This window comes from Microbacterium sp. Root180 (assembly GCF_001428485.1).
Lineage (GTDB): Bacteria > Actinomycetota > Actinomycetes > Actinomycetales > Microbacteriaceae > Microbacterium.
This window is the reverse complement of the sequence record NZ_LMHS01000001.1, coordinates 619447-733519: the sequence shown is the minus strand read 5'-3', so window position 1 is coordinate 733519 and position 114073 is coordinate 619447. Positions and strand designations below refer to the sequence as shown.

The following is a 114073-nucleotide window of genomic DNA, read 5'->3' as shown; positions in this document are numbered from 1 at the left end:
TGTAGACGCTGACCTCGGAGCCGTCACGGTGCACCTGGATGCGCGCGCCGTCGAGCTTGTACTCCACGGATGCCGGTCCCCCGACGGCGGCGATCGCCTCGGCCGTCGATCCCGCCGTCGAGGCGAGCATCGGCATGACGGGTCGGCCGACTTCGAGCCCGATGTCGCTCAGCTCACCCGGCGCGCCGAACAGCGCGACCCGCGCCGTCTCGCCGAGGTCGCCCGACAGCATCGCTGCGCGGCGGACGACCGCGGCATCCCTGTCCCCCGCCCTCGCGATCGCATCGAGGAGCACCCCCTCGAGGGCGCCGGTGCGCAGCTCGCCGAGGATGACGCGGGAGAGGAAGTCCCACTCCGCCGCGGTCGCCCGGCCGGCCAGCTCGGTGAGGGTGTCGCGCCGCACGGCGACGGACCCGGCTCCGTCAGCCCGGGCGAGACGCTCGAGCGCCGCGTCGACCTCGCCCACCGTCAACGTCGCGGAAGCCGCGTGCGCGACCTCGAACGAGCGGAGACCGCGCCAACCGACCCCGAGCCGCCCCTGGCGCGGGCTCGCGACGAGGAAGCCGATGGCAGGGGCCACCTCGTCGGAGTCGAGCCCGGTGAGCACCTCGGCGATCGCCGCGACCTTCGCGAGCCGGGAGGACGTCGCGCCCGCGGCGTCAGCGGCATCGACGACGGCGGACAGGAGCATCCCTGAATTCTTCCACCCGGGTACGACAGTGGGGCGAGGTCGAAGGGTAGGGCTTCCGTTTGTGCGGGAGATTGCGCGCATGTCACCGTCTGCGAACCGACATTCGCCCGCACAAACGGAAGCCAGAGGTCGTCCTACACGTGCACGGAGCTTTCCGCGGCGGGGCGCAGCACGCCGTCGTGGAGTTCGAGCACCCGGTCGGCCCGCAGCACGATCGACGGGTCGTGCGTCGACAGCAGCACGGCGACCCCGTCCTCGTGGGCGATCGAGGCGATGAGATCGATCATCGCCGCCGCCGTGTGCGAGTCCAGCTGACCTGTCGGCTCATCGGCGAGCACGATGCGCGGCGAGCCGGCGAGCGCACGGGCGATGCCGACGCGCTGCTGCTGGCCACCGGAGAGCTCCCCCGGCCGCTGCTTCGCGTGGTCGGCGAGCCCGACGCGCTCGAGCAGCCGCGACACGCGCGCCGACCGCTCGGCCGGGTCGGTGCCGCGGATGCGCATCGGAAGCTCCACGTTCTCCTCCGCCGACAGCGCGCCGATGAGGCCGAAGGACTGGAAGATGTAGCCGATATCGTCGCGGCGAACGGCGTCGACGTCGCGCTCCGGCGCCTCCGTCACGACGACGTCCCCCACCCGCACACGTCCGGTCGTCGGGGGCTGGATGCCGCCGAGCACGTGGAGCAGGGTGGTCTTGCCGGCGCCCGACGGGCCGCTCAGCACGACCAGCTCTCCCGGATGCAGCTCGAGCGAGGCATCCGACAGCGCGTGAACGTCACCCGCAGGCGTGCGGTGCACCACGGACAGACCGGATGCCTCGAGCACGGGTTCACTCATGGTCGGGCTCCCCTTCCTCGGCGCCGAGACGACGACTGCGGCGCGTCTCGCCGGGCGCCGCGGCGGGTTCTGCCCCCGCCGGCGCGCCCGGGTCCCGCTCTGGAGCGTCGGCGGACGCGGGCGGCGCCTGACGGCCGTCACCGGGCCACACGCCCACATGGTCGGCGTTCAGCTTCAACCTCACGCGCTCACGCAGCGAGAGCTGGTGCATGTACTCCGTGGGCAGCTGCAGGCGGCCGACCTTGTCGAGGACGACGAACTCCTCGGCCATGTCGTGCTCGCGGCCCTCGTCGTCGGTGTGCGTCCACCGCAGCACCTCGGTGGAGGTGCGCCCGTCGCGGATCTGCACCGTGCGCTGCACGTGCTCCGAGACCGCGGGGTCGTGCGTCACGATAAGCGCGGTCGTGCCCAGCTCGCGATTGACGGTCTCGAAGGTCGCCAGCACCTCGGCGGACGCGTGCTCGTCGAGATCTCCGGTCGGCTCGTCGGCGAGCAGCACGCGCGGATCGTTCGCGAGGGCGACGGCGATGGCCACGCGCTGCTGCTGACCGCCCGACAGCTCGGCAGGACGCCGGTCCGCGACGTCCGCGACACCCGCGAGGTCCAGAAGCTCCCCGGCGCGCGCCGTGTTGCGGCGATCACCGCCGATCGCGCGCGCGAGCTGGACGTTCTCGCGGGCCGAGAGGTACGGGAGCAGGTTGCGCGCGGTCTGCTGCCACACGAAGCCGACCACCTCGCGGCGGTAGGTCACCCGGTCGCGTGCGGACAGCGACGGAAGGTCGCGGCCGGCGACACGGGCGGAGCCTGCGGTGGGGGCGTCGAGGGCCGACAGGATCGACAGCAGGGTCGACTTCCCGGAGCCGGACGCGCCGACGAGTGCGACGAGCTCGCCCTGGTCGATCACCAGGTCCAGGCCCTGCAGGGCCTGCACCTCGATATCGGCCACAGCGAAGATCCGCACGAGCCCTTCGCAGACGATGTCGGGTTCGGTCATCAGTCCTCCTCTGTCCGGAGTACGGTCGCCATGGACGTCGTGCGCGCGCTGACCACTCCGCCGACGACGGCGAGGGCCAGCGCCACGACCACCACGGCGATGAGCGTCCCGCTGAGCACGGGGTCGACGGCGACGCTCGGCTGACCGCCGCCGCCGGTGAACGGGCGGAGATCGATCGAGGTCACCACGAGAAGAGGGAGCACGGCGCCGAGCACCACTCCGCCGACGATAGCGGTGATGCCCAGCGGCACGAACTCCCAGGCGACGACGCCGCGTGCCCTGCCGCGGTCGAGGCCCATGCTCCGCAGGAGTGCGAGCACACGGGAGCGCGCGTCGCGGGACACCCCGGCCACGAGGAGCAGCGCGACGACCGAGAGCCCGACGGCGATGCCGAGGGCGGCGAGGAGGACGAAGCGCAGCGCCGAGACCGCCGGCGACGCCTGGATCTCGGCGGTGGACTCCGACAGGATGCGCACCGAGTGGGCGCTGCCGACGATGTCGCCGAGCTGATCGGCGACGGCCGCGGCATCCGCTCCGTCCGCCACGTCGACGAAGACGGTGCGCGGGAAGAAGCCGAAGCCGGTGATCGCGGCATAGTCGGCCGCGTCCATGAGCAGGAACTTCTCGGATCCCTGCACGCCGAGGACGCGTTCAAGGGTGCCGACGACCTCGACCGGATCGTTCACGACGGTCGTCTGCCCCTCGCCGAGGCTCTCGGCGAGGACGGTCGACTCGACGACCTGCACGGGATTCGACTCCGGCGCGATGAGCCCCGGAGGCAGAGCGCCGACCATGCCGCGCTGCACCTCGGCGAGACGCTCCACCTCGCTCACGATGACCTGCACGCTGTCGCGCCCGCCGGGTCCGGCGACGGTGACGTAGTCGCCGCGGAGCAGCCCGACCGCGTCGTCCACGCCGCCGACGTCGCGCATCCGGTCGATCATCTCCGCGTCGAAATACGGGCCGGACAGGCGGATGTCGCCGCCGACGTCGCGCTGCGCGGCAACGACCGCGCCGCGATCGACGGTCGCCAGGACGAGCGAGGAGAAGACCGCGATCGCGACGGCGACGAGCATCGCGAGAACGGCCGTCGTGCCCGCGGCCGAGTCGCGGAGGTTGCGTGCGGCGCCGACGAGGCCGACCACGCCTCGCCCGCGCCGCGCGACGCGCAGCGCGGCGGCGATCGGGATCGGATGAAGGCGCACGACGATGAGGGCGACGGCGACCGTCGCGAGAAGGGGTGCCGCGACCACGAGCGGGTCGATGCCGTCGGTCGCGGGTCCGATGCCGCGCACGAAGAGCTGCACCACCGCGACCACGGCGAGCAGGATCACGACGGCTTCGACGATCCGCACGGTCTTGCTGCGCACCGGCGCGTCGAGATCGGCGCGCGCTCGCTCCAGCAGGGACGGCCGCAGCGTGAAGGCGAGCGCGAGGCCGGGCACGACACCCACGGCGACGGCGAGGATCGTCGGGACCAGACCGGCGTCGTGGGGCGTGACCGCGACGGCGACGGCCGCGGCCACGGCTGCGGCGGGGATGCCGAGGATCAGCCCCTCCCCGAGCAGCAGGCGTCGCAGGCGCGCGAGCGGCGCACCGCGTGCCGACATGAGCGACAGGTCGGCGCGCCGGCGTCGGATCATCAGCGCCGCGGCGAGCACCACGAGGGCCACGCTCACCGCGAGCGGGCCGACGGCCGCGACGGCGAGGATCGCGCTCGCCGAATTCGCCCGCGCGAGGGCGGTCGAGAGCACCGTGACGATCTCGCTCTCGAAGCGCACGCGCAGCTGCCCTGTCTCGTCGACGGGCACGCTCGTCGAGGTCGCCGCGCGGAGGGCCGCGAGGAGGGCGACGGGCTCCTCGCCGAGCGCCCCGCCGCCATCGACCGGGTACCACAGGGTCATCTCGGGATCGTCGAACTCCCCGAGGGCGACGCGCGTGAGGGGATCCACCCAGGCGACCGACGTCGCCTGGGGGCGCCGGTTGCCGTCGTCGAACACCGTCGCCGTGAGCGAGGTGGGAAGGTGCGTCCACCGGTCGTCCTCGGGGTCGACCGCTTCGACCGTGCCGACGAGCTCGAGCACGGGCGACCCCTCCGCCCACCCGCCCGTGGTGGGCGCACCGGGATCGGCCGGCATGCCGCGCAGCTGGCCGACGGGCCACTGCATGGTCTCGGCGGCGGCCGCGCTGAGCACGACGGGCAGCGGCCCTTCGCCATCCCACGGCTGGACCCACTCCCCTTCGACGAGCTGCACATGCTGCTGCGCCGTCGGGTCCGCGAGCAGCTGCACGAGGCTGTACGGGGCGTCGGCGGGAAGACTCTCGGGGACGACCAGCGTCGGCTGCCCGTAGGCGGCGAACTGGGCGTCGCCCACCAGCGGCTCGAGCGCGGGCTCGAGATCGTCGCGATTGTCGGCGAGGAGCTGGCCCAGCGCGCCGAACACCTCTCCGGCACCTTCGTCCCAGTCCTCGGCGACAGACGGATCCGAGGCCGCGCCGAATCCGGGCAGGCCGATCAGGCTCGCCGAGAGGTCGCGCGAGATCGCCGGCATGTCGGCGATCTGGTGCGACACCTCGGCACGCACGACGCCGACGAGCGCACGCGGCGCGGCGGCGATCACGAACGCCGCGAAGGCGACGAGGGCGACGATGACGATGGCCGCGCTGCGCGGGGTCGCGAAACGGCGGCGCGTGAGCGCGAAGAGGCCGGGAGTCCTGGTCACTCGTCCTCCCTGAGGAGCGGGGCGAGCTGCGGTGGAGTTCGAACGCTCGCGACGATCAGGCAGAAGACGGCGACGGCCACGGCGATCGCGAGAGCGAGGGCACCGGGCTGAATCCGCAGGTCGATCGGGTAAGCCTCGGGAACGCTGCCGTACGCGGCGCGCACGAGCGGCGCCACGACGAGCCACGCCGTCACCGCGCCGGCGGCGATACCTCCGACGACGCCCATCGCGACGGCGAACAGGTCCTCCTGAGCGCGCAGCCGCGAGGCACGGCGCCGGCCCAGACCCATCACCGCGAGCAGCGCGAGCTCTCGAGAGTCGGCGCGCGAGCGGGTCCGACGCAGAACGAGAACGACGAGGGCGAGCACGACCGCTCCGACGGCGGCGAGGACGAAGGCGGATGCCGTGCCCGCCGCGTTCTCGGCGGACCGCGGATCCGCGACGATCGTCACCGTCTGCGGGTACTCTGCCGCGACGGCGGCCGCGACCGCCCCCGGGTCGTCGGTCGACATCCACACCTGCGTCGGGACGATCTCGAACGGACTCGCCATCGACAGCGTTCCGAGGTCGACGAGCATCCCCTGTCCTGTCGAGGTGCCCGGAAGCACCGGCACGACGTCGACGATCTCGAACTCGGCCTCGATGTCGGGCTTGATCAGCTCGAGGGCGATCGTGTCGCCGACCTCGAGACTCATCGACGCCGCGAGCTCGGTCGTGATGACGGCGGGCACGGCGGCCGGCACGAGAGGGGCGACAGCACGCGTGAACGGCTCCCCCGTCGCCGCCTCGGGGGTGAAGGCGAGTCCGGACTCCGTCGCCTCGACCGCACCCGGGGTGCCGGCGGCGGGCCGGAAGCCGGACAGGTCGACGGGCGTGCCGCCGCTCACGACGTCGGTGATCTCGCCTCCGCCGGGCACATACCCCAGCGGGTGGTAGCCGACCGCGAGGGCGGCGAGCGACCAGTCATCGTCTGCGGGCAGGTCGAAGGTCACCGTCTCGACCGGGTCGACCTCCACAGCCGGGAACGAGTTCCCGTTGTCGTCCTCGCTCTCGCGGACGTCGGCGTTCGTGAACTCGAAAGTCTCCACGGCACCGGATGCCGCGATGACGGTCACCCGCACCTGCAGACCCGGCGATCCCTGCTCGAACAGCTCGCCGTCGATCTCCATCGGCGGCGCGGCCGGGGCCAGCAGGGTGAGCGTGAGCTCGTCGCCCGCGAGCACGGCGTCGGATGGGGGAAGCGCGAGAGCCTCGCGCATCGCCGAAGGGTCGATCGTGCCGTCGGCATCGAGCATGACCTCGGGCAGCTGCGCGGCCTCCACTGCGAGGATCGGGATGCGCACGTCCGCTCCCTGCGCGCTCAGCGGTCGCGCGAGCATCGCCGCGTCGGGCGAGGCGGATGCCGCGACATCCGCCGCCGCGATGTCCTCGGGGATCGTGCCGACCTTGACATCGGCGCCGACGCGGAGCGCCTCGGGGGCGTCGCCCAGCGCCGTGAGGCTCGACTGGTAGGCGCCGGCGACGGTGATCGTGCCGATCGCGAAGGCGACCACGGTGATCGGCAGGGCGTGGCGGCCGGGGCGGCGCGAGGCGAGTCGCAGCGGGGTCACGGGGGTCACGCGGCGCGAGCGCGAGAAGGCGGCGGCGATCGCGCGCGCGATGGGGGTGGCGAGTGCGACGGCGACGATCGCGGCGAGCGCCAGGGCGAGCGCCGGAGCCAGCGCGACGAGCGGGTCGAGGGCGGCGGCGCCGTCGCCGCGTTCGACGATCGGCGTGCCCGCCTGGACGAACTGCCAGACAGCCAGCCCGGTGATGACCGCGAGCAGCACGATGGCACCGACGTCGGCGACCGCGCGGGCGCGCGCCGATCCGCGGTCGGACCCGCGGGCGGTCGCGACCACCACGACGACTCCGGCCACCGCGGCGATGCCGAGGGCGGCGACGCCGGCGATGAGGATGCCGGACGCCGCTGTCGTCCCGACGGCGAGCGCGATCGCGCCGGCCGTGGCGCCGACCGCGGCGCCGACGAGCGCGACGGCGACGGCCTCGACGGCGGCGAGCCCCACCACGTCCCGGCGACGCGCGCCGCGGGCGCGCAGCAGTCTGCTCTCGGCTTCGCGCGCACGGACGGGTTCGAGCGCGACCGCTCCGACGACCACGGCGGTGAGCAGTCCGAGAAGACCGAGAGCGACCGTCGTCGGTCCGCGTCGCGTCTCGATGCCGTCCCGCACTCCTGCGAGCGTGTCGCTCAGTCCGCCCGACTCCTGGGGGCGGTCGCCCGTCGCCTCCTCGACGGCGTCGCGCAGCCCGGCGAGTCCGTCGGTGAGCGTCAGCGCCTGTTCTGCGGTGATCGCATCGAGATTCGGCTCCAGGACGACCGCGCCGTCCTCGATGTCGATGGTCAGCGCACCGCCGGCGCCCATTCCCGCCAGCGCGGACGCGGCGGCGTCGGCCACGGCATCCGGTGACGACGACCCGTCGATCGTCAGCACGATCTGCGCGCGGTCACCCGTGACAGCGGCCAGGGCTCCGCGCGCCTCGCGCGTCTCGACGGCGGTCACGAGGCCCGCGACCCCGACCACGAGCAGTGCTGCCAGCGCCGAGACGATCGCCAGCGTCACGAGCGGCGCGGTCGCGGCGCGCGCCCGGGCCAGGGCGAAGCGGAGTCCTCCGATCACGCGGCCACCCTTTGCACTCTGGCACTCTAACTCAGGCGTTCCGGTACTCCGTCGCAGGTGTGGACTTCCCGTCTCATGAGCACTCCCTCATCCGGCGTTCTTCCTCTCGTCACCTCTCCCGCCTAGCGTGGAGAGCGTCGAACCGCGCGGATCGATCGCAGCTCGACACCATCCCCCTGGCGCCGTCCACGAGACGGCTTCCCGTTCGAAGGAGAACCGTGTCCCCCAGGTTCCGCGGCGCGATCGTCGCCGTCACCACCGCCGGCCTCGTGTGCGCCGGCGCTCTCACCGTCATCCCGGCCGCTGCAGCGCCGGCCGCTCCCCCGGACGCCGCGACGCAGACCGAGCCACTGCGCGTCGCCACGTACAACCTCTCCCTCAACCGCAACGCGGCCGGTCAGCTCGTGACCGACCTGTCGACGGGCGCGAATGCGCAGGCGCGCACGGTCGCCGAGGTCATTCAGCGCGCGAACCCGGATGTCGTGCTCCTCAACGAGTTCGACTACGTCGAAGGGGGCCTCGCCGTCGACCTCTTCCGCGACAACTACCTCGAGGTCTCGCAGAACGGCGCGGCGCCGGTGGAGTACCCCTACGCATTCGTCGCCCCCTCGAACACCGGCGTTCCGAGCGGCTTCGACCTCAACAACAACGGTGTGGTGTCCGGCGGCGACGACGCGTTCGGGTTCGGCCTGTTCGAGGGCCAGTACGGAATGGTCGTGCTGTCGAAGCATCCGATCGTCACCGAGGACGTGCGCACTTTTCAGCGCTTCCTGTGGAAGGACATGCCCGGCGCCCTCCTCCCCGACGACCCCGCAACCGCGGCACCGGCCGACTGGTACTCGCCCGACGAGCTCGACGTGTTCCGGCTGTCGAGCAAGTCGCACTGGGACGTGCCGGTCGAGGTCGGCGGCCACACCGTGCACGTGCTCGCCTCGCACCCGACGCCGCCCACGTTCGACGGCGTGGAGGATCGCAACGGTCTCCGAAATCACGACGAGATCCGGTTCTGGGCCGATTACGTCACCCCGGGCAAGTCGCGCTACATCTACGACGATGAAGGCGGTCGCGGAGGGCTGAGCCCGTCATCGTCGTTCGTGATCCTGGGCGACCAGAACGCCGACCCGCTCGACGGCGACTCGGTCGACGCGGCGATCGGCCAGCTCCTCGATCACCGGTGGATCGTCGACCCGAAGCCCATCTCGGCGGGAGCCGTCGAGGCGGCGGCGCTGCAGGGCGGAGCGAACGAGACGCACCGCGGGGACCCGGCGTACGACACGGCCGATTTCGCGGACGGCGCTCCCGGCAACCTGCGAGCGGACTACGTGCTGCCCTCCCGCGATCTGCGCCCCGTCGACGCCGGCGTGTTCTGGCCGGTCCAGGCCGACCCGCTGTCGGTGCTCACCGGCGTCTTCCCGTTCCCGAGCAGCGACCACCGGCTGGTATGGGTCGACGTGAAGGTGCCGCGCGGCGGTCGTTGAGCCCGTCGCGGGGCGGCCAGCGCCACCTGCGGCGCGGCGAAGTCAGAGTGCGGCGACGTCGCCGAGGAACAGTTCGTACTCCTCCGGTTCGTCACGCGCCGTGATGACGCGCAGCACGACCTCGTCGACCCCGCGCCGGTAGGCCGCGACTCGTTCTGCCGCGCCGTCGGGACCGACGGTGGTGTCGTCCGCCGAGATGCCTAACCGCGCGAAGTTCGCCGCGTACGCCGGGTAGCCCGCATACCGACGCGTCTCGTCGGCGAGCTTCGCGACGGCCGCCGGGTCGGTCGCGGCCCGCACGTAGAGCGCGACGTGCGTCTCGGGCCTGATCGCCCGCGCCTCGTCCGCCTGCGTGGCGGCGGCGTCGGGTGTGAGCCAGCTGAGCAGCAGTCCGTCGGATGCTTCGGCCCCGACCGTGCGCATCTTCGGGCCGAGCGCGCCCACCACGACGCGGGCGGAGGTCCCCTCCCGGAGGGCAGCGGCGGCATCCGTCACGCGTGCCAGCGCTCCGGCGGATCCCGCGCCGGATCCGATGCCGAGCACGAGGCGGTCCGGCGCAAGCCCGAGGGCGTCCACGCGCGCGAGGATCTCGTCGGGGGCACGGCGATCGACCGGCAGCACTCCGGTCGCGAGGACGAGCCGCTCCGTGACCCGCCCAGCGGCGGCGAGGACGTCGAGGGCATCGTGGCCCGGCACGTCGTTGACCCAGAGAGCATGGAAGCCCGCGGCCTCGATGGCGGGCGCGATTCGCTCGGCGAGTTCGGCGCCGATCGCCGCCGCGACGCCGATCGACAGTGCGGCGGTCACGCCCGCGCGACCAGACGCGACACTTCGGCGGCGGAGGCGTAGAACTCCGCGAGGTCGACACGCGACGCCGGAAGAAGCACGGCATCGTCGACGCCGGCCTCGAAGTACGCGCCGAGGGCGGCCGCGACCGCCGCCGGGTCGCCCCACACGGCGCGCTCGTGCGGATCGGGCTTGTCGCCCACGTCCGCGATCGCGCGCTCCTCGGCATCGGGTCCGAACGCCGCCACGACGTACGACACGACGTCGTGCGCACCCGCACGGCCTGCCTCGGCGCGCGCGCCGCGAACCGCCTCGACCGCCGCCCGCACCTCGGCGGGAGTGTGACCGCTGTCGAGGACGGTGCCATCGGCCACCTCGCCGCTCAGGCGCAGCGTCTTGGGCCCCTCGGCGGCGGCGTAGACGAGCGGCGCCGTGGCCGGCGGTGCGTCCAGACGCACCGCGTCGAGGGAGACGTAGCGCCCTGCGGCGTCGACCTGGTCGCCGGCCAGAAGCGCGCGCAGCGCGGGCACGTACTCGCGCATCAGGGTGAGAGGCGACGCGACCCGCGCGCCGACCTGCCCCATCCATGGCAGCACGCCATGGCCGACGCCCGGAAGCAGGCGGCCGGGGAACAGCCGCTCCACCGTCGCGATCTCCATCGCCGTCGCCGCGACGTTGCGCAGCGGCATCGGCGAGATCCCGATGCCGATGCGCAGCCGCTCGGTCCACGCGAGAGCGGCGGCCGCGGCGGCGAACGCCGAGGTGCGGAAGCAGTCCTCCCAGATCCACAGCTCGGGGAGCCCCTCGCGCTCGGCGACGAGCACCGCGTCGCGGAACTCGTCCGGCGTATGGGTGTACGGATTGAAGATCGCGCCGCTGCGTGCCATGCCCCCACTCTGGCAGGGGTCCCCGACGTCCGCCCACCACGGCTGCGGCGGTGCCCCGGCATCCGCCCGCCCGTCCGTGTTATCGCTTCGCGCTTCGGGCTCGGCGGCACCCGGCATCCGACCGCCCGACCGCCCGGCCCCGGATTCCAAAAGGTCAACCGGGGTTCCACAGGAGAGTTCGGACCGGATCGGTCCTGCGCAACCGCAATTGTCCTGTTCAAGCCGGGGGTGAGCCACTGCCCCGGAACCCGCGCGGCGCTCCTGAGGTGCCTGGGTCACAGCATCCGCCGCCCGAGTGCTTCCACAGGTCAACCTGGGTTCCACAGGAGAATTCGCACCGGATCGGTCCTGCAGAAGCCCGGTTGTCCTGCAGGAGCCCGGTTGTCCTGTTGAAGCGGGCGCGGGCGGATGCCGAGGCGAGCGGATGCCGGAGGCGAGCGGATGTCGGGCGCGAGCGGACGCCGGGCGCGGCTCCCTGGCGGGCGCCCCCGACTCCGCCCAGAGATCGGGCGGGGTCGGGGCCGGGCCTCAGGCGGCGACGGTCAAGGCAACGCCGGCGCGCACGGTCAGGCCGTCGGGCGCGGCATCCACCGTCACCGTCCCGCCGTCGACGAGAGCGCCCGTCACGAACAGGTCTGCCACGCGGTCGTCCACCTCGCGCTGGATCAGCCGGCGCAGCGGCCGGGCGCCGTACTCCGGCTCGTAGCCGTTGTCGGCGAGCCAGTCGATCGCTGCGTCCGTCACGACGAGGGCGACCTCGCGCTTGGCCAGGCGCGCCTCGGACGCGCCGAGCAGCAGGCCGACGATCTGCCGCAGCTGGGGCTTGTCGAGCTTGCGGAACAGCACGATCTCGTCGATGCGGTTGAGGAACTCGGGGCGCATCGCCTCACGGAGCTTGGCGAACACGCGGTCGCGCAGGTCCTTCTCGGAGCCGTAGCCGGTCGGGCCACCGCCATCGGCGAGGAAGCCGATCGCTCCGCCCCGCGAGGCGAGGAACTCCGAGCCGAGGTTCGACGTCATGACGACCACGGTGTTGCGGAAGTCCACGGTGCGTCCCTGCCCGTCGGTGAGCCGGCCGTCGTCGAGCACCTGCAGCAGCAGGTTGAACACGTCGGGGTGCGCTTTCTCGATCTCGTCGAACAGCACGATCGAGTAGGGGTTGCGACGCACGCGCTCGGTGAGCTGACCCGCCTCCTCGTAGCCGACGTATCCGGGAGGCGCTCCCACGAGGCGCGACACGGTGTGACGCTCTCCGAATTCGCTCATGTCGAACCGGATCACGCTTCCTTCGCCACCGCCCTGTCCTGAGCCCGAAGGGAACAGCGAGGCGGCGAGCGCCTTGGCGAGCTCGGTCTTGCCGACACCGGTGGGCCCGAGGAACAGGAACGAGCCCACGGGACGACGCGCGTCGCCCATGCCGGTGCGGTTGCGTCGCACGGCCTTCGCAACCGCGGCCACGGCGTCGTCCTGACCGATCACCCGGTCGTGCAGCTCATCGTCCAGCTGTGCGAGGCGCTCGCGCTCGGGCTCGGTGAGGCGGTTCACCGGGATGCCCGTCGCCCGGCTGATCACGGCGGCGATCTCGGGCTCGCCGACGACCGCTTCTCCGCGCGCCGCGGCGCCCGACGCCGTCACGTCGTCGAGGCGCGCCTGCACGGCGGAGAGCTGGTCGCGCAGGCGCGACGCCTCCTCGTAGTGCTCGGCCGTCACGGCGGCGTTCTTGTCGGCCTCGAGCGTCGCGAGCTGCTCGACGAGCCCGGTCACGTCGACCTTGGCACCCAGCCGCAGGCGCAGCCGCGCCCCGGCCTGGTCGATGAGGTCGATCGCCTTGTCCGGCAGCACGCGCTCGGACAGGTAGCGGTCGCTGAGCTCCACCGCGGCGCGGATCGCCTCGTCGGTGTAGACGATGCCGTGGTGCTCCTCGTACGCGGGCTTGAGCCCGTGCAGGATCAGCACGGCGTCCTCGATGCCCGGTTCGCCCACGCGCACCGGCTGGAACCGGCGCTCCAGTGCGGGGTCCTTCTCGATCGCTCGGTACTCCTTGAGCGTCGTGGCGCCGACGAGGTGCAGGTCGCCGCGCGCGAGGCGCGGCTTGAGGATGTTGCCGGCGTCCATTCCGCCGTCTCCGGCGCCGCCGGCACCCACCACGGTGTGCACCTCGTCGAGGAAGATGACGAGCTCGTCCTTGCGGGCGGAGATCTCGTCCATCGTCTTGGTGAGGCGCTCCTCGAAGTCGCCGCGGTACCGGGTGCCTGCGAGCATCGCGGGCAGGTCGAGCGAGATGACGCGCTTGCCGAGCAGCTGTTCGGGGACCGCTCCGTCGACGATCGCCTGAGCCAGCCCCTCCACGATCGCGGTCTTGCCGACGCCCGCCTCGCCGACCAGCACCGGGTTGTTCTTGGTGCGGCGGCTGAGGATCTCGATCGTCTGCTCGATCTCGTCCGCGCGGCCGATGACGGGGTCGAGGTCGCCGTCTGCGGCGCGTGCCGTCAGGTCGGTGCCGTACGTGTCGAGCATGGGGGTGTCGGATGCCGCGGCATCCGTCCCCTCCTCCGTGTCGGTCGCCCTGCTCGGCGTGACCGTCTCGCGAAGGCCTTGGGTGAGGGCTTCGGCCGTCACACCGGCGCGGGCCAGCACCTGGCCGGCGGGGGTGTCCTGTGCGAGCACGAGCGCGAAGAACAGGTGCTCGGGGTCGACGTAGGTCGAGCCCGACGAACGTGCGACCTGGAACGCGTGGAACAGGGCGCGCTGCACCGACGACGTGATGACCGCGCCATCCACGTCGGCGGGGGCGGATGCTGCGGGCAGGCGCTCCTCAGCGGCGCGCAGGATCGCGCGGGGGTCGGCGCCGATGTGCTCGACCGCGTCGCGCGCGGGCGGCTCCTCGACGAGCACGCGCAGCACGTGCAGGGCGTCGAGCTCGCGCTGGCCGCGCTCGAGGGCGAACCGGCCGGCGCGCTGCAGCAGCTCCTGGGTGCGTGCGCCGAGGAAGCGGCTGAGGTCGATCGACCGCTGCGCGCGCGTGCGCTCGCCCGCCAGGTACCTCGCGAGGAACTCGTCGAACGAGCGCTCGCTGTCGTCGGCACCGGTGGAGGGGGTGAAGTCTTCGGGCATTCCGTCTGTCTCCTGGGATCGGGAAACGACTGCACGGATTCGTAACTTGAGCGCAGTCGTATCAAGTTCAACGAGCAGGATCGCGGTGTATTCCCGCGCACGCCACCCCCGTCTGACGCCGTCACGGCCACCCCGTGTCCGGGACGGGGCGTACCGTGGCTGCGAACCGGGCGACCGCCCGAGGAACTGGAGACAGCAGCATGGACTGGAAGATCGAGCTCATCTTCGTGCCGGTGACGGATGTCGACCGCGCCAAGGACTTCTACGTGAAGATCGGGTTCCACGCCGATCACGATCAGGTCCCGTTCGAGGGGCTGAGGTTCGTGCAGCTCACCCCTCCCGGCTCGGCCTGCTCGATCGCGATCGGCGAGGGACTGGGCATCGACCTCGAGCCCGGGCGGCAGAACACCATCCAGGTCGTCGTGCCCGACGCCGACGAGGCCCTCGCCCACCTGCGCGGGCTGGGCGTCGAGGCCGACGGAGTCGATGAGCAGGGATGGGGCCGGTTCGTCTCGTTCGCCGACCCCGACGGCAACCGGTGGACTCTGCAGGAGCTGCCCGCCCGCTCCTGACACGCCGACGTGAAGCGCGCGGATTCCGGACGAATCCGCGCGCCCGGGGCGGGTAGCCTCAGGGGATTCGACCAAGGAGCACCCATGAGCGCCGACCCGACGCCCGGCGCCGTGACGCAGCCGGCGCCACCGGAGATCTCGCCGGACGCAGCCGCGGCGATCGCGCGCGAGCACTGGGGAATCGTCGCCACGGCGCGCACCCTCGGCAGCCACCAGGACCGCAACTTCCTGCTCGAATCCGATGACGGGCCTCGACTTCTTCTGAAGGTCGCCAATCCCAGCGTGTCCGCGGCCGAGCTCGAGGCGCAGTCGGCGGCGGCGGCGCTGCTGTCGGAGCGCGCGGGATGCCGCGCACCGCGTGCGCGCGCGTTCCCCGACGGCACGACAGCGCTGCGCCTCGAGATCGACGGGGTCGTGATGCACGCGCGCGTGCTGGAGTTCCTCGAGGGCGCCACGCTCTCCGGTCACCTCTCGCGCCCGGTGGTCGAGGAGATGGGGAGCCTCGCCGCCCGCACCGCGCTCGCGCTGTCCGATCTCGATGCCCCCGAGGCCGAGCGCGTGCACCAGTGGGACCTGCGCCACGCCCGCGCGGTCCTCGACGAACTGCTGCCCTTCGTGGCCGACCCTGCTCTCCGCGAACGGCTGGCGGATGTCGCGGCATCCGCGTGGTCCGCCGTCGAGGAGGTCGCCGCGGAGCTGCCGGTGCAGTTCATCCACGGCGACCTGACCGACGACAACGTCGTGACGGGCGACCCCGTCACCCGCATCCCCGACGGCGTCATCGACCTCGGAGATCTCAACCGCACCTGGACCGTGGGCGAGCTCGCGATCACCGTGTCGTCGCTGCTGCACCACGACGGCGTCGATCTGGCGCACGCGCTGCGCGCCGTCACGGCCTACGACCGCGTACGCCCGCTCACCGACGCCGAAGCCGCAGTGCTGTGGCCGCTCCTCGTCGTGCGCGCGGCCACGCTCGTCGCGAGCGCCCACCACGTCCTCGAGACCGACCCCGGCAACGACTACGCGGCCGGCAACCTCGACCACGAGCTCGCGATCCTCGACGCGGCCACGGCCGTGCCGCTCGAAGTGGCCAGGGCGCTGGTCGCTGTTGCGACCGGGCGCGCAGCCGACCCGCTTCCCCTCCCGCCCGGTCAGCCGCTGCTCCCCTGGCTTGCCGGCGAGGACGTCGCCGTCGCCGACTTCTCACCCACCAGCCCGGTCCTGCACGAGGGGCGGTGGCTCGAGGATTCCGTCGAAGCGGACGTGATGAGCGGATGCCTCGGCTCAGCCCGCGTCGCCGTCGCCCGCTTCGGCGAGGCGAGGCTCACCCGCTCGCGGCTCCACGACCCCGAGGAGCCGTGCAACGTCGCTCTCGGGGTCGAGCTGCGCGTCGATGGCCCTCAGCCGGTCGCTGCGCCCTGGGCGGGCACCGTCGCCACCACCCCGCACGGCGTCCTCCTGCGCAGCGGCGAGATCGACCTGGTCCTGGGCGGCGTCCGCAGCGCTCTTCGAGACGGGAGCGTCGTCGACGCGGGCGAGCTCGTCGGCGAGGTCGAGGGCACGCTCTGGGTGCAGGTCCTGAAGGCCGGGGTTCAGGCGCCGCGCTTCGTGCCGCGGAGCCTCGCCGCGGCCTGGCGCGCGGTCGTCGCGGATGCGGGCGAGCTCGTGCCGGGGCATCCGGACTCCCCCCAGGAGCCCCGCGCCGAACAGCTGCTCGCGCGGCGCGAGGCGGTGTACGCCGACGTGCAGGAGCACTACTTCCCGGAGCCGCCGGTGATGGTGCGCGGGTGGCGCGAGCACCTCGTCGACGCGGACGGCCGCGTGTACCTCGACACCCTCAACAATGTGACCTCGATCGGGCACGCCCACCCTCGGCTGGTGGCCGCCGTCGCCGAGCAGTGGAGCCTGCTCAACACCAACTCGCGGTTCCACTACGCCTCGGTCGTGGAGTTCTCGGAGCGCCTGGCGGAGCTCGTGCCCGACCCGCTCGACACGGTGTTCCTCGTGAACAGCGGCTCGGAGGCCGTCGACCTCGCGCTGCGCCTCGGACAGGCGTGGTCGGGGCGCACGGATGTGCTCTCGGTGGAGGAGGCGTATCACGGGTGGACCTACCTGAGCGACGCCGTCTCGACGTCGGTCGCCGACAATCCCGCCGCCCTCGAGACCCGGCCGGCATGGGTGCACACAGTGCCCGCGCCCCATCCGCTGCGTGGCAGGCACCGAGACGAGCCCGGCCGCTACGCCGCGGATGCCGTGGCCGAGATCGAGCGTCTGGCCGCTGCCGGGTCCGCGCCCGGCGCCTTCATCGCCGAGACCCTGTTCGGCAACGGCGGCGGAGTCGCCCTGCCCGAGGGATACCTCGCCGCCGTGTACGGGGCGGTGCGGGCCCACGGCGGGCTTGCGATCGCCGACGAGGTCCAGGTCGGCTACGGCCGCCTCGGGGAGTGGTTCTGGGGCTTCGAGCAGCAGGGGGTCGTGCCGGATGTCGTCGCGGTCGCCAAGGCCATGGACAACGGGCATCCGCTCGGCGCGGTCATCACGACCCGCGAGATCGCCGAGCGCTACCGGGCGGGCGGCTACTTCTTCTCGTCGGCGGGCGGGAGCCCGGTCTCCAGCGTCGTCGGACTCACGGTGCTCGACGTGATCCGCGACGAACGCCTGCAGGAGAACGCCCGCGACGTCGGCGGCTACCTCAAGGGACGGCTCGAGGAGCTCGGGGAGCGGCATCCGCTCATCGGCGTCGTGCACGGCTCGGGGTTCTACCTCGGCCCGGAGCTCGTGCGCGACCGCGTCACAGGGGAGCCCGCGACGACCGAGACCGCCCTGATCTGCGCACGGCTGCGCGACCTCGGCGTGATCGCCCAGCCGACGGGCGACCACCAGAACATCCTGAAGATCAAGCCGCCGATGTGCTTCACCCGCGCCAGCGCGGACGCTCTCGCGGACGCGCTGGACCGGGTGCTGACGACCGGCTGGTGAGAGAGGACTCGCCGGGGCTCAGTCGCGGCCGCCCGGCGGACCGACGATCAGCAGCACAGCCCGTCCAGGCTCAGTCGCGGCCGCCAGGCGGACCGACGATCAGCAGCACGACATACAGCGCGACCACGGCGACCGCGATGAGCACGGCGAGCAGCCACGCACGACCCAGGAACCATCGCATCAGGCGGTCGTGCCACGCGGCATCCCGCGGGTCGTCCGTCGCCTGCAGGCGCCACGGACCGGCGAGCCGGCCGGAGCGGTGCAGCCAGAGCTCGGTCGGGATCGTCGCGTACGGGATCACCGCGCTCCCGATCGCGACGATCGTCGGCCACGCTCCCCAGCGCTGGTTCTTCGCGACGAGCACCGCCGTCGCGCCGTACGACAGGAACACGAACCCGTGGATGCCGCCGCCGACCGTGACCGCGACGGCGAGGTCGGTGGTCGCCCGCACCACGAGTCCCGCGAGGAGCAGGGTCCACGAGATCGCCTCCGCAACAGCCAGAACTCGGAACAGGTTCAAGGGCGTGCGGAACACGGGTCTCCTTCGGGTGGGGTGCCTCCAGCCTACGTTTGCGGCCGGTGCGGTCCTGACCGCCCGACCCGGTGAAACGGCGGGGAGATTCCGGGTCAGGGCCGCGAGCCCGGCCCGGAAGCGGCCATTTCTCCCCGCGGTTTCACGCGGCGTCGCCGGTACCGTGGGGACGGTGGACTACTCCCCCGCCGCGCTGCGCCGCTGGCCCGATCTCGAAGGCCCCGGACTTCCGGCGTCGGATGCCGCAGACCGGCTGATCCTCGACGAGTCTGCCGATGCACGATCCGGCACGGCAGGCGAAGCGATCTCGGTGATCGGCGACGCGTACGGCGCGCTCGCCCTCGGAGCTGCGGCGGACGGCGGGCGCGGCATCCGGGTGCACCAGGACGCCCTCACCGGCGAGCAGGCCCTCGCGGCGAACGCCGAGCGATTCGGGTTCGGCGACGCGCTGACGTCGCTGCCGCTGACGGCCGACCTCGTGCGCGGCGCGGCGGTCGTGCTGCTGCGGCTCCCGCGCTCGCTGGACGCCCTGCGCGATGTCGCCGGCGTGGTCGCGGCGCACGCCGATCCGGGCGTCGTGGTCTACGCCGGCGGCCGGCTCAAGCACATGACCCTCGCGATGAACGACGTCCTGCGGGAGCACTTCGCCCGGGTCGACGTCACGCACGCGCGACAGAAGTCCCGCGTACTCGTCGCGCGCGGCCCGCACGGCGGCCGTGACCCCGTGCCGCGCCGCGAGACCCACGACGGGCTCATCGTGTGTGCATTCGGCGGCGCTTTCGCCGGCGCGTCCATCGACATCGGCACCCGCTTGCTCCTCGCGCACCTTCCCGAGCCTCCGGCAGGAGCGGATGCCGCGATCGACCTCGCGTGCGGCACCGGCGTCGTCGCCACGACGTTGGCGCTGCGGCATCCGGAGCTCCGCGTGCTCGCCTGCGACCAGTCCGCCGCCGCCGTCGCATCCGCCCGCGCCACAGCGGAGGCGAACGGCGTCGCCGATCGCGTCGAGGTCGTGCGCGACGACGTGCTCGGATCGCGCCCCGACGGGTCGGCCTCCTTCATCGCGCTCAATCCCCCGTTCCACGTGGGGACCGCCGTCAGTGAGAGCGTCGCACCGCGGATGTTCGCCGACGCCGCACGCGTGCTGCGGTCCGGCGGAGAACTGTGGACGGTGTGGAACTCGGCGCTGCGATACCGACCCGCCCTCGAGCGGCTCGTCGGCCCGACGCGTCAGGTCGCGCGCAATGCGAAGTTCACCGTGACGGTGTCGACCCGGCGCTGACGGTGAATCCGGATCACTCCTCGGGCGCGGTCCCGGCGACCGGCGGCGCGAACGAGACCCATGCCTCGTCGGCGCACTGGTAGAACATCGGCGTCGACGTGTCGATGTAGATCTCGTCGCCCTGGCAGGTGGCTTGCGCGGGCTCGCCGGTACCGAGCGAGACCTGGGTGCCGGGATCGCCCTGCTCGCCCTGCGCGCCCTGGTCACCCTGGGATCCGGTGGCGCCGGACGCACCTGTCGCACCGGTGAGGTTCTCCGCAGCGGACTCGCGGATGTTGCCGACGAGCGTCCACTCGCCGTCCTCGAACAGGTACACATCGGCCGTCGCGACGTCGATGTAGACGTCACCGTCGTAGCCCTTGCCCGCTTCGGGGACGCCCGATCCGGCGCGCACGGCCGCACCCGCGGGGAGGATCTCCTCGAGGGCCGCCTCATAGTCCTCGGCGGTTGCCGTCTGCTCGGCGGTCGGCGTGGCCTCGGCCGCTGCCGGCGTCGTATCCACCGATCGCGCCAGCCACGAACCGAGGAACGCGGCGAAGAAGGCAAGGATGACGATCGCGAGACCGAACCAGATCAGGGTTCCGCGGGAGACCGTCGAAGGCGCGGCCGGCGGCTGGGGGCTGGCGGACATGGGCACGACTCCATTCGACCGCTCCCCAGAGCGCTCGGGGGTCGCGCGGAGCGGCGTGACGCTCACTGTAGAGAGCGTCACGCCGCGCGGCCTCACCCCGGGAGGATGATCCCTCGCCGCGACCGGGCCGGCGGCCGGGTGTTGGTATCAGCGCGCGCCGCGCGTGGACCAGAGAGCCCACGCGACCAGCACGGGCTGGAAGAACAGGCGCACGAGCCGCTTGCGGTCGCTGTCGAGGCCGAATCCGTCCCGGCGCTTGACGTACTGCTCGATGTTCCCCGGGAACACGGCCACGAAGAATGCGGCCAGGATCGCCCCGACGCGCCCGCGGGACTCGGGCAGGGCGACGAGCGCAGCTCCGAGCATGACCTCGACGACGCCGGATGCCACGACCACCGCGTCTTCGTCCATCACCTTCGTGGCGAGGGCGGGCACCTGTGCCCGGAACTCCTCTCGAGCCCAGAACAGGTGGCTCACACCGGCGAAGACCATGGCGGCGGCGAGCAGCCAGCGGGCGGCGGTTCTCATCATGGCCCCACGCTCGCAGAGGATGCCGGTTCACGCGAGCGCTTGACACGCCCTACGATCACGCCCATGGACTACGACCGCTGGCAGCGGGTCACCGAGTGGCCCCTCATCATCGCCTCCGCCCTGTTCCTCGTGGCCTACGCGTGGCAGGTGATCGCGGATCTGTCCGGCCCTGCCGATACAGTCGCCGAGGCGGTGATGTGGGTGACGTGGGGCGCGTTCCTCGCGGACTATGTCGCGTGTCTCATGCTCGTTGGACGCGAGCGACGGTGGCGATGGTTCTACACGCATTGGTTCGATTTGTGCGTAGTCGTGCTGCCGATGCTCCGGCCGCTGCGCATCCTGCGGCTGGTCACGCTCCTGACGGTGCTCCAGCGGACCGTGGGCACGGCCATCCGCGGCAAGATCGCGATCTACGTCGCGAGCGCGTCGGCGCTACTCATCTTCGTGGCGGCGCTGGCGGTGCTCGATGCCGAGCGCGGGCAGCCCGGCTCGAACATCGAGACGTTCGGCGAAGCGATGTGGTGGGCATTTGTCACCGGAACGACCGTCGGATACGGCGACTACACCCCCGTGACCACCCTCGGCCGACTGATCGCCGTCGGTCTCATGATCGGAGGCGTGGCGCTGCTGGGTGTGGTGACCGCGACGCTCGCATCCTGGATCGTGGAGCGGGTCGCCGAGCGGGACGCCGAGCAGGAGGCCGCCACCGTCGGCCACATCCGCGCCCTCGAGACTCAGCTGGCGGACATGCAGGGCATGCTGTCTGATGCCCTGGGCCGGGAGCGCTGAACGAGCGCGGGCACACTGTCTCTCGGTGCGAATGCTCCGATCATCGCCGGGTCGCCGGACGTGCCAGCAGATGCCGATTGCGGTGACGGATGAGGTGGCGCAGGTACGGGACGAGTACGAGTCGCTCGGCGAGCAGCCCGAAGACCGGTGAGGCGAGTGTGATCGTGTCGATCATCACGGTGGTCTCGCCGTCGCGCGTGAATGAGTGCTCGTGACGGAAGGATCGGAAGGGTCCGTGAACCTGCTCGTCGACGAATCGGCTGGGTCGGTCGAGGGCGGTGATCTGCGATGTCATGGTGAACCAGATCCCGAAGTGCCGGGCGCGCCATGTCACGGTTTCGTCGAGTCCGATCGACCCAGTGGTGACCCCCGCAATCGCTCGTTCCCGCGAACGGTCCATCGACGCCAGGTGTTCGTCAATACTCAGCGAAACATCGAACAGCTCCTCCACGGGCAGGCTCGTCCGCGTCTCGACAGTGAAGGAACTGCTCACCGTTCGCTCCACGTCAGATCGCGCGTTGGGGTATTACTGAACATGTTCAGAAGTGTAGTACTGTTCGGGCATGAGCGAGAGTCGCAGACCGGTCGCAGTGATCGCCGGGGGGAGCGGATTCATCGGCGCCAAGGTGGCGGAGGCGTTCGCGGCAGACGGGTACGAACTGCGACACATCGGCCGAAGTGCCGGCATCCGGTGGTTCGATCACGATGCGATCAGTCGAGCTGTCGATGGCGCGGATGTCGTGGTCAACTTTGCCGGCAGGTCGGTGAACTGCCGCTACACCGACCAGAACCGACAGGAGATCCTCGACTCGAGACTCTCGACCACGCGTGCCCTGCGAGACGCGATCGAGCGTGCGGAGCGGCCCCCCCGGGTCTGGCTCAACGCGTCGACGGCGACCATCTATCAGCAGTCGACGGATCACCCGAACACGGAAGCAGACGGTGAGATCGGATCAGGATTCTCGGTCGATGTCGCCACCGCCTGGGAGCGGGAGCTGTTCACGGGGTCCCTCCCCGACACGCGACGGGTCGCGCTTCGGATGGCTATCGTGATCGGCGACGGCCCGGCGACGCGGATGCTGCTCACGACGGCCCGGTTCGGACTCGGCGGGACGCAGTACGACGGCTGGTGCCCACCGCACCGTCGCTACCGTGGCGTCGGGGCACATCCGACCGGCCAGCGCACAGCCCCCTGGTACCGCACGGGCGGGCGGCAGAAGTTCAGCTGGGTGCACATCGACGACGTCGTCGCGGCGATCAGATTCATCCGCGACGACGACCGCCTCGTCGGGCCGATCAACATCGCCTCCCCCTCACCGTCGGACAACCGCACGTTGATGCGGACACTGCGCCGAGTGGTCGGTGCGCCGTTCGGGCTCCCCGCCCGACGGTGGATGCTGGAGCTGGGCATGTGGGCACTGCACACCGAATCCGAACTGATCCTCAAGAGTCGGTACGTCCTCCCCGGGATCCTCACCGAAGCCGGTTTCACCTTCGCGCGCACCGACCTGCAAGCGGCACTCACGGACGTCCACCGCAACCGTGCCGCTGAAGCTGCCGATAGTGGAATCACCACCGCGAGGAGCGCCACCCATGTCGTCTGACGAACTTCCTGGCAAGGGCGACCGCACCAGGCTCCGCATCCGGGCAGCCGCTCTCGCGTCGTTTCGAGAGAACGGCTACGACGCGACCACGATCCGAAAGATCGCGAACGAACTCGGGATATCGGTCGGCGCGACGCACTACCACTTCCCGTCGAAGAACCACCTCATCCAGGAGCTCTACCTCGACGTGCAGGAAGCGCACCGCGCCACCGCCGAGCCGCTCCTCGGTCGAGAGGGCCGACTGGTCGACCGTCTGGGCATCGTGTATTCGTCCGGGCTCGACCAGCTCACGCCCTACCACTCGCACGCCGGAGAGTTCCTCTCGGCGGCCGTCTCTCCACGGTCCCCGATCAATCCGCTGTCCACCGAATCCGCCGAGGCCCTCGCCATCGTCCAAGACCTCTTCGCACAAGCGGTAGACGGCGCCAGCGCGACCAGTCTCCCCGACGACATACGAACGCTGCTGCCCCGGGCACTCGTCCTTGCCCACCTGCTGCTCGCCCTGTTCTGGGTCTACGACACCTCCGAAGGGCAACGCCGCACCCGACAGCTCCTCGACCGCGGCCTGAAACTGCTCGGATCCGTCCTGCCCCTTGCGCGACTGCCCATCCTCCGCGGCGCCCTCCGCGACATGCTCACCCTCGTCAGTGATGTACACGCATGACCACCGGCCTGACCCGCCTGACACTTCCCCTCGAAGGAACCATCGAGCGGCGACTGCTGATCAACTACCGCCTCGATACAGCCATCGCCCGCACCCTGATCCCGCCCGGGCTCCGCCCACAACTCGTCGACGGATCCGCCGTCGCAGGAATCTGCCTGATCCGACTGACCCACCTGCGCCCAGGCTGGCTGCCACCGAGCATCGGCTGGCGGTTCGAGAACGCCGCGCACCGCATCGCGGTCGAGTGGGACGAATCGGATGGCCCGCGGACCGGTGTCTACATCCCCGAGCGACACTCCGCGTCCTGGATCCCTGTGGCCATCGGCGGCCGGTTCTTCCCCGGCGTCCACCAACACGCCCGAATCCAGGCACAAGACAGGCCTGAGCACATCTCCGTGCGACTGACAGCGCCTCGCACGGCGGTCGCCGTCGACGTGCGCATCACGGAGGACTGGTCCAGTTCTCTGTTCCCCACCCTTCAGGACGCGTCCGAGTTCTTCCAGCGTGGGAACGTGGGCTGGTCCCCCACGCGCAAGGCGCACGCACTGGAAGGGCTTCAGCTGCATACCCACCGCTGGCACGTCGCCGCCGGCGAGCCACTTCACGTCGCATCCAGCTACTTCGACGCGCTGCCCCGCGGAGCAGCAACCCTCGACAACGTGCTCGTCATGCGCGACATCCCCATCGAATGGACCACGCCCGACACATCAGCGTGTTCGAAGCAACGTCTACGCACCCACTCAGGCGCTGAGATGCCGGTCGATGTCCGCTAGCGGCGAAGACCATGCCCCGCGCTCACGTCACGTCGTCGGGGATCCGCGCTTCGGGGACTCGTTCGAGGCGCGTCCAGCCGCGCCATCCGCGTTCCTCGAGGATCGCCAGCAGTCGTCGGGCTACCGGTGCGGACTCGGTCATGGCTGCGTCCAGGAGGGCGGTGAACGGGTCGGGCCGATCGGCGCCGCCGATCTCCAGCTCACCGCTCTGAATCGCGCGGATGCGGAGGTGCTCGACCATGTCGGCGAGTTCGACGACGCGCGGATCGTCGGGCGACCACTCGGGGGCGGAGCCGAGGAGGCGGTAGAGCCGCGTCATGTCCGGGTCATCGTCCAGCTGGCGGTTCTTCGCGGCGATCACGATCTCGATGCTGGGCCGGTCCTGCGCGGCGAGCAGGATCCAAGAATCCCGCTCGAGTTGGATGTAGCTCTCGCCGACGCCGAGCCCGCGCAGCCGGTCCAGATAGTCCAGGACGCCCTGTGGAAGGGCCAGGTGGTCGCCGGCGGCGAGCTTCGCGATCCGCCGGCGATTGCTCCGCAGGCGTCGGATGTCGGCACTCAGCGCCTGGTCGATCTCCGCGATCGCCCGCGTGAACTCCGCGGGGCCCGCATCGAGGAGTTCCTGCACTCGCGCGAGGGGCACGCCGGCATCCGCGAGCACCCGGATGCGAATCAGCCGCACGACGGCGGCGGCGTCGTAGCTCCGGTAGCCGGAATGGTCGCGTGCGGGCTCGGCGAGCAGCCCGATCTGGTGATAGTGCCGGACCGTGCGCACGGTGACCCCGGCGTACGAGGCCAATTGGCTGATCGTGAGCATGGGCTCCAGGATGCCTCACCCGGCGACGCCGCGGACGGCTTCGGCGATCGTGCGGAAGTCTTTGCGGAGGATCGCGCCGTGGTTGCTCGCGACTTTGGCGTGGATCTCGATGTGCGGGTTGCGTTCGACCACCGCGGGCACGCTGGCGCGGATCCTCTCCTGCCCGTCCCCCGTACTGCCGAACGACGTTCCCGACGCGAGGACGTACCGTGTCGGCACGGTGATCCGATCCATGACCGGACCGAGTTCGCGTTCCCGGGCGAGCCTGCCGACTTCGATGTTGCACTCGGCCATCTCGCCCGCCGTCATGCGCGGCGTGAGTCCGGTCACGCGAAGCGGCACTGTCAGCCAGTGCAGTCGACGGAAGACGGTTCGGATCCCCTGCTCCATGTCGTCGGTGAGCCAGTCGTGCGGCTGCGCCCCGTCGACGAGCACCGCGCCGATCGCGCGGTGCGGATGGCGGCTCGCCCAATGCGCGGCGACGAAAGCGCCGTACGACCACCCCACGGCCAGCGCTCGATCGACACGTCGCGCGTCCAGTACCGCGTCGACATCGCGAACGGCGGCCTCGAACGAGTAGTCCGCCGAGCGTCCGGACGTGCGTCCACGGGCCCTCTCGTCGTACGTGATGTGCCGCCAGCCGGGACCGAGTTCGGCGATCACCCGCCGCCAGTAGCCCTGGGTCGCGAACTGGCCGTTGAGATAGATCACCGGAGTCCCGGAGCCCCCGGAATCGGTGACGGCCAGGGCAGTGTCGTCGACCGGAACCATCCCGGTCCACGTCGAGGCAGAGGTTCGAGTGATGATGGCGTCTCCCCTTCGTTCCTGGATGTGATCCAGCGTGCCGGGTTGACGTTGCGTCAGGGTCAAGCCCTTCGTGCGCGAGCTGCAAGAAGACGGATGCCGCGGCATCCGCCCCTGTCATTTCTTGCCGGTGACCAGCTTCGCGTACGCCTCGTTGGACACCGTGGAGTAGACCACGTTGGCGCCCGCGCCCGCGGCCTGCGCGCCGCGAAGCAGCTCGTTCTCGGACTTGCTGATCTCGCGGATCCGGCCGGTGTCGGGGTTGTAGCGGCCCTTGGCGAGGCCGGCGTCCTTGCGTTGAGCGATGAGGATCATTTCCGTCTCCCTCTCGATGATGATCGGTTTGTGCGGGCGGAGGTCACCGCCTCGGGATGCGCGTGTGCCGTTCTTCCCCAGCCAGTTCTCGAGGTCGAACCAGTCGAACCCTCTCTGGCGCACGCCGTTGAGCCACAGTTCCCCGTGGAGGTGCGGTCCGGTGGAGAGTCCGGAGTTCCCGACGAAGGCGACGATGTCGCCGCACCTGACGCGCGTGCCCACCCGCGGCCCCGCGCCGGGGTCGTCGAGGTGGCACATCATGAACTTCAAGCCGCCGAGGGAGGGCATCGTCAGGGTTCGTGTCCCCGCCGCGCGGGGGCCCCACTGATCGGCGAACGAGATGTAGCCGTCGGCGATCGCCCGGATCGGGGTGCCTCTCCCCTGCGCCCAGTCGAGACCGGTGTGCTTCTTGTACGTGTACCAGTTCCAGTACGGCATCGGGAGGCTGGCGAGCTTACCCATCGGCGGCCTGCTCGGTCATGTCCGGCGTCGCTCCGTATCCGTGGCGGCCGGCCTCGTCGGTCGGTTCACCAGGATCGGGGTCCGGCTCGATGGGCTCGAACGGCTCTTCGTCCGGCTCGATCGGTTCGAATTCGTCCTTCGGGATCGTCATGGATGAGCCTTCCCTCTGTGCGCTGAGATGAGAATGCTGTGCCGACCGATCGCCGGGCTCCCCTCCGGAACCATCGGCGGCGTAGTGGAGGAACGCCTTCGCGCCCCGTTTGATACCGCGCCGGGAACGCCGTCGTGGCGCGCCGGACAGCACGCGCCTCGAGGGGGCCCCCGCCACGATCATCCTCCTGGATCGGCGGCGAGGCCAGAGGTCTCGTCGTGAGGGCACCGCGAACGGCGAGGCCCCCGGTCGATCACCCGAGAGGCGACCGGCCGAGGGCCTTATCGTTGTGCGTGATCCCGCCGTGCCGCGGCCATGCGCGCTCGAAATCGAGCAGGTCTCCAGTCCCCATCGACGACGAGTCTGCTGGGGGTGTTCGACATCGTCGTCAGCCTCGCACGAAAGCGAATATCGAGGTCTTCTGGGAATCTTGAGGAAACATCCGCGGAATCAGCTTGTCCCCCGAATGGGGGACAGGTACCGTTGCCTGCAGCGACGCCGAGCGGGACGCTGGGGAGGTTCTGGGGATCTCGTTCCGCGAGGCTTTCGCACCTGGGTAACACCTACTTGCGGCGAGCTTTCCGCTCGCGCAAAAACAGCCCCCTCGAGCCAGCCAGGCACCAACCAAGCAGCCCGAGGGGACCGGACGGTCGCGACGCCGGGCCTGTTGGGGACAGGTCCGGCTCGCACCCTGGGGTGGTGCGTGCCCTCGAGCGGCAGTTGGGGACGGCCTCGGGCGATGCGACGTCGCGACCACCCTACGATGCCCGGGCGTGGCGGGGCATCAATCCTTGAGGTGAACGAAACAACGCCGCGGAAGGCCGTCCTCGTTCAAGTCATGGAGCGATGATCCGACAGAGCCGAGTGCGTGGCCACCGGGGCGTCAGCGGGCGCCGCGGCGTCGACGGCGGGGCGTGAGCTGGTTCGCGACGGCGAGCACGACGAGCACCACGACGATGAGGAACAGCCAGGGGTTCGCGAGCATCGCCTCCCAGAACGAGCGGAGGGCGTAGGAGGCCCCCTCAAAGAACGCGGCCAGGAACGTCTCGCCCATGTTGTCCATGAGGCGACAGTAGTGGCCATGCGTCACTGCCTCGTGCAGTGGACGGGTTGTCGGCGGTCGCGTCGTCTCGCCTATGCCTCGGCCGGAGGAGGCTCCCGGTCGATCACCCGTGAGGGTGACCGGCCGAGGGCCTTGTCGTTGTGCGTGATCCCGGACAGCGCGGCCCGGGTCACGCGATGTCACGTCACGTCAGAAGTCCCAGTCCTCGTCTTCGGTGGCCTCGGCCTTGCCGATGACGTACGACGAGCCCGAGCCCGAGAAGAAGTCGTGGTTCTCGTCGGCGTTGGGCGACAGGGCCGACAGGATCGCCGGGTTCACGTCGGTCACGGTCGCCGGGAACATCGCCTCGTACCCGAGGTTCATGAGCGCCTTGTTCGCGTTGTAGTGCAGGAACTTCTTGACGTCCTCGGTCAGCCCGACGCTGTCGTAGAGGTCCTGCGTGTACTGCACCTCGTTGTCGTAGAGCTCGTACAGCAGCGAGAACGTGTAGTCCTTGATGTCGTTGCGCGTGGCCTCGTCGACCTTCTCGAGCCCGCGCTGGAACTTGTAGCCGATGTAGTACCCGTGCACCGCCTCGTCACGGATGATGAGGCGGATGAGGTCTGCCGTGTTGGTGAGCTTGGCGCGGCTCGACCAGTGCATCGGCAGGTAGAAGCCCGAGTAGAACAGGAAGCTCTCCAGCAGGGTCGAGGCGACCTTGCGCTTGAGGGGCTCGTCGCCGCGGTAGTACTCCATGACGATCTGAGCCTTCTTCTGAAGGTTCGGGTTCTCGACCGACCAGCGGAACGCCTCGTCGATCTCCTTCGTCGAGCACAGCGTCGAGAAGATCGAGGAGTACGACTTGGCGTGCACCGACTCCATGAACGCGATATTCGTATACACCGCCTCTTCGTGCGGCGTGATCGCGTCGGGGATGAGCGACACGGCGCCGACCGTGCCCTGGATCGTGTCGAGCAGGGTCAGACCCGTGAACACCCGCATCGTCAGCGTCTGCTCCTGGGGCGTCAGCGTGTTCCACGACTGGATGTCGTTGGACAGCGGCACCTTCTCGGGCAGCCAGAAGTTGTTCACGAGGCGGTTCCACACCTCGAGGTCCTTGTCGTCCTGGATGCGGTTCCAGTTGATGGCCTGGACGTGATCCAGGAGCTGGAGCTTTTCAGCCATGGTTCCTTCTATCGGTCGTTGAGCGAGCGAAGCGAGTCGAAACGCAGCGTCACAGCGTGCACGAGACGCACTCGGACATGTCCGTGCCCTCGAGCGCCATCTGACGCAGGCGGATGTAGTAGATCGTCTTGATGCCCTTGCGCCAGGCGTAGATCTGAGCCTTGTTGATGTCGCGCGTGGTCGCGGTGTCCTTGAAGAACAGCGTGAGCGACAGGCCCTGGTCGACGTGCTGGGTCGCGGCGGCGTACGTGTCGATGACCTTCTCGTAGCCGATCTCGTAGGCGTCCTGGTAGTACTCCAAGTTCTCGTTCGTCATGAACGCCGCCGGGTAGTAGACGCGGCCGAGCTTGCCTTCCTTGCGGATCTCGATCTTCGCCGCGATCGGGTGGATCGACGACGTCGAGTTGTTGATGTACGAGATCGAGCCGGTCGGGGGCACCGCCTGCAGGTTCTGGTTGTAGATGCCGTGCTGCTGGATCGAGGCCTTCAGTGCCCGCCAGTCGTCCTGCGTCGGGATGTGGTGACCAGCGAACATCGACGCCACCTTCTCGGTCGCCGGCACCCAGGCCTCGTCGATGTACTTGTCGAAGAACGTCCCCGACGCATAGGTCGAGTCCTCGAACCCGTCGAAGGTCTCGCCGCGTTCGATGGCGATCTTGTTCGACGCCGTGAGGGCGTGGAACAGCACGGAGTAGAAGTAGATGTTCGTGAAGTCGACACCCTCCTCCGAGCCGTAGTGCACGTGCTCGCGAGCGAGGTAGCCGTGCAGGTTCATCTGCCCGAGGCCGATCGCGTGCGAACGGTCGTTGCCGTCCTCGATGGAGCGCACCGAGGCGATGTGACTCTGGTCGCTGACGGCGGAGAGGGCGCGGATGCTGGTGTCCACCGTCTTCGCGAGGTCGCCGCCGTCCATCGCGAGCGCGATGTTGAGCGAGCCCAGGTTGCAGGAGATGTCCTTGCCGATCTGGGCGTACGAGAGGTCCTCGTTGTACGTGGTCGGCGTGTTGACCTGGAGGATCTCGGAGCACAGGTTGGACATGTTGATCCGGCCCTTGATCGGGTTGGCCTTGTTCACCGTGTCCTCGAACATGATGTACGGGTAGCCCGACTCGAACTGGATCTCGGCGAGGGTCTGGAAGAACTCGCGCGCGTTGATCTTCGTCTTCTTGATGCGCGGGTCGTCGACCATCTCGCGGTACTTCTCGGTGACCGAGATGTCGCCGAACGGGACGCCGTAGACCTTCTCGACGTCGTAGGGCGAGAAGAGGTACATGTCCTCGCCGTTCTTGGCGAGTTCGAACGTGATGTCGGGCACGACGACGCCGAGGGAGAGCGTCTTGATGCGGATCTTCTCGTCGGCGTTCTCACGCTTGGTGTCGAGGAACCGCATGATGTCGGGGTGGTGCGCACTGAGGTACACCGCTCCGGCGCCCTGACGCGCGCCGAGCTGGTTGGCGTAGCTGAAGCTGTCTTCGAGCAGTTTCATGACGGGGATGATGCCCGACGACTGGTTCTCGATCTGCTTGATCGGGGCACCCGACTCGCGGATGTTCGAGAGCAGCAGGGCCACGCCGCCGCCGCGCTTGGAGAGCTGCAGCGACGAGTTGATGCCGCGGGAGATCGACTCCATGTTGTCTTCGATGCGCAGCAGGAAGCACGAGACGAGCTCACCGCGCTGCGCCTTGCCCGCGTTGAGGAACGTGGGCGTCGCCGGCTGGAACCGGCCGGAGATGATCTCGTCGACGAGGTTCGTGGCGAGCTTCTCGTCGCCGTCGGCGAGCCCGAGAGCCGTCATCACCACGCGATCCTCGAAGCGCTCGAGGTAGCGCTTGCCGTCGAAGGTCTTCAGCGTGTAGCTCGTGTAGTACTTGAACGCGCCGAGGAAGGTCTCGAAGCGGAACTTCTTGCCGTACGCGAAGTCGTTGAGCTTCTGGATGAAGTCGAACGAGTACTTCGCCAGCACCTCGGGCTCGTAGTACTCCTTCTCGACCAGGTAGTCCAGGCGCTCCTTGAGCGAGTGGAAGAACACCGTGTTCTGGTTGACGTGCTGCAGGAAATACTCCCGTGCCGCACGCTTGTCGGCGTCGAACTGGATCTTCCCGTCGGCGTCGTAGAGGTTGAGCATCGCGTTCAGGGCGTGGTAGTCCATGCCCTCGAAGCGCACCTCGGTCTTGAAGTCCTTCTCTGTCACTGCAGCGTCTGCCATCGTTCCAATCCCTCGCTCACGCGTTCCACGTCTTCAGGCGTGCCGAATACCTCGAGCCGGTACAAGTGCGGCACATGACACTTGCGGCTGATGATGTCGCCGGCGAGGCAGTAGTGCTCGCCGAAGTTGGTGTTGCCCGCGGAGATCACTCCGCGAATCAGGCGCCGGTTGCGCTCGTCGTTGAGGAACCGGATCACCTGCTTGGGTACAGCGCCCTGCTCCTCGCCTCGGCCCTGGCCTCCGCCATAGGTCGGTGTGACGAGGATGAAGGGTTCGTCGACCTGGAGCGGCGGTTCCGTCGAGTGCAGCGGAATCCGCACCGCCCGTGCTCCCACCTTCTCGATGAAGCGTGCCGTGTTGCCCGAGACGCTCGAGAAGTAGACGAGGAGTGGCACGTCTGTCGCGACGCGCTGCGCCACGACAGACATCGGTCAGGCCAGACGCGAGGCGAGCTCGTCGATCTTGTCGGGACGGAAGCCCGACCAGTGGTCTTCATCGGTGATGACGACCGGCGCCGAAAGGTAGCCCAGCGCCTTGACCTGCTCGAGGGCCGAAGGGTCCTCGGAAAGGTCGTGGATCTCGTATTCGATGCCCTTCGAGTCCAGTGCTCGGTAGGTCGCCGTGCACTGCACGCACGCTGGCTTGGTGTAGACGGTGATCGCCATTTTGATCCTGTCTCTCCCCTCACATCTGCTTGATTCTCCGGCAGGCCCCCGCCGGGAGACCAACACTACATGTGGGTACCGACATCCGGTAGCACCACAAGGGCTAGTAGTTACATCTGTGTGATTTTCCACCGCTCTCCCCATGTACAACACAGGTTCTCCACCGTTTCATCCACAGGAGGGCACCTGATTCCGAACCTGGAAAAAGCCTGAATCACGGGGATTTCGGCCGCCCCGATCGAGGCTGTCCACAGGTGGGACGCTACGCGGGGGTTCCGACATCCGATCTGCCTGTGGATGACGCTCTTCGGCGTGTCATCGGCGTGTCGCGGCGTGTCGCACCGACGCCCGGGCGCGTCGCGCGGAACCCGACTGCGGCGACTCGTCCGACGCCCGCGATAACGTTGATCCGTGGCGGGCTACCGGGATCTTCTTCGCACTCCGGGAGTCGGGCGCATCATCGCCGCCCAGCTCACCGCGCGGTTCCCGAACGGCATGACCAGCCTCGCGATCCTGCTGCACATCGAGTTCGTCACGGGTTCGTACGGGTCGGCCGGCCTCGTGCTCGCGGCCGCGTCGATCGGTCAGGCCATCGCCGGCCCCGTCACCAGTCGCTGGATGGGCCGCTGGGGCATGCGCCCGGTGATCACGACCACCATGATCCTGTGCGCGCTCTCGATCACGGCGATCGCGCTGCTCACCCTGCCCGTGCCCGGATACATGGCGCTGGGATTCGTCAGCGGGCTGACGACGCCGCCGATCCAGTCCGCGGCGCGCACGATCTACCCGAAGCTCGTCACCGCGAAGCAGCTCACGCCGCTGTTCTCCCTCGACGCGTCGCTGCAGGAGATCATCTGGATCATCGCCCCCGTCGTCATCACGATCGTCGCGACCCAGGTCGGCACCGTGCCCGCCCTGCTGCTCATCGTCGTCATCCTCCTGGCCGGCGGCGCGTGGTTCGTCCTCTCGCCCGAGGTCGGCCGGGTGCGCATTCCGCGCAGCCGCCGCAGCATCGGCAAGGTGCTGACCAAGGCGCCGGTGCTCCTGGCGACCGTCGTCGGCTTCCTGCTGATCGGCGCGTGCGCGGCGGTCGAGGCCGGCGTCGTGGCGACGTTCGACCACGGCGGACTCGAGGCCGGCATCGTGCTCGCCCTCTTCTCGGTCGGCAGCCTCGCGGGCGGCCTGGCGTTCGGCCACATCCCGATCGGCCCATGGGCGATGGCACGCCGCCTCGCGATCGTGACGGTGGGCCTGGCCCTGACGATCGTGTCGCTCAACGTGTTCTGGCTGGGCGGCACACTCGTCCTGGCCGGCATCGGGATCGCCCCAGCACTGGCGGTGCTCTTCGCGATGACGTCGGCGAGCGTCAAGTTCAGCGACACGGCCGAGGCCTTCGGCTGGGTGGGCACCGGTCAGCTCATCGGCGCGGCGGCGGGCTCGGCGATCGCGGGCTTCCTCATCGACGACATCGGCCCGACGGGCGCCTACATCGCGGCGACCGCCTTCGCCGTGGCGGGACTCCTCGTCGCGATCGCCTTCGTGCGCGGCTTCCCTGACCTGCGCGGGCGCGACGCCAGCCCCATCCCCGACACCGAGCCCGTGCACACGATCACCTGACGGGTCCCCGGCACCGCTCACGCCTCGCCCGGAACCGCCGGCGCCGGCCGCGGGCTCGTCAAACGCCATAGCCGGCCCATAGCCGCCGCATAGCCTGGTGCGGTTGCCTCGTCCCCATGAGAGACGACGACAGCCGCTGGACCGATGCGAACGGCCAGATCATCGACGAGGACCACCGCGGCCTCGTGTACGACATCCGCACCCTCATTGACCGCCGCCGGGCGCTGGGCATCTTCGGTGGCGTCGCCCTCACGAGCCTTCTCGCGGCGTGCGGCGCGAAGAGCGAAGCGGATGCCGCGGCCACGCCGTCGTCTTCCGGCTCCGCATCGGAGAGCGCGACGCCGACACCTTCGGCGAGCGCGACGGCCGAGGCATCCGTCCCCCTCGACGAAGTGCCGGACGAGACCGGAGGACCGTACCCGGGCGATGGGTCGAACGGCGTCAACGTGCTCGACGACTCGGGCATCGTGCGCAGCGACATCCGCTCGAGCTTCGGGTCGTCGACCACTCGTGCGCAGGGTGTCCCGCTGACGATCGCTCTGACGGTGCGCGATGCTGCGACCGGCGCCGCGCTCGCCGGGCGCGGCGTGTACCTGTGGCACTGCGACCGCGAGGGTCGGTACTCGCTGTACAGCCAGGGTGTGGAGAACGAGAACTACCTGCGCGGCGTGCAGGAGACCGACGCGAACGGGACCGTGCGCTTCACGTCGATCTACCCGGCGTGCTACTCCGGACGGTGGCCGCACATCCATTTCGAGGTGTACGAGGATGTCGCGACCGCCGTCGCCTCGGGCCCGATCGTGAAGACGTCGCAGCTGGCGCTGCCCGACGAGACGAACGCCGTGGTGTACGCGACGAGCGGGTACGAGCAGAGCGTGCGCAACGCGGCCCAGATCTCACTGCAGAGCGACAACGTGTTCGGCGACGACGGAGGCATCCACCAGATCGCGACGATGTCGGGCTCGGCGTCCTCCGGCTACACCGCCTCGCTCACCATCGGGGTCTGATCACGCGAAGCACCCACCCGTCGAGCACCGAGACGATGTCGGGATCGACGTCCGGCTACTCCGCCTCGCTCGCCATCGGGGTCTGATCACGCGAAGCGCCCACCCGGCGAGCACAACGTCGGCAGATCGGGCTCCTCACCCACGTCGGCGACCGGAATCGGTCCGACATGGCCGGGATCGCCGACGTTGTGCCCGGTCAGGCAAGCCGGCGCAGCTGCTCCAGGAGCGCGAGCGCGTAGGCATCGGCCGGCTCGGGGTGCTCGAAGACCCGGGCCTCGGCGGCGAGCTCGATCTCCACCTCGAACGAGTCGGGCAGGCGCCGCAGCGCGCGGAAGGAGCGCCCGAGCAATTCGCGGAGCTGGCTCTCGTGCGGCAGCCACAGCGCGTCCTCGAGTGCCACGGAATCCAGCGCCCACTCGGTCGTCCCGTTGAAGGCGAGGATGTGGCCCGTCGGGTACTCGCGCGGCTCGATCGTCATCTCGCTCACCGTGAACACGTCGGCCTCGAACTCGGGCTCGTCCAGCTGGAACCGGTCACCCGAGCGCGGCCGCCACGTGAGGCCGGCGTCTCGCAGGGCGAGGGCGAGGTCGGTCGAGATCATGGGTCCATTGTCCCCGCGGCCGGGACGGCCGGGGCCGGGAAGCCCGGAGCCGAGAGCAGCCGTCGAGAGCCACCATCGAGCGTCGCCGTCGAGAAATGAGGAGACTCGCCGCGCAGCGGTCGCCCCCGAGCCAGGCATCCCGGCGTGTCTCCTCGAATCTCGACGCGCCAGGGGGTCCTGCCGGATCCGTAGCATGGCGGTATGCCTGCTGCCGTGACGCTCCCCCGCCTCTCGTGGGGCGCCCCCGACGCCGACCGCCGCGCCCTGCTCGTCCACGGGCTCGGCTCGAACGCGCCGCTGATGTGGCGCTACGGCATCGCCCTCGCCGATGCGGGCTGGCGCGCCGACGCGGTCGACCTCCGAGGCCACGGCACGGCTCCCCGCACGCTCGACTACAGCCTCGCCGCGTACGGCGCCGACCTCGCCGCCGCCCAGCCTCGCGACGGCGGCTCGTGGGATCTCGTGATCGGACACTCCCTCGGCGGCGCGGCGGCGACGCTCGCGGCGGCATCCGATCCCTCCTGGACGCGGCACCTCATCCTCATCGACCCCGCCCTCTCGCTCACCGACCACGATCGCGACGTCGTCCGCGCCAGCCAGGAGGAGTCGTTCGCCGCCCCCTCCGCGCGGGCGGTGCGCGCGAGCCACCCCCACTGGCACGAGCAGGACGTCGAGCTCAAGGCGCTCTCGGCTCAGCAGGCGAGTCGCTGGGCCGTCGAGCAGACGAGCATCCAGAACCCGGTGTGGGATGTGACGGATGCCGCGGCCGCCCTCGCCGTGCCGACCCACGTGATCGCCTCCGACCCGGAGGTGTACAGCATCTTCGCCGGCAAGCCCGCGGAGGCGGTCGTGCACGCGAACCCGAGGATCACGATGTCGGTCGTGTCCGGCGCCGGGCACTCGCCGCACCGGGACAAGCCCGAGGCGACGATCGAGATCCTGCGGAACGCCCTCGCATGACCGCGTTCGATGCCGCCGCGTTCCTGCCGGACGACCTGCTCGAGCGCATCCGCGACCGGGCTCCGACCCACGATCGCGAGAACACCTTCCCCGACGCCGACCTCGCCGAGCTGCGCGATGCCGGCTACCTCTCGATCCTCGTGCCGAGCGAGCTCGGCGGTGCGGGACTCGGCCTGGCCCAGGCATCGGCGTTGCAGCAGCGACTCGCGGGAGCCGCACCCGCGACCGCCCTCGCCGTGAACATGCATCTGGTGTGGACGGGCGTCGCCAAGGTCCTCGCCGATCGAGGCTTCGACGACCTGCGGTTCGTTCAGGAAGGCGCGGCGGCCGGCGAGATCTTCGCCTTCGGCATAAGTGAGGCGGGCAACGACCTGGTGCTGTTCGGGAGCGGAACGGATGCCGCGCCCCTCCCCGGCGGCGGCTACGCGTTCTCCGGCACGAAGATCTTCACCTCGCTCGCCCCGGTGTGGACGCAGCTCGGGCTTCACGGCCTCGACACGACGTCGCCGGACGCGCCGAAGATGGTCTACGCCTTCGTCCCGCGGACCGAGGAGGCCGCGGGCCGCGTCGTCACGCGCGACGACTGGGACACCCTCGGCATGCGCGGCACGCAGTCGCGCACGACCGAGCTGCGCGGCGCCGTCGCGCCCGCCGATCGCGTCGCACGGCGGATCGATCCGGGCCCGAACCCCGATCCGCTGGTGTTCGGCATCTTCAGCGTGTTCGAGATCCTCCTCGCCTCGGTGTACACCGGAATCGCGCGGCGGGCGCTCGAGGTTGCCGTCGAATCGGCGGGCGCGCGCACCTCGAAGAAGACGGGGCTGGCGTACGACCAGGACCCCGACATCCGCCGGCGCATCGCAGGAATGGCGCTCGCCTACGATGCGCTGCCGCCGCAGCTCGACTCTCTCGCACGCGACGTCGATGGGCTCACCGATCACGGCGGGCGATGGTTCTCGCTGCTCGCGGGCCTCAAGCACCGGGCCGTCGTCACGGCGAAATCCGTGGTCGACGACGCTGTCCTCGTTGCGGGCGGATCGTCGTACTTCGCCTCCCATGAGCTCGGTCGCCTATACCGCGACGTGCTCGCCGGGCTCTTCCACCCGAGCGATCCGGAGTCGGCGCACGCGACGATCGCCACCGCGTGGCTGGGACCGCTCGACGCCTGAGCCCCCGCTCTCACCCCCTGCGCCGCGCACGCGACGATCGCCACCGCGTGGCTGGGACCGCTCGACGCCTGAGCCCCCGCTCTCACCCCCTGCGCCGAGCACGCGACGATCGCCACCGCGTGGCTGGGACCGTCGGAGGCCTGAGCCCCGCCGCAAGCCCCCTGCCGGCACGGGAGGCGCGTGCGAGGATGGCGGGCATGGCGCGCACTCCGACAGCTCTGCTGAGCCCGGCCGACCAGGAGCGGCGCCGCGGCCTGCGGCTCATGAAGGGCGTCGCGCTCGGCGCCCTGGTGGGCATGGCGGTCCTGTTCGCGGTGTCGTTCGCGTTCGAGGCGCAGGTGCGCGCTCTGGCGTATGTGCGCGCGGCGGCGGAGGGCGGCATGGTCGGTGCGCTCGCGGACTGGTTCGCGGTGACGGCACTGTTCCGGCATCCGCTCGGGATCCCCATCCCGCACACGGCGATCATCCCGAACCGCAAGGACGAGATCGGCCGCACGCTGGGTGAGTTCGTCGAGACGGAGTTCCTGCGCAGCGACGTCGTGCGCACGAAGCTCGAGGCGACGGCGATCTCGGCGCGACTCGGCGAGTGGCTGAGTGAACCCGCCCATGCGGAGCGGATCGCGGCCGAGGCCTCCGTCATGGCCTCCGGCGTGCTGCAGGCGCTCAGCGACGACGATGTCCAAGGCATCATCGAGGACCTCGCGCGGGAGCACCTCATCGCGCCGGAGTGGGGACCGCCGCTCGGCGCCTGGCTCGGGCGCATCGTGGAATCGGGCGCCCACCACGGCGCGGTCGACATGGCCGTCGACACCATCGGCGCGTGGCTCGAGGCCAATCGCGTCGCGTTCACGGGCCTCGTCTCGAAGCGGCTGCCGTCGTGGCTTCCGTCGGTGGCGCATCGCCTGGTCGACGACACCGTGTACAACGAGGCCGTGAAGTTCGTCGCCGCCGTCCGCGCCGATCCGGACCACCAGGCGCGCCAGGCGATCGACGGATACCTCGACCGCCTCGCCGACAACCTGCAGCACGACCCGGCCACCATCGGTCGTCTCGAGGACGCGAAGTCGACGGTGTTCGACAGCCCGCGCATCCGCGAACTCGCCGCCGAGGCGTGGAACACCGCGAAGGCCGGGCTGCTGGCCTCGCTCGCCGACCCCGAGAGCGCGCTCCGTCGGCGCGCGGCGACGGCGCTGGCTGAGATCGGCGAGCGGTTGACGACGGATGCCGCCCTCCAGCGTCGCGTGGACTCCTGGGTGACCGACGCCGCCGTCTTCCTCGTCGACCGGTACCGTCACGACATCGCGTCGATCATCACCGACACCGTCGAGCGGTGGGACCCGAACGAGACGACCGAGAAGATCGAGCTCATGGTCGGGCGCGACCTGCAGTACATCCGGCTCAACGGCACGGTCGTCGGCGCCCTGGCTGGTCTCGCGATCTTCTCGATCGCACACGCATTCCTGGGATGAGATCCCGGCGCCCTGGCGGGTCTCGCGATCTTCTCGATCGCACACGCCTTCCTGAGATGAGATGTCGGCGCCCTGGCGGGTCTCGCGATCTTCTCGATCGCACACGCCTTCCTGGGATGAGATCCCGGCGCCCTGGCGGGTCTCGTGATCTTCTCGATCACACACGCCCTCCTGGGCGGAGATCCCGGTGCCATTACGTGACGTCTCACGTCGCGGCGGGTGCCTGGGAGCGGGTCCGGCACTAGCCTGGTGCCGTGGCCGCCGACCAGCTCCTCTTCAGCTACGGGACGCTCCAGAATCCCGATGTCCAGCTCGACACGTTCGGGCGGCTCCTCGCGGCCGAGGACGACGTCCTTCCCGGCTACACGGTCGACTACGCCGAGATCGAGGACATGCGGGTCGTGGACCTGTCAGGCGTATCCGTGCATCCGATCGTGCGCGCGACCGGCAGTGCGCTGGACAAGGTCGTGGGGAAGGCGCTGTGGGTGACAGAGGACGAGCTGGATGCCTCCGACGAGTACGAGGTCGCCCTCTACCGACGTGTCCTGGTAAGGCTCGCGAGCGGTCGAGACGCGTGGGTGTACGTGGCTGTCTGAGCGCTGTCGTTCGCCCGAGCGGCCCAGACCCTCGTGTGTACGCGGCTGCCTGAGCTCCGCGTTCGCGCGAGCGGTCCAGACGCTCGAGTGCTCGCGGCTGTCTGCGCCATCGCCGCGGCTCATCGCTCGCGCGACCGGGCAATCTGTCCGGATTGCGCACGCCGACACCACGACGCGCATGCGTGCGCAACCCCGTGCGAGCCCGGGATCGGAGTAGCTTCGGAACGTGACGCTCTCCCACGATCCCCTGTGGCCACGAGCCGGCGGCTGGCCCGCCCCCGACGCCGACTCGGGCGGCTGGGATGCCGTCCTGCTCGGCGTCCCGGCGTGGCGCACGTCGCTGTCGCCGACCGGCGCGCACGCGACGCCGGCGGCGGTGCGCGAGGCGCTCCGGCGCTTCAGCCCGACGCTGCTCGGCCCGCCGCCGATCGATCTGGCCGAAAGCCTTCGCATTGCCGATGCGGGCGACATCGCCTCGCCCGACGGGCCCGAGGGCGAGGCATCCGTCCGCGCCGCCGTGGCGGAGTTGACGGCGGATGCCGCGCTCGTCGTCGCGCTCGGCGGCGACAACTCCGTGACCTGCCCGGTCGCTCAGGGCGCCGGCGCGACCGGCCTCATCACCCTGGATGCGCACTTCGACCTGCGCGACGGCGTCTCCAACGGCTCTCCGGTGCGCCGGCTCGTTCAGGACGGTCTCGATCCGCGCCGCATCGTGCAGCTCGGCATCGCCGACTTCGCGAACTCCGTCGCGTACGCGCAGCGCGCCGCCGACCTCGGGATCACGGTGGTGAGCCTCGACGAAGTGCGGCGGCGCGGTGCTGCCGACGTCGTCGCCGAGGCCCTCGAGATCGCCGGTGCCGGCGGTGGAGCGATCCACCTCGACATCGATGTCGATGTCTGCGACCGCTCGGTGGCGCCCGGCTGCCCGGCCTCGGTCCCGGGCGGGCTCGCCGCATGGGAGCTCCGCGCGATCGTGCGGGCCGCGGCATCCGATGCGCGTGTCCGCAGCGCCGACATCGTCGAGGTCGACGCCACCGCCGATGCCCCGGACGGGCGCACGGTGCGACTGGCGGCACTGTGCGTGCTCGAGCTGCTCGCCGGGAAGGCCATCGGCTCATGATCCGGCTGGCTCTCGTGCGGCACGCGAAGTCGGACTGGGACGACCCGCTCCTGGACGACCACGATCGTCCGCTGAACGAACGCGGTCGCGCCGATGCCCCGCGCATGGCCCAGTGGTACGCCGAATCGGTGTTCCGCCCCGACGTCATCCTGTCGAGCACCGCGCTGCGCGCCCGTACGACGGCGCATGCGTTCGCCGCGGCGACGGGGGTCGCCGTGACGCTGCAGGAGCGGCTCTACGGCGCCGGGGCCGCACTGCTGCGCACCGCCGCCGTCGAGTCCGGGGTCGACTCGGTGATGATCGTCGCCCACGACCCCGGAATGAGCATGCTCGCCGCGCATCTGTCCGATGACGGGATCGCTCACATGCCGACGTGCGCCGTGGCGACCTTTACGTGGGACGCAGACGACTGGGACGTCGCCACCGCGCTCGACCCCGCCGACTGGACGTTCGACGCACCGCGCTGAGCCAGACTGACGCGCTGAGCCCGACCGCACTGAGCTCCGACGCACCGCACTGAGCTTCAACGCACCGCGCTGAGCACGGGACGACGACCCCGCATCCCACGCCTGCCCGCGCCGCACGTCGACCCGGAGCCGACGCCGCGCGAGATGCACAGCTAGAGCCGCTCGCCGTCCTTCCACACGCCCGCGATCAGGGGCACACCCGGCCGGTAGGCGAGGTGCACGCGAGTCGGCGCGTCGAGCAGGACCAGGTCGGCCCGCATCCCCGGCGCGATCGCTCCTACGTCGTCGCGGCGCAGGGCGCGCGCGCCGCCCGCGGTCGTCGCCCAGACGGCCTCGGAGGGCGTCATGCCCATCTCCCGCACGGCGAGCGCGATCATGAGCGGCATCGAGCTCGTGAAGCTCGACCCGGGGTTGCAGTCGCTCGCCAGGGCGACCGTGACGCCGGCGTCGATCAGCCGGCGCGCGTCGGGGTAGGGCTGGCGGGTCGAGAATTCCACGCCCGGCAGCAGCGTCGCCACCGTGTCCGAGCCGGCGAGCGCCGACACGTCCGCCTCGTCGAGGTACGTGCAGTGGTCGACGGATGCCGCGCCCGCCGCCACCGCGATGCGCACGCCCTCGCCGTGCCCGAGCTGGTTGCCGTGCACGCGCGGCAGCAGCCCGTGCGCGGCTCCGGCCGTCAGGATCCGGCGCGACTCCTCCGGCGTGAAGGCGCCGCGTTCGCAGAACACGTCCACCCAGCGTGCGTGCGGTCGGACTGCCTCGAGCATCGGCCCGACGACGAGGTCGATGTACGCCTCGCGACGGTCGGCGTACTCCGCCGGCACGACGTGCGCGCCGAGGAATGTGACCTCGGTCGTGACCTCGGCCGCCAGCCGTGCGAGGCGCGTCTCGTCCTCGACCGTGAGCCCGTAGCCGGTCTTGATCTCGAAGGTCGTGGTTCCCTGGCCGTAGAGCTCGGCCGTGAATCCCCGCAGGCGAGCCCGCAGCTCTTCGTCGGTCGCCGCCCGAGTCGCCGCGACCGTGCGGCGTATGCCGCCGGCGGCATAGGGCACGCCGGTCATGCGCGCCTCGAACTCGTCCGCGCGATCGCCGCCGAACACGAGGTGGGTGTGGCTGTCGATGAACCCGGGGATCACGGCGCGCCCGGCGGCGTCGACGACGTCGGCCCCGCGCCGCGCGGCGGCTGCGGCCGCGGCATCCGTCATCGCGCCCACCCACGCGATGCGCGAGCCCTCGACAAGGACCGCGGCGTCACGGAGGGTGCCGCACCTGTCCCCGTCGCGCTCGACGTTGGTGGTGAGCTCCCCGATGTTCGTGATCAGCGTGGCCGTCACTGCGTCCGTCCTTCCCTGCCCCGAATTCTCGCCCTCATGTCCCCATCTCCTCCACTCCCAGCGTCGCTTGTGCGCGAAATCGGGAGATCGACGGCGCTCAGGCGTCCAGCATCGGCACCTTGAGGCCGCGCTCGCGCGCAACCTCCTTCGCTCGGTCGTAGCCGGCGTCGACGTGGCGCATGACGCCGGTGCCCGGGTCGTTCGTGAGCACGCGCGCGAGCTTCTCGGCGGCGAGCGGCGTGCCGTCGGCGACGGTCACCTGCCCGGCGTGGATCGAGCGGCCGATGCCGACTCCCCCGCCGTGGTGGATCGACACCCACGCCGCGCCCGACGCGGTGTTGAGCAGCGCGTTGAGCAGCGGCCAGTCGGCGATCGCGTCGGAACCGTCGGCCATCGCCTCGGTCTCGCGGTAGGGCGAGGCGACCGAGCCCGCGTCGAGGTGGTCGCGGCCGATGACGATCGGACCCGACAGTTCGCCCGAGGCGACCATCTCGTTGAACTTCAGCCCGGCGAGGTGGCGCTCCTGGTAGCCCAGCCAGCAGATGCGCGCCGGAAGTCCCTCGAAGTGCACGGCGTCGCTCGCCTTGTCGAGCCAGCGCACGAGCCCCGCGTTGTCGGGGAAGAGCGCCTTGACGGCCTCGTCGGTCTTGCGGATGTCCTCGGGATCGCCCGACAGCGCCACCCAGCGGAACGGACCACGGCCCTCCGCGAACTGCGGCCGGATGTAGGCGGGCACGAAGCCGGGGAACGCGAAGGCGCGGTCGAAGCCGCCCAGCTGCGCCTCGGCGCGGATCGAGTTGCCGTAGTCGAAGACCTCGGCTCCGGCATCCTGGAATCCCACCATCGCCGCCACGTGCTTGGCCATGCTGCCGCGCGCGCGTGCGGTGAAGCCCTCGGGATCGTCGGATGCCGCATCCTTCCAGTCCTCGAACGCGATGCCCACCGGCAAGTAGGCCAGCGGATCGTGGGCGCTGGTCTGGTCGGTCACGATGTCGACCTCGAGGTCTCCGGCCCGGTGGCGCAGGAGCAGATCGCCGAAGACCTCGGCGGCGTTGCCGACGACGCCGACCGAGAGCGCCTCGCCGGCGGCCCTCGCCGCGGCGACGCGGGCGACGGCGGCTTCGAGGTCGGTCGTGTACTCGTCGAGGTAGCCGTGTTCGACCCGGCGCGCGAGCCGCGACTCGTCGACGTCGACGATCAGCACGGTGCCGCCGTTCAGCGTCACCGCGAGGGGCTGCGCGCCGCCCATGCCGCCGGCGCCGCCGGTGAGCGTGAGCGTGCCCGACAGGTCGTCCCGGCCCAGCGACTTCGCGACGGCGGCGAACGTCTCGTACGTGCCCTGCAGGATGCCCTGCGTGCCGATGTAGATCCACGAGCCGGCCGTCATCTGGCCGTACATCGTGAGGCCCAGCTCCTCCAGCTTGCGGAACTCCGGCCACGTCGCCCAGTCCCCCACGAGGTTGGAGTTGGCGATGAGGACGCGCGGAGCCCACTCGTGGGTGCGGAAGACGCCGACCGGCTTGCCCGACTGCACGAGGAGGGTCTCGTCGGGCTCGAGCTCGTCGAGGGTGCGCACGATGGCGTCGTAGGCCTCCCAGCTGCGGGCCGCCTTGCCGGTGCCGCCGTAGACGACGAGGTCTTCGGGGTGCTCGGCCACGTCGGGGTCGAGGTTGTTCATGAGCATGCGCTTGGCGGCTTCGGCGCCCCAGCTCTTGGCGGTCCGCTCGGGGCCGCGCGGGGCGCGGACCGTGCGAGCGTTCGAGGTGGTGGTCATGGTTCTCTCCTTCGAGTCAGTGCTCGCCTCGCCCGGATCAGGAGATCCGGCGGGCACAGGATGTTTCTGGGCGGATCGTCCTGCGCTGGTCAGATGTCCTGATTTCGGGATGTGGCTGCATCGGGCGTGTTCTGGAACGCGGCCCGCGCCACGGCGCCGGAGGCGACGAGCGCTGTCACGGCCTCCATGTCGGGCGAGAGGAAGCGGTCGCGACCGGGTCCGTCCACGACGGTGCGCACGAGGTCGCGCACCGCGCCGGTGGCAGCGCCGGGCTGCAGGGGTGCGCGCAGGTCGATCGCGCGTGCGCCGGTGAGGACCTCGATGGCGAGCACGCGGGCGAGGCCGTCGATTCCCCGGCGGAGCTTGCGCGCGGCGGCCCAGCCCATCGACACGTGGTCCTCCTGCATGGCGCTGGAGGGGATGGAGTCGACGGATGCCGGCACCGCGAGGCGCTTGAGCTCGGACACGATCCCCGCGGCGGCGTACTGGGCGATCATGAGCCCGGAGTCGACGCCGACCTCGTGCGCGAGGAACGGCGGCAGCCCGTGGCTGCGCGCGGGGTCGAGCGCGCGGTCGGTGCGGCGCTCCGAGATCGACGCGACGTCCGCGACGGCGATCGCGAGGAAATCGAGCACATAGGCGACCGGCGCGCCGTGGAAGTTGCCGTTGGACTCGACGCGGCCGTCGTCCGTGATCACCGGGTTGTCGACGGCGGCGGAGAGTTCGCGCGAGGCGATGAGGCGCGCGTGGTCGGCGGTGTCGCGCGCGGCGCCGTGCACCTGCGGCGAGCATCGCAGCGAGTAGGCGTCCTGCACGCGCGTGCACACCGCCGGGTCGCGGTGCGATGCCACGATCGGCGAGCCGGCGAGGACGGCCCGCAGGTTGGCGGCCGAGGCGGCCTGGCCGAGCTGGGGGCGCAGCGCCTGCAGGTCCGCCGCGAAGACGGCGTCGGTCCCCAGCTGCGACTCGACCGACATGGCCGCGGCGACGTCGGCGGTGTCGAGGAGCACCGACAGATCGTGGAGGGCGAGCAGCAGCATCCCGAGCATGCCGTCCGTGCCGTTGATGAGGGCGAGACCCTCCTTCTCGCGCAGTACCAGTGGCACGACGGATGCTGCGCTCAGCGCGTCGGCGGCGTCGACCTCGGCTCCCCCGGCATCGCGCACGCGTCCTTCGCCCATCGCCGCGAGCGCGACGTGAGAGAGCGGGGCGAGGTCGCCGGAGCAGCCGAGCGAGCCGTACTCGCGCACGATCGGCGTGATGCCGGCATTGAGCATCGCGGCATAGGTCTCCACGACGATCGGACGCACACCGGTGTGACCGGTCGCCAGGGTCTGGAGGCGCAGCAGCTGCAGTGCGCGCACGACCTCGCGCTCGACCTCGGCTCCGGTGCCGGCCGCGTGGCTGCGGATGAGGCTCTCCTGCAGCTGAAGACGACGGTCGGGGGCGATGAAGGTCGTGGCGAGCGCACCGAATCCCGTCGAGATGCCGTAGTGCGGGTCGGGGTCGTCGGCGAGCCCTTCGACGAGGGCACGGGCCGTGGCCACGCGCGCGCGGGCGTCGGGGGCGATCTCGACACGTGCGTCGTGGCGGGCGACGGCGACGACGTCCTCGGGGCGCAGGGGTGCGGCGCCGACGGTGACGACGCCGGGGCGGGAGTCGGTGACGGTGGTCATGCGTCGATTCCACACCCCGCGGATGGCGCGCGACAGCGGGACATGGCATCCTGTGTCTGGTATGCCAGACAAGCTCGCTTTTGAAAGAACCCACCCGCCCTCCCCCGAGCGACCGCAGGTGCCCGCCGCCGACCAGACGCTGCGGATCCTGTCGTTCCTCGCGCGCCAGCGCGGCCCGGTGGCGGCGAGCACGATCGCGACGACGCTCGGCATCCCCCGGTCCAGCGTGTACCACCTGCTCGACGCGCTCTCGGCGCACGGCTTCGTCATCCACTTCCCCGGCGAGCGCCGATGGGGGCTCGGGACGGCCGCGTTCGAGCTCGCCGGCGGATACTCGCGGCAGCAGCCGCTCGCGCGCCTCGGCCGACCCCTTGTCGCAGCGCTGGCCGACCGCGCAGGCGAGAGCGCGCACCTCGCCGTCATGACCGGACGCGACGTGCTCTACATCGTCGAGGAGCGTGCGCCGCGGCGCCCGGCGCTCGTCACCGACGTGGGCGTCCGGCTCCCCGCGCACCTGACGGCGACGGGCCGCGCGATGCTGGCGGCGCTCCCCCGCGAGCAGGTGCGGGCGCTGTATCCGGATGCCTCGGCCTTCGCCGATCGCACGGGTCGGGGTCCGTCCCGCCCGGGCGAGCTGCGCGACGTGCTGCGCGAGGTGCGCGCCCGCGGGTACGCGGTGGAGGACGGCGAGGTGACGCTCGGACTCCGCTCGGTGGGCATCGCCGTGCGCGACCACGCGGGATGGCCGGCTGCCGCGCTGGCCCTCACCTATCCGTCAGAGGCCGAGCGCGATGCCGGAGAGCTCGCCGCGCTCCTCGGCGACGCCGCCCGCGAACTCGAGCGCCGCATCGGCAGGGTGTGAGACCGGACACCGCCCCCCACCCCACCCCGACCCAACTCCCGCCCCCGCCCCGACTCCTGGCCCCACCCCGGCCACCGCCCACCACCCCACACCGATTCGCTTGTGCGGGCGGATGCGCGCAACACGCCCGGAGGGTGCGGGCATTCCCCCGCACAAACGGCCGGGACCGCACGCGCCCCCACCCCACCCCGATTTCGCTTGTGCGGGCGAATGCGCGCAACACGCCCGGAGGGTGCGGGCATTCCCCCGCACAAACGGCCGAGACCGGACGCGCCCCTACCCCCACCCCGATTTCGTTCGTGAGGGGTGACGGACCCTCAGCGCACGACGAGGCGCGGCTCGACGAGCACGTGGGCCTCCCCCGCCGCGGTGGCGCGCGGGGCCACGATGCGCCCCGATGACCCCATCAGCAGCTCCAGCACACCGGCGGCGACCTGCTCGGGCAGCTGCTCGACACTGCTGATGCCGATGGCCTCCACCGCAGGCGTGTTGTCGAACCCGACGACGGGCAGGTCGGCGCGTCCGGCTGCGGAGGCGGCGAGGTGGGCGCCGATCGCGAGAGAGTCGCTCACGCACACGATGCCGTCGACCTCGGAGCGGGTGAGCAGATCGGCGGTGACGGCGCGGGCGCGCCCGACGCTCTCCTCGCACGCGAGGCGCTCCCCGGTCGCGTGTGCCGCTGCCATCGCCTCGCGCCAGCCGCGCTCGCGGTCGTCGCCGGTTCCCGATCCGTCGGGCCACCCGAGGAAGGCGATGCGCAGGCCGGCGATCGAAAGCAGATGCGCGGTCGCGGCGCGCGTGCCGGCGGCTCCGTCGACATCGACCCACAGGTGCGCGGGCTGCTCCACGTCGTCGTCGCCCCAGGGCCGGCCGAAGGCGACGAACGGGACGCCGTGATCCGCGAGCCAGCGGGTGCGGGGATCTCCGTGGAACGTCCCCGTGATGACGACCGCGTCGATCTCGCCGCCCTCGGTGAGCTCGCCCATGCGCGCGATCTCCTCCTGGGGGCTGCGAGCGGCGTAGAGCTGGATGCGCATGCCCCGCGCGCCCGCGTGCTCGGTGAGCGCATGGACGAACCGGTCGAGCACGACGCCCGAGATCCCGCCGGCGTAGGGGTCGAGGTGGATGCCGATGGTCGAGCTGCGCCGCGTGCGCAGGCGCCGCGCGGCCATGTGGGGTCGGTAGCCGAGCTCGGCGATCGCGGCTTCGACGCGCTCGCGCGTCGAAGCCCGCACGATCCCCGGGGTGTTGAGCACGTTCGAGACCGTCTGGCGCGAGACGCCGGCCGCCAGGGCGACGTCCTCCACAGTGGGAAGCCTCGTCATCGCACCCCCCTCACGCGGACTGTCATCGCTCGAAACGTCATCCTATGCGCCACGGAAGCCCCTTGACAGGAGTGTCGCGACCTTCCTATCGTGTGTCTCGCACGAAACTTTGATCGTTCAAAGTTTGCGAACGAACGCGATCAACGAGGGTCGAGAGTGACCCGTCACGGCTCATCGAAGGAGAAGAGACTCATGACACGGCAACACATGCGCGCCTGGCTCGGCGCGGGAGCCCTGGTACTCACCGGCACGCTCGCCCTCACCGGCTGCGGCTCGGGGTTCGACGACGGCGGCGGGGACGGCGGCGCGAGCGGCGACGCGGATGCGCTCACCTCGAGCGACGACGCGCTCACCATCCTCATCGGATCCTCGGGCGATGCCGAGACCGCGGCGGTCGAAGAGGCCGTGGCCGCCTGGTCGGAGGAGTCGGGGATCGAGGCATCCGTGCAGGTCGCCAACGACCTTCCCCAGCAGCTGTCGCAGGGCTTCGCGGCAGGCTCGCCGCCGGACCTGTTCTACCTCGCGACCGAGGCGCTCGCCGGCTACGCCGGCAACGGCTCCCTCATCGCGTACGGCGACCTGCTCGAGAACAAGGACGACTTCTATCCCTCGCTGGTGCAGAACTTCACCGTCGACGACGAGTTCTACTGCGCACCGAAGGACTTCTCGACGCTGCAGCTGATCATCAACAAGGGGCTGTGGGATGCCGCGGGCCTGACCGACGACGACATCCCGACCACCTGGGACGAACTCGCCGACGTCGCCCAGACCCTCACCGCCGACGGTGTGACCGGTCTCGCGTTCGGCGCCGAGTACCAGCGAGTCGGCGCGTTCATGGCGCAGGCGGGCGGCCAGCTCGTCTCCGACGACGGCGCCGAGGCGGTCGCGAACAGCCCGGAGAACGTCGAGGCCCTGACGTACGTGCAGGAGCAGATGGATGCCGGATCCTTCGCCTACGCCACCACCGACCTGGGTGCGGGCTGGGGCGGCGAGGCGTTCGGCAAGGAGCTGGCCGCGATGACGATCGAGGGCAACTGGATCACCGGCGCGATGTCCAACGACTTCCCCGACGTCGAGTACGTCGTTGCGGAGCTCCCGGAGGGTCCGGCAGGAAAGGGCACGCTGCAGTTCACCAACTGCTGGGGCATGGCCGCCGACAGCCCGAACCAGCAGGCCGCGCTCGAGCTCATCGAGTACCTGACCAGCGCCGAGCAGCAGCTCGCCTTCTCGGAGGCGTTCGGCCCGATGCCGTCCGTGCAGTCGGCCGCGGACCAGTGGACGAGCGACAACCCCGCGATGGCGGCGTTCCTCGCCGGCGCCGAGTACGCCAAGGGTGTCCCGACGAACGACGGCATCGCCGCGGTCATCACCGACTTCAACGCCTCGCTCGAGGGGCTGAAGGCCGGCGACCCGCAGGAGATCCTCGACACGGTGCAGTCCAACACCGAAGCGGTCGTGGGCTGACCCCATGACCGCGACAGCGACGTCGCCTTCCCGCGTCCGGAGCCCCCGCAACGGGCTCCGGCGCGGGGAGACGCTCGCCGGATGGCTGTTCACGGGTCCCGTGCTCGTCATCCTCGGCGTCTTCCTCCTGATCCCCGTGCTGATGGCGCTGTGGGTCAGCTTCTCCGACTGGTCGGGACGCGGGAGCCCCTTCTCGAGCCAGGTCGGTTTCGTCGGGCTCGACAACTACGCCGCCGTCACGGTGGACGGCGGCCTCCCCACCCGCGACTTCGGCATCGCGCTGCGCAACAACGGCTGGTACGTGCTGCTGGTCGTGCCGCTGCAGACCGCCCTGTCTCTCTTCCTGGCGGTGCTCGTGAACCGCGCGATCCTCCGCGGGCGGGGATTCTTCCGCACCGCCTTCTACTTCCCCTCGGTGACGAGCACCGTCGCCATCACCGTGCTGTGGCTGTTCCTCTTCTCCGCCTCGGGTGTCGTGAACGAGGTCCTCTCGTGGGTCGGCATCAACGGGCCGAACTGGTTCAACGACCCCAGCGGAATCGTCCACAACGGCCTCGCGTCCGTCGGCATCGTGGACGGTCCCGCGTGGCTCACCGGAAACGACTTCCTCGGGCTGTCGTGGTGGCAGTGGCTGGCCGGGCCGTCCGTGGCGATGACGGCGCTGATCTTCATGGCGGTGTTCACCACGAGCGGCACCTTCATGCTCCTCTTCGTCGCCGCCCTGCAGAACATCGGCGGCGAGATCCAGGAGGCGGCGATGATCGACGGGGCGAACGGATGGCAGCGCTTCTGGCGCGTGACGCTGCCGCAGCTGCGCCCGACCCTCTTCACCGTGATCACCCTCGGCCTCATCGGCTGCTGGCAGGTCTACGACCAGATCTACACCGGCACGCAGGGCACTCCCGCCAAGACGACGATGACCCCCGCGTACCTCTCCTACACGTCCGCGTTCCTCGATCAGGACTGGGGTCAAGGTGCCGCCATCGCCTTCATCCTCTTCGCGATCATCGTGGCGTTCACGGCCTTCCAGCGCTGGGTGCTCCGCGAGCGCCCGGTGTCGAAGCGGCGAGCACGCCAGTACCAGGTGAAGGAGGCGAAGCGATGACCGGCACGACCCTGTCCGAGTCGCTGGTGCTCAATCAGGAGGCTCCACGCTCGGAGAAGCCCACGCGTCAGCGGATCCTCTCCCGCCGCGTCGTGTGGCAGATCCTGCTCTACGCCCTGCTCGTCGTCCTCGCCCTGATCTACATCTACCCGTTCCTGGTGCAGGTGGCGACGTCGTTCAAGACCGAGGCCGAGGCAGCCGCCGATCCGATCTCGCTCATCCCGCAGACCATCACGTTCGCCGCGTACGAGCGACTGTTCGGCAACAGCGACTACCCGGTGTGGTTTGCGAACTCCGCGATCGTGACGGTCTTCGTGACCCTCGGCCGGGTGTTCTTCGTGTCGCTCGCCGGCTACGCCCTCGCGCGGCTGCAGTTCCGCGGGCGCGGAGTCGTGTTCGCCGCGGTCATCGCGGTCATGGCCGTCCCCGGCGTGGTGCTCCTCATTCCGAAGTTCCTCGTGATCAACCAGCTCGGCATCTACGACACGTACGCCGGCATGATCATCCCGCTGCTCGTGGACGCCGCGGGCGTGTTCATCATGAAGAACTTCTTCGAATCCATCCCCGTCTCCGTCGAGGAGCAGGCGCGGATCGACGGCGCGGGTGCCTTCCGCATCTTCTGGTCGGTGGTGCTCCCCATGGCGCGTCCGGCCCTCATCACGATCGTGATCCTGTCGTTCCAGGGATCGTGGAACGAGCTGAGTCATTTCATCGTGTCGACCCAGTCCCCCGACCTGACGACGCTGACCAAGGGTGTGGCCTCGCTCGCGTCCAATCAGCTGGGCCAGGGGCAGCAGTATCCGATCAAGCTCGCGGCCGCCGCGATCATGACCATTCCCGTCGCGGTGATGTTCTTCATCTTCCAGCGGCACATCATGAACACCTCCGAAGGAGCCGTCAAGGGATGACCCCCGCCCGCGACGCGGCCGCGCCGCCCCTCCAGCCCCTCCTCGATGACGCCGTCATCGTGCTCCGCGCTCCGACGCAAGTGTGGTCTGGCCGCTACGGCGACCTCGGCGCGCAGGCGATCGACGGCGTCTACCACGGCGACGTCCGCCACATCCACGCGCTCCATGCGGCGTGCCGCGACTCAAGCGTCGAGTGGATCTCGACGGCCCCGCACGGTCCGTCCCGCGTCGTGTTCAGCGGACTCCTCCGCGGCCTCGACGACCCGACCCCCGACCCGAAGGTGCGCATCACGCGCGATCGGCGCGTGGCCGACGGCTCGATGACCGAGACGTGGACTGTGCGGTCACGCCTGCCGGAGCCGATCGACACCGTCCTCGAGCTCACCCTCGATCCCGAGTTCGCGTCCCTCCACGACGTGAAGGCGGGTATCGCGCAGCGGCAGCCCGTCGACGTGCAGACGACGGATGCCGCCGTCACGGCACGCTCGGGCGTCGTGTCGTTCACGCTCACGGCCGAGGGCGCGGCGCTGAGCGCAGACGTCGAGCGCATCACTGCGCAGTGGCCGGTGCATGTGGACGCCGGGGGCGAGGCATCCGTCTCCTTCACTGTCGCGCTGCACGACGCTTCGCTCGTCGTGCACGGCGCCGCGGAGCCGTGGGCGGGCGGCACCGCGCGTCGGGAGGCGACACGCGAGCCGCGGCTCGACCGCTGGCTCGATGTCGCGCTGGGTGATCTCGATGCGCTGCGGCTGACGACCTCCGGTGGCGGCGGCGACGAGTTCTTCGCCGCGGGTGCGCCGTGGTTCTTCACCCTGTTCGGCCGCGATTCGCTCTGGGCCGCGAGGCTGGTGCTCCCTCTCGATGCGGGGGTCGCGGCATCCACTCTGCGCGCCCTCGCGGCGATGCAGGGCACGCAGGACGACCCCACGTCGGCCCAGGAGCCGGGCAAGATCCTGCACGAGCTGCGCTCGTCGGCGCTCGAGATTCCCCACGAGGGCGTCGTGCTTCCGCCGCAGTACTACGGCAGCGTCGACTCGACGCCGCTGTGGGTGTGCCTGCTCGCGGATGCGTGGCGGGCGGGGATGCCCGATGCCGAGGTGCGAGACCTGCTCCCCGCGCTGCGCGGTGCGCTGCGCTGGATCCTCGAGTTCGGCGACAGTGACGGCGACGGCTTCCTCGACTACATCGACCGCAGCGGCCGCGGGCTCGCGAATCAGGGCTGGAAGGATTCCGGCGACTCGATCCAGTGGCGCGACGGGAGCCTGGCCGAGGGGCCGATCGCCCTGTGCGAGGTGCAGGGCTACGCCTACGAGGCCGCCCGGGCCGGTGCCGACCTGCTGGCCGAGTTCGGCGGTGCGGACGAGGGGGCACTGGCTCCTGAGGCGCTCCGTGCGTGGGCGGCGGAGCTGCGCGAGCGGTTCCGTGCGGCGTACTGGGTGCGCACGCCCGAGGGCCGGTATCCCGCGATCGCGCTCGATCGCCACAAGCGTCCGGTCGATGCGCTCACGAGCAACATCGGGCATCTGATCGGCACCGGCATCCTCGATCCGCACGAGGAGATCGACGTCGCCGACCTGCTCGCCGGACCGTCGATGACGTCGGGGTACGGCATCCGCACCATGTCCACCGGCGCCGCCGGCTACTGGCCGCTGTCGTATCACGGCGGCAGCGTGTGGACGCATGACACCGCCATCATCGCGCGCGGGCTGCATCGCGCCGGGCTCGCCTCGCACGCGAGCGCCGTCGCGGAGGGCCTCCTCGCCGCGGCGGACGGCTTCGCCTACCGCGTGCCCGAGCTGCACGCGGGCGATCCCGCGTCGCAGACGTCCGTGCCGACGCCCTACCCCGCCGCCTGCCGTCCACAGGCGTGGTCGGCCGCAGCGGCGGTGGTGTGCCTCGAGATCCTCACCTAGGCACATCCGATCGTGCGGGCGAATGCACGGAACTCACGCGAGGAACGCGCGCATTCGCCCGCACGAACGGACCTGGTCAGTCGACCTTCGCGACCGTTCCGCCGGTGAGGGCGACGAGCTCGTCGTACGTCAGCGGGAAGACCGTGTGCGGCGTGCCGCCGGCGGCCCAGATCTCGGGGTAGCCGGCGAGGTCCTCGTCGATCACCGTGGTGAGCGCAGACGGATGCCCCGTCGGGGCGACTCCCCCGATGGCCTGGCCGGTCGCCTCACGGACCTGCTCGGGGGTGGCGCGGCGGACGCTCGTCCGGCCGAGGCGGTCGGCGAGCGCCGCCGTGTCGACGCGGTGCGCGCCGCTCGTCATCACGAGGAGAGGCTCGTCGTCCGACCAGAACACGAGGCTGTTGGCGATCGCGCCGACCTCGACCCCGAGGGCGGCTGCGGCGAGGGAGGCGGTGGACGCGGCATCCGGGAGCACCACGATGTCGCCGGTGATGCCGGCTGCGCGGAGGGAGTCGTGGACGAGGCGGCTGCGTGCGGGAAGGTGGGCGGTCACAGGCTCAGCCTATGAGTTCCGCCGCGGGGCGAGCATGTCGGCGCGGGCGGGGATGTCGGCGGCGGGGATCTCGGCGTGGGCATGACGCCGGCGGACACAGGCTCAGCCTATGAGTTCCGCCGCGGGACGAGCATGTCGGCGTGGGCGAGCATGTCGGCGCGGGCACGAGACACGGGCGGACACAGGCTCAGCCCACGGGTTCAGCCGCGGGCGAGAATCTCGGCGTGCGGCATGAAGAACCAGCCGTCCTCCGAGGCCGCCCACTCCCGCCACCCGTCGGCGATGCGCTCGAGACCGGCCCGATCGGCGATGCCGAGGTCGATGGCGTGCTGCGCGAACGTGGAGTGCAGTGCGCGCTCCGCCCATGCACCGCCCCACCACTCGCGGGCCTCGGGCGACTCGAAGAGCCAGAGCGACGCCGACGAGGCGACCTCGGCGAAGCCCGCTTCGCGCGCCCAGGCCTTCAGCCGGCGGCCCGCCGCGGGTTCGCCCGAGACGGCGCGGTGGACCTGCAGATAGACCTCGTGCCATTCATCGAGGCCCGGCAGGAGGGGGAACCAGATGACGCCGGCATAGTCGACGTCGCGAGCGGCGACGATGCCGTCGGCGGCGAGCACGCGCCGGAACTCGCGCAGCGCGTCGACCGGACGAGAGAGATGCTGCAGGACCTGGTGCGCGTGCACGATGTCGTACGAACCCGCCGGCGCCTCGAGCGCGTAGGCGTCGCCGACGGCGAAGGAGACGTTGCCCACCTCGCGCTGTGCGGCAAGCGCCGTGGCCTTCGCGACGACGTCGGCGGCGGCATCCAACCCTGTCACCGTTCCCGGCGCGACTCGTTCGGCCAGATCGATCGTGATCGTGCCGGGCCCGGACCCGACATCCAGGATGCGCAGCCCCGGCTTCAGCGACGGGATGAGGTAGGCGGCCGAGTTCGCGACGGTGCGCTTCTCGTGGGATCGCAGGACACTCTCGTGGTGGCCGTGCGTGTACTGCTCGGGCATGGTCCGACAGTAACGCCGCACTCGTGCGTTCGACACTGGATGACGTTCGATGGCACGGCGACGCGCGCGGGCATCAGCGTGCGCATGACATGCGCCGATCGACAGTCCCTGGCTGCGCACATTGCGCGGTGCGACGCGACACGGTTGAACACTTCGTCACACAGTGGTGCAATAGGGAGGGATGCCGCAAAGCCGCGGCGTCCGCAGCGCACTGCCCACAAGGCCCGCCGAAGGAAGAACCGCGATGACGCACACCCTGCCCCTGCCCGATTTCACGCACGAGCGCGTGGAGGTGATCACCGGCCGGCGGAGTGGTCTCGTCATCGTCGTGGCCCTTCATTCCTCGGTGCTCGGTTCTGCTCTGGGCGGTGCGCGGCTGTGGACGTACCCGCATTGGAGCGATGCTCTCGGCGACGCCCTGCGTCTGTCGGCGGCGATGACGCTCAAGAACGCGGCGGCGGGGCTCGACGCGGGCGGGGGCAAGTCCGTGATCGCGCTGCCCGAGGGCACCGTGCTCGACGCCGAGCGTCGCCGTGCCGCCTTCCTCGACCTGGGTGATGCCGTCGAGTCGCTGCACGGCCTGTACCGCACGGCGGAGGACGTGGGCTCGACGACCGAGGACATGCTCATCGTGAGCGAGCGCACCGAGCACGTCGTGGGCCTCCCCGATGCGGTGGGCGGTTCGGGCGAGCCGGCCGGCCCCACGAGCCTCGGCGTCTACGAGTCGCTGCGCGCGACGCTCGAGCGCGTGACGGGCTCCGCCGACCTCTCGGGCCGTCGCATCACGGTGTCGGGCCTCGGTCAGGTCGGCAGTCGCCTCGCCGTGCGTCTGGCCGCCGAGGGCGCCGTGCTCACGGTGACCGACGTCAACCCGGCCAAGCGCGACCTCGCGCTCGAGCTGGGTGCCGACTGGGCGATGCCGGGCGAGGAGCACCTCGTGCCCGCCGACGTCTTCGTTCCCGCCGGAATCGGCGGACTGCTGACCGACGACGTCATCGATGCCCTCAACGCCAAGTCGGTGTGCGGACCCGCGAACAACCCGCTCGCGGCACGTTCGGGCGCGGACCGCCTCGCCGGGCGCGGCATCCTGTACGCCCCCGACTTCGTGGTCAACGCGGGCGGTGTCATCTACCTCGACCTCGAGGCGAAGAGGCTCGGCTCGCGACCCGAGATCATGGAGCGGGTCGGCCGCATCGGCGACACGCTGCGCACGATCTTCGACGAGGCCGAGACGCGGGGCGTCACGCCGCTCGAGGCGGCGGAGGGTCTCGCCGCCGAGCGCCTCGCCGCCGGCGACCGCGGGCACGCGCTGGCTCACTGACGACCGAGCGCCGAACCCCGGACTGACGGGTATCCACGGACTGACGGGTGCCCGGGGACTGACGGGTGCCCGGGGACTGACGGGTTATCCATCGACTGACGGGAACCCATGGACTGACAGGTGCCCGGCATCCGATGGCCTGACTCCCGGGCGTGACCCAGCGAGCGCGGATGCTCCGACCCGCGTGGCCGGGGCATCCGGCGTTCGTCCGGGGTTAGGTTGACGCCATGGCGAATGTGTGGCTCGCGGCGCTGAGCGGGCTGATCGGGGGCGGCGCGCTTCTTCTCGGCGCCGTCGTCGCGTGGTTCGTGGACATCCCGCAGCGGGTCGTCGCCGGGATCATGGCGCTGGGCTCGGGTGTGCTCATCTCGACGCTGGCATTCGAGCTCGTCGAAGAGGCGGCGGATGTCGGCGGGCTTGTTCCGACGGCCGTGGGGTTCCTGGCGGGCGCGATCATCTACATCGTCGCGGACTGGCTGGTGTCGCGTCCGAGGCGGCGACCGGCGAAACCGGCGGCTGGCGTCTCCGTCGAGCCCTCTGCGAACATCGTGGCGAGGCGCGCCAAGCTCGCCGGCGGCACCGGCGCAGCCATCGCGATCGGGGCGCTCATCGACGGCATCCCCGAGTCCATCGTGATGGGTCTGTCGGTGCTGCAGGGCGGCATCAGCATCCCGATCGTCGCGGCCATCGCGATCAGCAACATCCCCGAGGGACTCGGTTCCACCGCCGCCCTGAAGCGCAGCGGATCGAGCGGTCGCGCGATCGCCCTCCTCTGGTCGGGCATCGCTCTCGTGACCGTCCTCGCGGCCGTGCTGGGCCTTGTCGCGTTCCAGTCGGCGCCGCCCGAACTCATCGCGCTGATCACGACGATCGCCGCCGGCGGCCTCCTCGCCATGGTCTGCAACACGATGATCCCCGAGGCCTTCGCGGAGCAGCGCGCCCTCACCGGCCTCTACGCGACGATCGGCTTCCTGGCCGCATTTCTTCTGCACGAGCTCGCCTGAGGACGCGGCCCGAGCGCGACTACGCGAACCCGCGACGCGAACCCGCGACGCGAACCGCCCGCCGAGTCACAGCCGCCGATCCAGCACCGACCCAGCGGCCGATTCACCCTCATCGCTCGACGCGCGCGAACCTCTGCCGATCCGCACCAGCCGATCCGCACCAGCCGAGTCACTCCCGCCGAGTCATACCCGCCGACGATGCGCGATCCGCCCGCCGCCCCACACCCGCCGCGCCCCGATCCACCGCTCTACACCCACCGACCCGCGCCAGCCCACACAGCCGCGCTCGACACCCACCGACCCGCGCCAGCCCACACACCCGCGCTCGACACCCACCGACCCGCGCCAGCCCACACACCCGCGCTCGACACCCACCGATCCGCACGCCGATCCACACCCACCGACCGACCCACGCCGGCCCACGCAGCCGAGCTCGAGGCGGCCGCCCCGCTCCACCGCCACTCGGCCCCGGTTCAGAACGGTGGCGCGCCCACGGCATCCGCATCGGCGACCTCGTTCACCCGGAAGACCGGCACCCGCCTCGCCGGCTCGACCACATACCGCCGTCCGGTGGGTGAGATCCACTCCAGTGATCCGCCGCTGCCCTCGAGCTGACGCACGGTCCAGCCGCCGTGATGCTTCACCCGATGATGGCCCTTGCACAGCGGACAGAGGTTCCACAGCGCTGTGCGCCCACCGTGCTCCCACGCGATCGAGTGATCGATCTCGCATCTCGACGCCGGCATACCGCATCCGGGAGCCATGCACCGGTCCGCCCGCCACCGGACGAGCTTGCGCAACTCCGGCGGCGGACGATACCGGTCGCGACCGACCGAGATCACCATCCCGGTCTCGGGATGGGTGAGGACCCTCATCCATCCGTCCGATCCGCCGCACAGTTCCCGAGCACGCGCGTGCGAGATCAGCCCGACACCCTCGACACTGGCCGGTTCAGAACCGGGCACGAGCTCTTCCTTCACCAGCGCAAGGGCCGGAACAGTGACCACGACCGACGCCTTCATCCCCCGCGCAGCCACGGGGAGGGCAGTCGTGTCGCCTTCGATGAGCAGATCGCCGAGAACGTCGGCGCGCACCTGGTCGAGCGTGCGACTCTCGCCATCATCGGCCACGATCGCCTTCGCCATCGACGTCAGGCGCGAGTGGATCGCGTGGGCCTCGACGGCCGGCAGATACGCCATCAGCCAAGCCATGCCGTCATCGACCCGCTCGACATGCACCCGGCGACGAGTCACCGCTGCCGCGTGCCGCTCATCGAGCGTCTGCGCCCGCACCGTCTCGATCAGTCGCGCGAGGGAGCGCCGGAAAGTTCCCGCCGCCTCGACCTCGGCGAGCGCAACCGCCCGGGGGACCAACGTGTCGCACAGCTCGACCTCGACCTCGACCATCGCATCGACGAAGATCTCCGCATGGCGCTCGGTCGTGCGCCCACCGCCGAGAGAATCGAGCATGTCCGGGAATCGGCGCACGAGCGCTTCGGCCCGCGCGATCAGCGCGCCGGCGGCATGCTCGGTCATCCGCAGCGCGGCGGCGAGCTCGAGACGGATTCCACGCTCGACCACATCGGTCAGCGCGACGCCGTGACGGGCAGCGTCATCGAGTGCCTCCCGCCGCATCCCGTGCACGCGCTCGAACCGATCGGCCGCGAACACCGACATCATCGTCGCGACCTCGATCACGAGATCAACCGCATCGGGCACGGGTGGCACGAAGTCATCCACGTCGCGATCGAGGAAGTCCTCTTCGTCGACAGGATCCGGGTTCAGCGCCATACTTTCGAGCCTAGAACATATGTACGACACTCAATGGAGTTATCCACACCCGCCGGGACAGACATCGCACACCGTGGCGAGCCGGCGCCGGACCCTCCGCGCGCCCGCCACGGCGCAGCATCCGCTCCCCGGCGTCAGCCCTTCTCGACGGGCGCGATGAGCTCGGTCACCCACTCGGACTGCGGGCGGTCATCCGGGGCGTGGACGTAGACCTCGCGCGTCGGACCGACGATGCGGTAGCCGTCCTCCGCGATCTGTCCCATGAGCGCCATCCACGAGCCGCCGATGCTCGGCATGTCTCCGCGATGCTCCAGCACGGCAGCCGTCTCCACCGCGGGGAGCGACACGACCTCGTAGCCGTCGGCGGGCTGAGCCGGGGTGTCGGCGGTGAACGACACGTGCACGGCGAGCTCCTCCGAGTCGGGCACGGCCTCGTACCAGAACACACCGGGCTCGATCGGAGATCGACCGGCCCCTTCGATGGCGCCGATCAGCCTCCCCAGCAGCGGATCGATCATCGGCCCGACATTCTCAGGGCCCATCCCCGGCGCTCGGCCCTCCACGGCGTAGACCGTGGCGGCCTCCAGCGATCGATACTCGACTTCCGACATCGTTCCTTCTCCTTCCAGACGACGAAGACGCTCGGCGATCCGCTCGATGCGGCTTCGATCGGCCTCGATCGACGCTTCGAGCTCGACGCGGCGGCGCACGAGCACCTCGCGCAGCACAGCGTGCTCGTCCGGCGCCGAGATCACCGCCCCGATCTCGTCCAGACCGCAGCCGATCTCGCGCAACTCGACGATGCGGACCAGCGTCCCGAGCTGCGCGGCCGAATAGTGCCGGTAGCCGGTGCGATCGTCGACGCGGGCGGGCTGCAGGAGCCCGATCGCGTCGTAGTGCCGCAGCATCCGCACGCTCACGCGCCCGAGGGCCGCGAACTCTCCGATGGTGTACATGTTGGAGACCACGATCGACCCTCACACAAGGAGAGGGTCAAGCGGAAGTCCGGACGAGCGCGATCCCGACACCGTCGCGACCAGCGCGCACGCAGAGCGCGGTCGGCGGACTCAGGCGCGAGCCGGGCTCAGGCCGAAGCGGACCACGGATCGGCCCGCGTGTCGCCGGCGTCGCCGGTGTCGCCGGCATCGTCGACGGCGAGCCCATGCAGCGTCTCGAGCGCGGCGTGCACCTCGTCGAGGCGCCCGTCGACGGCCAGCTCGCGGATGCGCACGGACGGGCGGTGCAGCAGCACACCCGCCAGGTGGCGCAGTGCGGCCTCGGTCTCGTCTCCAGCGCCCCGTGCGCGCGCCCGGGCGATCTCGGCCTCGACGATCCCGAGCACATCGCTGCGCAGCGCCGTGATGGCGGGGCCGGCGGCACGATCGGCCGCGAACTCGGTCGCGGCATCGCCGACGATCGCGCGGGCATCGGAGTGCGCGCTGAACTCCTCGAGAGGAGCGTGCAGGCGGATGGTCTCGAGATCGAGCAGCTCGACCGCGTCGACGCGTCCGACCTCGGGATCGACGTTGCGCGGCAGGCCCAGGTCGATCACGAGCACGCGGTGACCCGGCGTGAACGCGTCGGCGTGCACGACCGCGTCGGCGGTGCAAGTGATCACGACGTCGGCCTCGGCGGCCGCGGCGGCGAAGTCCTCGACAGGGGTGAGCCCGTGCTGGGTGGCGAACGCGCTCGCGCGGCCGGAGGGTGAGAACACCTGCAGTTCGCTCGCACCACGGGCGCGCACGGCCTCGACGGTCCGCGCTGCGTAGCGGCCGGTGCCCACGACGACCACGCGGGCGGCGGCCCAGTCCGCGACGCGCGAGGAGGCGAGGTCGAGCGCGAAGCGCACGAGCGAACGGTGGGTGCCGCGCAGGCCGGTGCGATTGCGGATGCCGCGGCTGGTGTGGGTCGCCTTCTGGAAGAGCCGTTCGAGCTCGCCGCTGGTCATGCCGTCGGCGCGCGCGGCATCGAGCGCGCGACGCACCTGACCTGAGATCTCGTCCTCGCCGACGACGACGGACTCGAGTCCGCTGGTCACCGCGAAGAGGTGGGCGGCAGCATCCGCTCCCTGGTGCACCTCGACGGACGAGCGCAGCAGCTCGACGGGGACATCGGATGCCGCGGCCATCGCCTCGACGACGGACTCGACCGCGACCGCCTCGCCGCCGGTGAGCGGCTCGTCGATGTCGAGGTAGGCCTCGAAGCGGTTGCAGGTCGCGAGCACGACGGCTCCGGCGACGAAGAGCTCGTCGTCGACCAGCGCGCGTGTGGCGGCAGGGGCCCCTAGGGAGAGTCGCTCCAGGACGTCGAGACTCGCGTTCCGATGGTTCGCGGTGAGACAGAGGAGCACCCCTCCATGTTAAGGCACCCCGGAGTGCCGTTTCGGAAGGTGTGCCTAAGGTTGTCGGGTGCCTCTGGAAGATTCCCACCCGACCCGCGCCGACGGCTACGTCGCGCCGCCGCTCATCCGCGCCTACCGAGGCGAGCGCCCCGAGACGACGCCGGTGTGGTTCATGCGCCAGGCGGGCCGATCCCTCCCGGAATACCGCGAGCTGCGCGTGGGCACCGACATGCTCGACGCCTGCCTGAACCCCCAGCTCGCGAGCGAGATCACCCTGCAGCCGGTGCGACGCCACGGCGTGGATGCGGGCATCTTCTTCAGCGACATCGTGATCCCGGTGAAGCTCGCCGGCGTCGACGTGCGCATCGTCGCGGGCCGCGGACCGGTGCTCGCGGAGCCGGTGAGAACGGCGGCGGATGTCGCAGCCCTGCCCGCTCTCGATCCGGCCGCGCTCGCGCCCGTGCGCGAAGCGGTGCGCCTCACGGTCGCCCAGCTCGGCGCCACGCCGCTCATCGGCTTCGCGGGGGCGCCGTACACGCTCGCGTCGTATCTCGTCGAGGGCGGCCCGTCGAAGGAGCAGCTGAAGACGCGCGCGCTCATGCACTCCGATCCGGGCACCTGGTCGGCGCTGCTCACGTGGTGCGCGGACATCACCGGGGCGTTCCTCGAGGCGCAGTTGGAGGCCGGGGCGTCGGCCGGGCAGCTGTTCGACTCCTGGGCGGGCTCACTGAGCCTCGCCGACTACACCGCCCACGTCGCGCCGCACTCGTCGCGAGCGCTGGAGCGCGCGCGTGCGCTCGGCGTTCCGCTCGTGCACTTCGGCGTCGGCACCGGCGAGCTCCTCGCCGCGATGCACGGCGTCGGCGTCGACGTCATGGGCGTCGACTGGCGCCTCCCGCTCGATGAGGCCTCGCGCCGCCTGGGCGGGAACGTGCCGCTGCAGGGCAACATCGATCCGGCCCTGCTCGCGGCGCCGTGGCCGGTGCTCGAGGCGCATGTGCGCGGCGTACTGGACCGCGGCCGCGCGGCGCCCGCCCACGTCGTGAACCTCGGTCACGGGGTCCCGCCCGAGACCGACCCCGCCGTGCTCACGCGGATCGTGGAGTTCGTCCACGCGCATGGCTGACATCACCGTCGTCGGCGGCGGAGTCGCGGGGCTCGTCGTGGCCCGGCGGCTCGCGCTGTCGGGGATCGACGTGACGGTGGTCGAGGCATCCGACCGCCTGGGCGGACCGGTCGCCCGGCATGTCGTGGCAGGAATCGCGCTGGATGCCGGAGCCGAGAGCTTCGCCGTGCGCGGCGGCACGGTGGCGGCCCTGCTCGAAGAGCTCGGTCTCGCGGCCGACATCGTCGAGCCGCGGCCCGGCCCGGCGTGGCTGCAGCCCGCGGACGGACCGGCCGTGCCGCTGCCCGCGACAGCCCTGCTCGGCATCCCGGCCGATCCGGCCGCGGACGACGTCGTGCGGGTCGTCGGCGCCGCGGCGGCGGCCGACGCCGTGCGGCGGGATGCGCTGCCGCTCACGCCCGGATCGGACACCCTCACGCTCGGCGCCCTCGTGCGGGCACGGCTCGGCGACGCGGTGCTCGAGCGGCTCGTGGCGCCCGTCGTGCACGGGGTGCACTCGCAGCATCCGGACGATGTCCCCCTGTCGCGCGCGCACCCGGCACTGCCGGCCGAACTCGTCGCGACGGGGTCGCTCACGGGGGCGGTGTCGCGGCTTCGTGCCGCTGCTCCCCCGGGATCGGCCGTGGCCGGCATCCGCGGCGGCATGCACCGGCTCGTGCCCGCGCTGGCCGCCGACATCGAGGCGCACGGCGGCACGATCCGCCTCGGCACGCGCGTCGACGACGTCGCGGCGATGCCCGGCCGGGTGGTCGTGGCGGCGCCGGTGGCGGCATCCGGACCCGCTCCCGGACGGCGGATCGACCTCGTGACGCTGGTCGTGGAGCAGGACGCGCTGAATGCCGCACCCCGAGGGAGCGGCCTGCTCGTCGCCGCCGGAGCCCCCGTGGCCGCCAGGGCCCTCACCCACGCCACCGCGAAGTGGGAGTGGCTGCGTGAGGCCGCCGGCGGGCGCCATGTCGTGCGCCTGTCGTATGACGCCGTGCCCGCCGATCCGGTCGCCACCGCCCGCGCCGACGCCGAGGAGCTGCTCGGCGTGCCGCTGCCGATCGTGGTCGACGCCGCGCACGTCGTGTGGACCCGCCCCGACCCGGCGTCCGCCTTGCGCTCGATCGTCGTCGGCGAGACCGTCGCCGGGTCGGGCCTGGCCGGCATCATCGCCCACGCCGAGCGCACCGCCCGGGATCTGCTCGTCCGCTGACGCGCCTCGGCCCGAGCGGCCCGCCGCCGCCCGGCCGACCCGCCGCCGCCAGGCCGACCTGCCGTCGCCCGGGCGACCCGCCGCCGCCAGGCCGTCGAAAACGAAGGAAAAGGGCCGCCTCCGCCGGTGATGCAGCCCGACGACGCGGCGTTTCTCCTCCGTTCCGTGCACTGCGGCCTGACGACCGCGGCACTGAGGCGAGACTCGGGCCGGGTGGCGGGGTGAAACAATGGATCCATGAGCGAAACCTCGGCTGTTCCCCCGTCCGAGAACGAGGCGCTCGGCTACACGCTGTGGGCCGTGTTCCGCCGTGATCACGCGAACCCCGCCTCCGCAGGAGACCTGACCGCCGCGGTCGCCGAGGTCGAGGCGTCCGGCGTCACCGTCCGCGGCTGGTACGACGTGTCGGGCCTGCGCTCCGACGCCGATCTCATGGTGTGGCTGCACGCCACCGACGTCGCCCCCGAGAAGCTGCAGGCCGCGCTGCGCACGCTCCGCCGCGCCGAGCCTCTCGCCTCGCTCGTGCCCGTGTGGAACGCGATGGGCGTGCATCGCGATGCCGAGTTCACCGCGAACCACCTGCCGGCGTTCATGCGCGGGAAGGACCCCGAGGCGTGGCTCACCGTCTACCCGTTCGTGCGGTCCTACGAGTGGTACATCCTGCCCGACGAGGAGCGCCGTGAGATGCTCGCCGATCACGGCCGCAAGGGTTCCGAGTACCGCCAGGTCCTCGCCAACACGGTGGCGTCGTTCGCGCTCGGCGACTACGAGTGGATTCTCGCGCTCGAGGCTCCCGAACTGGTCGATCTCGTCGACCTCATGCGCCACCTGCGTCAGACCGAGGCTCGGCGCCACGTGCGCGAGGAGGTCCCGTTCTACACCGGCCGCCGCATCGGCCTCGACGAGATCGCCGAGGTGCTGTCGTGACGACGCTGCGGATCGGCACCCGCGGCAGCGCCCTCGCGCTGACCCAGACCGGGATGGTCGCCAGCGACCTGTCCGACGCGACCGGAGTCAAGACCGAGCTCGTCACGATCACGACCGACGGCGACCGCACCAATGAGCCGCTCTCGCGCGCCGGCGGCATGGGCCTGTTCACCGGGGCGCTGCGCGACGCGCTGCTGGAGGATCGCTGCGACCTCGTCGTGCATTCCCTCAAGGACCTGCCGACGGCGCCCCACGACCGCCTCGTCGTCGCCGCGATCCCGGCTCGCGAGGATCCGCGCGACGCCCTGTGCGCGCGCGACGGCCTCACCCTCGAGAAGCTCCCCCAGGGCGCCCGGGTCGGCACCGGATCGCCGCGGCGCATGGCTCAGCTGCGGTCTAAACGGCCCGACCTGGACGTCGTCGACATCCGCGGCAACGTCGACACCCGCCTCGGTCGCGTCGCGCCGGGCGACCTCGACGCAGTGGTGCTCGCCGCGGCGGGACTGCGCCGCCTCGGCCGCACCGACGTCATCACCGAGTACCTCGACGCCGACCGCTGGCCGACCGCCCCGGGGCAGGGCGCGCTCGCGGTCGAGGTGCGCGCCGGCGACGAGGAGCTCGTCCGAGCCCTCGACCACGCCGAGACCCGTGCCGCGGTCGATGCCGAGCGCGGCGTGCTCGCCCTGCTCGAGGCCGGCTGCTCGGCGCCCGTCGGCGCCCGGGCGGTCGTCGACGCGGGACTCCTCTTCCTCTCGGCGAGTGTGTACAGCCTCGATGGCCAGACCGTCCTCACCGCGTCCCACGCCGCCGCCTGGCCCGACGACGGTGACCCGTCGCGCGAGGTCGCCGCGCGCGCCGCCCGCGAACTGCTCGACGGCGGAGCCGCCGACCTCACCGGAGCCCGCCCATGACCCGTCAGGACGGCCCCGTGGTGCGCCCGCGCCGCCTGCGCGCCACACCCGCCATGCGCCGTCTGGTCGCCGAGACCCGCCTGCATCCCGCCGACCTCGTGCTCCCGATGTTCGTCCGCGAGGGCGCGAGCGAGCCGGTGCCGATCTCATCGATGCCGGGCGTCGTGCAGCACACCACCGAGAGCCTCAAGGGGGCGGTGGCGGATGCCGCAGCCGCCGGCATCGGAGGCATCATGCTGTTCGGGGTTCCCGAGCACAAGGATGCGACCGGATCGGGCGCGACAGATCCCGACGGCATCCTCAACGTCGCCACGCGCATCGCGGTGGCCGAGGCCGGCAGCGCGCTCGTGGTGCAGACCGACCTCTGCCTCGACGAGTTCACCGACCACGGCCACTGCGGCGTGCTGGACGCGAACGGCGGCGTGGACAACGACGCCTCGCTCGAGCGCTACCGCGAGATGGGGGTGGCGCAGGCCGAGGCGGGCTCACAGCTGCTCGGGCTCAGCGGCATGATGGACGGCCAGGTCGCGGCCGTGCGCGACGCTCTCGACACCGCCGGGCACTCCCGCGTGCCGCTCCTCGGCTACGCCGCGAAGTACGCGTCGGCGTTCTACGGCCCGTTCCGCGAAGCCGTGCAGTCCTCGCTCGAGGGCGATCGCCGCACCTACCAGCTCGACCCCGCGAACCGCCGCGAGGGCGCGCTCGAGATCGACCTCGACGTCGCCGAGGGCGCCGACATCGTCATGGTCAAGCCGGCGATGAGCTACCTCGACGTGCTGGCCGATGCCGCGGCATCCAGCCCCGTCCCGGTGTGGGCGTACCAGGTGTCGGGCGAGTACGCGATGATCGAGGCCGCTGCGGCCAACGGCTGGATCGACCGCCGCCGAGCGATCGAGGAGTCCGTGCTCGGCATCCGTCGTGCGGGCGCGGACGCCGTGCTGACCTACTGGGCCGTCGAGCTGGCGGGATGGATCCGATGACGACCAACGAGCAGGAGTTCGCGCGCGCCCGCGGTGCGATGCCGGGAGGGGTCAACTCCCCCGTGCGCGCCTTCGGTTCCGTCGGCACGACGCCGCGCTTCTTCGTGTCGGCGTCGGGTCCGCGAGTGACCGATGTCGAGGGGCGCGCGTACGTCGACCTCGTCGGCTCGTGGGGTCCCGCGATCCTCGGGCACGCGCATCCCGCCGTGGTGAAAGCGGTGCAGGATGCCGCATCCCACGGCCTAGGCTTCGGTGCCAGCACCCCGGGCGAGACCCAGCTAGCCGAGCTGCTCACGGCGCGCGTGACGCGTGACGGTGCGCGCCCGATCGAGCGCGTGCGCCTGGTCTCGACGGGCACCGAGGCGACGATGACCGCGATCCGCCTCGCCCGCGGCGCAACCGGCCGCGATCTCATCGTGAAGTTCGCCGGGCACTACCACGGGCACTCCGACGGCCTGCTGGCCGAGGCGGGGTCGGGCGTCGCGACGCTCGCGATGCCGGGCTCGGCGGGAGTTCCCGCCCCGATCGCCGCGCAGACGCTCGTCGTGCCCTACAACGATCTCGACGCGCTGCGCGAGGTGTTCGCCGCCCGCGGCGCCGACATCGCGGCGATCATCGTCGAGGCGGCGCCGGCCAACATGGGTATCGTGCCGCCTGCGCACGGGTTCAACGCCGCGATCGCCGACCTCGCCCACGCGCACGGTGCGCTGCTGATCCTCGACGAGGTGCTCACGGGGTTCCGCGTCGGCCCGGCCGGCTGGTACGGCATCGACCCGGTGCCCTTCTCCCCCGACCTCATCACGTTCGGCAAGGTCGTCGGCGGCGGTCTCCCGCTCGCGGCGCTCGGCGGATCCGCGGCGCTCATGGAGCTGCTCGCGCCTCTCGGCCCCGTGTACCAGGCGGGCACGCTGAGCGGCAATCCGCTCGCCGTCGCCGCCGGACGCGCCACGCTGGACCACCTCGACGCGGACGCCTACGCCCGCATCGACGCCGCCGCTGCGCGGATCGCGGATGCCGCGGCATCCGCTCTCTCGGACGCCGGTGTCGCGCACGTCGTCCAGCGCTCCGGGAACCTGTTCTCGATCCAGTTCACGGCGACGGCGCCGACCGACTACGACACGGTGAAGGCGCAGGACGCGTTCCGGTATCCGCCGTTCTTCCGGGCGATGCTCGATCAGGGCGTCTCGCTGCCGCCGTCGGTCTTCGAGGCATGGTTCGTCTCGGCCGCCCACGACGAGGAGGCCGTGGATGAGATCGTCCATGCCCTCCCCGCCGCCGCCCGCGCCGCCGCCGAGGCGTCGCCGGGCTGAGGACCGGCCGCCGAGCTCAGGACATCTGCCCGGCGCAGGACGAATCGAGCGCTCGACGTCATTCCTCGGGCGGATCTCCTGATCCGGGCGCCAGCGCGGTGCGGCGGAGTCTCAGCCCACTTCCCGGATCGCGCGGGCCAGCCACACGAGCGCACGCGTGCCGTCCCAGGCTCCCGACTTCAACGACTCCGCTGCGGCACGCGCGCGTGCGACGAGTTCGCGGGCCTCCGGCCGATCGGAGATCTCGATGGCCAGCATCGAGAGCGTCTCCACGCTCTCCCACGTGCCCGCCTTGAGGCCGGCCGCGCCTTCCAGCGCACGCTCGAGCGGGTCTCGCTGATCCTTGCCGAACATCGGGCCTCCCCGGGGTGATGTCGGACCAGTGTAGGTCCGGACCCGCTCCCTGGTGGGAACCGCAAGACTCCTGCGAGCGGTGGACCTGAGGAGACTCCGTCGGGTCGCCGCAGACGGCCCTTCCCCTCGAATCACCGCACCCCGTTAACCCACGAAGACCCCCGACAAGCGGGGGTCTTCGTGCGGTGGTGGACCTGAGGGGAATCGAACCCCTGACCTCCTCGATGCGAACGAGGCGCGCTACCAACTGCGCTACAGGCCCGTAAACCTCCGTTAGATTATCACGCTCGCGGAGACCCTCCGCACCGGTGCGGTCCCGCGCGGCGACCCCCTCGGGGGAGGATGGAGGTATGCCGTCCGCAGCCCTCCCCCGCGTCTCCGCCGTCCGCAGCATCCGCCTCGGGGTGGGTGATCCGTCGGCGGAATTGCGCGACATCCGCATTGACCCGGACGGCGCGATCATGGCCGTCGTTCCGGCCTCGGACGCCCCGATCGGCGCCGACGAGATCGACGGGCGCGGACAGCTCGCCCTCCCCGGACTGGTCAACACGCATGCCCACGTCGACAAGTCCTGGATCGGTCATCCGTGGCAGTCCTACGGCGGCGAGGGCGGCACCGATGGGCGCATCCGGCACGAGCGCGCGCGTCGCGACGAACTCGGCATCCCCGGCCTCGACATCACGCGGCGCGTGCTCGCCGAGTTCGTGCGGTTCGGCACGACGGCCATCCGCACCCATGTGGACGTCGACCTCGGCATCGGGCTGCGCGGCGTCGAGATCGTGCGCGAGGCCGTCGCGGAGTACGACGGCGCGCTCACGGCCGAGATCGTCGCGTTCCCGCAGGACGGCGTGCTGCGCCGCCCCGGCGTGCTCGACCTGTTGCGCCAGGCAGCGGAAGCCGGGGTCGAGCACATCGGCGGGCTCGATCCCGCCAGCATCGATCGCGATCCGGTGGGCCAGCTCGACGCCATCTTCGCCATCGCCGCCGACACGGGCGCGGGGATCGACATCCACCTCCACGACCCGTCCGAGCTCGGCGCATTCCAGTTCGACCTCATCATCGACCGTACGCAGGCCCTCGGCCTCGGCGGCCGGGTGAACATCGCCCATGGCTTCGCGCTGGCGCAGGTCGAGGCATCCCGTCGCCGCGACCTGCTGCGCGCGATGTCGGAACTCGACGTCACCATGACCACGGTCGGGCCGCTGCGCCTGCCGCAGCTGCCGCTGCACGAGCTCGACGCCGCCGGTGTGCGGTTCGGGTTCGGCACGGACGGCATCCGCGACCTGTGGAGCCCCTACGGCACGGGCGACCTGCTCGGCATCGCGTGGCAGTACGCGCGCTCGTCGAGCCTCGTCCGCGACGAGGACCTGCGCCGCGTCGTCGAGCTCGCCACGACCGATGGCGGCCCCTTCGCCGGCGGCGCCCGCAACACCCTCGCTCCCGGCGACCGCGCGGACCTCATACTGCTCGACGCCGAGAACCCGATGGACGCCCTGGTGCGCACGCCCCCGCGCGACCTCGTGCTCGGCGGCGGCCGCATCCTCCACCGCAGCTGAGCGAGATTACTCGCGACGGCGCGGCGGGCGAGCAGACCGCACACGTGCGGAGTCCGACCGACTCCACCGGGGGCGTCGACTCCGAGCGGGATTACTCCCCGACGGCGCGGCGGGCGAGCAGGCCGCGGACGTGCGCCTCGATCTCGGCGTCATCGACGTACCCCATCCGCGCGAAGTCCGCATCCCCGGCCCCCGCGGCGCCCTCGGCGCGCGCGACCCGCGCGGTGTCGATCGACGGCGGACGCTGCGCCTCGGCGAGCTCCCGCATCGCCTCTTCGCGCGCCGCCTGGCGCACGGAGTCCCGTGCGGCCTCGGCCTCAAGCACTGCGGCGGCACGGGATCCGGCCGAAGCGGTGAGCGGCCGGGGCAGTTCGCGCGGCGCCCACGCGCGCGACGCCTGCTCGAGCTCGACGTCCTGCACCCGCACAGCGGGGCGCGCGACGGGCTCGGCCACGCGAACGGCGGCCCGCGCAGCGACGCGCGAGAGACGGGAGAGAACGACAGCGGATGCCGCGGCCACGGCGACGCCGGCCCACAGCCACAGCTGCGCACCGGTGTTCACGACCAGGACGGCGCCCCACCCGGCGATCGCGAGTCCGGCGATGCCGATCAGCGTCGCGGCGAAGCGGAACCAGCGGCGCGCCCGTGCCCGCCGCGCGGACGGCATCGACCGCGCCGCCGCGATCTCAGCCCGCGCTGCAGCCTGGGCCGCGGCGACCTCGGCACGCGCCGACGCCTCGGCCGCCGCGCGCTCACCGCGGGCGCGCTCGAGCTCGACCTTCGCGTGCGCCTCACTCGTCACGCGGTCGGTGCGGGCGCGCTCCAAATCGACCTTCGCGTGCTCGAGGGCCGCCGACTCGCGCTCTGCCAGCGCCTGCCGCGCGAGGCGCTGCTGCGCCATGGCGGTGCGGGCGTTGAGCTCGAGGCGCACCTCTGCGGGCGTCTCGCTCGTCTCGGCGAGAACGCGCAGGGCCTGGTTCAGGCGGACGGCATTGCGCTCGGCCGCGTCGTACTGGCGCCTGCTGGACCAGGTCGGCAGCAGGTAGACCAGCCACAGGAGCACGGCGACGAGCATGATGACGCCCCCGCCCAGCACTTGCCCGTCCATGTCGACAAAGGTATGTGCAGTGGACGCCTCCTCCCGGCATCCGATCGCGTGTCGCCCTATGCGTGCAGGCGATCCGCAGGTGGAACGGTCGCGGCGTCCTGCGGCGCGCGACCATCTGCCCACCGGCGCAGCACGCCCTCGGGGACCTCTTCGCGCACGAGGGCGAAGGAGTAGTGGTCGCGCCAGTCGCCGTCGATGTGGATGTAGCGGCGGCGCAAGCCCTCGTAGCGGAAGCCGAGCTTCTCGACCACGCGCAGGCTCGCGATGTTCTCGGGCCGGATGCAGATCTCCATGCGGTGCAGCCGCAGCTCGGTGAAGCACACATCGGTGGCGAGGGCGACGGCAGCGGGGGTGATGCCGCGTCCGGCGAAGCGCTTGCTCACCCAGTACCCGATGGTGGCGGACGCGAGCGAGCCGCGAGCGATGCCCCACACGTTGAGCTGGCCGGCGAGGTTGCCGTCGTGCTCCATGACGAAGGGGACCCCGGCGCCGTCGCGGTACTGCTGCAGCAGGCGCCGCACCCCGAGGCGCATGTCGAACGAGACAGGCCCGTCGGGGCTGGTGGCCTCCCACGGCCGGAGCCAGTCGCGGTTGGACATCAACTCGCTCTGGAGCGCGCGCGCATCGCGCTGGCGCACCAGCCGAATCGACACCGGCCCGTGCCGGCGTGGCGCCGTCAGATCCACAGTGATCCCTCGTACGGGCGGCGTCAGAGCTTCGCCGCGAACTCCTTCAACCAGGGCCGCAGTTCGGGTCCGAGATCGTCGCGATCCGAGGCGAGCTGGACGATGGCCTTGATGTAGTCCACCCTATCGCCGGTGTCGTATCGACGACCGCCGAAAACGACACCGTACACGCCGGGGCCTTCGGGGTTCGCGGCGAGCTCCTGGAGCGCGTCGGTGAGCTGGATCTCGCCGCCCTTGCCGGGCTCGGTGCGCTCGAGGATGTCGAAGACTTCCGGGGTCAGCACGTACCGGCCGATCACGGCGAGGTTGGAGGGTGCGTCCTCCTTCTTCGGCTTCTCGACGAGGCCCGTGACCCGCACGATCCCGTCGGTGTCCGTCTGCTCGACGGCGGCCGCGCCGTAGAGGTGGATGTGGTCCGGATCGACCTCCATGAGGGCGATGACGGTCGCACCGGTGCGCTCGTGCTCGGAGATCATCGTCGTCAGCAGCGGGTCGCGCTCATCGATGAGGTCGTCGCCGAGCATCACGGCGAAGGAGGCGTTGCCGACGTGGGCCTTCGCCCGCAGCACGGCATGACCCAGACCCTTCGGCTCGCCCTGGCGCACGAAGTGGATGTCGGCGAGGTCGCTCGAAGCCATCACGCGGCGCAGGCGATCGTCGTCGCCCTTGTCCTTCAGCTTCTCCTCGAGCTCGGGAACCGAGTCGAAGTGGTTCGAGATCGCGTTCTTGTTGCGCCCGATGATGACGAGGATGTCGTCGATGCCGGCCTGCGCGGCCTCTTCCACGACGTACTGGATGGCCGGCTTGTCGACGACAGGCAGCATCTCCTTGGGCATCGCCTTGGTGGCCGGCAGGAACCGCGTGCCGAGTCCGGCGGCGGGGATGACGGCCTTCATGGAGGTATGGGGCATGCCTGGCATTCTAAGGCGCCGACCGCCCGGGGCCGCGCGCGTTGACAGGCCGGCCGCCGGCCGATACCGAGCCGGCATGCCCACCGCGACGCTCATCCCTGCCGCGCCGCCTAGAATCGAGGGCATGTCCGACGCGATCGCCGATGCGAAGCGCGCGCTGCGCGCCGAGCTCCGCGAGCGCCGGCAGCTGCTGACGCCGCAGCAGCGCGAGCGCGCGGCCGCCGGCATCCGCTCCCAGCTCGATGCGCTCGTGGACCGCCTGGGCGTCACGTCGATGTCGTGCTTCCTGTCCACGATGACCGAACCGGGCACACGGGAGTTCGTTGCGGCGGCCGTGGAGCGCGGCATCCGGGTGCTCCTTCCCGTCACGCGCACGGACGGCCTGCTGGACTGGGCCGTCGCCACCCCCGACCTCGACATCGCCGAGGGCATGTTCGGACTCCCCGAACCCGTCGCCGAGGTGATCGGCCCCATCGCCGTGAACGACGTGGATCTGCTCGTGATCCCGGCCGCGGCCGTCGATCATCACGGCATGCGCCTGGGCTGGGGTCGCGGCTACTACGACAAGACGATCGGCTCGATGCACCGCTGCCCGCCCGTGTACGCCGTCGTGTTCGACTCCGAGGTCCTCGACGAGGTCCCCGGCGACGTGCACGACCAGCGCGTCACCGGCATCGTCACCCCCACGCAGACCCTTGACCTCGCGCCCGTGCGGCGCTGACTCCCGAGAGATCCATGCCGACCTACGCCTACGCCTGCAAGCAGTGCGGCCACCGCTTCGACGCGGTTCAGTCCTTCGCCGACCCGACCCTCACCGAGTGCCCCGAGTGCGGCGGGCCGCTGCGAAAGGAGTACGGCTCGATCGGCGTCACTTTCAACGGCTCGGGCTTCTATCGCACGGACTCGCGAGCCGCGGGATCGAAGGGTGGCTCGGATGCCTCGGCCGGCGGCTCCACCGCGGCCGGCGGTTCGTCGTCGAGTGGCGGCACCTCGTCGACTTCGGCATCATCGAAGACCGAGGCGAAGTCCTCGCCCGCCTCGACCGGGACCTGATCGGCGGAAGCCGGCGACAGTGAGGAGCATCACATGATCAAAGGCTTCAAGGAATTCATCCTCCGCGGCAACGTCATCGACCTCGCTGTCGCGGTCGTCATCGGCGCCGCATTCACGTTGATCGTCAACCAGATCGTCGCGGGCTTGATCAACCCCCTGATCGCACTCGTCTTCAACGCGGGCAGCCTCGACCAGGTCGGCTGGACGGTGACCAACCTGGCCGGCGACGAGGTGTTCTTCGGGTTCGGCATGATCCTCGGCGCGATCATCAACTTCCTCGCCGTCGCGGTCGTCGTGTACTTCGTCTTCGTATACCCCATGAACCGCTTCAAGGAGCGGGCCGCCGCCAAGCGCGGCATCCCCGAGGAGGAGGCATCCGACCTCCCCACCGAGCAGGAGCTGCTCATTCAGATCCGCGACCTGCTCGCCGCGCAGCCGAAGGCCTGACCCGACCCGTCGTCGCTGCGCTCCGCCCGCGAGCACAACTCCTCAGGATCGGCGCCCCGTGCGGCCCGGGTTCGCAGAATCACGCGACTCCGCTCGGCCCGGATCGGCGACCGTGAGGAGTTCTGCGCGAGAACAACGTCGGCGACTCGGTCAGCTGGTCTCCCAAGTCCGGCGCACGGCGATCGCACCGCGGCCGATCGCCGACGTTGTGCTCGGCGCGCAACCGACGGCCCGACCCGGCTCGGGTCAGTAGTGGGGCGGGACGTCCTGCCGCAGGCGGTCGTCGTTCGGGCCGGAAGCGCCGCCGGATGCCGCGTCCCCGGTGACGTCCGCCGGCGCCTCATCGCCCGGCACCGGCTCGGCGCTCGTGCCGGGGGCAGGAGTGAGCTTCACCCGGCGTGAGCCGGGCACCCGCTCGATGCGCTGGCGGTCAGTCGAAGACATCGAGCGGCTGCGTGTCTGACTCGACGCGCGGCGCGTCCGGCGGCAGGCCGAGCATCGTCGCGATGCGCTGCGCGACGCCCGCAGGGTCGCTGTACAGGTCGAACGAGTGCACGCGCACGTAGTGCCAGCCGAGACGTCGCAGGATCTGAGGACGCAGACGCAGCGACTCGCGCAGCGATTCGCCGATCGTCTCGGGGTCGCTCTCCACCACGACCGCCTTGCCGTCGTACTGCGCGACGAGCGGGAGCAGTCCGCGGTAGTGCACGTCGACGGAGAGTCCGAGACGGCGCAGCTCCCGGGCGAGCCCGAGCGTCAGCGGGTCGGCGAGGTCTTCGAGGCGGGCGTCCCGCGATCGGGCGGCGATCCCGCCGAGGATCGACATGAGGGTCGCGGCGCCGTGCTCGAGGCGCCCATCGTCGAAGGACGAGGGGCGGATGGACGACACGATCACCATCGACCGCCGGGCCCGCGTCATACCCACCGTCAGGAGTCGCTCACCGTCGGGCGTCGACAGGTCGCCGAAGTCGCTGAGCACACGTCCGTGCTTCGTGAGCCCGAATCCGAGCGAGAAGATCACGCGGTCGCGGCTCTCAGCGACGGACTCCTCGAGGCTCAGCACCGCGAACGGCTCGGCCGTGTCGCGCGAGAGGAAGTCCGCGACATCCGAACGTCCGGCGAAGGCTGCCTCGACCGCCGCGCGGATGCGCTCGGCGTGACGCGTGCTCGCGGTGACGACCATGAGCGACTCCGAGCCGCGGTTGACGGCGTGCTCCACGACGAGCGTGACGACGCGGCGTACTTCGGCGTCGGGGCTCTCGACGGCGCCGGTGACGGGGTCGGGGGCTCCCGTGCCGCCTTCGACGTAGTCCACGCTGAGGCTGCCGCGTCCGAGGTACGAGCCGGCCCACGGGAGCGACACGAGCTCGCCGCCGTAGAACGCGTCGTTGACGAGCTCGGCCAGGTCCTCACCGCCGGCACGGTAGCTGCGGGTGAGCGTCTCGACGGGAAGCAGCTCGGCCAGCCGCTCGAACACGCTCGCCGCGTCGAACGGCGTGTCGAACTCGGATGCCTCGGGCGCGTCCGCAGGCACTCCGGCGGCCACGCGGAACGGCGTCGGCTTCTGCGTGACGGGGTCGCCGAACACGACGACCTGCCGCGCGCGGCGCAGCGCAGGGGCGGCCTCCGCGAGGCACAGGGCCGCGGCATCCGCGATCACGACCACGTCGAAGGCGTCCGACGGGAGGAGCGGAACGTCGTAGGGAGAGGCGAGCCACACCGGCGCGAGCGTGCGCGAGAGCGTCGGCGCGACCTCGGCGAGGCGGGCAGGGGTGACCTCGCCGTTCTTCAGCGCGAGCTTGAGCGCGGAAGCTTCGTCGGGCTCGTCGACGATGCCGATGCGCCACTGCGTCGCGAGCTGCGCGGCGAGAAGCGGTCCGGATGCCGCGGCATGCGCCTCGTCGACGAGACGGAAGTCGCGCTCCAGACGGTCGACCACGGCCGTGTTGGCGCCGAGGACGGCACGGTCGCTGCGCAGCAGCTGCTCCAGCGCGGACTGCCACCACGCGAACTCGAGTTCGTCGGCCACGAGTTCCTCGGGCACGTGCCGCACCGACAGCTCGGTGAGCAGCGGCTCGAGGCCCAGCGCAGCGAGCTCGGTGCGCAGCGTCGCGCGCTCCTTGAGGTTGTCGAACACGTCGGAGTCGGCGGCGAGCCCGGCGAGCGTGCGCACGAGCTGCTTCACGGGCAGGGTCGCGAGGCGGTCGGGGTCGGCGCGTCCGAGGATCGCGTCGAGTTCGCCGAGTTCGGCCTCGACGCGTGACCACGCGACGTGCACGTCGGACAGGCCGATCGGCACCTCGGGGGTGACCCCGGGCTCGACGAAGCGCTGCCACTCCGTGCGCTGCTGCTGGATGCGCACGAGCGCCTCGTACATGTCGGGCACGTGCACGCCCGGGCGCACGTACTCGCGGGAGAGGCGGCGCAGGCGACGGCGGTTCGGTCCGCTCATCGACGGGGCGTCGCGGCGAGGGCCGTGCGCCTGGATCAGCTCGCCCAGCGGACGCTCGAACACGGTCAGGCTGAACTTATCGAGCGAGTCGCGGATGCCCTGCAGCACCCGCAGGTACGCGCCGAGCTCGGAGATGGTCTGGAACGGCCGCATGCGCGTCTGCGCGATAAGCGCATACCCCCGCTCGAGCAGGCTCGGCAGGTCGCTGCGCTGGAGCTTGCCCGCGAGCGCGTGGGCGGCCCGGGCTTCTTCGGTCGTGGCAAACGAGACGCCGTACCAGGGCGAGTCGTCGGGGCCGAAGCGGAACTCCCCCAGGCGTGCGGCGGCGGCGAGCTTGCCCGCGGCCTCGGCGCGCGTGTGAGCGAGCCGCTCGAGTGTGCCGTGACCGAACCGCGCCGCGGTGGACGGCGGCGTCTCACGCCCGGACAGGGTGGCGAGCGCACGAAGGATCTCGAGCACCGACACATCGAGCGACGGATGCTGCGCGGTGACCGCTCCGCGATAGTCGCGCAGCACGCCGCGAAGGCGCACGAGAGCGTCATCGATGTCGGCGACCTTGGGCTTCTCGGCCTTCTCATTGCGGCCGATCGCGCGGATGAGGTCGGCGCGCAGGCGACGGGGGGACACGGCGAGGCCCGGAAGCCCGATGCCCGCGAGGCGGTGACGGATGCCGTCGATCGTCGAGCTGCGGGCGCTCACGACGAGCACGCGCTTGCCGTCGCGCACGAGCGCGCCGACGGCGTTGATCACGGTCTGGGTGCCGCCGGTGCCGGGGAGGGTGTGCACCGCGAGCGACTGGCCGGCCGCGATGCGGGCGAGCACGCGCTCCTGCTCGGAGTCCGCATCGAGGAGGAGCGTGTCGGCGGCGGGCGCTCTCTCGTCGGGGCTCGCGGGCTCGACGGTGTCGCGGTGCATCGTCAGCGTCTCGCGATCGGCCGGGTGACCGGCGAGCGCGTTGAGGATCGGGTGGTCGAGGTCGGCGGCGTCGCGGGTCATGGCCCCGGCGACGTCGGCGAAGCTCGAGACGAGAAGGCGGGGCTTCACGGTGTAGGAGTCGATCCACGACGTGAGGGCGCGCAGGTGATCGATCACGGGCTGCGGCTTGAAGACGCCGCCCTCGTAGGCGAGCGCGGCGAGGCCGGCGCCGTCGAGTTCGATCGAGAAATGGGCGAGCATGGCGCGCACCAGCTCGGGGTTGACGATGAACGATCCGTGGAGCTTGAGCTCGAAGTCGGCATGGTGGCGGCGGATGGCGAGGGGCCGCAGCAGGATCGGCGCCGAGCATTCGAGGCCGCCGATGCGCCATTCGGCGAGGCCGACGGCGAGGTGCACCGACTCGAGGCCGCGCGTGGTGCGCAGCTCGACGTTCTTGGCGGTGATGCGCTCGGCGGCGAGCCGGGCATTGCGCAGGGCCACCTCGTCGCGGAACAGGTTCGACAGCAGGGTCGAACGCCCGGTGATGAACTGCGGAAGGCTTCCGGGGTGCGCCTTGGTGATCTCGATCGACGAGTCCAGCGCATCGGTGAAGTGCAGCAGGGTGGAGCGTCCGCCGAGCTCGGCCGACTCCCGCCGCAGTCGCTCGCGCTCTGGGTCGGCGATGTGCGCCACGGTCACGTCAGGATCGGCGAGGCCCAGATCCCCGGGCGTCACCGCGTTGCCGTGCACAGCGTTCTCTGCGTCGCCGGCCACGACGCTGCCTTCTGCTCGCCACACACGAGCCACCCTAAGCGCGGTTCCTCCCGGGCCACTTGCAGCGGGGCCGAGTTTCGCGGTATTGGACACGCCGAGTGATCAGCCGTTCCTCCCCACCGCATCCGAACCTCCCGCTGCGCACAGTCCGGGGCCGCTCACGGCGTCCGTCCACGGGGCGCGCCAGGATGGTCGCATGACCTCGCCCAGCTCCCCGCGGTTCCTCGTCCACGCCTCCCCCGTCGGCGACGTGATCATCGTCGCAACCGAAGAAGGCGTCGTCACCCTCCACCCGTTCGACGGTCCCCTCGGCGCCGAGCTCGAGCGCGTCGCACTCGCGCTGCGTGAGCTTCCCCTTCCGGTCGAGTCGGATGCCGGGCCCGGCGTCCCGGCGGGCGCGGGCGGGGTCGCGGCCGGCGAGGCTGCGACCGTCGTCGCGCAGGCTGCGGCCCAGCAGCTCGACGAGTACTTCGACGGCGAGCGCCGCGACTTCGACCTTCCTCTGGACTGGCGCCTCGTGCGCGGGTTCACCCGCGCCGCCCTCGAGGCCGTGTGCGACATCCCGTACGGCGAGACCGCCGGGTACGGCGAGGTCGCGATCAGCGCCGGCAGCCCGAGGGCGGCGCGGGCGGTCGGCACGGCGTGCGCCACGACCCCGTTCTCCATCGTCGTGCCGGTGCATCGCGTGGTGAGGGCCGACGGCTCGCTCGGCGAGTACGGCGGCCGCCCCGACGTGAAGCAGTACCTCATCGACCTGGAGCGCGCTGCGGGCTAAGTCGACCGAGGGCACGGCCGCGATGGGGAGCAGCGGTCGCCGATGACGCGGCTGCGGGGAGCCGCGGCATCCGGACTGCGGGCGTGTAGGCCGCCCGCGCGCAGCACGGCCCGGGCGGCGAGCCGCCCGGGCCGTGTGTTCCCGAAAGATCGGGCGATCAGGTGGTGCGATCAGTGACTGCTGGCCTTCTCCGCACCGAAGCCGGTCAGTGAGCGCACGTCCATCTCGGCCGCCTTGCGACGGTCCTCCGCCCTGCGCGAGGTCACCGAGCCGAGCCAGCCCAGGAAGAATCCGAGCGGGATCGAGACGATGCCGGGGTTGTTGAGCGGCCAGATGGGCGTGCCCACCTTGAAAACGCTCGTCTCGCTCCCCCAGAACACCGGCGAGAGGAAGATGAGGATCACCGCGGCCGCCAGTCCGCCGTACATGCTCCACACCGCCCCGCGCGTGGTGAACTTCCGCCAGAACAGCGAGTAAAGGATCGTCGGGAGGTTGGCCGAGGCGGCCACCGCGAACGCGAGCGCCACGAGGAACGCGACGTTCTGACCCTGCACGCCGATGCCGCCCAGGATGGCGAGGATGCCGATCACGACGACCGTGCGACGGGCGACCTTGACCTCGCCGTCCGGCGCCACGTTCCCCTTCTTCACGACGTTGGCGTAGATGTCGTGCGCGAACGACGCCGCGGCGGTGATCGTGAGACCCGCGACGACCGCGAGGATCGTCGCGAACGCCACTGCCGAGATGAAGCCGAGCAGGATCGGTCCGCCGAGGTGCAGCGCGAGCAGCGGGGCGGCCGAGTTCACGCCGCCCGGGGCGGCGGCGATCGCCTCCGGTCCGACCAGCGCGCCGGCGCCGTAGCCGAGCACGAGCGTCAGCAGGTAGAAGAGGCCGATCAGCCAGATCGCCCACACCACCGAGCGACGCGCCTCCTTGGCGGTCGGGACCGTGTAGAACCGCATCAGCACGTGCGGCAGGCCCGCGGTGCCGAGTACCAGGGCGATCGCGAGCGAGATGAAGTCCCAGGGGTTCGAGCCGTACTGCAGGCCCGGTCCGAGGATGGCCTCGCCATTCGGCGATGCGGCGACGGCGCTCTCGAGGAGCGCGTTGAGGCTGAAGCCGTTGATCGCGAGCACCCAGATCGTCATGACGAGCGCGCCGCCGATGAGGAGGAACGCCTTCACGATCTGCACCCACGTCGTGCCCTTCATACCGCCGACGAGCACGTAGACGATCATGAGCACGCCCACCACGGCGACCACGAGCGACTGCCCGAGCTGATCGGTGATGCCCAGCAGCAGCGACACCAGGCCGCCGGCGCCGGCCATCTGCGCGAGCAGATAGAAGAAGCAGACGGCGAGGGTCGTGATCGCCGCCGCCATGCGCACCGGGCGCTCCTTGAGGCGGAACGACAGCACGTCGGCCATCGTGAACTTGCCGGTGTTGCGCATCAGCTCGGCGACGAGGAGCAGCGCGACCAGCCAGGCCACGAGGAAGCCGATCGAGTACAGGAAGCCGTCGTAGCCGTTGATGGCGATGGCGCCGCAGATGCCGAGGAACGACGCGGCCGACAGGTAGTCGCCCGAGATCGCGAAGCCGTTCTGCGGTCCGGTGAACGACCGTCCGGCGGCGTAGTAGTCCGCCGCCGTCTTGTTGTTGCGGCTCGCCCGGATCACGATGAACAGCGTCACCGCGACGAACGCGCCGAAGATCGAGATGTTCAGGATGGGGTTGTTCTCGACCGTGGTCACGGCCGCCTCGACGGAAGCGAAGAACTCGTTCATGCGGACACCTCCTGCTGCTGCTCGAGGCCGTCGCGGAGCTCCTCGGAGATCGGGTCGAGCTTGCGGTTGGCGTACCAGACGTAGGTCATCGTGATCGCGAAGGTGGTGACGAACTGGCCGAGCCCGAAGATCAGCCCGACGGTGATGTCACCCCACACGCGCTGGGCCATGAACTCCGGTGCGAAGGACGAGAGCAGCACGTATGCGAAGTACCAGACGAGGAATGCGATCGCCATGGGGAAGACGAACCCCCGATGGCGGCGCTTGAGTTCGACGAACCGGGGCGATTCCTCGACCGCGATGTAGTCGATTCCGCCCGGTGGGGCGGTGTCGATCCGGGGATCGGACATGTGGCCTCCTTGCCTCATGAACGGGCGCGGCGATGCGCCCAGTGGGGACCCCGGACGGCGGGGCGAGCGGCCAGGCCGGGTGGTAAGGTCGACGCTACGAAAAGCGGCGAGGATGCCGTCACCCCCGGAAGTAGGTAGTGCGTGGGCACCCTGACCGGCAACAGTCAGAGCGATGCGCGGGTTCTCGCCGTCGCCGTCTCCGAGCTCGTGCGCCGCACCCGCTTCCCCGTCGCCTTCGGCGGCCTCGAGTACGACGACGCCGTCCACGTCACGTCGGTCGTCGGAGCCCGCACGCGCAGCCTCGACGGACTCGTCGTGCAGGCCTCGCGGGGACTCGGTGGCCGGGCGCTCGTCGAGAAGCGCCCGCGTCTCGCGCTGGACTACCGCTCGTCGCGCAGCATCACGCACGACTACGACCGCGCCGTCCTCGGCGAGGGCATCGCCACGCTCTTCGCCGTGCCGGTGATCGTCGGCGCTCGCGCCCGCGGCGTCATCTACTGCGGATCGTGGGCCGAGTCGCCGGTCGGCGATGTCGTCGCCCGCCCGGCCTTCGCGGTGGCCGACGAGCTGTCGTCCGAGCTGCGCATCCGCGACGAGGTGCGCCGTCGCCTGAGCGCGGTGCCTGCGCCGGCCGAGGCATCCGCCCTCGCCCCCGCCGCGCGCGAAGAGCTGCGCGAGACCTATGCCGAGCTGCGGAGCATCGCGGCCGTCGTCGACGACCCCGGCGTGCGTGAGCGGCTCGCGGGTATCGAGCGTCGGCTGGCCGCACTGTCGCAGTCCGAGACCGAGGCTCCCCTCGACCTGGACGTGCGCCTTTCTCCCCGCGAGACGGATGTGCTCGCGTGCGCGGCGCTGGGCTCGACGAATTCCGAGATCGCCGCCGCATTGTCGCTGCGCGAGGGAACGGTCAAGTCGTATCTGCAGTCCGCGATGGCCAAATTGGATGCCTCCACCCGCCACGCCGCCGTCGCCCGCGCCCGCCGCGCCGGCCTTCTTCCCTGACGAGGGCGGACATTTCCTCATTCATCCGTACGAAATCGACGTGCACACCGCTGGGAAAGTCGATTTCGCACAGATGAATCGAAAAGTCGCACCGCCCCGCGGCGACAATTCGGCGTAATGTGCTTTTCATGGCCCGCAGAATCGTGCATCAGCTCGTCGACGACCTCGACGGCACCGTCCTCGAAGTCGGCGAAGGCGAGACCGTTCTCTTCTCGCTCGACGGCGTCGCGTATGAGATCGACCTCACCAGCGAGAACGCCGCCCGCCTGCGCGACTCGCTCGCGTCGTACATCGACGCCGCACGCAGCGTGTCCTCGCGAGGCAGCGGGAGCGGCGGTTCGTCGGCCGGTGCCCGCAAGCGTCGCCGCACCGGTCAGCAGGACTACTCGGCCGTGCGCGCGTGGGCCAAGGCGAACGGTCACAAGGTGTCGGAGCGGGGACGGGTCCCGGCATCCGTTCTCGAGGCTTACGAGGCGGCGCAGTAACCCACGCCGCCTCTCGGTACGTCAGCTCTGCGGCACCTGCGCGAGCTGCATGAGGATTTCGTCGACCTTGTCTTTCGCGTCGCCGAACAGCATCTGCGCATTCTCGCGGTAGAACAGCGGATTCTGCACGCCCGCATATCCCGACGCCATCGAGCGCTTGAACACGATGACGTTCTGGGCCTCCCACACGCGCAGCACCGGCATTCCCGCGATGGGGCTCGACGGATCCTCGGCGGCGGCCGGATTCACCGTGTCGTTCGCCCCGATCACGAGCACGACGTCGGTCGATGAGAGGTCGTCGTTGATCTCGTCCATCTCGAGCACGATGTCGTACGGCACCTTCGCCTCCGCCAGGAGCACGTTCATGTGCCCGGGCAGGCGGCCTGCGACGGGATGGATGCCGAACCGCACGTCGATTCCGCGCTCGCGGAGCTTCTGCACGAGGTCGGCCACGCCGTGCTGCGCCTGGGCGACGGCCATGCCGTAGCCGGGCGTGATGACGACGCTGGATGCCCCGGCGAGCATGTCGGCGGCACTCTCGGCGTCGATCTCGCGGTGCTCGCCGTACTCGGCCTCGGCGCCGCTGGGCGCCTCGATGCCGAAGCCGCCGGCGATCACCGACAGGAACGACCGGTTCATCGCCTTGCACATGATGTAGCTCAGGTAGGCACCCGACGACCCGACGAGGGCGCCGGTGACGATGAGCAGGTCGTTGTTCAGCAGGAATCCCGCCGCGGCGGCGGCCCAGCCGGAGTAGCTGTTCAGCATCGAGACCACCACGGGCATGTCGCCGCCGCCGATCGAGGCCACCAGGTGCCATCCCAGTGCGAGCGCCAGCAGGGTGACCGCGATGAGCAGCCACAGCTCGGGCGTGATCACGTACCAGACCGTGAGGATCACGAAGACGACGAGCGCGCCGAGGTTGAGGACGTTCTTGCCCGGCAGCATGAGCGGCTTCGACGAGATGCGCGCCGAGAGCTTGAGGAACGCGACGATCGAACCGGTGAAGGTCACGCCGCCGATGAAAACGCCGATGAAGACCTCTGCGTGGTGGATGTCGGCGAGCGCGCCCTCGAGTCCGGTGTCGTAGAGCGCGCCGTTCCAGCCGACGAGCACGGCCGCGAGGCCGACGAAGGAGTGGAGCAGGGCGATGAGCTCCGGCATCCCGGTCATCTCGACGATGCGCGCGCGCCAGAGCCCGATCGCACCGCCCACGAGCACCGCCGCCACGAGCAGGATCAGGCCGGTCATCGCCTGCGGGTCGCCCCAGGCATTCGCCGCCACCACCCACACCGTGGCGACGAGCGCGATGACCATGCCGGCGATGCCGTAGCCCACGCCTCGACGGCTGGTCTCGTGCTTGCTCAGCCCCGCGAGGCTGAGGATGAACAGCAGCGCCGCGACGATGTACGCGGCGCCGGCGACCTGGCCGGCGTCGACGGTCATCGGCTCTCACCCTTCTGGAACATGGCGAGCATTCGGCGGGTGACGGCGAAGCCGCCGAAGATGTTGATGCTCGCGAGCAGCACCGCGATCGCCGCGAGGATCTGCACCGTCAGGTCGGGAGCGGTGATCTGCACCATGGCACCGACGACGATGATGCCCGAGATGGCGTTGGTGACGCTCATGAGCGGCGTGTGGAGCGCGTGCGCGACGTGGCCGATGACGTAGAAGCCGACGACGATCGCGAGCGTCAGCACCAGGAAGTGCTGCGGCAGGGGTGGGGGCGCGAAGGCGCAGATCGCGAAGAGGGCCGCGATGCCGGCGACGACCAGTCCGGTCTTCGCGCCGCGCGACATCACTTTCTTCTCGGGCACGGGCGCGGTTGCGGGGGCCGCGGCCTTCGCCGCAGGGGCCGCCGACACCTGCACGGGCGGCGGGGGCCACGTGGCCGCGCCGTCCTGCACGACCGTGACCGTCCGCTGCACGACGTCGTCGAAGTCGAGCGTGAGCGCGCCGTCCTTGGCGGGGGTGAGGAGCTTGAGCAGGTTCACGAGGTTGGTCGCGAAGAGCTGCGACGCCTGCTGCGGCAGGCGTCCGGGCAGGTCGGTGTAGCCGAGGATGACCACGCCGTTGTCGGTGACCGTCCGCTCACCCGCGACCGATCCCTCGACGTTGCCGCCCTGGGCGGCGGCCATGTCGACGATGACGCTCCCGGGTCGCATGGTGGCGACATCCGCCGCCGTGATCAGGCGGGGAGCCGGACGCCCCGGGATGAGCGCCGTCGTGATGATGATGTCGACATCGGCAGCCTGTTCGGAGTAGATCTCGGCCGCGCGCTTGTTGTAGGCGTCGCTGGTCGCCTTGGCATAGCCGTCGGCCGAGACCTGCGCGGCCTCTTCGGGCACGACGACCGCGAGGTACTGGCCGCCGATCGACGCGACCTGGTCGGCCACCTCGGGCCGCGGGTCGGTCGCGCGCACGATCGCCCCGAGGCTCGAGGCCGCGCCGATCGCGGCGAGGCCGGCGACACCGGCTCCGGCGACGAGCACCTTGGCCGGGGGCACCTTGCCGGCCGCCGTCACCTGGCCGGTGAAGAAGCGGCCGAACTCGTGCGCAGCTTCGATCACGGCGCGATAGCCCGAGATGTTCGCCATCGAGCTGAGCACGTCCATCGACTGGGCCCGCGAGATGCGGGGCACGGCGTCGAGCGCGATCGCCGTGATGTCCCGGGTCGCGAGCGCCTCGATGAGGTCGGGCCGCAGCGACGGGCTCAGCGTCGCCACGATCGTCGCGCCGTCGGCGAGGCGATCGATCTCGCCCTGGCTCGGCGCGTTCACCTTGAGGATGATCGGCGACGCCCACGCGGTGACCGTGTCGACGACGGATGCTCCGGCCGCGGCATAGGCGGCATCGGGGAACGACGATCCCGCGCCGGCGCCGGATTCGACGACCACCTCGTAGCCGAGCGCGATGATCTTGGGGACGGTGGTGGGCGTCGCGGCCACCCGGTTCTCACCGGGCGCCTCGGCGACGATGCCGATGCGGGTCATGCGTTCCTCGGGCTCTGGTGCGGATGTCGCGGGCTTGTCGGCCGGGACGACGCCTCCACCCTGGCAGAGGGCGGGGACGTTCAGCCTCGCATTTCTCCCGGCGCGGCGGCAAGAATCCTCGATCTTGCGAATTCCGGACGTTGCGCGAGTCGACGTGGCGAAACGCTGGTCGCGCTCCGGGACGGAACGTGGGAATCCCCTCCGAATGCCGCCTCACGTTTGAGTTCGGCCCCGATTCTCGGAATCGTGGCCGGTCCGCAGTCCGCTACGGAAGGAAGAACATCATGCTCACGATGACCCAGACCGCCGCCGAGGCCGTCAAGCAGATCGTCGCACGGGTTCCGCAGGCCGAAGACGGAGGTGTGCGCATCCGCGATACGGGAGCCGACACCGGGTTCGAGCTGAGCGTCGCGCCCGATCCTCAGCCGATGGACACGGTCGTGGTGACCGACGGCGCACGCGTGTTCCTGGACGAGTCCGCCGCGCACGCGCTCGACGACCGCGTGCTCGACGCCGAACTCGCCGACGATGGCGCCGTGCGGTTCGCCCTCGGCACCCAGACCTGACCGCTCGGTGACGCGGCCCCGGCGCTTCGGCGTCGGGGCCGTCGTCGTACGGGGCGTCCGGCTCAGTCGTCGAGGCAGAGTGCGAAGACGTAAGCAGGGTCGCCGGGCGCGGCGAGGTCGCGGTCTCGCAAGACGGCGGATTCCGGCATCCGCTCCTCGTCGCACGCAGCGCGGAATGTGGCCTCGTCGTACTCGATGGCGATGACATGGTCGCCGTAGACGTCCTCGTAAGCCTCGCACTCCTCGAATTGCGCGCACTCCTCGACGACGGCGAAGTCGAATCCGGATGCTGCCCGCAGCGCCTCGGCGTCTTCGGCGGCGTTCTTCTGCCCGGCCGCGAGACCGGCGTCGTGGGCGACGTCGACCAGGAGTGCGGCGAGCGCGGCGTTCTGCTCGAACGTGAGCGCGCCGTCGCTGCGGGCATACGTGTCGAGGTTGTCGAATTCGACGCCCTGGTATCCGGCGTCGGCGCACTCGCGGATCCACGGCGCGACGATCTCGACGATGGCCGCGCGGTTGTCGTCCGTCGAGGTGTCGAGCAGGGCCTCGTCGGGCCAGTCGGCATCGAACACCGTGTCGCCGGCGGCGTCCGTGAGGAGAAGGTCGTCCGGCCACGCGTCGAGCTCCCCCGGCTGCGTCTGGAACCCATTGACGTAGCAGATCGAATAGAGGCCCTCGGCGGGCGCCGCGGTGCGGTCGCGCACGACGATGCCGACCTCGGGCTCGGGCGGATACGGCTCGCCGAGCTGGTAGTCCGGCGCAGCGTCCTCCGGCGGCAGCGTGACCGCCGGGTCGCCGTGCGCGCAGGCGGTCAGCACCAGCGCAGCCATGGCGACGACGACGACGGATGCCGCACCCCTCCCGATGCCCATGGCGCGACGCTACCTCACGGGGGTGACGTCGGCGCGAGGGTAGACTTTCGAGGCCAGCCTCTGTAGCTCAGTGGAAGAGCCACTCCGTCCTAAGGAGAGGGTCGGGGGTTCGAATCCCTCCAGGGGCACCGTGCTTTCTCATGCGACTGGGCATTCTGCCCGCATGCGGCCGGTGCGGCGCTGCGCTGGTCCATCCCGGCGGTCGCGGCGCCATCATCGCGGTCACCATACGCCTGCCCGGCGACGCCGATGCGAGGCATCCGCGCCTCGGCCTCAGCCGCGGTCGTTCGCGGTCACCGGGACCACCGGTCTGAACGGGATCGAGGTCGCGAGACCGAGCACGACGATGGAGCCGAGGGCCAGCGTTGCCGCCCAGGCGCCGCGCGGGTCGCTGAACGAGATCCGCCCCTCGCTGATCAGCGGAGTGAAGGCGACGAGGGCGACAGCCGCACCAGCCGAGATGACGCCGACAACGACGCGCAGCCATGTCCGTCGGCCGCCGAAGGCGTAGCCGAGTCCGATGGCGACGAGCGCGACGGCCATCCCAGCAGTGCCGATGCCCTGCGACAACTGGGCGATCGCACCCGGCACGGTGAGGGGAAGGAGGCCCAGGATGAGCGGCGACGCTGCGAGCCACCGCCAGTGCGGCCGGCCGCCGGTGCGGCGGACGTAGTCCGCCCAGCCCAGCAGCCCGCCGACGATCCCTGCGCCACCGAGCACGGCGACGAACGTCGGATACCAGCCGAACGTGGACTCGCGACCGGCGATCTCCGCCATGAACGCGCGGAAGCCAGCTGCCCAGGTGATTCCGAGCACCACGCCGAGGAGGATCGACGGCGTTGCGGCGATGCCTCGGCTGTCCGGTCTGCGCTCGTCGGTGACGGCAGGCTGGGCTCGAAGAGGCGGCGTCGCCCCGGGTTCGGGCATGAGATCCTCCTCCGCTGGTGGATGTGGTGGATCTGATCGGCAGGGTACATCCGCGAGCGGCGACGCACGAGAGCCGACGAATCCGGCGGTCGGATCCACGACGCCGAGAACCGGCCGCGACGTCAGCCCGCGACGTCAGCCCGAGCGGCTCGCACCGCAGGCGCTTCCCCGGCGAGCACCGGGCGCGTCACTCCTCGGCGAGCACGATCCGGTCCCCGCCCGACGACTTCGCACGGTACATCGCCAGGTCGGCGCGCCGGATCAGCTGCTCGGCGAGCAGCCTCGACCCCTCCGGCGCCACCGCGACCCCGATGCTCGCGCGCAGCGGCGGCGCAGCGGCCGGATGCTCGGGGTCGCCCCGCAGCTCGTCGAGGATCCGCCCGGCGATCTCCCTCGCGACGGCTGGATCGGTGACCCGGCAGGCGAGCACGAACTCGTCGCCGCCGTACCGGGCCACCAGGTCGTCGGCGCGGACGGCGCTGAGGATCCGCAGGCCGGCGTCGCGCAGCATCCGGTCTCCCGCCTGGTGCCCCAGGCGATCGTTGACGGATTTGAACCCGTCGAGATCGATGAAGATCGCCGCGCACGCGGAGGTGCCGATGATGTCGCCCAGCTCGGCCTCGAGCAGCCGGCGGTTCGGAAGTCCCGTCACCTCGTCGTGCGTCGCCGCGTGAGCCAGGCGCGTCTGGAGTCGCAGCGTCGCGAGCGCCTGAGCGGCCTGATTGGCGAGCGCCTCGGCGAGCGGTGCGGCCTCGTCGTCGAACGTGCGATCGTGGTGGAACCAGCTCACGAAAGCGCCGAAGTCGATCTCCTCGTGATGCAGCGGCGCCGCGACCAGCGAATGGACCCCGGCCTTGCTCATGGCCGCGCCGAGTCCGGGGATGAGGTCTTCGGCTTCGGACTCCCCCACGACCTTCCGCACCTGGCGCGGGGTGTTCACCAGGGCGATCAGAGCTTCGGGGTCGATCGTGTCGTTGAGAGGATTCTGCCCCGCCGCCACCGCGGTCGTGCCGTCGGGCTGGTGCAGGTAGACCGTGGACTCCTCGGCGCGATACGCACGCGCGGACGTGTCGGCGAGGATTTCGGCCAACCGCTCCTCGGTCGTCGCCGACGACAGCGCGATCGCCGAGTCCATGACCAGCTGCAGTCGCGTGCGGGTGCGGTCGGCGAGCGAATACCGGAGACGCAGATCGGTCAGCGCCTGCCACCGCGCCGACGCCTCCGAGATGACGAGCACCTCGTGGTCGACCTCGCGCTGACGGGTCACCATGACCGCGCGGTCGAGCGTGGCGGCATCCAGCATCATCCACGGGCCGGCGCCCGACTCTGCGGGCAGCAGGTCGTCGCGAGAATGCACGAGCAGCTCGTCGATCGGCCGGCCGATCAGCTGAGCGGGGGTCGTGCCGACCCATTCCGCGAACCAGTCGTTCGCCTCCCTGATCACGCCTCGCCGGTCGACGTGCACCACGCCGACCCGAAGCGCGGCCGCGCCGCCGTCGTCCACCGATTCCCTCTCCCACCTGCCCGCGTGAGGACCGGTGAAGGAACGATAACCCCCGCTGGTCGGGATCGGTCAGTCGCAGTCCAAAAACCGCCGGCGAGGTCCGCGGGCGTCGGACGGGCGCGCGGGCCGGATGCTCGGCTCAGCCGCGCTGATCGATCGCGCGCACGCGGTTGTTGCGGGGGTTGTGCTCGAGCTCGACGAGCCCCAGCGCCTCCATCAGCGGCGGCACGTACATGCCGAACCGGCCGCGGTACCCCTTGCGCTGCCCGTACCACCCCCCGACCGGATTCTCGGGCGATCGACCCCACGCCTCGACGGTGCCGGGAGCGGCATCCTTCTGCTCGTCGGCGGCACCGAGCGGCATCCAGTCCCCGTGCGCGAGAAGCATGTCGTGCAGGTCGTCGACGGCGCGGGCGAGGTAGGTCAGCTTCGTGCTCCCGACCTGGCACACCAGCAGCGGCGGATCGGACTCCTCATCGCGATAGATGGTGAACGCCGACGACAGCGGTGGTGTCCGAAGGTTCCACGGGTCGTCCTTCGTGCCCGCACCCGACCAGTTCTCGTCCATGCGATGATCCTCCTCGACTTTCGCCAGGACCGCCATCCTCCCGCGGGTGGCGGCTGAACCGCGGTACCCGGTCGTACCCCGTCGTCACGAGCAGGCCCAGGGCCAACCCGATCACCGCGACCCCGGCGATGCCGATCCATGCATCGCCGAGCCCGGATTCCCACCCCGAATCGAAGTAGAGGAAGGAGCGCGTGCCCTCGACGACATGGTGGAACGGCGCGATCGCGGACGCCCAGCGGAAGAACGGCGGCGTGGCTTCGAGCGGCACGATCCCGCCGGACGAGACCATGGCGAGGGCGACGAAGAAGAGCGTGTTCACGAGGGATCCGATTCCCGCGCCGAGCGCCGCGAACACTGCAAGGACGGCGGCGCCCACCCCGGCGATGACCGTCGTCGAGAACAGCCACAGCAGCACAGGGGTCCCTGTCGTCACTCCGTTCGCTGCCGCGATGAGCTGGACCGCGAGCGCGGCCACCGGCGCGGACGCAGCGAGGATCGCCGCCTTCGCGACGAACGTCCGCCGCCGCGTCACGGGCGTGTAGGGGCGGCGGGCGACGAGCGGCCCGATCTCGCTCGGGAGGAATCCGAGCGCACCGTCGACGAGGGGTCCGACGAGCGAGGCCCCGATGAACGCGACGAGGACGAGAGCGAGCGCGAGGTAGAAGGCGCTCGTTCCGAGCCCGGAGTGTTCGGGCAGCGGCTCGAACGGCGCCGATGCGACACGGAACGGCTCGGCAAGCAGCGCCCGGTTCGCCTCGGGCAGCGATCCCACCGCGCCCTCGAGCTGATCGCCGAGGTCGGCCGAGACGGCGTGCAGCACGGGAGTGAGATTGCCGATGAGCAGACCGCTGCTCACTCCCCCGTCGCCGGCGTTGGTCACGAGCCTCACGGTGGGCGCCGCGACGTCGGTGCCGCCCGGAAGCAGGCTCGCGATCGAGACATCGAAGTCGGCCGGCACGACGACAGCGCCCGCGATGCGGTCCTCGCGCATCGCGTCGACGAGCTCAGCCGGGGAAAGCCGCGTGATCGCGATCGACCCGGACGCCCCTTCCGCCACGGCCGCGCCGACCTGCTCCGCGAAAGCCGGGCCGCCGGCATCGGTCTGCTCTTCGATGACGAGCGCGACCGGCAGGTCGGCGAGACTTCCCTGCGGGTTCGCCGTCGCCGCGAAGTAGATCGCGGGCAGGGCGCTCGCGACCCCGGCGATGAGCAGGATGGAAGTGAGCCAGGTGCGACGTGATGTGAGCGGCCCGTTGGTCTTCATGGCGACGCCGCTCAGGAGACCAGGCCGAGCGCCCGCAGCACGGGAACGAGGACCGGGGTGTCGGCAATGGCGCCGAACTGGCCCGTCGATCCGATCGACAGCACCGACCCGGCCGAGCCGATCGACAGGAACGAGCCGACGGAGCCGATCGATCCGATGGAGCCGATCGAGGCGGTGCTGAAGACGGATGCCGCTGACCCGGCGCTCGCGACGGAGAGCCAGCTGAGAGCCGACGCGAACGACAGCGACGACAGCACGGAGCGCGGCGAACGGTGGTTCGTCGCGACGGGGCGCGTCGTGCGGCCGGCGGTGGCGGCGAACTCGGACCGGTGTGCGGTGAAGGTGGTCATGTCCTTTTCCTTTCGTCGTACTTGACAGTGTCAAGTGATTGATATGAGCACTGTGGCACGCGGACTTGACACTGTCAAGCCCTTTCGGGAAAATGGTCACATGGAATCCGTCGAACCCACCGCATCCGCTCGCGAGGCACTCCTGCGAGCCGCACGAGAAGAACTCTCCGAGAAAGGTCACGCCTCGGTGAGCCTGCGCGCGGTCGCCCGCCGCGCGGGTGTCTCGCATGCCGCACCGGCCCACTTCTTCGGCGACCGCGCGGGCATGCTCACCGCCGTCGCGACGGAGGGGTTCGGGATGCTGGCCCACGCGCTCGACGACGCATCGACCACGACCGCCGCGCCGGGAAGCGAGCGCCTGGTCGCGCTGGGCCGCGCATACGTCGACTTCGGGCTGCGGCATCCCGCCCTGTTCGACCTCATGTTCCGCCGCGCCGAGCTCATCGGCGACGACCCGGAGCTCGTCGCCGCACAGCGCCGATCGCTCGGCGGCCTGCGCGGGGCCGTCGCCGGCGTCACGATCATCGACCCCGAAGAGTGGTCGCTCATCAGCTGGGCCGTCGTGCACGGCCTCGTCGTGCTCGTGCACGAGGGCGTCCTCGCCCGCATCGCCGAGGTGGAGCCGGATGCCGCGCCCGCCCTCGTCGATCGACTCGTCGGCCTCTACGCCGACGGCGTCTGGCCCCGGACCACGCCACCCGAGTCTCCCGGAGGAGCATCATGAGAATCGACCTGTCGGGCCGCACCGCCCTGGTCACGGGATCCACGGCCGGCATCGGCCGGGCCATCGCCGACGGCCTTGCCGCGGCCGGCGCGAGCGTCATCGTCAACGGGCGCGACCCCGCACGAGTGGCGGCTGTCGCCGCCGAGCTCGGCGCCGAAGGCATCGCCGCCGACGTCTCGACGGCCGAGGGAGCGAACGAGATCTTCGACCACGTCCCGTTCGTCGACATCCTCGTCAACAACACCGGAACCTTCACCGCTCAGCCGGTGTTCGAGATCGACGACGACGGCTGGCGGCGGATGCTGGAGGTCAACGTCATCTCGGGCGTCCGCCTCACGCGGCACTACGCGCCCCTCATGGCCGAGCGCGGGCACGGCCGCGTCCTCTTCATCGCGAGCGAGGCGGGCGTCCAGCCGCCGACCAACATGGTGCACTACGGCGTCTCCAAGACGGCGCAGTCCGCCGCGGCGCGCGGGTTCGCACAGGCGCTCGCAGGCACGGGCGTGACCGTCAACAGCGTGCTCGCGGGTCCGACGATGAGCGACGGAGTGCTCGCGATGTGGGACGACCTCTACCCGGGCCTCACGCGTGAGGATCAGGAGGCCCGATTCATCGCCGAGGGACGCGCGGCAGGGTCGCTCCTGGGTCGCGTGATCCGCCCGCACGAGATCGCGAACCTCGTGACCTACCTCGCCTCGGACTACTCCTCGGCCACCACCGGGCGCGCCGTGGGCGTCGACGGCGGCCTCATCCCGACCGTCTTTCCCTAGGACTTGACACTGTCAAGTGGATGATGCACAATCGAAGCATCCATTCGCTTGACAGTGTCAAGCCTCTACCGGAAGGAAAGATCATGAACACCACTCCCACCGCAGTCCTCGTCCACGGCGCCTTCGCAGACGCCTCCGGCTGGGCCGGCGTCATTCGCGAGCTCACCGCCCGCGGCCACCGGGTCGTCGCGCCCGCCAACCCGCTGCGCGGAGTCGGCAGCGATGCGACGGCCATTCGCGGCGTCGCGGCCGCGATCGACGGACCCGTCGTGCTCGTCGGCCACTCATACGGCGGCGCCGTCATCACGCAGGCCGCCGAGGGCCTCGAGAACCTCTCGGGCCTCGTCTACATCGCGGCCTTCGCGCCGGCCGTCGGCGAGAGCGTCGGCAGTGTGCAGGAGCCGTTCCCGGCTCCGCTCCTTGCCAGCGCGATCCGTCCCACCCCCTACGACGCCGTCGGCGCCGTCGGCGGTCCCGACCTGGTCATCGAGCCTTCCCTGTTCCACGAGGCGTTCGCCGCCGACCTGTCGATCGAGCTCTCCGACGTGATGGCCGTCTCACAGCGTCCACTCGCGGGCGCCGCGGCCGCCGAGCCGCTGAGCCACGCCGGCTGGACGCACGTGCCCACCTGGTACCTCGTCTCGGCGCAGGACCACGCGATCGCCCCCGAGGCGCAGCGCTTCATGGCGGCCCGCATGGGCGCTCAGACCGAGGAGATCCCGGCCAGCCACGTCGGCTTCATCGCGCAGCCTCAGGCCGTCGCATCCTTCATCTCCGGGGCTCTCGACGCCGCCGCGTGACGATCGGATGCCGCGCCCGCCCACCGCGCACAACCCCCGAGACCTCCGCTCCGCGTTCCGCGGGGCGGAGGTCTCTCGTCACCCGCCGCGCGATCGCTCGACGCCGCGTGTCGGGGCGCACCGAATCCCGGACGCTGGGGACGCCCGAGATCCGGCTACCGACAGCGCGCTCGCACCTCCAAGGCTCACGAACGCACCCGGTTCATACAGAGGAGGGTGGGGACCCGTCCTCCGCCGCAGGTGCTGGGGACACCTGCAAGCTCGACGCTAGCGCTTCAGGCAGGCGGACGCCGGGAACCCCATGTCCCCGCGCGCGTCGGCTCGGGGACACCGGCACCCCTCACAATGGGCCTATGCCGATCATCGACAACGCTGTGTACGTCGCCGGGCGCCGTATCGAGAACCCCTCGAGCCTCGAGGACACCTTCGAATACATGCGCGCGCAGAACGGCATGGCGTGGATCGGGATGTTCCGCCCGACGCCCGAGGAGATCCAGCAGGTCGCGAACGAGTTCTCGCTGCACCCGCTGGCCGTCGAAGACGCCCTGACCGGTCACCAGCGGTCCAAGATCGAGCGGTACGGCGAGATCCTGTTCACCGTGCTGCGGCCGGCGCGGTACGACGACGCGTCCGAGACCGTCGAGTTCGGCGAGCTCCACGTGTTCGTCGGACCTGATTTCGTCGTCACGATCCGCCACGCCGAGTCGCCCGACCTCGCGCGCGTGCGCCACCGCCTCGAAAGCCAGCCCGAACTCCTCGCGAAGGGACCGGAGGCCGTGCTCTACGCGATCCTCGACGAAGTGGTCGACGAGTACACGCCGGTCGTCGACGGCGTCGAGAACGACATCGACGAGATCGAGGACGCCCTCTTCGGCAGCGGTGACCCCGGCCTCTCGAAGCGCATCTACGAGCTCTCCCGCGAGACGATCGCGTTCCAGCGCGCCACTCAGCCGCTCGCCGAGATGCTCGACAGCCTTCTCCGCGGCGGCGACAAGCACGGCGTCGACATCGAACTGCAGCGCGCCCTGCGCGACGTGCACGACCACGCCCTCAAGACCATCGAGCGCATCGCGGGGTTCCGCGTGATCCTCGACAACGCGCTCACCGTCAACGCGACCCTCGTCACGCAGCGCCAGACCGACACCGCGCTCGTGCAGAACGAGCAGGTGAAGAAGATCTCCGGGTGGGCCGCGATCCTCTTCGGTCCGACGCTCGTCGGCACCATCTACGGCATGAACTTCGTCTACATGCCCGAGCTCGAGTGGGTGTTCGGCTACCCGATGGCGCTCGCCCTGATGGCCGCGACGAGCGCCGCGCTCTACGTGACGTTCAAACGCCGGCACTGGCTCTGACGCCGGGCGCGGCATCCGTCGCCGGATCGCGACGCATCGCCCGGCCTCAGCCGAAGAGTCCGGCCCCGACGTACGAGCCGGGCGCGACGCCGGGCGGCACCGCCCAGACCCCCGAGCCGACGTGCCTGATGTATTCGTTCATCACGTCGGTGGACAGCGAGCGCTGGAGCCGGACGAACTGCTCGGGGTCGCGCTGGAACGACAGGAAGAACAGGCCGGCGTCGAGGCGCCCGAGGTCGTTGTTGCCGTCGACGAAGTTGTAGCCGCGGCGCAGGATGCGGGTGCCGCCGTTGAGCTCGGGGTGGGCGAGCCGCACATGACTGGTCTCGGGTATCGCCGTGGCTCCGGATGCGTCGACCGCGGCGAAGTCGGGCTCGGTGAACTCGTCGCCTCCCGACAGCGGCGCGCCCGCGCCCTTGTCCCGGCCGACGATCGTCTGCTGCTCGCTGAGCGGCACCCGGTCCCACGTCTCGATCATCATCGCGATCTTGCGGGCGACGAGGTACGAACCTCCCGCCATCCACGAAGGATCGTCGGATGCCGCGACCCACACGTGCTCGTCCAGCCCTTCCCGGTCGCTCGCGAGGATGTTCGCGGTGCCGTCCTTGAATCCGAACAGGTTGCGAGGGGTCGACTGCGCCGACGTCGTGCGCGAGGTGCGTCCGAAGCCGAGCTGCGACCACCGCAGGCGGGCACGGCCGAACGCGATGCGGCTCAGGTTGCGGATCGCGTGCACCGCCACCTGGGGGTCGTCGGCGCACGCCTGCACACACAGGTCGCCGCCGGAGGCCTCGGGATCGAGGTCGTCGCCGAGAAACGCCGGCAGCCGTTCGAGTCCGGTCGGTCGCGAAGCAGAGATCCCGTAGCGGTCCTCGCCGTCGAGCGCGAACAGCGTCGGGCCGAAGCCGAAGGTGATCGTCAGCCCGCTGGCAGCGAGCCCCAGTGCCTCGCCGGTGTCGTCGGGCGGTGCCTGCAGCGACCCGCCGACAGCCCCGCTCGCGCTGACCTCGAGCCCCTGCGTCATGCGCGCGGCGGCATACGTCCAGTCCTGCAGGAGCGACACGAGGTCGTCCCGATCGGTGCGGGGCATCATGTCGAACGACGCGAAGTGCAGGTGGTCCTGCACGGGTGTCGTCACGCCGGCCTGGTGGACGCCGTAGAAGTCGTAGCGGGATGCCGCAGCATCCGCCTCTCTCGCCCGTCCGACCGCAACGCCGGCCGACGCGCCCGCACCGGCGCCGATCGCGAGACCGGCGGCACCCGCCCCGATGGCGAGCCCGAGCAGGCCTCGGCGGGACACGCCCGCCGAGGCCTCTTCGTGGTTCGTCTGTCCGGTCACGTCACTCCAGGACGGTGACCGTGAGCTGCGAGATCGGCTCGGCGAGCGCGTTGAGCAGGTCGGTGAGCTCGCGCTTGTCGGCTTCGGTGAGGGCCGTGTAGGTCACGAACCCGGCAGCGAGCGAGCCGTGCTCGGCGAGCGCCTCCTCGAGCGCGGTGTAGCCCTCGTCGATCTCCTCGACCAGCGCGGCGCCCTCGTCGCCCTTGGATGCAGCGAAGTCCTCGACGAGCGAGAACGCCATCTGGGAGCCCTCGACGTTGGCGGCGAAGTCCCACAGGTCGGTGCCCGACCACCAGTCCTCCTCGCCGGTGATCTTGCCGGTGGCGACCTCGTCGAGGAGCGCCCGCGCGCCGTTGGAGAGGCCCGCGACGCCCTGCGCGTCGAGCGCGGCCTGGAAGTCGGCGGAGTGCACGTAGTCGTAGAGCTCCTGCACGTCGGCGATGAGCTGGTCGCCGTAGCCGGCACGCTCATCCTCGGTCGAGGGAGCCCAGTCCTGCCACGCCGGCGTCTCGCCGTCCGCATTGAGGGCGTCCTGCGCCGGGACCCACAGGTCCTTCTCGATGCGGTGGAAGCCGGTCCAGTCCAGTCCCTCGGCCACGGCGTCGACCTCACGGTAATCGATGCGCGGGTCGAGGTCGCCGAGCGCCTCGGCGACGGGCTCGATGCGCTCGTAGTATGCGCGCACCTGCGGGAACTGCTCCCGCGCCGCCTCGTCGTCACCTGTCTCGTACGCCATGGCGAAGGCCTCGACAGCGGGAAGGAGCTGACCGACCTGGTCCTTGACGAAGGCCGCGTAGAGGTCGACCGCCTGCTGCTTCTGTTCGGCATCCGGTCCGTCGACGGCGACGTCGTCGCCCGTGACGGTGAAGCCCGCGCGCCCGACGCCGTCGCCGATCATGCCCGGCTTGCACAGCGTGAAGTACTCGCCGGGCTGGGCCGTGAGGGTGAGCGTGCGCGAGGCGCCCGGCGCGATGTTCTCGACCTCGCCGACGATCCGCAGGCCGTCGTCGGCGAGGAGGTAGAACTCCGTCACCTCGTCGCCGGAGTTCGTGACCTCGAAGGCGACGGTGCCGCTCTCCGCGGTCGCGCTCGACACGGCGCACCCGTCGGCCGTGGAGGCGACCGCCAGCGCGTCGGAGGCGGCCGGGTCGGCTTTCGCGACGCAGCCGGACAGGATGAGCGCGCCCGCGCCGGCGACGGCGAGGCCCGCGAGAAGGCGGCGAGTGGTCATGGTGCTCCTTGCTGTGACGGGGTGGGGACGGATGCCGCGGTGGTCGTGGCCGGGATGTTCGGCGCGTCGGCGGCGATGGGCACGGATGCGGCCGGCGACGGCGCGACGGGCGCGGGCGCGGCGGCGGGCACGTGTGCGGTGTCGGGCTCCGGTGCTCGCTCGGTTGCGGCGGGGCTCTTCGGCGGGCGGAACTGTCCGCGCGCCCAGATCGCACCGACGACGCCGACGTACAGGACCCAGGCGACGACCTGCAGCCACGACATACGGGGCATGAAGCCGACCGTTGCCTGGAGGATCGCGGCGAGGGGCGAGGTCGGCGGGATCACCGCGCTGACGTCGAACGCCCAGCCGAAGGGGAAGGCGGCCCAGCCCACGGCGACCGCGCCGGTGAGGGGGTCGATCGGCGCAGCCGTCGTGAACGGACCGGGCAGCGCCCCGGCCTCCTGCAGATCGTGGATCGCGTAGGCGAGCACACCCGCCGCGACGATGATGAGGAAGGCACCGGTCCAGGTGAAGAAGCGACGCAGGTCGAGGCGCAGCATCCCCCGCGCCAGCAGCCAGCCGAGCACGACGGCGGCGGCCAGTCCGAGCAGTGCGCCGACGAGAGCGGTCGGGCCATCGCCGAACGTCTGCACCATCGACCACAGCAGCAGCGTCGTCTCGACGCCTTCACGCGCGACCGAGACGAAGCCGATCGCGACGACCGCCCACAGGCTGCTCGCGGCGAGCGCCCGGTCGATCCCCTCCTCGAGGCTGCGCTTGAGGGTGCGCGCGGTGCGCTGCATCCAGAAGATCATCCAGGTCACCATCGCGACGGTGAGGAGCGACAGGGTGCCGCCGAGGAGCTCCTGCGCCTCGAACGTCAGCGTGTACGTCCCGAAGGTGAGCACGGCGCCGATCGTCAGGGCGAGACCGATCGCGAGACCGACACCGATCCACAGACGGGGAAGCACGTCTCGACGCTGCAGGCGCGTGAGGTATGCGACGAGGATGCCGACGACGAGCGCCGCTTCGAGGCCTTCGCGCAGGCCGATGAGGAAGGTTGCGAGCACAGGGATTCCGGTCGATCTCGACCGCCAGGTTAGGCGAGCCTCACCTACCCTAGCCGCGCGCGTTGCACGGTGCGAATCCGGTTACGGCCGGGCGTCACGCCCCTGTGCAGACCCGTTGTCACGGCGTAGCCGTAAGGAATCGAGGAGAAACGCCGACGACGGGCGGCTGCGGCAGCGCTCCGCTCGGCGAGTTTCCTCCGTTTCCGACGTCACCGACGTGAAGGCGGGAGCCTGACCGTTGCGGGTGCCCACGTTTCCGACGTCGCCGACGTGAAGGCGGGAGCCTGACCGTTGCGGGTGCCCCCATGGTGGGGAAGTCTCCGCGCGCTCGACACCCTCGGGCGTTCACGCTGACCGCACCGCCGGAGCCGAGCGGCAGAGAAGCGTCGGACTAGGCGACGACGGTGTTGCCGCAGATGCCGCACACGCCGGTCGCGGGCACCTCGACGAAGCAGTCCGGGCACAGCACGGCGGGACGCTCGACGGTCGGGGTGCTGCGACGCGGTGCGGCGCGGCGCTCCCCCGTGCTGCGGCGCGGGTCCACCGTGGGCGTGAGCCGCGGCGGCGCAGGCCGGTGCTCGAGGCAGTAGAAGCGCACGTAGCCGCTGTGGTTCTTCGGATGCCGGTGCTTGACCGCCCACAGCTCGGTGCGGGGAACGGGGGCGGCGTCGGCGCCGCACACGAAGCAGCGCGCATCCTCGCCGGGTGAGAGCTCGGACACCAGAACCGGCGTCTCGAACGCGAGTCCGTCGCGCCAGTCCGAGCTCGCGACGATCCGCATGGTGTTTCCTTCCCTGCATCCGGTGGTTGCGCGAGAACCGCGGCGTCGAGCGACCGGTGCAGTCCTTCGAGGTTACCTCCCGCGTCTGTACGCCCGGTGCACGGCCGGTGACGGGCGAGACCGGAGGCACTCACCGGAAGTCGCGGGACTGGTGCTGCACCCCCACCCGGAGGTCCTCGAAACGGTCGGCCAGCACGTTGATCACCCCCTCCGGCGAGCGCTCGAGCACTCCGCGCACGATGAGCGCGGGGGCTTCCCTGGCCACGCGGCGATAGCGGTTCCACACCCCGACCGAGCAGATCACATTGACGAGGCCATGCTCGTCCTCGAGGTTGAGGAACGTGACCCCGGATGCCGTCGCCGGCCGCTGCCGATGGGTGACGAGTCCGCCCACCTCGATGCGCCGGTCGGTCTCGTGACCGCGGAGCTCGCGCGAGGTGAGCACTCCCCGGGCGTCGAGGCCGGAGCGGTAGTGGGTCATCGGATGGTCGTCGGTGGAGACCCCCGTCGCCCACAGATCGGCCGCGAGGCGCTCGTAGCTGGTGGGGTCGGCGAACAGCGGCGGCTGCACCGCCACGAGGGAGTCGGGCAGATACTCGGGCAGGTCCAACGCGGCCGACCCCGAGAGCCAGATCGCCTCACGGCGGCCGAGGCCGAGCCCCTCGAACGCTCCGGCGGTCGCGAGCGCCTCGACCTGTACGGCGGTGAGACTCGTGCGCCGCACGAGGTCGCGCAGGTCGCGGAAGCTCCCCTCGGCCTCGCGCGCAGCGACGATGCGCTCGGCCACCTTCGCGCCGATGCCCTTGACCCCGGCGAGCCCGAGACGCACCGAGAAGCGTCCGTCGCGACGGTGGGCGGCGGACTCGTCCGGTACGTCGATGTCGAACCCGCCGACCGGCGGCTGATGGCGCTCGGCGCACGAGTCCAGCCCGGTGTGACCGAGCGGGGCGGCGTTTCCGAGCCCGGCCGTTGAGCGAGCGAAGCGAGACGAAACGTCTTCGGGACGCTCGGGGCGTTTCGTCTCGTCGCTGCGCTCCTCGCTCAACGACCGGGGCTGATCACCCACCGGTTCCAGCACGGCCTCGACGCCCGACAGGTGCAGGTCGGGGCGGCGCACCTCGACTCCGTGGCGCCGCGCGTCGTTCACGAGGGATGCCGGTGAGTAGAAGCCCATCGGCTGGGCGCGCAGCAGCCCGGCGAGGAACGCGGCCGGGTAGTGCAGCTTGATCCACGAGCTCGCGTAGACCAGCAGCCCGAACGACAGCGAATGGGACTCGGCGAACCCGAAGTTCGCGAAGGCCTGGATCTTTGCGTAGATCGCATCGGCGTCCTCCCCCACCAGGCCGTTCGAAGCCATCCCCGCGTACAGCTTCTCCTTCAGTGAATCGATGCGTTCGACGCCGCGCTTGGAGCCCATGGCCCGGCGCAGCAGGTCGGCGTCCTCGCCGGTGAGCCCTCCGACGGCCATACCCATCTGCATGAGCTGCTCCTGGAACACCGGGATGCCGAGCGTGCGCTCGAGCACCGGCTGGAGCTTCGGGTGGGCGTAGGTGACCTTCTCGAGCCCGAGCTTGCGTTTGACGAACGGGTGAACCGCGCCGCCCTGGATGGGTCCGGGCCTGATGAGCGCGATCTCGATGACGAGGTCGTAGAACCGCCGTGGCTGCAGGCGCGGCAGCAGTCCCATCTGCGCGCGGGACTCCACCTGGAACACCCCGATGGAGTCCGCCCGGCACAGCATGTCGTAGACCGCCTTCTCCTCCTTCGGCAGGGTCGAGAGCTCCCATTCCTCGCCCGTCGAGGCGCTGATCATGTCGAAGCAGTACTGCAGGGCAGCCAGCATCCCGAGCCCCAGCAGGTCGAACTTGACCAGCCCCATCCACGCCGCATCGTCTTTGTCCCACTGGATCACCGTGCGGTTCTCCATGCGCGCGTGCTCGATCGGCACCACCTCGCCCACCGGCCGATCGGTGAGCACCATGCCGCCGGAGTGGATTCCGAGATGGCGCGGCGCCTTGAGCAGCTCGCCGGCGAATTCGAGCACCCGGTCGGGGATGTCGTGGCCCGGCCCGGTCTCGAGGTGCGCACCCCAGCCCTCGACCTGCTTCGACCAGGCATCCTGCTGCCCGGGCGAGTGCCCGAGCGCCTTGGCCATGTCGCGCACGGCGTTCTTCGGCCGGTACTGGATGACGTTGGCGACCTGCGCGGCGCGGTCCCGTCCGTACTGCCCGTAGACCCACTGGATGATCTCTTCCCGGCGATCGGAGTCGAAGTCGACGTCGATGTCGGGCTCCTCCTCGCGCAGGCTCGACAGGAACCGCTCGAACGGCAGGTCGTAGGCGATCGCGTCGACCGCGGTGATGTCGAGCAGGTAGCAGATCGCACTGTTGGCGGCGGAGCCGCGACCCTGGCACAGGATGCCGCGGCGCCGGGCCTCCTGCACGATGCCGTGCACGATCAGGAAGTAGCCAGGGAAATCCTTCAGCTCGATGACCCCGAGCTCCTTCTCGATGCGCGCCCGGTTGTCGTCCGTCAGGTCGGGGTACTTGCGGGGAACGGCGTCCCACACGAGCTGCCGGAGCCACGACATCGGTGTGTGCCCCTCGGGCACCTTCTGCTTCGGCAGGGCGGGCTTGGCGCGGCGCAGCGGGAAGGCGAGCTCGTCGGCGAGGGTGACGGTGCGGGCGACGGCATCCGGATGCCGCACGAACCGCTCCGCCATCTCGGCGCCCGATCGCAGGTGCGCGCCGGCGTGCGACGGCAGCCAGCCGTCGAGCTCGTCGAGTCCGCGGTTCGCACGCACGGCCGCCACCGCTGCGGCCAGCAGCTGCCGCCGCGGCACCGCGTAGTGCACGTTGTTCGTCGCCAGGAGCGGCAGCGCGCGCTCACGGGCGAGGCCGGCGAGCACGTCATTGTCGCGGGTGTCGAGCGGATTGCCGTGATCGATGAGCTCGACGTGCACGGCGTCGAGTCCGAACAGGTCGACGAGGCGGTCGAGCTCCCGCGCCGCCCCGTCTGCACCCTCCTCTGCCAGCGCACGGCGCACCGCCCCCTTGCGGCACCCGGTGAGCACCGCCCAGTGGTCGCGGCCCTGGTCGGCGAGCTCATCGAGACGGTAGACCGGGCGCCCCTTCTCGGCGCCCTGCAGCTGTGCGTGCGTGATCGCCCCTGCAAGGCGGTGGTAGCCCTCTTCACCGCGCGCGAGCACGAGAAGGTGCGCCCCGACCGGGTCGGCCGCGCCGTTCTGCGGACCCGGCAGCTCGAGGGAGAGCTCGGCGCCGAAGACGGTCTTGAGCTCGAGGGTCTCGGCCGCCTCGGCGAAGCGCACGATGCCGTAGAAGCCGTCGTGATCGGTCACCGCCAGCGCGTGCAGGCCGAGCCGCTCGGCCTCTTCGGCGAGTTCTTCGGGCGAGGAGGCGCCGTCGAGGAAAGAGAACGACGAATGCGCGTGCAGTTCGGCGTACGGGATGGCCTCGGCCGGCCGCGGGATGCCCGGCGGCACGTACGGCCCCCGCTTGTGCGACCACGCCGGGCTGTCGCCGCCGTCGGCTCCGGCCGGACGGCCGGTCGGGCGGCGCCGGTCGCTCAGCACCCGCTCGATCTCGGACCAGGGCACGGACGGATTGTCGAACCCCATCAGCCGCCCCTCCCCGCCGCGCACTCCTCAGTCATAGGTCGCCTCCGCCATCCAGCTGTCGCCCTCGCACACCAGCAGCCACGCGCCGCCGTCGGCGTCGACGACCTGGAACCGGTGCGCACGACGCGAGCGCGCGGCATCCCACGACCTCTCCACCACCGGCCACGGACCCGCCCACGCCTCGATCCGCCGCCTCCGCCCGCTCTCGATCAGGACCGCCGGCACGGCCGACACGCTTCCCCGCTCGTCGACGTCGATCAGCTCGCCCCCGAGCGCGCGCACGTCGACCGGGATCGGCTCGGCGAACACCGTCGTGGGCAGCGGATCGGGAAGGCTCCCCGGCCACGGCCTGGCACGCTGCGCCGCGAGCCCGTCGGGACCCTTCGCATGCCGGTCGCCCCACGGTACGAGCACCTGCCGCTCGACGAGCCAGCGCCCGCCGCCGATCGCGGGGGTGAGCACCCCGCGATGCCCGAGCATCGCCTGCACGCGCGAGAGGGCGTGGTGCACCTTCTCTTCGGGTCCGCCGCCGAAGAGGGCGGGGGCGTGGTGGGATGCCGCATCCACCGCCTCGGGAGAGATCCTCACGAGCGCGACCCCGCTGCGCAGCGGTGCTCTGTCATCTCCCCCGCCGCCGTGGTCGCCGACCTCTTCGGAGAGCTGCCAGCGCACCCGGTCGACGACCGCCGCGGCGTCGAAGGACCCTGGATGCAACCACACTCGCTCGCTGTGCTCGCCCCGATCGCCGATGAGCTCGACGCGCAGCTCGGTGCACACGAGGTCGATCGCGCCGAGCCCCGCGATGAAGTCGTCGGCCGTCACCCTCATGCCGAACGCCACCTGGTCGGCGATCTCGAGCGGCGGCTCGAATGCGATCTCACGCTGCAGCTCGGGAGGTGGCGTACGGGGCTGGACGGGCTGCGAGTCGCGCCCACCGGCGAGGCTGTGCAGACGGATGCCGCGCTCCCCAAACCGTTCTCGGACCCGATCGGGAGGCATCGCCGCGAACTCGCCGAGCGTCTGCACACCCAGCCGCGCGAGGAGCCCGACGAGGTCGTCGGATGCCGACGGCGCTGCGCCTGCGCCGAGGGAGGAGGCGTCGAGCACCGCCACCGACAGCGGTGCGAGGAAGCCCGCCGCGCCGCCTGCCGGGATGACGCAGACCGGCTCGGCGATGCTCGCTCCGGACCTGGCTGCCTGCTCGGCCGTGAAGGGACCGTCGGCGACCCCCGCGCGGACGTCGCCCAGGCCGAGCATCCGCAGCGTGTCGAGCAGCACCCGTGCCGCCTCGGTCTCGCCGCCGTAGTAGCGGGAGGGGCCCTTCGCTCGCAGCGCGCACAGGCCCGGTCGCACCAGTTGCACGCCCGGAGCGCGCTCCTCGATCGCCGACACGACGGGGGCGAAGGCCCGGTGATCGCGCGCGGCATCGGCGGGCACGACCGTGAGTCCGGGGCAGCGCGCCTGCGCGTCGCGTCGCCGCTGTCCCCGGCGAACCCCCTCGGCCCGAGCAGCCGCCGAGCACGCCGCGACGAGGTTGCGCTCGACCACGGCGATCGGCCGGGACGGATCGAGGGGCGGGGAGGCGGCCGTGCCGGGCGGGGCACCCGCACCGGCGCTCCCGGCCGTAGCGTCCGAACCGGCACCGTGCAGCAGCGCCGTCACCGGCCAGTCGGGGAACCACAGGACGAGGCTGCGCACGGGAGAGACCATGGTCATGTCAGCCCACCGCCCTGGCCTCGAGGGTGGCGTCGGTGGCCTCGGCGCCCCAGCGGGTGCCCGCCGGCACGGCGGCGAGGGTCGGCACCGGCTCGGCGACGGCGGCGATCGCTCCGGTGGCGTCGGGCAGCAGCAGGCGCGACCGGCGTGGCCGTGGCCAGCGGCGGCTCGAGGTCGTGACCGTGACCTCGCGCCCGGCGAGGTAGCCGTGACCGCGGCCGACACCCGTCCACTCCGGGGCATCGACCTCGATCACCGCCTCCGCCTGCGGCCACGACCCCTGCACGAGGAGCACCGCTCCGCGGTCGCGCAGCCGGGCCGCCAGCCGGGAGATCTCGGCGTCGGGCGCCCGGCCGGACGGACGGACCGCCACCACCGGGAGCACCTCGGCGATCGTCGCAGTGATCGCGAGCCACCGCGTGCCGGGCTCGGGGATGAGTACCAGCCGGGAGAGATCGACGCCCAGCCGCTCGGCTGCTTCGGCGCCGAGCCGCGGCATCCCCACCACCCCGCACCAGGACCCCGCCTGCGAGGGCTGCGACATGAGCGCGAGCAGCAGCGACGTGGAACGCGAGAGAGAATAGGCGGCACCGGGGCGCAGTCCGCCGCCCGGCAAGAGAGACGCCAGCGCCGGATGAACGGGAAGCACCGGAGCGTCGAGGCGGCGGCCCTGCACTCGCTCGAGCTGAGCGCGCAGGGACGCTACGTCTCCCGCCACGCCGGCACGATCACGCACTGCCGTCATTCGATCATCCTAGAATCTTTGTTCTAATGAATCAATCCCAGGACTGACGTTAGTTCGTACCTCCGACACAGTTTCCTGGCCCCAGGCCCCACTCGCGGACACACGAACCCGACCCCGCCGCGGCGGCAGGGCGCCGAGCGCGATCCCGGCCAGGACCAGCGCCACACCGACGGCCTGCGGCACGCCGAACGCCTCTCCCGCGACGAGCACGCCGAGCGCGACGCCCGTGACGGGATTCAGCAGGCCGATCACGCCGACGACGCCCGGCGCGAGGTGACGCAGTCCCGCGAACCACGCAGCATAGGCGACCGCCGTCGCGACGAGCGTGACGTAGGCGAAGCCGAGCGTCGATTCGACCGTGAGCGCCGGCGGTCCCCCCTCGACCAGCAGGGCGACGGGCAGGAGCACGAGTGATCCCGCGACGAGCTGCCACGCGGTCATCGGCAGCGCGGGGACGTCACTCCCCCACCGGGCCGTGAGCACGAACCCGATCGACGAGGCGACCATCGCGCCGAGGGATGCCGCGACCCCCCACGGATCCACGCCGCCGACGTCCACGCCGAGCATCACGACGACGCCGATGAGCCCGATCCCCGCGCCGGCGACCGCGGCCGCGCGCGGACGTCGATGCAGCAGCAGCCACGCGAACAGGAGCATGCAGGCCGCCGACGTCGACATCAGCGTCGCCGCCAGGCTCGACGGCAGCCGCTGGCCGGCGATGTAGATCAGCACGAAGAACCCGCCCACGTTCAGCGTGCCGAGCACGAGCGAGCGCCACCACCACGAACCCCGCGGCAGCACCCGCGCCGCCAGCAGCACCAGCAACCCCGCCGGCAGCGCACGCAGCACCCCTCCCCACAGCGGCGACTCTGGCGGGAGGAGGTTGCGTGTGACGACGTACGTGCTGCCCCAGGCGATCGGCGCGATCGCCGTCACGGCGATCCATCGCCAGCGATTATCTTCCATGGAAGATACTTTATCTTACCGGGAAGATAAGATGGTCCGATGGACGCCTCCTCCGATGAGCTCGACCGCGTCGCCGAGATCCAGCGGGCGTGGCAGCGGGAGCGACCTGACCTCGACCCCTCTCCGCAGGGAGTGATCGGCCGCCTTCACCGCGTCGCGCTCGAACTGACCGAGCGTCTCGTGGCCGTCTACGGGGAGTTCGGCCTCACCGAGGGAGAGTTCGACGTGCTCGCCACGCTCCGCCGCGCCGGCGAGCCGTACGAGCACGCGGCGGGCGAACTCGCCGACCACACCCTCGTCACGACCGGCGGACTGACCAAGCGCGTCGACCGACTCGAGGCCCGCGGGCTCGTCGAACGGCGGTCCGAGGCATCCGATGCCCGTCGTCGCCTCGTGCGACTCACTCCCGACGGCCGCGATCTCATCGACCGCGCATTCACCGCTCACCTCACGAACGAGCACCGGCTGCTGCAGGAGCTGGGAGAAGCGGATGCCGCGTCCCTCGAGCCGATCCTCACCCGCTGGCTGCGCGTGCTGGACGCGCGCTGACTCAGGCGGCGAGAGCCAGGTAGGGCTCCCAGCTCGGGTCGCTGCGCTCGGTGCCCCGCACCGTCCACTGCGCACCGCGGGGCGGGTTCGGGGTGAAGCGGAGCTCCCACTTCATCTCCTGCGGGGTGCGATCGCCCTTGACGTTGTTGCATCGCAGGCAGCAGGCCACGAGGTTCTCCCACGAGTCGCCACCGCCCCGGGAGCGGGGAAGCACGTGGTCGATCGTCGAGGCCGACGCTCCGCAGTACGCGCATCTGTGCGCATCGCGGCGCAGCACCCCGCGCCGGGTCACCGGCACGCGACGCCCGCCGGGCACCCTCACGTAGCGCGTGAGGACGATCACCGCGGGGCGATCGTAGGCACGTCTCGTGCCCCACACGGGTTCGCCATCGGTGTGCTCGATGACGGTGGCCTTCTCGTTCATCACGAGCACGAGGGCCCGTTTGAACGACACGACGGCGAGCGGCTCGTAGCCCGCATTCAGCACCAGAGTGCGCATTGATCATCCTCTCGAATGGCCGGGACGGCTTCTCGGTTATTCGACTTGCGCGACGATCGATCTGCGCAGGGGCATGAAAAAAGGCGCTGTCTTATAGACAGCGCCTTGGAGCCACGGCAAGGCCGCGGCATCCGCTCGTGCAATGCCGGAGGACGAGGCGTCCGAGCGCATCCATGGTTCGGATGCGATGAATGCTGTCCATCGGCTCCCTCCGCTTCTCTCGCGTCGCCATCAGGCTAACGCACCCGGGGAGCGCGAGGGCGGCAGCCGCGGGTGAATGCGGCATGGCGTGTCGAGGAACGAAGAATCCCCCCGGAGCAGGGCTCCGAGGGGATCGTCCGAGAAAAGCGTCAGCCGGCGTTGGCGTTCAGCCATGCGAGCGGATCGACATTCGCGCCGTTCATGTACACCTCGAAGTGCAGGTGGTTGGCCGTGGACCGGCCAGTGCTGCCGACGCACCCGATGACCTGACCCACCTGCACCGTCTGGCCGGCGACCACCTTGCGGCAGCCGTAGCTCTGGTGCGCGTAGAGCGTGTTGACCGTGACGCCGTTGATGACGTGGTCGATGGTGATCGCCACGCCGTAGTCGTAGTAGGCCTCGGACGAGACCTTCACGACGCCCGCCGCCGCCGCGTAGATCGGCGTTCCGGCCGGCGCGACCAGATCGATTCCGCGGTGCGCGCCGCCGCGCGTGCCGAACGTATCGGTGAGCGTGAAGTTGGTGACCGGCCAGCGCACGGCGCCGGAACCGGGGGCGACCATGTTGAGGTCGATGTTGTAGCTCGTCGCCGCCGTCGCGGACTGGGCCGACAGACGGGCCCGCTCGGCGGCGGCTTCCGCGGCCTTCTTCTTCGCGATCTCATCGGAGGTCGTCGCGGAGTAGCTCTCGCGGGTGAGCTCGGCGCCGACGGCGTCCGACGCGACGACGACAGACTGCGCGTCGTCGACGGCCATCTGCTGAAGGGTCATCGCCTCGTCCTTCTGCAGCACGCCGGCGAAGGCGGGCATGGCGGCAGCGGCCACGAGGCCGCCCACCAGAGTGAGTGCGAAGAGGCTGCGCAGCTGCTTCGCCGCACGCTTGGGCGCACGGGTGGCGGGACGAGTCGCTACCGAGCTGGCGGCGGTCGCGACGGGCGCAGCCGCCTTGGTCTGACGAGCCGGCGTGCGGCGCGCACGCGAACGACGAGACAGACTCGTCGCGTCACTCTGGGGCTCGTTCGCGAGCGAATCGTTCTGTTCAGCCAAACTGTCCTCCGGCGCCTCGGCGCCGGTGGCGCTGGCTCGTCGGCATTCGGTGTCGGGGCACGATATGCGGGCTTCACCGTGCGGACGACGAGCCAGGGAGGCAATCCGCGCGGGGTCCGGTGGGCGGGCTTCTCGCCTGGTGGACTTTTCGAGGCTACCTGAAGGTAACGAATATGTCACGCTCATCCCCTGGCAAGTCCCTGAGGATGAGTGCGAGCGGATGCCGCGGCATCCGCTCTCCGCGTCAGCGGCGGTCGTCGACGAGGAAGATGTGCGAGGCGACCTCGACGGGAAGCTCGAGCCCCTCGTCGTTGCCGTCCATCTGCACGAGGACGTAGCCCTCGTTGTAGCGGTAGTCGCCCGACGCACCGGGAACCACGCCCGCGCCCTTGAGCTGCTGAAGCAGCTCGGGATCGACCTGAGCGGGCTCGGCGAGGCGGCGCACCGTGCCCGAGATGGGCTCGCCCGCCTCGTTGAGGCGGCGCACGAGGCCGACCACACCCTGGTCGAAGCCGTTCGTCGGAACGTCGCCGAGCTGGTCGAGACCGGGGATGGGGTTGCCGTACGGCGACTCGGTCGGGTGGCCGAGCAGCTCGACGAGACGGCGCTCGACCTGCTCGCTCATCACGTGCTCCCAGCGGCAGGCCTCTTCGTGCACGTACGCCCAGTCCAGACCGATCACGTCGGAGAGCAGCCGCTCGGCGAGACGGTGCTTGCGCATCACGTCGACCGCCTTCTGACGACCCGAATCGGTGAGCTCGAGGCTGCGGTCCTCGGTCACGATCACGAGGCCGTCGCGCTCCATGCGGCCGATCGTCTGCGACACCGTCGGGCCGGAGTGGCCGAGGCGCTCCGAGATGCGGGCGCGCAGGGGAACGATGTTCTCCTCCTCGAGTTCGAGGATGGTCCGCAGGTACATCTCGGTGGTGTCGATCAGGTCGGTCATGTGCGGTGTCCTCGTTCGTCCTAGGGGCAGAGACAGCCTATCCACTCCCCCGACACCGGGCTCTTCCGCCGGCCCCGGCTTCCACAGGACAACCGCGTTTCCACAGGACCCGCGGACGCCCGTTTCTCCTGCACAACACTGGTTGTCCTGTTGAGGGCCTAGTGCGGGCGGGAGCGGACCACTCACACGGGCCGGTGCAGCCCTTGCGCCACGGCGCGCATGATCTGCTCCTGAACATCGGGCCAGCCCTCGATCACCTGGCCGTAGGTGACCCTGATCACGTGGTACCCGCGGAGCGTCAGCGCGGCGTCATGCGCCACATCCTCCGCCCGCTGCGCGCCGACGTGGTGCCCACCGTCGATCTGCACGACGAGCCGCTCGCCGATGAGGAAGTCGACCCGGTGCCCATGGATCCAGATCTGCGTGCGGATCGGATGCCGCAGCCACCGCAGCCTCGTCCGGAAGATGGTCTCCAGCCCCGAATCGGCGAAGGGGCTCGCCTCCTCGAGCACGCGCCGGGCCGACCCGGTGAGCGGCAGGCGGACGAGCTCCTCTTTGTCCACGAAACCGAGGTTCAGCGCCGACTCCCACACCGCCAGCGCCGCCTCGTGCGGCTGACACGTCGCGACGATGAGGAGCGTGTTCAGGATGCCGTCCTCGAGCACTCCCGCAGGTCGGGGCTGAACGGGGCGTGCCCAGTGCACGGTCGCGTCGTGGTTGCGCAGATCCAGCCGCGACGCGGTCGGCGGGGCCCCCACATGCGGGCCGTCCTCGGCCAGGACCCACAGGCCGAGTCGCTTCGCCCGCGTGATGCACGTCAGCACCACGCCCGCCCGCGCCGCCGCGACCAGGTACGGATCGGCATCCGCAAGCGCCACCCAGCCGCGCCGCGGCCTGACGAGGTCCCCCGCGGCAACGGCCTGATCGATCGCGTACGAGCTCACGCCGGCCTCGATGACAGCGACCCTCCGGGCGACGCCGCCCTGGGCTCGCAGCACGGGAAGCAGATCCACCATCCCTGCAGACTCGCGGCTCTCCGACCGCGCTGGGCGCACTCCGCTGCAGAACCTGAACAACTCCCCCGCTGCGGCATCCGTCACATGCCTGTGGAGGAACCCCTCCGACAGGCCGCATGGGCTTCTACAGGACCGAATCGCGCCGACCGCTCCTGTAGAAGCCCGGTTGCCCTGTTGAGAGGGCGCAGGGCGCCAGAGCGCGCGTTCCGCTCACGGCGTCACTGCCCGTCATCCGGCGGCGCCGCGAATCGGCCGAGCCTAGAATCGAGCCATGCCCCACGTCGCGCTTCCCCGTGAGATCCTGCCCGCCGACGGACGCTTCGGCTGCGGCCCGTCGAAGGTGCGCGCCGAGCATCTGGCCGCCCTCGCCGGACCCGGCTCGGTGCTGCTGGGCACGTCGCACCGTCAGGCCCCGGTGAAGGACCTCGTCGGCCAGGTGCGCGCGGAGCTCGCCGAGCTGTTCCGCCTGCCGACCGGCTACGAGGTCATCCTCGGCAACGGCGGTTCGACCGCCTTCTGGGATGCCGCGGCATTCGGCCTCATCGAGCGGCGCAGCCAGAACCTCGTCTTCGGCGAGTTCGGCGGCAAGTTCGCCGCAGCGGCCAAGGCTCCGTGGCTCGAAGCGCCCGACGTGCGCGAGGTGCCGGCCGGAACGCGCACCACCGCAGTCGCGGTCGAGGGCGTCGACGTCTACGCCTGGCCGCACAACGAGACCTCGACCGGAGTGAGCGCCCCGGTCGCGCGCGTGCACGGCGACGAGGGCGCGCTCACCGTGATCGATGCCACCAGCGCCGCCGGCGGCATCGACTTCTCGATCCACGAGGCGGACGTCTACTACTTCGCACCCCAGAAGAACCTCGGCTCCGACGGCGGCCTGTGGTTCGCCCTGGTGTCGCCCGCGGCGATCGAGCGGATCGAGCGGATCGCAGCATCCGGCCGGTACATCCCCGAGTTCCTCAGCCTCAAGAACGCCCTCGACAACTCACGCCTCAACCAGACGCTCAACACCCCGGCGCTCACGACGCTGTTCCTGCTCGACCGGCAGCTGGACTGGATCCGCGACAACGGCGGACTGCAGTGGGCCGACGCGCGCACGCGCGAGTCGTCGCAGGCGCTGTACGACTGGGCTGAGGCATCCGCATTCGCGACGCCCTTCGTGAGCGACCCGGCCGACCGGTCCCCCGTCGTCGTCACCATCGACTTCGACGAGAGCATCGACGCCGCGGCGGTCGCGAAGAGCCTGCGCCACAACGGGATCGTCGACACCGAGCCGTACCGCAAGCTCGGACGCAACCAGCTGCGCGTCGCGACGTTCGTCTCCATCGATCCCGACGACGTGCGGCAGCTCATCAGGTCCATCGACTACACGGTCGAGCGCCTCGGCTGACGCCGCGTGCCGGAAGTGCGCTCAGACGAGCGGTGAGGGCACGGGCTCGAGCACCGAGGCGACGATCGCCTCGATCGCGAACTCCGACGCGCGCGCCAGGTCCAGCGAGGTCGGATCGAGCAGCCACTGCACCTGCAGACCGTCCATGACGGCGAGGATGCTCGTCGACGCGTAGGCGACGGTCGCGGGCTCACGGATGCCGCGCTCGGCGCACACGACGGCGAACGCGTGCGCGACCTCGGCACGCAGCGTCTCGTACCGCTTCTGGAAGAACTCGCGGCCGGGGTGGTCATCGGTCACCGACTCCGCCGACAGCACGGCGTATGCCTGCACGATTCCGGGTCGGTCGGCGTTCGCGAACGCGGTGCGCACGAGGTGACGGAAGAGATCCATCCCGTCGGGGATGTGCTGCTCCTCGAGGTCGGCGACATCGGTTTCATCACGATGTCGCAGCACCTCGAGCAGGAGGGCGTCCTTGGAGCCGAAGTGATGGAGGATGCCTGCGTGGGTCATGCCGACCTGGTCGGCGATCTCCTGGAGGGTTCCGCCGGTGAAGCCCTTCGCGCCGAAGATGTCGGTGGCGGCATCGAGGATGTCGCGACGGCGCAGCAGAGTCTCCGGTCGCGAACGCGGCTGTCTGCGCTGCTCGGTCACAGGGTTGCACCCCCTCACTCGTCTGGGCCGATCGAGAGTCTACGCACGAGTCGGACACGGGCGGAGAACGGCGCGCTTGCATTAGTTACTTACTTGATTGTAAGTTGATTCCGCAATCACCCCCCTCGACGACGGCGTCGCTCCTGTGAGTACGCCGACGTCCCCTCACGAAGGAGAAGCAATGAGGCTGAGATCTTCCCTCTTCGCCGTCGGCATCGCTGCGGCGATCGTGCTGACAGGCTGCGCGTCCGGGAGCACTGACTCCGGCAATTCCGAGCCCGGCGCCGCGCTCACGATCGCCAAGCCCGACGGTGCCATCACGACCGAATCGAACAACCCGTACCTGGGCGACTCATCCGCTTCGAAGTACGGCTACGGCAAGGTCATCTTCGAGTCCCTCGCGCTCGTCAACCCGACCGGCGACCTCGGCACCACGCCGTGGCTGGCCGAAGAGGTCACGTGGAACGAGGACTACACCCAGCTCACCGCGAAGGCCCGCAGCGGTGTGAAGTGGAGCGATGGCGAGGACTTCACCGCGGACGATATCGCGTTCTCGTTCAACCAGGTGCTCGACGGCAAGCTCAACGACACCAATGCTCTCGATCTGAAGAGCGTCACCGTCGACGGCGACACCGTCACGATCGACTTCAACAGCTCGAAGTACACCCAGCAGGCCCGCGTGCTGCACTTCCAGATCGTGCCCGAGCACATCTGGGCCGACATCGCAGACCCGAACACCGACCCGCTCACCGGTGAGGGCCAGGCCGTCGGCACCGGGCCGTACGCGCTCGACTCGTGGACCACCGAGTCGGTCACCCTCGCCGCGAACCCCGAGTACTGGGGCGGGGAGCTGGCCGTGCCCGAGCTGCACTACGTCTCGTACGGCGACAACGCGGCGCTCACCACCGCCCTCGCAACCGGCGAGGCGGACTGGGCCCAGGCGTTC

103 protein-coding genes, 2 tRNA genes and 1 pseudogene (2 of these 106 running past the window's edge) are annotated in these 114073 nt (G+C 70.9%); 45 read left to right on the top strand and 61 right to left on the bottom strand.

The window, feature by feature from the left end; genetic code table 11:
• The 5 genes from ASD93_RS03475 to ASD93_RS03455 form a co-directional block, all read right to left on the bottom strand.
• Positions 1–691 carry the beginning of an ATP-dependent DNA ligase gene (locus ASD93_RS03475; RefSeq protein WP_056118600.1) on the bottom strand. 836 nt of this gene lie to the left of the window's left edge, so only the first 691 of its 1527 coding nucleotides appear in the window; the start codon lies at positions 689–691; the stop codon falls past the left edge of the window.
• A 134-nt stretch (positions 692–825) separates the two neighbouring features.
• Entirely contained in the window at positions 826–1527 is a 702-nt protein-coding gene (locus ASD93_RS03470) for an ABC transporter ATP-binding protein (protein WP_056118597.1), read from the bottom strand.
• A complete protein-coding gene (locus tag ASD93_RS03465) occupies positions 1520–2521 on the bottom strand; it encodes an ABC transporter ATP-binding protein (protein ID WP_082569133.1) in 1002 nt (333 codons plus the stop codon). The genes ASD93_RS03470 and ASD93_RS03465 overlap by 8 nt, the downstream gene beginning before the upstream one ends.
• Positions 2521–5244 carry an FtsX-like permease family protein gene (locus ASD93_RS03460; RefSeq protein WP_056118593.1) on the bottom strand — a complete coding sequence of 908 codons (2724 nt, stop codon included), beginning with the start codon at positions 5242–5244 and terminating at the stop codon, positions 2521–2523. The genes ASD93_RS03465 and ASD93_RS03460 overlap by 1 nt, the downstream gene beginning before the upstream one ends.
• A complete protein-coding gene (locus ASD93_RS03455; RefSeq protein ID WP_056118590.1) occupies positions 5241–7922 on the bottom strand; it encodes an FtsX-like permease family protein in 2682 nt (893 codons plus the stop codon). Before ASD93_RS03455 ends, ASD93_RS03460 begins: the two co-directional genes overlap by 4 nt.
• A 218-nt stretch (positions 7923–8140) precedes the next feature.
• On the opposite strand from ASD93_RS03455, the gene ASD93_RS03450 reads away from it, so the two are divergent.
• Entirely contained in the window at positions 8141–9400 is a 1260-nt protein-coding gene (locus ASD93_RS03450; protein ID WP_056118588.1) for an endonuclease/exonuclease/phosphatase family protein, read from the top strand.
• Between the two features lie 42 nt (positions 9401–9442).
• On the opposite strand, the gene ASD93_RS03445 is transcribed toward ASD93_RS03450, so the two are convergent.
• The 3 genes from ASD93_RS03445 to ASD93_RS03435 form a co-directional block, all read right to left on the bottom strand.
• Positions 9443–10207 (bottom strand): LLM class flavin-dependent oxidoreductase, encoded by a 765-nt coding sequence (locus ASD93_RS03445; protein ID WP_056118577.1) that lies wholly within the window; start codon positions 10205–10207, stop codon positions 9443–9445.
• Entirely contained in the window at positions 10204–11073 is an 870-nt protein-coding gene (locus ASD93_RS03440) for an LLM class flavin-dependent oxidoreductase (protein WP_056118574.1), read from the bottom strand. The genes ASD93_RS03445 and ASD93_RS03440 overlap by 4 nt, the downstream gene beginning before the upstream one ends.
• 528 nt (positions 11074–11601) lie before the next feature.
• On the bottom strand, positions 11602–14187 hold the full coding sequence (locus tag ASD93_RS03435) for an ATP-dependent Clp protease ATP-binding subunit (RefSeq protein ID WP_056118571.1): 2586 nt from the start codon (positions 14185–14187) through the stop codon (positions 11602–11604).
• A 200-nt stretch (positions 14188–14387) separates the two neighbouring features.
• Between ASD93_RS03435 and ASD93_RS03430 the strand changes: the two genes are divergently transcribed.
• Positions 14388–14759 carry a VOC family protein gene (locus ASD93_RS03430; RefSeq protein ID WP_056118568.1) on the top strand — a complete coding sequence of 124 codons (372 nt, stop codon included), beginning with the start codon at positions 14388–14390 and terminating at the stop codon, positions 14757–14759.
• A gap of 84 nt (positions 14760–14843) precedes the next feature.
• Positions 14844–17738 carry an aminotransferase gene (locus tag ASD93_RS03425; RefSeq protein ID WP_056118565.1) on the top strand — a complete coding sequence of 965 codons (2895 nt, stop codon included), beginning with the start codon at positions 14844–14846 and terminating at the stop codon, positions 17736–17738.
• Between the two features lie 70 nt (positions 17739–17808).
• Here ASD93_RS03425 and ASD93_RS03420 read toward each other — a convergent pair whose 3' ends face one another.
• On the bottom strand, positions 17809–18273 hold the full coding sequence (locus tag ASD93_RS03420; RefSeq protein WP_056118561.1) for a DUF3817 domain-containing protein: 465 nt from the start codon (positions 18271–18273) through the stop codon (positions 17809–17811).
• Between the two features lie 169 nt (positions 18274–18442).
• Between ASD93_RS03420 and ASD93_RS03415 the strand changes: the two genes are divergently transcribed.
• On the top strand, positions 18443–19552 hold the full coding sequence (locus ASD93_RS03415) for a class I SAM-dependent methyltransferase (protein ID WP_056118558.1): 1110 nt from the start codon (positions 18443–18445) through the stop codon (positions 19550–19552).
• A 13-nt stretch (positions 19553–19565) separates the two neighbouring features.
• Here the strand turns inward: ASD93_RS03415 and ASD93_RS03410 are convergent, their stop codons facing one another.
• Together ASD93_RS03410 and ASD93_RS03405 are read right to left on the bottom strand one after the other, a co-directional pair.
• Positions 19566–20189, bottom strand: a complete 624-nt coding sequence (locus ASD93_RS03410) for a hypothetical protein (protein WP_157536848.1) — start codon at positions 20187–20189, stop codon at positions 19566–19568.
• A 141-nt stretch (positions 20190–20330) separates the two neighbouring features.
• Positions 20331–20711, bottom strand: a complete 381-nt coding sequence (locus tag ASD93_RS03405) for a hypothetical protein (RefSeq protein WP_056119162.1) — start codon at positions 20709–20711, stop codon at positions 20331–20333.
• Between the two features lie 66 nt (positions 20712–20777).
• Between ASD93_RS03405 and ASD93_RS03400 the strand changes: the two genes are divergently transcribed.
• A complete protein-coding gene (locus tag ASD93_RS03400; RefSeq protein ID WP_056118553.1) occupies positions 20778–21503 on the top strand; it encodes a potassium channel family protein in 726 nt (241 codons plus the stop codon).
• 40 nt (positions 21504–21543) lie between these two features.
• Here ASD93_RS03400 and ASD93_RS03395 read toward each other — a convergent pair whose 3' ends face one another.
• The gene (locus ASD93_RS03395) at positions 21544–21996 is read right to left on the bottom strand and encodes an SRPBCC family protein (protein WP_056118550.1); all 453 of its coding nucleotides are present in this window, start codon (positions 21994–21996) and stop codon (positions 21544–21546) included.
• A gap of 70 nt (positions 21997–22066) precedes the next feature.
• Between ASD93_RS03395 and ASD93_RS03390 the strand changes: the two genes are divergently transcribed.
• From ASD93_RS03390 to ASD93_RS03380, 3 genes are read left to right on the top strand one after another with little or no spacing between them, the layout of a single operon-like run.
• Positions 22067–23107: an epimerase gene (locus ASD93_RS03390; RefSeq protein ID WP_056118548.1), complete on the top strand. Its 1041-nt coding sequence runs from the start codon at positions 22067–22069 to the stop codon at positions 23105–23107.
• A complete protein-coding gene (locus ASD93_RS03385) occupies positions 23097–23771 on the top strand; it encodes a TetR/AcrR family transcriptional regulator (protein ID WP_056118544.1) in 675 nt (224 codons plus the stop codon). Before ASD93_RS03390 ends, ASD93_RS03385 begins: the two co-directional genes overlap by 11 nt.
• Positions 23768–24544, top strand: coding sequence for a DUF2071 domain-containing protein (locus tag ASD93_RS03380; RefSeq protein WP_200950572.1), 777 nt, complete (start codon positions 23768–23770; stop codon positions 24542–24544). Before ASD93_RS03385 ends, ASD93_RS03380 begins: the two co-directional genes overlap by 4 nt.
• Positions 24545–24566: 22 nt before the next feature.
• Here ASD93_RS03380 and ASD93_RS03375 read toward each other — a convergent pair whose 3' ends face one another.
• From ASD93_RS03375 to nrdH, 9 genes are all read right to left on the bottom strand, one after another.
• Positions 24567–25361: a MerR family transcriptional regulator gene (locus tag ASD93_RS03375; RefSeq protein WP_056118541.1), complete on the bottom strand. Its 795-nt coding sequence runs from the start codon at positions 25359–25361 to the stop codon at positions 24567–24569.
• A gap of 15 nt (positions 25362–25376) precedes the next feature.
• Positions 25377–26132, bottom strand: coding sequence for an alpha/beta hydrolase (locus tag ASD93_RS03370; protein WP_056118538.1), 756 nt, complete (start codon positions 26130–26132; stop codon positions 25377–25379).
• Positions 26133–26282: 150 nt separating this feature from the next.
• Positions 26283–26942, bottom strand: a complete 660-nt coding sequence (locus tag ASD93_RS03365) for a M23 family metallopeptidase (RefSeq protein ID WP_056118535.1) — start codon at positions 26940–26942, stop codon at positions 26283–26285.
• Entirely contained in the window at positions 26935–27093 is a 159-nt protein-coding gene (locus ASD93_RS15850) for a hypothetical protein (RefSeq protein WP_157536847.1), read from the bottom strand. Before ASD93_RS15850 ends, ASD93_RS03365 begins: the two co-directional genes overlap by 8 nt.
• Before the next feature lie 883 nt (positions 27094–27976).
• Positions 27977–28156, bottom strand: a complete 180-nt coding sequence (locus tag ASD93_RS03360; protein WP_056118531.1) for a hypothetical protein — start codon at positions 28154–28156, stop codon at positions 27977–27979.
• 189 nt (positions 28157–28345) lie between these two features.
• On the bottom strand, positions 28346–29320 hold the full coding sequence (nrdF, locus tag ASD93_RS03355) for a class 1b ribonucleoside-diphosphate reductase subunit beta (protein WP_056118528.1): 975 nt from the start codon (positions 29318–29320) through the stop codon (positions 28346–28348).
• 49 nt (positions 29321–29369) lie between these two features.
• Complete coding sequence (gene nrdE, locus ASD93_RS03350) at positions 29370–31526, bottom strand: class 1b ribonucleoside-diphosphate reductase subunit alpha (RefSeq protein ID WP_056118525.1); 2157 nt, start codon at positions 31524–31526, stop codon at positions 29370–29372.
• Positions 31508–31954, bottom strand: a complete 447-nt coding sequence (nrdI, locus tag ASD93_RS03345; protein ID WP_082569131.1) for a class Ib ribonucleoside-diphosphate reductase assembly flavoprotein NrdI — start codon at positions 31952–31954, stop codon at positions 31508–31510. The genes nrdE and nrdI overlap by 19 nt, the downstream gene beginning before the upstream one ends.
• Positions 31955–31957: 3 nt before the next feature.
• Positions 31958–32191: a glutaredoxin-like protein NrdH gene (gene nrdH / locus ASD93_RS03340; protein ID WP_056118519.1), complete on the bottom strand. Its 234-nt coding sequence runs from the start codon at positions 32189–32191 to the stop codon at positions 31958–31960.
• A 411-nt stretch (positions 32192–32602) separates the two neighbouring features.
• Here nrdH and ASD93_RS03335 point away from each other — a divergent pair, with 411 nt between their 5' ends.
• Entirely contained in the window at positions 32603–33808 is a 1206-nt protein-coding gene (locus ASD93_RS03335; protein ID WP_056118516.1) for an MFS transporter, read from the top strand.
• A 116-nt stretch (positions 33809–33924) separates the two neighbouring features.
• Entirely contained in the window at positions 33925–34815 is an 891-nt protein-coding gene (locus tag ASD93_RS03330) for an intradiol ring-cleavage dioxygenase (RefSeq protein WP_056118513.1), read from the top strand.
• A 196-nt stretch (positions 34816–35011) separates the two neighbouring features.
• Here the strand turns inward: ASD93_RS03330 and ASD93_RS03325 are convergent, their stop codons facing one another.
• Complete coding sequence (locus ASD93_RS03325; RefSeq protein WP_056118510.1) at positions 35012–35416, bottom strand: hypothetical protein; 405 nt, start codon at positions 35414–35416, stop codon at positions 35012–35014.
• Positions 35417–35617: 201 nt separating this feature from the next.
• Between ASD93_RS03325 and ASD93_RS03320 the strand changes: the two genes are divergently transcribed.
• The 6 genes from ASD93_RS03320 (at position 35618) to ASD93_RS03295 (ending at position 41197) form a co-directional block, all read left to right on the top strand.
• Positions 35618–36376 carry an alpha/beta fold hydrolase gene (locus ASD93_RS03320; RefSeq protein WP_056118507.1) on the top strand — a complete coding sequence of 253 codons (759 nt, stop codon included), beginning with the start codon at positions 35618–35620 and terminating at the stop codon, positions 36374–36376.
• Complete coding sequence (locus tag ASD93_RS03315) at positions 36373–37545, top strand: acyl-CoA dehydrogenase family protein (protein WP_056118505.1); 1173 nt, start codon at positions 36373–36375, stop codon at positions 37543–37545. The genes ASD93_RS03320 and ASD93_RS03315 overlap by 4 nt, the downstream gene beginning before the upstream one ends.
• A gap of 197 nt (positions 37546–37742) precedes the next feature.
• Entirely contained in the window at positions 37743–39014 is a 1272-nt protein-coding gene (locus ASD93_RS03310; protein ID WP_056118502.1) for a DUF445 domain-containing protein, read from the top strand.
• A gap of 254 nt (positions 39015–39268) precedes the next feature.
• On the top strand, positions 39269–39610 hold the full coding sequence (locus ASD93_RS03305; RefSeq protein ID WP_056118500.1) for a gamma-glutamylcyclotransferase family protein: 342 nt from the start codon (positions 39269–39271) through the stop codon (positions 39608–39610).
• Positions 39611–39836: 226 nt separating this feature from the next.
• Positions 39837–40730, top strand: coding sequence for an agmatinase family protein (locus tag ASD93_RS03300; RefSeq protein ID WP_082569130.1), 894 nt, complete (start codon positions 39837–39839; stop codon positions 40728–40730).
• Positions 40727–41197, top strand: a complete 471-nt coding sequence (locus tag ASD93_RS03295) for a SixA phosphatase family protein (protein WP_056118496.1) — start codon at positions 40727–40729, stop codon at positions 41195–41197. Before ASD93_RS03300 ends, ASD93_RS03295 begins: the two co-directional genes overlap by 4 nt.
• A 152-nt stretch (positions 41198–41349) precedes the next feature.
• Here ASD93_RS03295 and hutI read toward each other — a convergent pair whose 3' ends face one another.
• The 3 genes from hutI to hutH all read right to left on the bottom strand — a co-directional run bounded on the left by hutI (position 41350) and on the right by hutH (position 45981).
• Positions 41350–42531, bottom strand: a complete 1182-nt coding sequence (gene hutI, locus ASD93_RS03290) for an imidazolonepropionase (RefSeq protein WP_056118493.1) — start codon at positions 42529–42531, stop codon at positions 41350–41352.
• Between the two features lie 97 nt (positions 42532–42628).
• Positions 42629–44305, bottom strand: coding sequence for a urocanate hydratase (hutU, locus tag ASD93_RS03285; RefSeq protein WP_056118492.1), 1677 nt, complete (start codon positions 44303–44305; stop codon positions 42629–42631).
• A gap of 89 nt (positions 44306–44394) precedes the next feature.
• On the bottom strand, positions 44395–45981 hold the full coding sequence (gene hutH / locus ASD93_RS03280) for a histidine ammonia-lyase (RefSeq protein WP_056118490.1): 1587 nt from the start codon (positions 45979–45981) through the stop codon (positions 44395–44397).
• 61 nt (positions 45982–46042) lie between these two features.
• On the opposite strand from hutH, the gene ASD93_RS03275 reads away from it, so the two are divergent.
• Positions 46043–46843, top strand: coding sequence for an IclR family transcriptional regulator (locus ASD93_RS03275; protein ID WP_056118488.1), 801 nt, complete (start codon positions 46043–46045; stop codon positions 46841–46843).
• Between the two features lie 317 nt (positions 46844–47160).
• On the opposite strand, the gene ASD93_RS03270 is transcribed toward ASD93_RS03275, so the two are convergent.
• Entirely contained in the window at positions 47161–48168 is a 1008-nt protein-coding gene (locus ASD93_RS03270) for a LacI family DNA-binding transcriptional regulator (protein WP_056118486.1), read from the bottom strand.
• A gap of 192 nt (positions 48169–48360) precedes the next feature.
• On the opposite strand from ASD93_RS03270, the gene ASD93_RS03265 reads away from it, so the two are divergent.
• Genes ASD93_RS03265 through ASD93_RS03250 form a run of 4 tightly spaced genes read left to right on the top strand, consistent with a single transcriptional unit; the run spans position 48361 to position 53558 of the window.
• Positions 48361–49632, top strand: a complete 1272-nt coding sequence (locus ASD93_RS03265; RefSeq protein ID WP_056118484.1) for an extracellular solute-binding protein — start codon at positions 48361–48363, stop codon at positions 49630–49632.
• A gap of 4 nt (positions 49633–49636) precedes the next feature.
• A complete protein-coding gene (locus ASD93_RS03260) occupies positions 49637–50737 on the top strand; it encodes a carbohydrate ABC transporter permease (protein WP_056118483.1) in 1101 nt (366 codons plus the stop codon).
• Entirely contained in the window at positions 50734–51645 is a 912-nt protein-coding gene (locus ASD93_RS03255) for a carbohydrate ABC transporter permease (protein WP_056118481.1), read from the top strand. Before ASD93_RS03260 ends, ASD93_RS03255 begins: the two co-directional genes overlap by 4 nt.
• Positions 51642–53558, top strand: coding sequence for a glycogen debranching N-terminal domain-containing protein (locus ASD93_RS03250; protein WP_056118479.1), 1917 nt, complete (start codon positions 51642–51644; stop codon positions 53556–53558). Before ASD93_RS03255 ends, ASD93_RS03250 begins: the two co-directional genes overlap by 4 nt.
• A gap of 76 nt (positions 53559–53634) precedes the next feature.
• On the opposite strand, the gene ASD93_RS03245 is transcribed toward ASD93_RS03250, so the two are convergent.
• Entirely contained in the window at positions 53635–54111 is a 477-nt protein-coding gene (locus ASD93_RS03245; RefSeq protein ID WP_056118477.1) for a YbaK/EbsC family protein, read from the bottom strand.
• 200 nt (positions 54112–54311) lie between these two features.
• A complete protein-coding gene (locus ASD93_RS03240) occupies positions 54312–55112 on the bottom strand; it encodes a class I SAM-dependent methyltransferase (RefSeq protein WP_056118475.1) in 801 nt (266 codons plus the stop codon).
• A 244-nt stretch (positions 55113–55356) separates the two neighbouring features.
• On the opposite strand from ASD93_RS03240, the gene ASD93_RS03235 reads away from it, so the two are divergent.
• Together ASD93_RS03235 and ASD93_RS03230 are read left to right on the top strand one after the other, a co-directional pair.
• Positions 55357–56433, top strand: a complete 1077-nt coding sequence (locus ASD93_RS03235; protein ID WP_056118473.1) for a Glu/Leu/Phe/Val dehydrogenase family protein — start codon at positions 55357–55359, stop codon at positions 56431–56433.
• A 227-nt stretch (positions 56434–56660) separates the two neighbouring features.
• Positions 56661–57437 (top strand): ZIP family metal transporter, encoded by a 777-nt coding sequence (locus tag ASD93_RS03230; protein ID WP_056118471.1) that lies wholly within the window; start codon positions 56661–56663, stop codon positions 57435–57437.
• A 473-nt stretch (positions 57438–57910) separates the two neighbouring features.
• On the opposite strand, the gene ASD93_RS03225 is transcribed toward ASD93_RS03230, so the two are convergent.
• The 3 genes from ASD93_RS03225 to ASD93_RS03215 form a co-directional block, all read right to left on the bottom strand.
• Complete coding sequence (locus ASD93_RS03225; protein WP_056118469.1) at positions 57911–59227, bottom strand: HNH endonuclease signature motif containing protein; 1317 nt, start codon at positions 59225–59227, stop codon at positions 57911–57913.
• 134 nt (positions 59228–59361) lie between these two features.
• Positions 59362–60195, bottom strand: a complete 834-nt coding sequence (locus tag ASD93_RS03220; RefSeq protein ID WP_235566858.1) for a MerR family transcriptional regulator — start codon at positions 60193–60195, stop codon at positions 59362–59364.
• 116 nt (positions 60196–60311) lie between these two features.
• Complete coding sequence (locus tag ASD93_RS03215) at positions 60312–61577, bottom strand: glutamyl-tRNA reductase (RefSeq protein ID WP_056118467.1); 1266 nt, start codon at positions 61575–61577, stop codon at positions 60312–60314.
• A gap of 58 nt (positions 61578–61635) precedes the next feature.
• Here ASD93_RS03215 and hemE point away from each other — a divergent pair, with 58 nt between their 5' ends.
• From hemE to hemL, 6 genes are all read left to right on the top strand, one after another.
• A complete protein-coding gene (gene hemE, locus ASD93_RS03210; protein WP_056118466.1) occupies positions 61636–62694 on the top strand; it encodes a uroporphyrinogen decarboxylase in 1059 nt (352 codons plus the stop codon).
• On the top strand, positions 62687–63892 hold the full coding sequence (locus tag ASD93_RS03205; protein WP_056118464.1) for a protoporphyrinogen/coproporphyrinogen oxidase: 1206 nt from the start codon (positions 62687–62689) through the stop codon (positions 63890–63892). The genes hemE and ASD93_RS03205 overlap by 8 nt, the downstream gene beginning before the upstream one ends.
• A 237-nt stretch (positions 63893–64129) precedes the next feature.
• Positions 64130–64819, top strand: coding sequence for a hydrogen peroxide-dependent heme synthase (gene hemQ / locus ASD93_RS03200; RefSeq protein WP_056118463.1), 690 nt, complete (start codon positions 64130–64132; stop codon positions 64817–64819).
• Entirely contained in the window at positions 64816–65730 is a 915-nt protein-coding gene (hemC, locus tag ASD93_RS03195) for a hydroxymethylbilane synthase (RefSeq protein WP_056118460.1), read from the top strand. The genes hemQ and hemC overlap by 4 nt, the downstream gene beginning before the upstream one ends.
• Complete coding sequence (gene hemB, locus ASD93_RS03190; protein WP_082569128.1) at positions 65727–66710, top strand: porphobilinogen synthase; 984 nt, start codon at positions 65727–65729, stop codon at positions 66708–66710. The genes hemC and hemB overlap by 4 nt, the downstream gene beginning before the upstream one ends.
• Entirely contained in the window at positions 66707–68020 is a 1314-nt protein-coding gene (gene hemL, locus ASD93_RS03185) for a glutamate-1-semialdehyde 2,1-aminomutase (protein WP_056118458.1), read from the top strand. Before hemB ends, hemL begins: the two co-directional genes overlap by 4 nt.
• A 111-nt stretch (positions 68021–68131) precedes the next feature.
• On the opposite strand, the gene ASD93_RS03180 is transcribed toward hemL, so the two are convergent.
• Entirely contained in the window at positions 68132–68374 is a 243-nt protein-coding gene (locus tag ASD93_RS03180) for a hypothetical protein (protein WP_056118457.1), read from the bottom strand.
• A gap of 186 nt (positions 68375–68560) precedes the next feature.
• Positions 68561–68636: transfer RNA gene (locus ASD93_RS03175), tRNA-Ala, on the bottom strand.
• A gap of 88 nt (positions 68637–68724) precedes the next feature.
• Here ASD93_RS03175 and ASD93_RS03170 point away from each other — a divergent pair.
• Entirely contained in the window at positions 68725–69930 is a 1206-nt protein-coding gene (locus tag ASD93_RS03170; protein ID WP_056118455.1) for an amidohydrolase family protein, read from the top strand.
• Positions 69931–70021: 91 nt separating this feature from the next.
• Here ASD93_RS03170 and ASD93_RS03165 read toward each other — a convergent pair whose 3' ends face one another.
• The 3 genes from ASD93_RS03165 to galU are packed head-to-tail and all read right to left on the bottom strand — an operon-like array spanning position 70022 to position 72635.
• Entirely contained in the window at positions 70022–71038 is a 1017-nt protein-coding gene (locus ASD93_RS03165) for a hypothetical protein (RefSeq protein WP_056118454.1), read from the bottom strand.
• Positions 71039–71094: 56 nt separating this feature from the next.
• Positions 71095–71724, bottom strand: coding sequence for a GNAT family N-acetyltransferase (locus ASD93_RS03160; RefSeq protein WP_056118452.1), 630 nt, complete (start codon positions 71722–71724; stop codon positions 71095–71097).
• A 23-nt stretch (positions 71725–71747) separates the two neighbouring features.
• On the bottom strand, positions 71748–72635 hold the full coding sequence (gene galU / locus ASD93_RS03155) for a UTP--glucose-1-phosphate uridylyltransferase GalU (RefSeq protein WP_056118450.1): 888 nt from the start codon (positions 72633–72635) through the stop codon (positions 71748–71750).
• Positions 72636–72759: 124 nt separating this feature from the next.
• Here galU and ASD93_RS03150 point away from each other — a divergent pair, with 124 nt between their 5' ends.
• The 3 genes from ASD93_RS03150 to mscL are packed head-to-tail and all read left to right on the top strand — an operon-like array spanning position 72760 to position 74135.
• Complete coding sequence (locus ASD93_RS03150) at positions 72760–73356, top strand: 5-formyltetrahydrofolate cyclo-ligase (protein WP_056118447.1); 597 nt, start codon at positions 72760–72762, stop codon at positions 73354–73356.
• 14 nt (positions 73357–73370) lie between these two features.
• Complete coding sequence (locus tag ASD93_RS03145) at positions 73371–73688, top strand: FmdB family zinc ribbon protein (RefSeq protein ID WP_056118445.1); 318 nt, start codon at positions 73371–73373, stop codon at positions 73686–73688.
• 33 nt (positions 73689–73721) lie between these two features.
• Positions 73722–74135, top strand: coding sequence for a large conductance mechanosensitive channel protein MscL (mscL, locus tag ASD93_RS03140; protein ID WP_056118443.1), 414 nt, complete (start codon positions 73722–73724; stop codon positions 74133–74135).
• A 246-nt stretch (positions 74136–74381) separates the two neighbouring features.
• Here mscL and ASD93_RS03135 read toward each other — a convergent pair whose 3' ends face one another.
• Together ASD93_RS03135 and ASD93_RS03130 are read right to left on the bottom strand one after the other, a co-directional pair.
• Entirely contained in the window at positions 74382–74579 is a 198-nt protein-coding gene (locus ASD93_RS03135; protein ID WP_056118442.1) for a hypothetical protein, read from the bottom strand.
• Positions 74566–78276 carry an AAA family ATPase gene (locus ASD93_RS03130; RefSeq protein ID WP_056118441.1) on the bottom strand — a complete coding sequence of 1237 codons (3711 nt, stop codon included), beginning with the start codon at positions 78274–78276 and terminating at the stop codon, positions 74566–74568. The genes ASD93_RS03135 and ASD93_RS03130 overlap by 14 nt, the downstream gene beginning before the upstream one ends.
• A 196-nt stretch (positions 78277–78472) precedes the next feature.
• Here ASD93_RS03130 and ASD93_RS03125 point away from each other — a divergent pair, with 196 nt between their 5' ends.
• Positions 78473–79051: a methylated-DNA--[protein]-cysteine S-methyltransferase gene (locus ASD93_RS03125; protein WP_056118439.1), complete on the top strand. Its 579-nt coding sequence runs from the start codon at positions 78473–78475 to the stop codon at positions 79049–79051.
• Positions 79052–79221: 170 nt separating this feature from the next.
• Here ASD93_RS03125 and ASD93_RS03120 read toward each other — a convergent pair whose 3' ends face one another.
• Positions 79222–80835: a cation acetate symporter gene (locus tag ASD93_RS03120; RefSeq protein WP_056118437.1), complete on the bottom strand. Its 1614-nt coding sequence runs from the start codon at positions 80833–80835 to the stop codon at positions 79222–79224.
• The gene (locus ASD93_RS03115; RefSeq protein ID WP_056118436.1) at positions 80832–81185 is read right to left on the bottom strand and encodes a DUF485 domain-containing protein; all 354 of its coding nucleotides are present in this window, start codon (positions 81183–81185) and stop codon (positions 80832–80834) included. The genes ASD93_RS03120 and ASD93_RS03115 overlap by 4 nt, the downstream gene beginning before the upstream one ends.
• Positions 81186–81326: 141 nt before the next feature.
• Here ASD93_RS03115 and ASD93_RS03110 point away from each other — a divergent pair, with 141 nt between their 5' ends.
• Together ASD93_RS03110 and ASD93_RS03105 are read left to right on the top strand one after the other, a co-directional pair.
• Positions 81327–82187, top strand: coding sequence for a LuxR C-terminal-related transcriptional regulator (locus ASD93_RS03110; protein WP_056118435.1), 861 nt, complete (start codon positions 81327–81329; stop codon positions 82185–82187).
• Between the two features lie 128 nt (positions 82188–82315).
• Positions 82316–82672 (top strand): histone-like nucleoid-structuring protein Lsr2, encoded by a 357-nt coding sequence (locus ASD93_RS03105; RefSeq protein ID WP_056118434.1) that lies wholly within the window; start codon positions 82316–82318, stop codon positions 82670–82672.
• A 21-nt stretch (positions 82673–82693) separates the two neighbouring features.
• On the opposite strand, the gene pntB is transcribed toward ASD93_RS03105, so the two are convergent.
• The gene (pntB, locus tag ASD93_RS03100; protein ID WP_056118433.1) at positions 82694–84118 is read right to left on the bottom strand and encodes a Re/Si-specific NAD(P)(+) transhydrogenase subunit beta; all 1425 of its coding nucleotides are present in this window, start codon (positions 84116–84118) and stop codon (positions 82694–82696) included.
• Positions 84115–85665 carry a Re/Si-specific NAD(P)(+) transhydrogenase subunit alpha gene (locus tag ASD93_RS03095; RefSeq protein WP_056118431.1) on the bottom strand — a complete coding sequence of 517 codons (1551 nt, stop codon included), beginning with the start codon at positions 85663–85665 and terminating at the stop codon, positions 84115–84117. Before ASD93_RS03095 ends, pntB begins: the two co-directional genes overlap by 4 nt.
• A gap of 284 nt (positions 85666–85949) precedes the next feature.
• Here ASD93_RS03095 and ASD93_RS03090 point away from each other — a divergent pair, with 284 nt between their 5' ends.
• Positions 85950–86231, top strand: coding sequence for a hypothetical protein (locus ASD93_RS03090; protein WP_056118428.1), 282 nt, complete (start codon positions 85950–85952; stop codon positions 86229–86231).
• Positions 86232–86293: 62 nt separating this feature from the next.
• Here ASD93_RS03090 and ASD93_RS03085 read toward each other — a convergent pair whose 3' ends face one another.
• Positions 86294–87103 carry an endo alpha-1,4 polygalactosaminidase gene (locus ASD93_RS03085; RefSeq protein WP_056118426.1) on the bottom strand — a complete coding sequence of 270 codons (810 nt, stop codon included), beginning with the start codon at positions 87101–87103 and terminating at the stop codon, positions 86294–86296.
• 56 nt (positions 87104–87159) lie between these two features.
• On the opposite strand from ASD93_RS03085, the gene ASD93_RS03080 reads away from it, so the two are divergent.
• A tRNA-Arg gene (locus ASD93_RS03080) sits at positions 87160–87231 on the top strand.
• 145 nt (positions 87232–87376) lie between these two features.
• Here the strand turns inward: ASD93_RS03080 and ASD93_RS03075 are convergent.
• The 5 genes from ASD93_RS03075 to ASD93_RS03055 all read right to left on the bottom strand — a co-directional run bounded on the left by ASD93_RS03075 (position 87377) and on the right by ASD93_RS03055 (position 91716).
• Positions 87377–88030, bottom strand: coding sequence for a hypothetical protein (locus ASD93_RS03075; RefSeq protein WP_056118424.1), 654 nt, complete (start codon positions 88028–88030; stop codon positions 87377–87379).
• A gap of 187 nt (positions 88031–88217) precedes the next feature.
• Positions 88218–89534: a sensor domain-containing diguanylate cyclase gene (locus ASD93_RS03070; RefSeq protein WP_056118422.1), complete on the bottom strand. Its 1317-nt coding sequence runs from the start codon at positions 89532–89534 to the stop codon at positions 88218–88220.
• A gap of 139 nt (positions 89535–89673) precedes the next feature.
• A complete protein-coding gene (locus ASD93_RS03065; RefSeq protein WP_056118420.1) occupies positions 89674–90102 on the bottom strand; it encodes a DUF6855 family protein in 429 nt (142 codons plus the stop codon).
• Entirely contained in the window at positions 90008–91366 is a 1359-nt protein-coding gene (locus ASD93_RS03060; protein WP_056118418.1) for a DUF3533 domain-containing protein, read from the bottom strand. The genes ASD93_RS03065 and ASD93_RS03060 overlap by 95 nt, the downstream gene beginning before the upstream one ends.
• A gap of 11 nt (positions 91367–91377) precedes the next feature.
• On the bottom strand, positions 91378–91716 hold the full coding sequence (locus ASD93_RS03055; RefSeq protein ID WP_056118417.1) for a hypothetical protein: 339 nt from the start codon (positions 91714–91716) through the stop codon (positions 91378–91380).
• Between the two features lie 100 nt (positions 91717–91816).
• On the opposite strand from ASD93_RS03055, the gene ASD93_RS03050 reads away from it, so the two are divergent.
• The 4 genes from ASD93_RS03050 (at position 91817) to corA (ending at position 95362) form a co-directional block, all read left to right on the top strand.
• Entirely contained in the window at positions 91817–92440 is a 624-nt protein-coding gene (locus ASD93_RS03050; protein WP_056118415.1) for a TetR/AcrR family transcriptional regulator, read from the top strand.
• Positions 92437–93210: an SDR family NAD(P)-dependent oxidoreductase gene (locus tag ASD93_RS03045; RefSeq protein WP_056118413.1), complete on the top strand. Its 774-nt coding sequence runs from the start codon at positions 92437–92439 to the stop codon at positions 93208–93210. The genes ASD93_RS03050 and ASD93_RS03045 overlap by 4 nt, the downstream gene beginning before the upstream one ends.
• Positions 93211–93293: 83 nt before the next feature.
• Positions 93294–94010 carry an alpha/beta fold hydrolase gene (locus ASD93_RS03040; RefSeq protein ID WP_056118411.1) on the top strand — a complete coding sequence of 239 codons (717 nt, stop codon included), beginning with the start codon at positions 93294–93296 and terminating at the stop codon, positions 94008–94010.
• 353 nt (positions 94011–94363) lie between these two features.
• Positions 94364–95362, top strand: a complete 999-nt coding sequence (gene corA, locus ASD93_RS03035) for a magnesium/cobalt transporter CorA (protein ID WP_056118410.1) — start codon at positions 94364–94366, stop codon at positions 95360–95362.
• Between the two features lie 46 nt (positions 95363–95408).
• Here the strand turns inward: corA and efeB are convergent, their stop codons facing one another.
• The 8 genes from efeB to ASD93_RS02995 all read right to left on the bottom strand — a co-directional run bounded on the left by efeB (position 95409) and on the right by ASD93_RS02995 (position 106829).
• Entirely contained in the window at positions 95409–96701 is a 1293-nt protein-coding gene (gene efeB / locus ASD93_RS03030) for an iron uptake transporter deferrochelatase/peroxidase subunit (protein WP_056118408.1), read from the bottom strand.
• A 1-nt stretch (position 96702) separates the two neighbouring features.
• Positions 96703–97932, bottom strand: coding sequence for an iron uptake system protein EfeO (gene efeO / locus ASD93_RS03025; protein WP_056118406.1), 1230 nt, complete (start codon positions 97930–97932; stop codon positions 96703–96705).
• Positions 97929–98984, bottom strand: coding sequence for an iron uptake transporter permease EfeU (efeU, locus tag ASD93_RS03020; RefSeq protein WP_056118404.1), 1056 nt, complete (start codon positions 98982–98984; stop codon positions 97929–97931). Before efeU ends, efeO begins: the two co-directional genes overlap by 4 nt.
• A gap of 391 nt (positions 98985–99375) precedes the next feature.
• Positions 99376–99765 (bottom strand): hypothetical protein, encoded by a 390-nt coding sequence (locus ASD93_RS03015; protein WP_056118402.1) that lies wholly within the window; start codon positions 99763–99765, stop codon positions 99376–99378.
• A gap of 130 nt (positions 99766–99895) precedes the next feature.
• Positions 99896–103402, bottom strand: a complete 3507-nt coding sequence (locus tag ASD93_RS03010) for an error-prone DNA polymerase (protein ID WP_056118399.1) — start codon at positions 103400–103402, stop codon at positions 99896–99898.
• Positions 103403–103429: 27 nt separating this feature from the next.
• Positions 103430–105112, bottom strand: a complete 1683-nt coding sequence (locus ASD93_RS03005) for a DNA polymerase Y family protein (RefSeq protein WP_414843693.1) — start codon at positions 105110–105112, stop codon at positions 103430–103432.
• Between the two features lie 7 nt (positions 105113–105119).
• Positions 105120–105863 carry a hypothetical protein gene (locus ASD93_RS03000; RefSeq protein WP_056118395.1) on the bottom strand — a complete coding sequence of 248 codons (744 nt, stop codon included), beginning with the start codon at positions 105861–105863 and terminating at the stop codon, positions 105120–105122.
• 9 nt (positions 105864–105872) lie between these two features.
• On the bottom strand, positions 105873–106829 hold the full coding sequence (locus ASD93_RS02995; protein WP_056118394.1) for a DMT family transporter: 957 nt from the start codon (positions 106827–106829) through the stop codon (positions 105873–105875).
• Between the two features lie 39 nt (positions 106830–106868).
• On the opposite strand from ASD93_RS02995, the gene ASD93_RS02990 reads away from it, so the two are divergent.
• Complete coding sequence (locus ASD93_RS02990; RefSeq protein ID WP_056118392.1) at positions 106869–107378, top strand: MarR family winged helix-turn-helix transcriptional regulator; 510 nt, start codon at positions 106869–106871, stop codon at positions 107376–107378.
• Position 107379: 1 nt separating this feature from the next.
• On the opposite strand, the gene ASD93_RS02985 is transcribed toward ASD93_RS02990, so the two are convergent.
• The 4 genes from ASD93_RS02985 to ASD93_RS02970 form a co-directional block, all read right to left on the bottom strand.
• The gene (locus ASD93_RS02985; RefSeq protein ID WP_056118389.1) at positions 107380–107877 is read right to left on the bottom strand and encodes an HNH endonuclease; all 498 of its coding nucleotides are present in this window, start codon (positions 107875–107877) and stop codon (positions 107380–107382) included.
• A 350-nt stretch (positions 107878–108227) separates the two neighbouring features.
• Positions 108228–109124, bottom strand: coding sequence for a M23 family metallopeptidase (locus tag ASD93_RS02980; protein WP_056118388.1), 897 nt, complete (start codon positions 109122–109124; stop codon positions 108228–108230).
• Between the two features lie 244 nt (positions 109125–109368).
• Positions 109369–110070 (bottom strand): metal-dependent transcriptional regulator, encoded by a 702-nt coding sequence (locus tag ASD93_RS02975; RefSeq protein ID WP_056118386.1) that lies wholly within the window; start codon positions 110068–110070, stop codon positions 109369–109371.
• A gap of 182 nt (positions 110071–110252) precedes the next feature.
• The gene (locus ASD93_RS02970; protein WP_056118384.1) at positions 110253–111086 is read right to left on the bottom strand and encodes a type IV toxin-antitoxin system AbiEi family antitoxin domain-containing protein; all 834 of its coding nucleotides are present in this window, start codon (positions 111084–111086) and stop codon (positions 110253–110255) included.
• 271 nt (positions 111087–111357) lie between these two features.
• Between ASD93_RS02970 and serC the strand changes: the two genes are divergently transcribed.
• Positions 111358–112473 (top strand): phosphoserine transaminase, encoded by a 1116-nt coding sequence (gene serC / locus ASD93_RS02965; protein ID WP_056118382.1) that lies wholly within the window; start codon positions 111358–111360, stop codon positions 112471–112473.
• Positions 112474–112494: 21 nt separating this feature from the next.
• Here serC and ASD93_RS02960 read toward each other — a convergent pair whose 3' ends face one another.
• Positions 112495–113127 carry a TetR/AcrR family transcriptional regulator gene (locus ASD93_RS02960; RefSeq protein WP_056118380.1) on the bottom strand — a complete coding sequence of 211 codons (633 nt, stop codon included), beginning with the start codon at positions 113125–113127 and terminating at the stop codon, positions 112495–112497.
• A 181-nt stretch (positions 113128–113308) separates the two neighbouring features.
• Here ASD93_RS02960 and ASD93_RS02955 point away from each other — a divergent pair.
• A pseudogene (locus ASD93_RS02955) lies at positions 113309–114073 on the top strand (ABC transporter substrate-binding protein); its annotated part runs 561 nt beyond the window's last position; the annotation flags it as partial.

Bases quoted from the DNA above. Each gene is read 5' to 3' on its own strand.
- ASD93_RS03425 (WP_056118565.1), top strand. From the start codon at position 14,844: ATGAGCGCCGACCCGACGCCCGGCGCCGTGACGCAGCCGGCGCCACCG.
- ASD93_RS03055 (WP_056118417.1), bottom strand. From the start codon at position 91,716: ATGACCACCTTCACCGCACACCGGTCCGAGTTCGCCGCCACCGCCGGC.
- ASD93_RS03135 (WP_056118442.1), bottom strand. From the start codon at position 74,579: ATGTCTTCGACTGACCGCCAGCGCATCGAGCGGGTGCCCGGCTCACGC.
- ASD93_RS03240 (WP_056118475.1), bottom strand. From the start codon at position 55,112: ATGCCCGAGCAGTACACGCACGGCCACCACGAGAGTGTCCTGCGATCC.
- ASD93_RS03370 (WP_056118538.1), bottom strand. From the start codon at position 26,132: ATGGTTCCGGTCGACGACACTGCCCTGGCCGTCACCGATTCCGGGGGC.
- ASD93_RS03205 (WP_056118464.1), top strand. From the start codon at position 62,687: ATGGCTGACATCACCGTCGTCGGCGGCGGAGTCGCGGGGCTCGTCGTG.
- ASD93_RS03230 (WP_056118471.1), top strand. From the start codon at position 56,661: ATGGCGAATGTGTGGCTCGCGGCGCTGAGCGGGCTGATCGGGGGCGGC.
- hemB (WP_082569128.1), top strand. From the start codon at position 65,727: ATGACCCGTCAGGACGGCCCCGTGGTGCGCCCGCGCCGCCTGCGCGCC.
- ASD93_RS03105 (WP_056118434.1), top strand. From the start codon at position 82,316: ATGGCCCGCAGAATCGTGCATCAGCTCGTCGACGACCTCGACGGCACC.
- ASD93_RS03470 (WP_056118597.1), bottom strand. From the start codon at position 1,527: ATGAGTGAACCCGTGCTCGAGGCATCCGGTCTGTCCGTGGTGCACCGC.
- mscL (WP_056118443.1), top strand. From the start codon at position 73,722: ATGATCAAAGGCTTCAAGGAATTCATCCTCCGCGGCAACGTCATCGAC.
- ASD93_RS03375 (WP_056118541.1), bottom strand. From the start codon at position 25,361: ATGCTCACGATCAGCCAATTGGCCTCGTACGCCGGGGTCACCGTGCGC.
- nrdE (WP_056118525.1), bottom strand. From the start codon at position 31,526: ATGGCAGACGCTGCAGTGACAGAGAAGGACTTCAAGACCGAGGTGCGC.
- ASD93_RS03065 (WP_056118420.1), bottom strand. From the start codon at position 90,102: ATGGACGAGAACTGGTCGGGTGCGGGCACGAAGGACGACCCGTGGAAC.
- ASD93_RS03275 (WP_056118488.1), top strand. From the start codon at position 46,043: ATGCCAGACAAGCTCGCTTTTGAAAGAACCCACCCGCCCTCCCCCGAG.
- ASD93_RS03440 (WP_056118574.1), bottom strand. From the start codon at position 11,073: ATGGCACGCAGCGGCGCGATCTTCAATCCGTACACCCATACGCCGGAC.
- ASD93_RS03085 (WP_056118426.1), bottom strand. From the start codon at position 87,103: ATGGGCATCGGGAGGGGTGCGGCATCCGTCGTCGTCGTCGCCATGGCT.
- ASD93_RS03430 (WP_056118568.1), top strand. From the start codon at position 14,388: ATGGACTGGAAGATCGAGCTCATCTTCGTGCCGGTGACGGATGTCGAC.
- galU (WP_056118450.1), bottom strand. From the start codon at position 72,635: ATGCCCCATACCTCCATGAAGGCCGTCATCCCCGCCGCCGGACTCGGC.
- ASD93_RS03115 (WP_056118436.1), bottom strand. From the start codon at position 81,185: ATGTCCGATCCCCGGATCGACACCGCCCCACCGGGCGGAATCGACTAC.
- ASD93_RS03145 (WP_056118445.1), top strand. From the start codon at position 73,371: ATGCCGACCTACGCCTACGCCTGCAAGCAGTGCGGCCACCGCTTCGAC.
- ASD93_RS03095 (WP_056118431.1), bottom strand. From the start codon at position 85,665: ATGACCCGCATCGGCATCGTCGCCGAGGCGCCCGGTGAGAACCGGGTG.
- ASD93_RS03010 (WP_056118399.1), bottom strand. From the start codon at position 103,402: ATGGGGTTCGACAATCCGTCCGTGCCCTGGTCCGAGATCGAGCGGGTG.
- ASD93_RS03005 (WP_414843693.1), bottom strand. From the start codon at position 105,112: ATGGTCTCTCCCGTGCGCAGCCTCGTCCTGTGGTTCCCCGACTGGCCG.
- ASD93_RS03015 (WP_056118402.1), bottom strand. From the start codon at position 99,765: ATGCGGATCGTCGCGAGCTCGGACTGGCGCGACGGACTCGCGTTCGAG.
- ASD93_RS02995 (WP_056118394.1), bottom strand. From the start codon at position 106,829: ATGGAAGATAATCGCTGGCGATGGATCGCCGTGACGGCGATCGCGCCG.
- ASD93_RS03170 (WP_056118455.1), top strand. From the start codon at position 68,725: ATGCCGTCCGCAGCCCTCCCCCGCGTCTCCGCCGTCCGCAGCATCCGC.
- ASD93_RS03255 (WP_056118481.1), top strand. From the start codon at position 50,734: ATGACCGGCACGACCCTGTCCGAGTCGCTGGTGCTCAATCAGGAGGCT.
- hutH (WP_056118490.1), bottom strand. From the start codon at position 45,981: ATGACCACCGTCACCGACTCCCGCCCCGGCGTCGTCACCGTCGGCGCC.
- ASD93_RS03040 (WP_056118411.1), top strand. From the start codon at position 93,294: ATGAACACCACTCCCACCGCAGTCCTCGTCCACGGCGCCTTCGCAGAC.
- nrdI (WP_082569131.1), bottom strand. From the start codon at position 31,954: ATGTCTGTCGTGGCGCAGCGCGTCGCGACAGACGTGCCACTCCTCGTC.
- ASD93_RS03405 (WP_056119162.1), bottom strand. From the start codon at position 20,711: ATGAGAACCGCCGCCCGCTGGCTGCTCGCCGCCGCCATGGTCTTCGCC.
- ASD93_RS03360 (WP_056118531.1), bottom strand. From the start codon at position 28,156: ATGGACAACATGGGCGAGACGTTCCTGGCCGCGTTCTTTGAGGGGGCC.
- ASD93_RS03385 (WP_056118544.1), top strand. From the start codon at position 23,097: ATGTCGTCTGACGAACTTCCTGGCAAGGGCGACCGCACCAGGCTCCGC.
- ASD93_RS03400 (WP_056118553.1), top strand. From the start codon at position 20,778: ATGGACTACGACCGCTGGCAGCGGGTCACCGAGTGGCCCCTCATCATC.
- ASD93_RS03380 (WP_200950572.1), top strand. From the start codon at position 23,768: ATGACCACCGGCCTGACCCGCCTGACACTTCCCCTCGAAGGAACCATC.
- ASD93_RS02985 (WP_056118389.1), bottom strand. From the start codon at position 107,877: ATGCGCACTCTGGTGCTGAATGCGGGCTACGAGCCGCTCGCCGTCGTG.
- ASD93_RS03150 (WP_056118447.1), top strand. From the start codon at position 72,760: ATGTCCGACGCGATCGCCGATGCGAAGCGCGCGCTGCGCGCCGAGCTC.
- ASD93_RS03390 (WP_056118548.1), top strand. From the start codon at position 22,067: ATGAGCGAGAGTCGCAGACCGGTCGCAGTGATCGCCGGGGGGAGCGGA.
- ASD93_RS03050 (WP_056118415.1), top strand. From the start codon at position 91,817: ATGGAATCCGTCGAACCCACCGCATCCGCTCGCGAGGCACTCCTGCGA.
- corA (WP_056118410.1), top strand. From the start codon at position 94,364: ATGCCGATCATCGACAACGCTGTGTACGTCGCCGGGCGCCGTATCGAG.
- hutU (WP_056118492.1), bottom strand. From the start codon at position 44,305: ATGACCACCACCTCGAACGCTCGCACGGTCCGCGCCCCGCGCGGCCCC.
- ASD93_RS03315 (WP_056118505.1), top strand. From the start codon at position 36,373: ATGACCGCGTTCGATGCCGCCGCGTTCCTGCCGGACGACCTGCTCGAG.
- hemL (WP_056118458.1), top strand. From the start codon at position 66,707: ATGACGACCAACGAGCAGGAGTTCGCGCGCGCCCGCGGTGCGATGCCG.
- ASD93_RS03320 (WP_056118507.1), top strand. From the start codon at position 35,618: ATGCCTGCTGCCGTGACGCTCCCCCGCCTCTCGTGGGGCGCCCCCGAC.
- ASD93_RS03090 (WP_056118428.1), top strand. From the start codon at position 85,950: ATGCTCACGATGACCCAGACCGCCGCCGAGGCCGTCAAGCAGATCGTC.
- pntB (WP_056118433.1), bottom strand. From the start codon at position 84,118: ATGACCGTCGACGCCGGCCAGGTCGCCGGCGCCGCGTACATCGTCGCG.
- efeO (WP_056118406.1), bottom strand. From the start codon at position 97,932: ATGACCACTCGCCGCCTTCTCGCGGGCCTCGCCGTCGCCGGCGCGGGC.
- serC (WP_056118382.1), top strand. From the start codon at position 111,358: ATGCCCCACGTCGCGCTTCCCCGTGAGATCCTGCCCGCCGACGGACGC.
- ASD93_RS03250 (WP_056118479.1), top strand. From the start codon at position 51,642: ATGACCCCCGCCCGCGACGCGGCCGCGCCGCCCCTCCAGCCCCTCCTC.
- ASD93_RS03365 (WP_056118535.1), bottom strand. From the start codon at position 26,942: ATGGGTAAGCTCGCCAGCCTCCCGATGCCGTACTGGAACTGGTACACG.
- hemQ (WP_056118463.1), top strand. From the start codon at position 64,130: ATGAGCGAAACCTCGGCTGTTCCCCCGTCCGAGAACGAGGCGCTCGGC.
- ASD93_RS02970 (WP_056118384.1), bottom strand. From the start codon at position 111,086: ATGGTGGATCTGCTTCCCGTGCTGCGAGCCCAGGGCGGCGTCGCCCGG.
- ASD93_RS03165 (WP_056118454.1), bottom strand. From the start codon at position 71,038: ATGGACGGGCAAGTGCTGGGCGGGGGCGTCATCATGCTCGTCGCCGTG.
- ASD93_RS03330 (WP_056118513.1), top strand. From the start codon at position 33,925: ATGAGAGACGACGACAGCCGCTGGACCGATGCGAACGGCCAGATCATC.
- ASD93_RS03270 (WP_056118486.1), bottom strand. From the start codon at position 48,168: ATGACGAGGCTTCCCACTGTGGAGGACGTCGCCCTGGCGGCCGGCGTC.
- ASD93_RS03045 (WP_056118413.1), top strand. From the start codon at position 92,437: ATGAGAATCGACCTGTCGGGCCGCACCGCCCTGGTCACGGGATCCACG.
- ASD93_RS03000 (WP_056118395.1), bottom strand. From the start codon at position 105,863: ATGACGGCAGTGCGTGATCGTGCCGGCGTGGCGGGAGACGTAGCGTCC.
- ASD93_RS03060 (WP_056118418.1), bottom strand. From the start codon at position 91,366: ATGAAGACCAACGGGCCGCTCACATCACGTCGCACCTGGCTCACTTCC.
- ASD93_RS03125 (WP_056118439.1), top strand. From the start codon at position 78,473: ATGACCTCGCCCAGCTCCCCGCGGTTCCTCGTCCACGCCTCCCCCGTC.
- ASD93_RS02975 (WP_056118386.1), bottom strand. From the start codon at position 110,070: ATGACCGACCTGATCGACACCACCGAGATGTACCTGCGGACCATCCTC.
- ASD93_RS03465 (WP_082569133.1), bottom strand. From the start codon at position 2,521: ATGACCGAACCCGACATCGTCTGCGAAGGGCTCGTGCGGATCTTCGCT.
- ASD93_RS03260 (WP_056118483.1), top strand. From the start codon at position 49,637: ATGACCGCGACAGCGACGTCGCCTTCCCGCGTCCGGAGCCCCCGCAAC.
- ASD93_RS03265 (WP_056118484.1), top strand. From the start codon at position 48,361: ATGACACGGCAACACATGCGCGCCTGGCTCGGCGCGGGAGCCCTGGTA.
- ASD93_RS03225 (WP_056118469.1), bottom strand. From the start codon at position 59,227: ATGGCGCTGAACCCGGATCCTGTCGACGAAGAGGACTTCCTCGATCGC.
- ASD93_RS03235 (WP_056118473.1), top strand. From the start codon at position 55,357: ATGACGCACACCCTGCCCCTGCCCGATTTCACGCACGAGCGCGTGGAG.
- ASD93_RS03435 (WP_056118571.1), bottom strand. From the start codon at position 14,187: ATGCCCGAAGACTTCACCCCCTCCACCGGTGCCGACGACAGCGAGCGC.
- ASD93_RS03295 (WP_056118496.1), top strand. From the start codon at position 40,727: ATGATCCGGCTGGCTCTCGTGCGGCACGCGAAGTCGGACTGGGACGAC.
- nrdF (WP_056118528.1), bottom strand. From the start codon at position 29,320: ATGGCTGAAAAGCTCCAGCTCCTGGATCACGTCCAGGCCATCAACTGG.
- ASD93_RS02990 (WP_056118392.1), top strand. From the start codon at position 106,869: ATGGACGCCTCCTCCGATGAGCTCGACCGCGTCGCCGAGATCCAGCGG.
- ASD93_RS15850 (WP_157536847.1), bottom strand. From the start codon at position 27,093: ATGACGATCCCGAAGGACGAATTCGAACCGATCGAGCCGGACGAAGAG.
- ASD93_RS03310 (WP_056118502.1), top strand. From the start codon at position 37,743: ATGGCGCGCACTCCGACAGCTCTGCTGAGCCCGGCCGACCAGGAGCGG.
- ASD93_RS03325 (WP_056118510.1), bottom strand. From the start codon at position 35,416: ATGATCTCGACCGACCTCGCCCTCGCCCTGCGAGACGCCGGCCTCACG.
- nrdH (WP_056118519.1), bottom strand. From the start codon at position 32,191: ATGGCGATCACCGTCTACACCAAGCCAGCGTGCGTGCAGTGCACGGCG.
- ASD93_RS03075 (WP_056118424.1), bottom strand. From the start codon at position 88,030: ATGCCCGAACCCGGGGCGACGCCGCCTCTTCGAGCCCAGCCTGCCGTC.
- ASD93_RS03120 (WP_056118437.1), bottom strand. From the start codon at position 80,835: ATGAACGAGTTCTTCGCTTCCGTCGAGGCGGCCGTGACCACGGTCGAG.
- ASD93_RS03180 (WP_056118457.1), bottom strand. From the start codon at position 68,374: ATGTTCGGCAAGGATCAGCGAGACCCGCTCGAGCGTGCGCTGGAAGGC.